Origin of the sequence: Streptomyces caniscabiei (assembly GCF_014930365.1) — a bacterium.
Lineage (GTDB): Bacteria > Actinomycetota > Actinomycetes > Streptomycetales > Streptomycetaceae > Streptomyces > Streptomyces caniscabiei.
Genome location: NZ_JABXWI010000011.1, coordinates 1 through 115,343, shown reverse-complemented (window position 1 = coordinate 115,343; position 115,343 = coordinate 1). Strand labels below are relative to the sequence as shown.

Genomic DNA, 115,343 nt, shown 5'->3' with positions numbered 1-115,343 from the left:
TGGGCGCCATGCACGAGTCGGCGGCGGGCGTCACCGTCTTCTCCGACGACGGCAAGTGCGTCGACGACGCGGTGATCATGCGCCGGGCCCTGGAGTACGTGAAGGCCTTCGGCGGGGTCGTCGCCCAGCACGCGCAGGAGCCGCGCCTCACCGAGGGCGCCCAGATGAACGAGGGCATCGTCTCCGCCGAGCTGGGCCTCGGCGGCTGGCCGGCGGTGGCCGAGGAGTCGATCATCGCCCGGGACGTCCTGCTCGCCGAGCACGTCGGCTCCCGCGTCCACATCTGCCACCTGTCGACCGCCGGGTCCGTCGAGATCGTCCGCTGGGCCAAGTCCCGCGGCATCGACGTCACCGCCGAGGTCACCCCGCACCACCTCCTGCTCACCGACGAGCTGGTGCGCTCCTACAACCCGGTCTACAAGGTCAACCCGCCGCTGCGCACCGAGCGCGACGTGCTGGCCCTGCGCGAGGCCCTCGCCGACGGCACGATCGACATCGTCGCCACCGACCACGCCCCGCACCCGCACGAGGACAAGGACTGCGAGTGGGCCGCGGCCGCCATGGGCATGGTCGGCCTGGAGACCGCGCTGTCGGTGGTCCAGGAGACGATGGTCAGCACCGGTCTGCTCGACTGGGCGGGCGTCGCGGACCGCATGTCCGTCAAGCCCGCCAAGATCGGACAGGCGTCCGGCCATGGACGTCCCGTCTCGGCAGGTGAGCCCGCCAACCTCACGCTCGTCGACACGGCATACCGTGGGTCGGTGGATCCCGCGGGCTTCGCCTCGCGCAGCCGCAACACCCCCTACGAGGGCCGCGAGCTGCCGGGCCGTGTCACGCACACGTGGCTGCGGGGCAAGGCCACGCTCGTCGACGGGAAGCTCACGTGACACCTGTAATTCTGCTGGCCGCAGAGAAGGAATCGGCCGAGGTCACCGACTGGGCCGCGCGCATCGGCTGGGTCGTCGGACTCGCCCTCTTCGTCGCGCTCGTCTACTGGCTGATGCGCGAGGGCTGGAAGTGGCGCGGCACGCTCCAGAGCGACCTCCCGGAGCTGCCCGCCCGCCCGTCGCCCACCACCACCCTCAACGGAGGCGGCAAGCCGCCGCTGCCTGGAATGCCGGACGAGCCCGGTGAAGCCAGACTGAGCATGAGCGGCCGCTACCACGGCTCCACCACCGCCGGGCAGTGGCTCGATCGCATCGTCGCGCACGGCCTGGGCACCCGCAGCCGGGTCGAGCTGACGCTGACGGACGCGGGCCTGGACGTCGTACGCCCGGGGGCGACGGACTTCTTCGTCCCGGCCGACGCCCTGCGCGAGGCCCGGCTCGACAAGGGCATCGCCGGCAAGGTCCTCACCGAGGGCGGGCTGCTGGTCGTCACCTGGGAGCACGGCGGCAAGCTGCTCGACTCCGGATTCCGCTCCGACCGCGCGGCCGAGCACAACGAGTGGGTCGAGACCCTGAACCAGATGATCAACAAGACGGAAACGGAAGGCGCACGATGACGACCTCCACCCGGGGAGCCACCAGGGTTCCCGCCGTACTCGTCCTGGAGGACGGCCGGATGTTCCGCGGCCGTGCCTACGGGGCCGTGGGGGTGACCTTCGGCGAGGCCGTGTTCTCCACCGGGATGACCGGCTACCAGGAGACCCTCACCGACCCGTCGTACCACCGCCAGGTCGTCGTCATGACCGCCCCGCACGTCGGCAACACGGGCGTCAACGACGAGGACCCCGAGTCCAAGAAGATCTGGGTCGCCGGATACGTCGTCCGCGACCCCGCGCGCGTGCCCTCCAACTGGCGCTCCCGGCGCTCCCTGGACGACGAGCTGCGCGCCCAGGGCGTCGTCGGGATCTCCGGCATCGACACCCGCGCCCTCACCCGCCACCTCCGTGAGCGCGGCGCCATGCGCGTCGGCATCTTCTCCGGCAACGCGCTGCCCGACGAGGGCGTCATGCTCACCGAGGTCCGCGAGGCGCCCGAGATGAAGGGCGCGAACCTCTCCGCCGAGGTCGCCACCAAGGAGACGTACGTCGTCCCCGCCATCGGCACCAAGAAGTTCACCGTCGCCGCCGTCGACCTCGGCATCAAGGGCATGACCCCGCACCGGATGGCCGAGCGCGGCATCGAGGTGCACGTGCTCCCGGCCACGGCCACGGCCGAGGACGTGTACGCCGTGAACCCCGACGGCGTGTTCTTCTCCAACGGCCCCGGCGACCCCGCCACCGCCGACCACCCCGTCTCCGTCATGCGGGCGGTCCTGGAGCGCGGCACCCCGCTCTTCGGCATCTGCTTCGGCAACCAGATCCTCGGCCGCGCGCTCGGCTTCGGCACCTACAAGCTGAAGTACGGCCACCGGGGCATCAACCAGCCGGTGCAGGACCGTACGACCGGCAAGGTCGAGGTCACCGCGCACAACCACGGCTTCGCCGTCGACGCCCCGCTCGACGAGGTCTCCGACACCCCCTACGGCCGCGCCGAGGTCTCCCACGTCTGCCTCAACGACAACGTGGTGGAGGGGCTCCAACTCCTCGACCGGCCGGCTTTCAGCGTCCAGTACCACCCCGAAGCGGCAGCGGGCCCGCACGACGCCGCCTACCTGTTCGACCGCTTCGTATCCCTGATGGAGGGCCAGCGTGCCTAAGCGCACCGATATCCAGTCCGTCCTGGTCATCGGCTCCGGCCCGATCGTCATCGGCCAGGCCGCCGAGTTCGACTACTCCGGCACCCAGGCGTGCCGCGTGCTCAAGGCCGAGGGCCTGCGCGTCATCCTGGTCAACTCCAACCCGGCGACGATCATGACCGACCCGGAGATCGCCGACGCCACCTACGTCGAGCCGATCACCCCGGAGTTCGTCGAGAAGATCATCGCCAAGGAGCGCCCGGACACCCTCCTGCCCACCCTCGGCGGTCAGACGGCCCTCAACACGGCCATCTCGCTGCACGAGGCCGGGACGCTGGAGAAGTACGGCGTCGAGCTGATCGGCGCCAACGTCGAGGCCATCAACAAGGGCGAGGACCGCGACCTCTTCAAGGACGTCGTCGAGGCCGTCCGCGCCAAGATCGGCCACGGCGAGTCCGCCCGGTCCGTTATCTGCCACTCCATGGAGGACGTCCTCGCCGGCGTCGAGACGCTCGGCGGCTACCCCGTCGTCGTCCGTCCCTCCTTCACCATGGGCGGCGCCGGCTCCGGCTTCGCCCACGACGAGGAGGAACTGCGCCGCATCGCCGGCCAGGGCCTGACCCTGTCTCCCACCACCGAGGTGCTCCTGGAGGAGTCCATCCTCGGCTGGAAGGAGTACGAACTGGAGCTGATGCGCGACAAGCACGACAACGTCGTGGTCGTCTGCTCCATCGAGAACTTCGACCCGATGGGCGTCCACACCGGCGACTCGATCACCGTCGCGCCCGCGATGACGCTCACCGACCGCGAGTACCAGGTGCTGCGTGACGTCGGCATCGCGATCATCCGCGAGGTCGGCGTCGACACCGGCGGCTGCAACATCCAGTTCGCGGTGAACCCCGAGGACGGCCGGGTCATCGTCATCGAGATGAACCCGCGCGTGTCACGGTCCTCGGCGCTGGCCTCCAAGGCGACCGGCTTCCCGATCGCCAAGATCGCCGCCAAGCTGGCCGTCGGCTACACGCTCGACGAGATCCCCAACGACATCACCGAGCAGACCCCGGCCTCCTTCGAGCCGACGCTCGACTACGTGGTCGTCAAGGCCCCGCGGTTCGCCTTCGAGAAGTTCCCGTCCGCCGACTCCTCCCTGACCACGACCATGAAGTCGGTCGGCGAGGCCATGGCGATCGGCCGCAACTTCACCGAGGCGCTCCAGAAGGCGCTGCGGTCGCTGGAGAAGAAGGGCAGCCAGTTCACCTTCGTCGGCGAGCCCGGCGACAAGGCCACTCTCCTCGAAGAGGCCGTCCGGCCCACCGACGGCCGCATCAACACCGTCATGCAGGCCATCCGCGCGGGTGCCACGCCGGAGGAGGTCTTCGAGTTCACCAAGATCGACCCGTGGTTCGTCGACCAGCTCTTCCTGATCAAGGAGATCGCCGACGAACTGGCCGCCGCCGAGAAGCTCGACCCCGAGCTGCTCGCCGAGGCCAAGCGGCACGGCTTCTCCGACCAGCAGATCGGCGAGATCCGGGACCTGCGCGAGGACGTGGTGCGCGAGGTCCGCCACGCGCTGGGCGTACGCCCGGTCTACAAGACGGTCGACACCTGCGCCGCCGAGTTCGCGGCGAAGACGCCGTACTTCTACTCCTCCTACGACGAGGAGTCGGAGGTCGCCCCGCGCGAGAAGCCGGCCGTGATCATCCTCGGCTCCGGCCCGAACCGCATCGGCCAGGGCATCGAGTTCGACTACTCCTGCGTCCACGCCTCCTTCGCCCTGAGCGACGCGGGCTACGAGACCGTGATGGTCAACTGCAACCCGGAGACCGTCTCCACGGACTACGACACCTCCGACCGCCTGTACTTCGAGCCGCTGACCCTCGAGGACGTGCTGGAGATCGTGCACGCCGAGTCGCTGGCCGGTCCGATCGCGGGCGTCGTCGTCCAGCTCGGCGGCCAGACCCCGCTGGGTCTGTCGCAGGCGCTCAAGGACAACGGCGTCCCGGTCGTCGGCACCCCTCCGGAGGCCATCCACGCCGCCGAGGACCGCGGCGCCTTCGGACGCGTCCTCGCCGAGGCCGGCCTCCCCGCGCCCAAGCACGGCACCGCGACCACCTTCGCCGGCGCCAAGGCCATCGCCGACGAGATCGGCTACCCGGTCCTCGTCCGCCCGTCCTACGTGCTCGGCGGACGCGGCATGGAGATCGTCTACGACGAGGCCCGCCTGGAGTCGTACATCGCCGAGTCGACCGAGATCAGCCCCTCCCGGCCGGTCCTCGTCGACCGCTTCCTCGACGACGCCATCGAGATCGACGTGGACGCCCTGTACGACGGCCACGAGCTCTACCTCGGCGGCGTGATGGAGCACATCGAGGAGGCCGGCATCCACTCCGGCGACTCGGCGTGCGCCCTGCCCCCGATCACCCTCGGCGGCTTCGACATCAAGCGCCTGCGCGCCTCCACCGAGGCCATCGCCAAGGGCGTCGGCGTGCGCGGACTGATCAACATCCAGTTCGCGATGGCCGGGGACATCCTCTACGTCCTGGAGGCCAACCCGCGTGCCTCCCGCACCGTCCCCTTCACCTCGAAGGCGACCGCGGTGCCGCTGGCGAAGGCCGCCGCCCGGATCTCGCTGGGCGCCACCATCGCCGAGCTGCGGGCGGAGGGTCTGCTTCCGGCCAACGGGGACGGCGGTGAGCTGCCGCTCGACGCGCCGATCTCCGTGAAGGAGGCGGTCATGCCGTGGTCGCGCTTCCGCGACATCCACGGCCGTGGCGTCGACACCATCCTCGGCCCGGAGATGCGCTCCACCGGCGAGGTCATGGGCATCGACTCCGTCTTCGGCACGGCGTACGCCAAGTCGCAGGCCGGCGCGTACGGGCCGCTGCCCACCAAGGGCCGCGCGTTCATCTCGGTCGCCAACCGCGACAAGCGATCGATGATCTTCCCGGCGCGCGAGCTGGTCGCGCACGGCTTCGAGCTGCTCGCCACGTCCGGCACCGCCGAGGTCCTCAAGCGCAACGGCATCAACGCCACCGTCGTGCGCAAGCAGTCCGAGGGCACCGGCCCGAACGGTGAGAAGACGATCGTCCAGCTCATCCACGACGGCGAGGTCGACCTCATCGTCAACACCCCCTACGGCACCGGCGGCCGTCTCGACGGCTACGACATCCGTACGGCCGCCGTGGCCCGCTCCGTGCCGTGCCTGACGACCGTGCAGGCCCTCGCGGCAGCCGTCCAGGGCATCGACGCGCTCAACCACGGTGACGTGGGCGTGCGCTCGCTCCAGGAACACGCCGAACACCTGACCGCGGCCCGCGACTAGCAGCCGAGAGGGGGACACCGGAAACGGTGTCCCCCTCTTCATGAGGACACCACCATGTACAAGCTCTTCTTCCGTCTGGTCTTCAAGCGGATGGACCCGGAGGAGGCCCACCACCTGGCCTTCCGCTGGATCCGCCTCGCCGTCCGCGTCCCCGTGCTGCGCACCTTCCTGGCGGCGGCCCTCGCGCCCCGCTACGAGGAACTGCGTACGGAGGCGTTCGGGCTGCGGATGCACGGCCCCTTCGGACTCGCCGCCGGCTTCGACAAGAACGCGGTCGCCGTCGACGGGATGTCGATGCTCGGCTTCGACCACGTCGAGATCGGAACGGTGACCGGCGAGGGCCAGCCCGGCAATCCCAAGCAGCGGCTGTTCCGCCTGGTCGCCGACCGCGCCCTGATCAACCGCATGGGCTTCAACAACGAGGGCTCGCTCGCCGTCGCCGCCCGCCTCGCCTCCCGCACGCCGGTCTTCAGGACGGTCGTCGGGGTCAACATCGGCAAGACCAAGGCCGTTCCCGAGGAGGAGGCCGCGGGGGACTACGTGAAGTCCACCCAGCGCCTCGCCCCGTACGCCGACTACCTCGTCGTGAACGTCTCCTCGCCCAACACGCCCGGCCTGCGCAACCTCCAGGCCACCGAGGCGCTGCGGCCCCTGCTGACCGCCGTCCGCGAGGCCGCCGACCGCACGGTCCGCACCCGTCGCGTGCCGCTGCTGGTGAAGATCGCGCCGGACCTCGCCGACGAGGACGTCGACGCCGTCGCCGACCTCGCCGTGGAGCTGGGCCTGGACGGGATCATCGCCACGAACACCACCGTCGCGCGCGAGGGCCTCGGACTGAAGTCCGAGCCCTCCCTCGTGAAGGAGACGGGCGGCCTCTCCGGAGCCCCGGTCAAGGACCGCTCCCTCGCCGTCCTGCGCCGCCTCTACGCGCGCGTGGGCGACCGGATCACCCTGGTGGGCGTCGGCGGCATCGAGAACGCCGAGGACGCCTGGCAGCGCATCCTGGCGGGCGCCACCCTGATCCAGGGCTACAGCGCCTTCGTCTACGAGGGGCCCTTCTGGTCGCGCGCCCTCCACAAGGGCCTCGCGGCCCGCCTGCGCACGAGCCCCTACGCCACCCTCGCCGACGCGGTCGGCGCCGATGTGAGGAAGACGGTATGACCGAGCCCTTCGGCGCCCGCCTGCGCCGAGCCATGGACGAACGCGGGCCGCTCTGCGTCGGCATCGACCCGCACGCCTCCCTGCTCGCCGACTGGGGCCTGAACGACGACGTCGCGGGCCTGGAGCAGTTCAGCCGCACGGTCGTCGAGGCGCTGGCCGACCGGGTGGCCGTGCTCAAGCCGCAGAGCGCGTTCTTCGAGCGCTTCGGGTCGCGCGGCATCGCCGTCCTGGAGAAGTCCGTCGCGGAGGCGCGGGCGGCCGGCGCGCTGGTCGTCATGGACGCCAAGCGCGGCGACATCGGCTCCACCATGGCCGCGTACGCCGAGACCTTCCTGCACAAGGACGCGCCCCTGTTCTCGGACGCGCTGACGGTCTCGCCCTACCTGGGCTACGGCTCGCTGAAGCCCGCCGTGGACCTGGCGCGCGAGAACGGGGCCGGACTGTTCGTGCTGGCGCTCACCTCCAACCCGGAGGGCGGCGAGGTGCAGCACGCGGTGCGCGGCGACGGGCGGAACGTCGGCGCGACCGTGCTGGCGCACCTGGCGGCCGAGAACGCCGGAGAGGAGCCCCTGGGGTCCTTCGGCGCCGTCGTCGGCGCCACGCTCGGTGACCTCTCGTCGTACGAGCTGAACATCAACGGACCTCTCCTCGCGCCGGGGATCGGTGCCCAGGGCGCCACACCGGCCGATCTTCCGGCGGTCTTCGGGAGCGCTGTGCGTCAGGTGGTCCCGAACGTCAGCCGAGGTGTCCTTCGTCACGGTCCCGACATCGTCGCGCTGCGTGACGCCTCGGTTCGTTTCGCGGACGAGATCCGCTCCGCGACCGCGACCGTCCGAGACCTCCGATGAGTGCCGGGGGGCAGTTCCCGGACGACTTGAGTCTGAATACATTCTCAAATCCGGGGCATTATGCGGCTTATGTCCGAGTCCATGGAGGCTGACCAGGACTTTTCCGCTGTTCTCGCTGACTCCGGCGGACTTGGCCGCTAGTCTCCGAGCAGGGTCAACGGGCAAGCGTGTTGCTCGTGGCACCCCAGGTGAGGGGCGACTAGGTTCCTCACCGGTCCGTATCCGACAGTTCGACATCCGAGGTGACGTAGGCGTGGCTCTTCCGCCCCTTACCCCTGAACAGCGCGCAGCCGCGCTCGAAAAGGCCGCCGCGGCTCGCCGGGAGCGGGCCGAGGTCAAGAATCGACTCAAGCACTCCGGCGCCTCCCTGCACGAGGTCATCAAGCAGGGCCAGGAGAACGACGTCATCGGCAAGATGAAGGTCTCCGCCCTGCTCGAGTCCCTGCCGGGCGTGGGCAAGGTCCGCGCCAAGCAGATCATGGAGCGTCTGGGTATCTCCGAGAGTCGTCGTGTACGCGGCCTCGGTTCCAACCAGATCGCCTCCCTGGAGCGTGAGTTCGGCAGCACCGGTTCCTGATCCCGCCTCCTGACGGGAAGGGAGTCCCGGGCACTCCGGGATTGCTGGAATAATCGCTGCATGGCTGCAACATTCCGGGGGACGACCCCCGAGCCCCCGGACGTACGTCCGCGGCTGACCGTGCTCTCCGGCCCCTCCGGGGTCGGCAAGAGCACGGTCGTCGCCCATATGCGCAAGGCGCACCCCGAGGTCTGGCTCTCGGTGTCGGCGACGACCCGTAAGCCGCGCCCCGGCGAGCAGCACGGAGTCCACTACTTCTTCGTCACCGACGACGAGATGGACAAGCTGATCGCCAACGGTGAACTGCTGGAGTGGGCCGAGTTCGCCGGCAACCGCTACGGCACCCCCCGGGCCGCCGTGCTCGAACGCCTGGAGCGGGGCGAGCCGGTCCTGCTGGAGATCGACCTCCAGGGCGCGCGGCAGGTCCGCGAGTCCATGCCGGACGCCCAGCTGGTCTTCCTGGCGCCTCCCTCCTGGGAGGAGCTGGTGCGCAGGCTCACCGGTCGGGGCACCGAGCCGCCCGACGTGATCGAACGCCGCCTGGAGGCGGCCAAGATCGAGCTGGCGGCCGAGCCGGAGTTCGACGTCACCCTGGTCAACACCTCCGTCGAGGACGTGGCCCGCGAGCTGCTAGCCTTGATGGATGTTGTGTGATCACGGGTTCTGTCCTTTTTCTGTGATCACGACCGATCTTTTCCCATCCATCGGAAGGTAGAGCGTGTCCTCTTCCATCTCCGCGCCCGAGGGCATCATCAACCCGCCGATCGACGAGCTCCTCGAGGCCACCGACTCGAAGTACAGCCTCGTGATCTACGCGGCCAAGCGTGCTCGCCAGATCAACGCGTACTACTCGCAGCTCGGCGAGGGTCTCCTCGAATACGTCGGTCCGCTCGTCGACACCCACGTGCACGAGAAGCCGCTCTCGATCGCCCTGCGCGAGATCAACGCGGGTCTGCTGACCTCCGAGGCCGTCGAAGGCCCCGCGTAAGTCATATCGGCAGATCGCAGTAGGTTTTTCCACAGGCCCGGCAGGGGGCACCTCCCAGCGTTAGCTGGGGGAGCGACTGCCGGGCCTGTGGTGTGTCATTGAGGCGTCACGCAGGGGCGTACACATCCGAGTGCGGGGAGGCACGGTGGGCAAGCCGAAGGTCGTTCTGGGGGTCAGCGGTGGGATCGCCGCCTACAAGGCGTGCGAGCTGCTGCGTCGGCTGACCGAGTCCGGTCATGACGTACGGGTCGTGCCGACCGACTCCGCGCTGCACTTCGTCGGCGCCGCCACGTGGTCCGCGCTCTCCGGCAACCCGGTCTCCACAGAGGTCTGGGAGAGCGTCCACGAGGTGCCGCACGTGCGCATCGGGCAGGAGGCCGATCTGGTCGTCGTCGCCCCGGCGACCGCCGACATGCTCGCCAAGGCCGCCCACGGACTGGCCGACGACCTCCTCACCAACACCCTGCTCACCGCTCGCTGTCCGGTCGTCTTCGCCCCCGCCATGCACACCGAGATGTGGGAACACCCGGCCACCCAGGAGAACGTGGCGACGCTGCGCCGCCGGGGCGCCCTCGTCATCGACCCCGCCGTCGGCAGGCTGACCGGCGTCGACACCGGCAAGGGCCGGCTGCCGGACCCCGCGGAGATCTTCGAGGTCTGCCGCCGCGTGCTGGCCCGGGGCGTCACCGAGCCGGACCTCGTCGGCCGGCGCGTCGTGGTGACCGCCGGCGGCACCCGGGAGCCCCTCGACCCCGTCCGCTTCCTCGGCAACCGCTCCTCCGGCAAACAGGGGTACGCCCTCGCCCGTACGGCGGCCGCGCGGGGCGCCCGGGTCACGCTGATCGAGGGCAACACCGGGCTGCCGGACCCCGCAGGGGTGGACGTCGTCCGGATCGGCACGGCGGTCCAGCTGCGCGAGGCGGTGCTCAAGGCGGCGCCGGACGCGGACGTCGTGGTGATGGCGGCCGCGGTGGCGGACTTCCGCCCGGAGACCTACGCCACCGGCAAGATCAAGAAGAAGGACGACCAGGGGCCCGAGCCCATCGTCCTGGTGCGGAATCCGGACATCCTCGCGGAGATCTCGGCGGACCGCTCGCGCCCCGGCCAGGTGATCGTCGGCTTCGCCGCCGAGACCGACGACGTCCTCGCCAACGGTCGCGTCAAGCTGGCCCGCAAGGGATGCGACCTCCTGGTGGTGAACGAGGTGGGGGAGCGCAAGACCTTCGGCGCCGAGGAGAACGAGGCCGTGGTGCTGGGAGCCGACGGCAGCGAGACGCCGGTGCCCTACGGCCCCAAGGAAGCCCTGGCCGAAACGGTGTGGGACCTGGTGGCGAGCAGACTCGTATGACAGTGGATTCGCGTCACGCCTCACTCGAACCACGCACATTCGGGCGTGGCGACCCTGGCGGACAGCGACGGCCATTGGGCAGAATGCACGTGCCGCAGGTCACAGGGCTCCCGAGAGGCGAGACAGGTGAGCCGGTGGCCGAGCCCGACCGATAAACTGTTCTCGGACGACGCCGGGCGCAGCCCCCGAGCCCGTCCGCCCATGATCAGCCAGCAGCCGCTGCAACCCCAGGGAGCGTTGTGTCCCGTCGTCTGTTCACCTCGGAGTCCGTGACCGAGGGTCACCCCGACAAGATCGCTGATCAGATCAGCGATGCCATTCTCGATGCGCTCCTGCGCGAGGACCCCACGTCCCGTGTCGCCGTGGAGACGCTCATCACGACCGGCCTGGTGCATGTGGCCGGAGAGGTCACGACCAAGGCGTACGCGCCGATCGCCCAGCTGGTGCGCGACACCATCCTGGACATCGGCTACGACTCGTCGAAGAAGGGCTTCGACGGCGCTTCCTGCGGTGTGTCGGTGTCGATCGGCGCGCAGTCGCCGGACATCGCGCAGGGTGTGGACACGGCGTACGAGAACCGGGTCGAGGGTGACGAGGACGAGCTGGACCGTCAGGGCGCCGGTGACCAGGGTCTGATGTTCGGTTACGCGTCGGACGAGACGCCGACGCTGATGCCGCTGCCGATCTTCCTGGCGCACCGCCTGTCGAAGCGCCTGTCCGAGGTCCGCAAGAACGGCACCATCCCCTACCTGCGCCCCGACGGCAAGACGCAGGTCACCATCGAGTACGACGGTGACAAGGCGGTCCGCCTGGACACGGTCGTGGTCTCCTCGCAGCACGCCAGTGACATCGACCTGGAGTCCCTCCTCGCCCCGGACATCCGCGAGTTCGTGGTGGAGCCCGAGCTGAAGGCCCTCCTGGACGACGGCATCAAGCTGGAGACCGAGGGTTACCGCCTGCTGGTCAACCCGACCGGCCGTTTCGAGATCGGCGGCCCGATGGGTGACGCCGGCCTGACCGGCCGCAAGATCATCATCGACACGTACGGCGGCATGGCCCGCCACGGCGGCGGCGCCTTCTCGGGCAAGGACCCGTCCAAGGTCGACCGCTCGGCGGCGTACGCGATGCGCTGGGTCGCCAAGAACGTCGTCGCGGCCGGCCTCGCCTCCCGCTGCGAGGTCCAGGTGGCGTACGCGATCGGCAAGGCCGAGCCCGTCGGCCTGTTCGTCGAGACCTTCGGTACCGCCAAGGTCGACACCGACCGGATCGAGAAGGCCATCGACGAGGTCTTCGACCTCCGTCCGGCCGCCATCATCCGCGACCTCGACCTGCTGCGCCCGATCTACGGCCAGACCGCCGCGTACGGCCACTTCGGCCGCGAGCTGCCCGAGTTCACCTGGGAGCGCACGGACCGCGTCGAGGAACTGCGCAAGGCCGCGGGCCTCTGAGCCCTCCGGCTCACCACCACTCCGGCTGATCGACGAGGCCCGGTGTCCCCACGGGGGCGCCGGGCCTCGTCGTGTTCCTCGACTCCCTGGCCGACGGACCGCCGGGCGGGACCCGGAGAGGCCGGCCGCCCGCGTAGGGCCTGTCGTTCGGATCACGCCTGGGCCGCGGGGCGTGGCGCGCACATCTGCCGCGTTGTCGTCGGTCCCCAACGCTCCGCGTTGACTCCCTCCTCCGCCTTGCAGCTGCACGCGCCACGCCCCGCTCACCGGCAGCCACCAGGAGCCGTCGCCCGCAATCGGCATGATCCAAACGACAGGCCCTAGCTCTCGGGCGGCGTCCGCTGTCAGTGGGGTTTGGGAGGATGAGGGTGTGAGCAGCGAGGATGGGACCAGGGGCGGAGGCGCGGCGGGAGGCGGGGAGCCGGAGCAGCTGGCGCTGGTGCGGGAGGCCGTCCGGAAGGCCAAGGTGCCGCGGGCGAAGCCGCGGACCTGGCGGGGGGCGGCGCTGGCGAAGGAGCTGCCGGTCGCCCGGGTGCTCGTCGACAAGGGCGTGCTGCATCTCGACCGGTACTTCGACTACGCGGTGCCGGAGGAGTTGGACGCGGACGCCCAGCCCGGGGTGCGGGTGCGGGTGCGGTTCGGGGCCGGCGGGCGGAACGTTCGCCAGGGGCGGCGCGAGGGCGGCTCGCTGATCGACGGGTTCCTCGTCGAGCGGGTCGCCGAGTCGGACTACTCAGGTCCGCTGGCCGCGCTCGCGCAGGTCGTCTCCCCCGAACCGGTGCTGGGGCCCGAGCTGTTGGGGCTGGCACGGGCCGTGGCGGACCGGTACGCGGGGAGCCTCGCGGATGTGCTCCAGCTGGCGGTTCCGCCTCGGCACGGCCGGGCGGAGGCCGTGGAGATGGGCGAGCCCGCGCCCCCGCCCGCCGCTCCCGAGCCCGGGTCCTGGCTGCGGTACGGGCGCGGGGAGGGGTTTCTGCGGGCGCTGGCCGGCGGGGGAGCGCCCCGGGCCGTGTGGACCGCCTTGCCGGGGCCGGAGTGGGCCGAGGAGATCGCGCGGGCCGTGCAGGCGACGCTGGCGTCGGGGCGCGGTGCGCTCGTGGTCGTACCGGCCGGGCGGCCCGCGGCTCGGGTCGACGAGGCGCTCGGCCAGTTGCTGGGGGAGGGGCGGCACGCGCTGCTGACCGCCGACGCGGGGCAGGAGAAGCGCTACCGGGAGTGGCTGGCCGTGCGGCGGGGTGCGGTCCGGGCTGTGGTGGGGACCCGGGCGGCCATGTTCGCGCCGGTGCGGGACCTCGGGCTGGTCGTCGTCTGGGACGACGGCGACGCCAGTCACAGCGACGACAACGCCCCCTTTCCCCATGTGCGCGAGGTGCTGGAGCTACGGGCGACCCGGGACAAGTGCGGCTTCCTGCTGGGGAGTTGGAGCTGCACGGTCGAGGCCGCCCAGCTCGTCGAGAGCGGCTGGGCCGCGCCGATCGTGGCCGGGCGGGAGCAGGTGCGGGCCGCCGCGCCGCTGGTGCGGACCGTGGGGGACACGGATCTCGCGCGGGACGAGGCGGCTCGGGCGGCGCGGTTGCCGAGTCTCGCCTGGCAGGTCGCGCGGGACGGGCTGCGGGACGGGCCCGTGCTGGTGCAGGTGCCCCGGCGTGGGTATGTGCCCCGGATGGCCTGCGCGCGGTGCCGGGAGCCGGCCCGGTGCCGGCACTGTGCGGGGCCGCTGGCGGCGCAGGACGGCGCCGGGGCGCTGCTGTGCGGATGGTGCGGGCGTGAGGAGGGCGGCTGGCACTGCCCCGAATGCGGGAGCAACCGGCTGCGGGCGCAGGTCGTGGGGGCCCGGCGGACAGCCGAGGAGCTGGGGCGGGCCTTTCCCGCCGTGCCCGTGCGGACCTCCGGCCGGGAGCAGGTGCTCGACACCGTGCCGGGGACGCCCGCGCTGGTCGTGAGCACGCCCGGGGCCGAACCGGTGGCCGAGGGCGGATACGCGGCAGCCCTGCTGCTCGACGGCTGGGCCATGCTCGGACGACCCGATCTGCGGGCCGGGGAGGACGCGCTGCGGCGCTGGATCGGCGCGGCCGCGCTCGTACGGAACCAGGGGGCCGGCGGCACGGTCGTGGTGGTCGCCGAGCCGACGCTGCGGCCGGTGCAGGCGCTGGTGCGGTGGGACCCGGTCGGGCACGCGGTCCGGGAACTCGCCGAGCGGGCCGAGCTGGGGTTCCCCCCGGTGTCGCGGATGGCGGCCGTCTCGGGTCCTGTCGAGGCCGTGGCCGACTTCCTGGCGGCGGTCGAACTGCCGCCGGACGCCGAGGTGTTGGGTCCGGTGCCGGTGGCCGGGCCGGCGGTCCCCGGCACCGGGGCGGGGCCTGCGACGGGTGGGGGGAGAGCACGGCGGCCCGCGGTGTCGGCGGCTGGGGCCGGCGAGCCCTGGGAGCGTGCGCTGATCCGGGTGCCGCCGGGGAGTGGGGCGGCGCTGGCCGGTGCGCTGAAGAGCGCGCAGGCGGCGCGGATGGCGCGTGGGGTGAACGAGGGGGCGCGGGTGCGGATCCGGGTGGATCCGTTGGACATCGGCTGAGTGGGCTGGGCCGAGGTGGGCTGGGCCGAGGTGGGGTGGGCCGGGCCGAGTGGATTCGGGCGGGTAGTGGGGCCCGGCTGGAGAGTGCCGCCCGGCGCAGGGTGCCCAGGCATGGGGGCGGCTTTCCGGGGTGCGTCTGCCGTCCGGCGTCCGGTGGGGAGGGCGCCTCAAGGCAGGGGCGCATGAGTCTGCCTCCCGGTCGGACACCGGGAGGCAGAGGTGCGTGTGGTCAGCCGTTGCGCGGGCCGGGGAAGGCCGTGGGTCTCACGTCGTCGCGGAGGGTGGGGCTGCCCGACGTCGGCTGGGTCGGCATGTGCGCGGGCACCGGTGCCGGGAGGGGGGCGGGCATCGAGCGGGCCGCCGGGACCGTGGGGATGCCGGAGCCGACGTTGACGGTGCGACTGCCCTGGGGATCACCCGTGCGTTCCGCTTCCGCGGCGGCCTGGGCGGCTGCGCGGCGGGCGCCGTAACGGCGGTGAACGGCCTGCTTGGTGACTCCGAGGGCCGAGCCCACCGCGTCCCATGAGAAACCGAGCGAGCGGTCGAAGTCCACGGCTGCCGTGACCAGGGTCTCGACACTGTCCCGCAGTTCCTGGGCGAGGCGGACGGTCGGGGCGGGGGCACGTCCGTAGACGACGAAGCCCGTGGAGGGGCCGGAGCGGCGCGGGCGGTAGACGTTGCCCAACTGGGCGGTGAGGGTGCGCAGTGCGTCCACCTGCCGGCGGACCCGCTCGATGTCCCGCACCAGCAAGTGCAGGCTGGCCCGAGCCTGGGCGTCGTGGGTTGCGTGGTCGGCCATGAACAAGCCTCTCGAACCGGCGTTGAAATAAGGGGAGGTGCCGCGAGTGCGGCGCGTATCGGTCAACTCTTTCTTGACCAACGCGAATTCGCTCCGCTGGTAACGGGGTGGGGGCGTGGGGGCATATGCGTGGGGCGCGTGGGCGGGGGTGCGCCCCCGCTGCGGCTGGGGTCCGGACTGGTCGGCGACCGCGGGCCGTCCGTGCGTGCCGCGGGCCGTCGGGGTGGTGAGGGTGGAACATAGACTGGGGTGTTGTCCCCGTGGTCGCGTGGGGCGTAGAACTTTCGTCCGAGAGGCCGTCAGACATTCATGAAGCTCGTCTTCGCCGGTACCCCAGAGGTCGCTGTTCCCGCGTTGGACGCGTTGATCGCGTCGGGGAGGCATGAGGTGGCCGCGGTCGTGACGCGGCCGGACGCGCCGGCGGGGCGGGGGCGTCACCTGGTCGCGAGCCCGGTGGCCCAGCGGGCGGAGGAGGCCGGCATCGAGGTGCTGAAGCCCCACCGGCCGCGGGACGAGGAGTTCCTCGCGCGGCTCCGGGAGATCGCGCCCGACTGCTGTCCGGTCGTCGCCTACGGCGCCCTGCTGCCCCGGGTGGCCCTCGACGTGCCGGTCCACGGCTGGGTCAACCTGCACTTCTCCCTGCTCCCCGCCTGGCGCGGCGCCGCCCCCGTGCAGCACTCGATCATGTCCGGGGACGAGATCACGGGAGCCTCCACCTTCCTGATCGAGGAAGGACTCGACTCCGGGCCGGTGTACGGGACGGTCACCGAGGAGATCCGGCCGACCGACACGAGCGGCGACCTGCTGACCCGGCTCGCCTTCGCCGGCTCCGGGCTGCTCGCCGCCACGATGGACGGCATCGAGGACGGCGCCCTGAAGGCCGTGCCGCAGCCCGCCGACGGGATCACCCTCGCGCCGAAGATCACCGTGGAGGACGCCCGGATCGACTGGGCCGCGCCCGCGCTGCGCGTCGACCGGGTCGTGCGCGGCTGCACGCCCGCGCCGGGCGCGTGGACGACCTTCCGCGGGGAGCGGCTGAAGCTCGTCCAGGTCGTGCCGGTGCCGGAGCGGACGGAGCTCGCCCCGGGCGCGCTCGACGTCGGCAAGAAGCACGTGCACGTCGGGACCGGGTCGTACGCCGTGGAACTGCTCTGGGTGCAGGCGCAGGGCAAGAAGCCGATGCGGGCCGCCGACTGGGCGCGCGGGGTACGGATCGAGCCCGGAGAGTCGGTCGGAGACTGACCGAGTGGCTCGATCAGAGGCGGCTTCTGTCCGGCCTCGTCGCCCCCTGCCCGTGAACCCACGCGGCCGACGTCCTGTCCTCCGCGCCCGCGGCGTACCCTGGCCGTGGTATCTCGTCCCGTATCCGGAGCACCTTTTTCGTGAGTGAGCAGTCCCGTCCGCGCAAGCCGGGCAAGCCGTACCGCCGTCCCCAGAAGGACCCCGTCCGTATGCTCGCCTTCGAGGCGCTCCGGGCCGTGGACGAACGGGACGCGTACGCGAACCTCGTTCTGCCGCCGCTGTTGCGCCGGGCGCGGGAGAAGGAGGGGCCCGACAAGTTCGACGGGCGGGACGCGGCGCTGGCGACCGAGCTGGTGTACGGGACGCTGCGCCGGCAGGGGACGTACGACGCGGTCATCTCGGCGTGCGTGGACCGGCCGTTGCGTGAGGTCGACCCGCCGGTGCTCGATGTGCTGAGCCTCGGTGTCCACCAGCTGCTGGGCACCCGGATCCCGACGCACGCCGCGGTGTCGGCCTCCGTGGAACTCGCGCGCGTCGTGCTCGGCGACGGGCGGGCCAAGTTCGTGAACGCCGTGCTGCGCAAGGTCGCGCAGCACGACCTCGACGGCTGGCTGGAGCGGGTCGCGCCGCCCTACGAGGACGACCCCGAGGACCATCTCGCGGTCGTGCACTCGCATCCCCGCTGGGTCGTCTCCGCGCTGTGGGACTCCCTCGGCGGAGGGCGCGCCGGGATCGAGGATCTGCTGGAGGCCGACAACGAGCGGCCCGAGGTCACCCTCGTCGCCCGGCCCGGACGGTCCACCGCCGAGGAACTGCTCCGGGAGGAGTCCGCGGTGGCGGGGCGCTGGTCGCCGTACGCCGTGCGGCTGGCCGAAGGCGGGGAGCCGGGTGCCGTGGACGCCGTACGGGAGGGCCGGGCCGGTGTGCAGGACGAGGGCAGCCAGCTCGTGGCGCTCGCGCTCGCCAACGCCCCGGTGGAGGGACCCGACAAGGCGTGGCTCGACGGGTGCGCCGGGCCGGGCGGCAAGGCCGCGCTGCTCGCCGCCCTCGCCGCCGAGCGCGGGGCCGTGCTGCTCGCCTCCGAGAAGCAGCCGCACCGGGCCGGGCTGGTCGCCAAGGCCCTGGACGGCAATCCGGGGCCCTACCAGGTGATCGCCGCCGACGGGACGCGCCCGCCCTGGCGGCCGGGGGCGTTCGACCGGGTGCTGATGGACGTGCCCTGTACGGGGCTCGGTGCCCTGCGGCGGCGCCCCGAGGCGCGCTGGCGGCGGCGGCCCGAGGACCTGGATGGGTTCGCCCCGCTCCAGCGGGCGCTGCTGCGGACCGCGCTGGAGTCCGTGCGCGTCGGCGGGGTCGTCGGCTACGCCACCTGCTCGCCGCATCTCGCCGAGACCCGCGCGGTCGTCGACGACGTGCTGAAGAGTTACGGCGACGCGGCCGACCTGATCGACGCGCGGCCGCTGCTGGCGGGCGTACCGGCGCTGGGAGAGGGGCCCGACGTCCAGCTGTGGCCGCATGTGCACGGGACGGACGCCATGTATCTCGCCCTCATCCGCCGGGTGGCGTAGCCGCTGGTTCCTTCGGCGGCGGGGCGGCGCCGCCGTCCTCGCGGGCCAGCCGGTGGGGCCACCACACCTTCGGGCCGACGTCCAGGAACAGGGCCGTGACCAGCACGGAGCGGACGATGAAGGTGTCCAGGAGGACGCCCAGGGCGACCGCGAAGCCGATCTCCGCGAAGGCGACCATGGGGAGCGTGCCGAGGGCGGCGAAGGTGCCGGCGAGGACCAGGCCGGCCGAGGTGATCACCGCGCCCGTCGTCGCGAGGCCCGTCACCACGGCCTTCCGGGTGCCCTGGTGGGTGGCCTCCTCGCGGATGCGGGTGGTCAGGAAGATGTTGTAGTCGATGCCCAGGGCGACCAGGAACACGAAGACGAACAGGGGGAAGTCGGTCGACTCGCCCGCGTAGTCGAAGAGGTGTCTGAACGCGAGCGCGCTGATGCCGAGCGCGGCGGCGAAGGACAGGATGACCGTCCCGATCAGCAGGAGCGGCGCGATCAGGGCGCGCAGCAGCGCACAGAGGATCAGCAGGACCACGATCAGCACCAGCGGGATGATCAGGATGTTGTCGTGGGTGGTCGCCTCGTCCATGTCCAGCAACGCCGCCGTACCGCCGCCCACCTGGGCGTCCGCGTCCGGCACCGCGTGGACGGCGTCCCGGACCCGCTCGACGGTGTCCTTCGCGGCCTCGCTGTCGGCCGGGTCGGACATGGTCGCCTCGAAGAGGACCTTGCCGTCGTTCGCGGGTTTCGTGCCGGGCGGCAGACCGAGCGAGTCCGCCACGACCCCTTCCGTGTCGGCGACGGCCCGGCCCACCTCCCGGGCCTGCGCCTGGTTGCTGATGATCACCAGGGGATCGCCGCTGCCCGCGGGGAAGTAGCGTGCCGAGACCTCCTGGCCGACGATCGAGTCCGGTTTGCCGGTGAAGGCGTCCGCGTTGCTGATGCCTTCCGCGCGCAGCTGGATCAGGCCCAGCGAGCACAGCGCGAGGGCGGCCGCGGTCGCCACCCAGACCGTGCGGGGGCGGCGGGAGAAACGCCGGCCCATCCGGGCCCACACACCCCGTTCGGTCGGGTCGGCGCTGCCGAGGTGCGGGATCACCGGCCAGAAGATCCACCGGCCGAAGATCACCAGCAGGGCGGGGAACAGCGTCATCATCGCCAGCAGCGCGATCGCGACGCCGATGGCCGCCACCGGGCCGAGACCGCTCGTGGAGTTCATCTCGGCGGCCAGCAGCACCAGCATGCTCAACACGACCGTCGCGCCGGACGCCAGCACCGCGGGGCCGGCCCGGTGCAGGGCGAGGGCCATCGCCTCATGGCGGTCCTCGTGACGGCGCAGTTCCTCGCGGTAGCGGGCCACGAGCAGCAGGGCGTAGTCGGTGCCCGCGCCGAAGACGAGGACGGTGAGGATGCCCGCGCTCTGGCCGTTCACGGTCAGGCCGGCGTGTTCCGCGAGCAGATAGATCAGGGCCTGCGCCGTGAACAGGGCCGCGATGACCGCGAGGAGCGGCACCAGGATCAGGGTCGGACTGCGGTAGGTGAGCAGGAGCATCACGATGACGACGGCCATCGCCGACATCAGCAGCGTGGAGTCGATGCCCTCGAACGCCTCGGAGAAGTCGGCGGACGTACCGCCCGGGCCCGTGATGTGCACGGAGAGCCCGTCGCCGCCCTCACCCACGTCGTCCCGGATCGAGTCCACCGCGGGCGCGATCCGCTCCCAGCCCTTCTCGTCCATCGTGATCGGCACGTAGACCTGGGCGGCCCTCGGGTCGACCGCGCGGTCGTAGACGGGACCACGGGTCTGATCGCCGATGATCTTGTGGGCGGTCAGCTGCCTGAGCTCCCGTACGTCCGCCTCGATCGTCGCCCGGTCCTCGGCGGTCAGCCCGCTCTCCCGGGCGTAGACGACCACGGCCGGGATCTGCTCGGGCCGGAACCCCTCGGAGATCTCCAGCACCTGCGTGGACTCCGCCGAACCCGGCAGCCACGAGGCGGCGTCGTTGTCCTGCGCGTCGGTGAGCTTGGTGGCGAACGGCGCCACGACGAACAGCAGCACCAGCCACAGCCCCAGCACGACCCACTTGGCGCGCCGTCCGCAGACGAGGTGCCCGATGCCCCGGTTGCCTGTCATGCCCACCTCCAGGGTCGTGCCCCGTGAGGGGCGCGGGGCAGAGACATATGCGGCTCCGCCGCGTGGGCGCGAGCAACCACGACGGGCCCGCGGCCGACGAACCACCGTCTACACCCCGGACCGATGCCCGCAACCCCCGGAGGGCATGGCAGGCTTGGCCCATGGCCGCGCAGATCAACCCCAGCATCCTGTCCGCCGACTTCGCCCGTCTCGCCGACGAGGCGAAGGCGGTCGAGGGAGCCGACTGGCTCCATGTAGACGTGATGGACAACCATTTCGTCCCGAACCTCACGCTCGGTGTGCCGGTCGTAGAGTCCCTGGCCCGTGCGACGGAGACGCCGCTGGACTGCCATCTGATGATCGAGGCCCCCGATCGGTGGGCGCCCCAGTACGTGGAAGCGGGTGCCGGTTCCGTCACCTTCCATGTCGAGGCGGCTGCCGCACCGGTGCGGCTCGCCCGCGAGATCCGTGCCAAGGGGGCCAGGGCCTCCATGGCGCTCAGGCCTGCCACGCCGATCGAGCCGTACGAGGACCTGCTGCCCGAACTCGACATGGTGCTGATCATGACCGTCGAACCGGGCTTCGGGGGCCAGGCCTTTCTCGACATCATGCTCCCCAAGATCCGCCGGACCCGCGAGTTGATCAGCAAGCACGGCCTCGACCTGTGGCTCCAGGTCGACGGCGGCGTCGCCGAGTCCACCATCGAGCGTTGCGCCGAGGCCGGCGCGGACGTCTTCGTCGCCGGTTCCGCGGTGTACGGGGCCGAGGACCCGGCCGAGGCGGTGCGGGCGCTGCGGGCGCGGGCGGACGCCGTCACGGCGACCGCCGGCTGGGCCTGCGGCCACTGAACCACCGGGGCACGGCCGTGCGAACGCCGAGGCCGGCGGGGCACGTCGTGCGTCCAGAGGGCCAAGGAAACGTGAACGGCTTTCCTTCGGGCTGATCGAAAACGCCGGATCTGCAAGGATGAACGGCGTATCCATGTGTGAAGAGCAGTGAGGAGATGACCGTGTCGGGTATGTCGGCGGGCCGGTCAGCCATGCGGATGGGACCCGCTGAGCTGGTTCAGGCGGCGGCCATGGCACGCCGTTTCTACCTCGAGGGGAAGTCCAAGATCCAGATCGCCGAGGAGTTCGGCGTGAGCCGCTTCAAGGTGGCCAGGGTCCTGGAGACCGCCCTCGAGCGGGATCTGGTGCGGATCGAGATCCGCGTCCCCGCGGAACTGGACGCCGAGCGCTCCGACGCGCTGCGCGCCCGGTACGGCCTGCGGCACGCCGTGGTCGTCGAGTCCCCGGCCGACGCCGAGGAGTCACCCGACCCGGAGAACCTCGGCGAGGTCGCCGCGGACCTGCTCGGCGAACTGGTCAACGAGGGCGATGTGCTCGGTCTCGCCTGGGGCCGCTCCACCATCCACATGGCGGCGGCGCTCGACCGGCTGCCGCCGTGCACGGTGGTGCAGCTGACCGGGGTGTACGACGCCGGGACCGCCGAGCGCGGCTCGGTCGAGGCGGTACGGCGGGCCGCGCAGGTGTCGGGCGGCGACGCCCACCCCATCTACGCGCCGATGCTGCTGCCGGACGCGGCCACCGCGGCCGCGCTGCGCCATCAGACCGGGATCGCGCGGGCGTTCGAGCACTTCGACAAGGTCACCGTCGCCTGTGTCTCCATCGGCTCCTGGGAGGCCGGTATCTCCACGGTGCACGACATGCTCAGCGACGAGGAGCGGGGGCACTACGCCTCCCTCGGTGTCGCCGCCGAGATGTCGGCGCATCTCTTCGACGCCGACGGCCGCCGGGTCGGGCGGGACCTCGGCGAGCGGTGCATCACGGTCAAGGCCGACCAGCTCCGCCGTATCCCCGAGGTCGTCGCGATCGCGGGCGGGCAGCGCAAGGCGGCCGCGATCGACGCCGTGCTGCGCTCGGGACTGGTGACCAGCCTCGTCACCGACACGTCGGCCGCGGACTATCTGCTGACGGCCGGCCAGATGCCCAGGCCTGCGCTCAACAGGGCCGACCCGGACGGCGTCTGACGATCCGTCAGGCCGGTTCGGGGGTGCGTCCGCCGGGGTCGAGGGTGCGGGCGCCGAGGCCGAGGGCAGGGCCGCCGGGTCGGGGTGGGTGGGCAGCCGCTGGTTCGTGGGGGTTGATCGCGTAGTTCCCCGCGCCCCCTCCGGGGCGCGGGCCGGTGACCGCTACGAGACGTGCAGGACGGTGTCGGGATGAGTGACGCAACCCTTGCCGAGGTGCTGAGCGCCGGAGGCTGGACGTATGTCGAGCTGGACCTGACGGGTGTCACCGACAAGCCCGCCTTCATGGAGCGCTGCGCCCGCGCCTTCGATCTGCCCGCGTACTTCGGCCGTAACTGGGACGCCCTCGCCGACTGCCTCACCGACCTGTCGTGGGCGCCGCCCGTGCGGGGGCGTCTCGTCGAGGTCACCGGCTGGCAGGGGTACGCCGGGGCCGAGCCGAACGACTGGAGCATCGCGCGGGAGGTGTTCGCCGACGCCTCCGGTCGCAGCGTGCTCACCGGCATCGAGCTGCGGATCGTGCTCGCGCTCGGAGGATCCTCCTAGGCCGCGCACCCCCCTCTGGACGATCCGTCGGGGCCGTTCACACCCGCCGACATGGGACAATGAAGTACGTGCTCTTCCCCTTGGCGGTCCTGTCAGGGGGTCACCTCTGATCGACTGGGATGTGCGGCACGTGCGTTTCCTCAATGACATCCAGCCCGCGTACGACCTGACGTACGACGACGTCTTCATGGTCCCGAGCCGTAGCGCCGTCGGATCGCGGCAGGGCGTGGACCTGGCCTCCCCGGACGGCACGGGCACCACCATCCCGCTCGTCGTCGCCAACATGACCGCCATCGCCGGCCGCCGGATGGCCGAGACGGTCGCCCGCCGCGGTGGCCTGGTGGTCGTCCCGCAGGACATCCCGATCGAGGTCGTCACCGACGTCATCTCCTGGGTGAAGAGCCGCCACCTCGTCCTCGACACCCCGATCGTGCTGAACCCCCACCAGACGGTCGCCGACGCGCTGGCGCTGCTGCCGAAGCGCGCGCACAACGCGGGCGTCGTCGTCGACGAGGCGCTCCGGCCCGTCGGAGTCGTCACCGACGCGGACCTCACCGGCGTCGACCGCTTCACCCAGCTCGAAGTCGTCATGTCCCGGGACCTGTTGCTCCTCGACGCCGACATCGACCCGCGTGAGGCCTTCAACCGGCTCGACGCGGCCAACCGCCGCTACGCTCCCGCCGTCGACCGGGACGGCCGTCTCGCCGGCATCCTGACCCGCAAGGGCGCGCTCCGCGCCACGCTGTACAGCCCCGCCGTCGACGCGAACGGCAAGCTGCGCGTGGCCGCCGCCGTCGGCATCAACGGCGACTTCGTGGACAAGGCGAAGCAGCTGCTCGCTGCGGGCGTCGACACGCTCGTCATCGACACCGCGCACGGCCACCAGGAGTCGATGATCAACGCGATCAAGCTGGTGCGCGATCTCGACCCCCGGGTGCCGATCGTGGCCGGCAACATCGTCGCCGCCGAGGGCGTGCGGGACCTGATCGAGGCCGGCGCGGACATCGTCAAGGTCGGGGTCGGACCCGGCGCGATGTGCACGACCCGCATGATGACCGGGGTCGGGCGGCCGCAGTTCTCCGCGGTTCTGGAGTGCGCGGCCGAGGCGAGGAAGTACGGGAAGCACGTGTGGGCCGACGGGGGTGTGCGCCACCCCCGGGACGTCGCCATGGCACTGGCCGCGGGCGCGTCCAACGTGATGGTCGGGTCGTGGTTCGCCGGGACGTACGAGTCGCCGGGCGATCTCCAGCAGGACGCCGGCGGGCGGCTCTACAAGGAGTCGTTCGGGATGGCGTCGGCACGGGCCGTTCGCAACCGTACGAGCGAGGAGTCGGCGTACGACCGGGCGCGCAAGGCGCTGTTCGAGGAGGGCATCTCGACGTCGCGGATGTTCCTGGATCCGGCGCGGCCGGGGGTCGAGGACCTGATCGACTCGGTCATCGCGGGGGTGCGGTCGTCGTGCACGTACGCCGGGGCCGGGTCGTTGGAGGAGTTCGCTGAGCGGGCGGTCGTGGGGATTCAGAGTGCGGCGGGGTACGCGGAGGGCAAGCCGTTGCATGCGAGTTGGAGTTAGGACGGGGCGCCTGAGAGCTCGGGGGGAGCTGTGCGTCGGCGGGTGCGGGCTCGTCGTGGCTTGTCGCGCCCACGCGGCGGAGCCGCATATCGGATGCAGGCCCGCGCCCCTGGCCATGGCTGCGGTTCGCCCCTTCCTGAACAGCGTGCGCAACAGTCTGAAACCCGTCGTGCAACGAAGCTTCGCGCACCCGTCGGTAACGCAACGATCTTGCGTCGGCGCGCAAGGTTGCCGCATTACGCTCGTGAAGCTCTGGCTCATAGGGTCATGCGCTGTACGTGGCGTGGCGGGGACCTCCTGCTCGGTGGCCCCCTGCTGTTCGGTGCTGTCGGTCCTCACCCGCCCTGACCGGCAGCGATGAAGGAGCCACGCGTGCTCGACCAAGGCGCACCCCCACAGCACGAGAACCAATCCGCCCCGCCCGCCGCGGGTTTCGGGGCGCGGCTGATGCGCCGCAAGCCCGTGGAACGCCTGGTCGCGGAGGGTGGTCAGGGTGAGGGAGGGTCGCTGCGGCGGTCCCTCGGACTGTGGCAGCTGACGATGATCAGCATCGGCGCCACGCTCGGCACCGGTATCTTCGTCGTCCTCGGCGAGGCCGTCCCCAAGGCCGGACCCGCCGTCACCCTCTCCTTCGTGATCGCCGGTCTCACCGCGCTGTTCTCCGCCCTGTCGTACGCGGAACTGGCCGGCACGATCCCCGTCTCCGGGTCCTCCTACTCGTACGCGTACGCAACGATGGGCGAGCTGGTCGCGTGGGTCTGCGGCTGGTGTCTGGTGCTGGAGTACGGGGTCTCGGTGTCGGCGGTCGCCGTCGGCTGGGGCGAGTACCTCAACGAGCTGCTGGACGGGACCCTCGGCGTGACCATCCCGGCCGCGCTGTCCGCGCCGCCCGGCGACGGGGGAATCTTCAACCTGCCCGCGCTGATCGTCGTCCTGCTCGCCATGGCGTTCCTGCTGGGCGGCGCCCGGGAGTCCGCGCGGGCCAACACGGTCATGGTCGTGGTGAAGATCGCCGCCCTGCTGCTCTTCTGCCTCATCGGCCTCCAGGGCTTCCGCTCCGGCAACTACGAGAACTTCATGCCCCTCGGCATGGCGGGCGTCAGCGCGGCCGGGGCCACGCTCTTCTTCTCGTACATCGGGTTCGACGCGGCCTCGACCGCCGGCGAGGAGGCGAAGAACGCGCAGCGCGACCTGCCGCGCGCCATCATGCTCTCGCTGGTCATCGTCACCGCGCTGTACGTGCTGGTCGCGGCCGTCGCGATCGGGGCGCGGCCCTGGGAGGGGTTCGGTGAGTCCGAGGCCGCGCTCGCCGGGATCATGAAGGACGTCACCGGGGACGCGTTCTGGGGCACGCTGCTGGCGGGCGGGGCCGTCATCGCCATCGCGAGCGTGGTGCTCACCGTGCTGTACGGGCAGACCCGCATCCTGTTCGCCATGTCCCGGGACGGGCTCGTGCCCAAGGTGTTCTCGCGGGTCCACCCGAAGACCGGTACGCCGCGCGTCAACACCGTGATCGTCTCGCTGTTCTGCGGTGTGCTCGCCGCCGCGATTCCGCTCGGGCAGCTGGCGGACGCCACGAGCATCGGTACGCTCTTCGCGTTCGCGCTGGTCAACGTGGCGGTCGTGGTGCTGCGGCGGACGCGGCCCGACATGCCGCGGACCTTCCGGGTGCCGCTGTCGCCGGTGCTGCCCGCGCTGGGATTGGCGTTCTGCGTCTGGATGATGGGCAGCCTCTCCACCGTGACGTGGGTCGTCTTCGGGGTCTGGATGGCCGCCGGGCTCGTGTTCTACTTCAGTTACGGCCACCGCCGTTCCCGTCTCGCGACTCCAGAGAAGTGATCCACCCGCAGTGCTGAACGATCTCGACGAACGCATCGTGCACGCCCTCGCCGAGGACGCCCGTCGCTCCTATTCCGACATCGGCCAACTCGTGGGGCTCTCCGCGCCCGCGGTGAAGCGGCGGGTGGACCGGCTGCGGGCGACCGGGGCGATCACCGGATTCACCGTCCGTGTGGACCCCGCCGCGCTCGGGTGGGAGACCGAGGGGTTCGTCGAGATCTACTGCCGACGGAACACGTCGCCGGAGACGATCCAGCGGGGGCTGGAGCGGTATCAGGAGGTCGTGGCCGCGTCCACGGTCACCGGGGAGGCCGATGCGGTGGTTCAGGTGTTCGCTTCTGATATGCGGCACTTCGAGCGGGTGTTGGAGCGGATCGCGGGGGAGCCGTTCGTCGAGCGGACGAAGTCCGTGCTCGTGCTGTCTCCCTTGCTGCGGCGGTTTTCTTCCGGGTCGCCCGCCTGAGAGCTCGGGGCGGCCGGTTCGTCGGCGGGTGCGGGTGCGGGTGCGGGTGCGGGTGCGTGGGGGTGGGGGTTGTTCGCGCAGTTCCCCGCGCCCCTTCAGTGCCCGGGGTTCTCCAGTTGCTCCGGGGTCTTCCTCGCCAAGGCGTTGTTGCCGATCGAGTTGTGGACGCTGAAGCTCACCGCGTCCGGGCGGTAGCGGTCGTCGGACCATTCCACCGGGCGGCCCTCGCGGGTCGTGGTGATCCGCCGGACCCGCAGGAGGGGGCTGGTGCGGCGCACGGTGAGGAGCTCGGCGTCCCTGGCGCCGGCCGCCACCGCGTCGATGACGTGCTCCCCGTAGGCGAAGACCAGACCCGTGTCGTCGAGCAGGCGCTGGGTCACGGAGGGGCAGTCCGCCTCGATGGGCTCGACGGCCGGGGAGATCCAGTCGGCGTACACCGTGCGCTCCAGCAGGACGGGCTGCCCGTCGAGCCCGCGCAGCCGCAGCACGCGCAGCACCCGGGCGCCCGGGGCGAGCTGGAGGCGTACCCGGTCCTCGGCGGTGGCCGTCCGGTACTCCTGGGCGATCACCCGGCCCGTCGCCTCGCGGCCCATCGCGCGCGCCCACTGGGCGAAGCTGCGCAGCTCCGCGAAGCTCTGACTGCGGCGGCCGGCCAGGACCACACGGCGGGCACCCTGCCGTGACCCGATGAGGCCCTCGGCGGTCAGGGTCGCCACCGCCTGGCGGACGGTGCCGCGCGAGACGCCCCAGCGGGCCGCGAGTTCGGTCTCCGGCGGCAGCAGACTGCCCACCGTGTACTCCTCACGGTCGATCGCCCGCCGCAGCGCCTCGGCGATCTCCTCGTGTCGCGCCGCCATGATCCCCCTCCGCTCGTCCGGTCGCTCGCTGTGTGCAGCGCGACCAGCCTAACCAGGAGGGGAAGAGGTCGCGGAAGCACGGCCCTCGGCCCGTGTTTGTGCGGGAAAACGTGCACGAGTATTTCGCCGCCGTTTACGTGCGTGATATGAAGCGCGGACCTAATGAGGCCAACTTGTTCAGACAAGTGCTCCACCCAGATCGTCCCTGCGCGTACCCCTGGAGAGCCCCGTGACCCTCTTTCCGCCGAGAACCGCCGTCATCGGCGGCGCCCTCGCCGCCGCAGTACTCACCCTCAGCGCCTGTGGCGCGGCACCCGAGACCACGACCACCGACGACGGCGTCAACGCGGCCACCGCGACCTCGGCGAAGGACTTCGGCGGCATGGACCAACTGGTCGCCGCCGCCAAACGGGAGGGCAAGCTCAACGCGATCGCCCTGCCCCGCGACTGGGCCAACTACGGCGCGCTGATCGACGGCTTCGAGAAGAAGTACGGGATCAAGATCGAGGTCGAGAACCCGGACGGCGCCAGCCAGGACGAGATCAACGCCGTCACCTCCCGCAAGGGACAGGACCGCGCGCCCGACGTGCTCGACCTCGGCAGCTCCTTCGCCCTCAGCGCCGCCCAGCAGGGGCTGCTCGCGCCCTACAAGGTGGCCGCCTTCGCCGACATCCCCGAGGGCCAGAAGGACCCGAAGGGCCAGTGGTACAACGACTACGGCGGCTACATATCCATCGGGTGCGACGCCAAGCGGGTCAAGGAGTGCCCGGAGACCTTCGCCGACCTGCTGCAGCCGAAGTACAAGGGGCAGGTCGCCCTCAACGGCAACCCCACCAAGTCCGGTTCGGCCTTCGGCGGTGTCTGGGCGGCGTCACTCGCGAGCGGCGGTTCGTTCGACGACATCCAGCCCGGTCTCGACTTCTTCGCCAAGCTGAAGAAGAACGGCAACTACACGCCCGTCGAGTCGACCCCGGCGACCGTCGAGAAGGGCGAGACGCCCATCAGCATCGACTGGGACTACCTGAACGCCGGGTACGCCGACGAGTTCAAGTCCAAGGGCGTCGACTGGAAGGTCGTCGTCCCGGAGGACGGCAAGTTCTCGCAGTACTACTCCCAGGCCATCAACAAGGACGCCCCGCACCCGGCCACCGCCCGGCTCTGGCAGGAGTACCTCTACAGCGCCGAGGGCCAGAACCTGTGGCTCGCCGGCTACGCCCGTCCGGCCCTGATGCCCGCCATGGAGAAGGCCGGCACGCTGGACGAGAAGGCCGCCGCCAAGCTGCCGAAGGTGTCGGGCACCCCCGAGTTCCCGACCGAGGAGCAGCAGACCAAGGCCAAGGACGCGCTCGCGCAGGGCTGGGCCAAGGCGGTCTCCGGGTGACCGCCGTCGCCACCGGGGCCGACCCGGCGCTCGGGGCCGCCGCTTCCGTGAAGCGGCGGCCCCGCCGCGGCGGATGGCTCGCCGTGCTCCCGCTGCTGGCCTTCGTCGCGATCGCCTTCGGGCTGCCCGCCGTCGCCATGCTGAACGGCGCGTTCACCGTCAAGGACCCGGCCACGGGCGCCACCGCGTACACCACGGCGAACATGACGGCCTCCGTGCGGGGGGCCTACCTCACGGCCATGCTCGGCAGCGTGAAGCTGTCCGCCGTCGCGGCCGGGCTCGCCGCCGTCCTCGGGCTGCCGCTCGCGCAGGCCGTGGTGACCTCCCGCTTCCCTGCGCTGCGTGAGGCCGTGCTCACCGCCTCCGGAGTACTCGCCAACTTCGGCGGGGTCCCGCTCGCCTTCGCGTTCGTCGCCACCCTCGGCAACTCCGGGGTGCTGACCCGGCAGTTGGGCCTCACGGACAAGGGCTGGGACCTCTACAGCTTCTGGGGCCTGGTCATCGTCTACCTGTACTTCCTGATCCCGCTGATGGTCCTCACCATCACCCCCGCCCTCGACGGACTGCGCGTCCAGTGGCGGGAGGCCGCCCAGAACAACGGTGCCACCGGCCTCCAGTACTGGCTCCACGTGGCCCTGCCCGTTCTCGCGCCCTCGCTGCTCGGCGGGCTGGTCCTGCTCTTCGGCAGCGCCTTCGCCGCGTACGCCACCGCCGCGGCCATGGTGGGCAGCTCCATCCCGCTGGTCACGCTCCAGATCGCCGACGCCATCTCCGGCAACGTCCTCGTCGGCCAGGAGAACGTGGCGCTCGCCCTCAGCCTCGACATGGTCCTGATCGCCGGGCTGGTCATGGCCGTCTACCTGCCCCTGCAACGACGGAGCGCCCGATGGCTGGCCTGAACCCGGGGCGCCCGGCCGCGCGCCGCCCCGCCCTGTGGCGCCCGCTCGTCCTCGCCTGCGCCGGGCTGTACTTCCTCGTCCCGCTCGCCGCCTCAGTGATCTTCACGGTCGACGTGCCCGGCGAGGGCCTCACCTTCGACGCGTACACGCAGATCATCGGCACCGACGGCTTCGTCTCCAGCCTGCTGCTGTCGCTGGAGCTGGCCGCCGCGACCATCGCCGTCGTGCTGCTGCTGATGGTGCCCGCCATGGTCGCGCTGCGGCTCGGCGCCCCCAGGCTGCGGCCCGTCGTGGAGGTCGTGTGCTCCCTGCCGCTGGTGGTGCCGCCCATCGCGTTCGTCGCCGGCCTCGGCACCGTCCTCAAGTGGGGGCCCGAACACCTCTCCCGCACCCCGCTGTTCCAGACCTTCGTCGCGGTCCAGAACCCCGACTTCCCCGTGGTGCTGGTCCTCGCCTACGTGGTGATGGCGCTGCCCTTCGTGTACCGGGCCCTCGACGCCGGGCTGCGCGCCATGGACGTCCGCACCCTCGTGGAGGCCGCCCGCAGCTGCGGGGCGAGCTGGCCGCAGGCACTGGTGCGGGCCGTCCTGCCCAACCTGCGCGGGGCACTGCTCAACTCCGCCTTCCTCACCCTGGCGCTCGTGCTCGGCGAGTTCACCGTCGCCCAACTGCTCGGCTTCCGGCCGTTCGCCGTGTGGATCGTCAACGTCAGCGGCTCGCAGGCCCAGCTGTCCGTGGCCGTCTCGGTGCTCAGCCTCCTCGTCACCTGGGCCATGCTCCTCGCGCTCGCCTCCTTCGGCGGACGTACCCGAACCGCTTCCGCCTCCCGGGGATGAACCATGACCGTGCTTGAGAAGACCGCCACCGAAACCGCCGCCACCGTCGAGTTCCGGGGGCTGCGCCGGGAGTTCGGCGCCACCGTCGCCCTCGACGGCCTCGACCTGACCGTGCGCCCCGGCGAACTGCTCGCCCTCCTCGGCCCCTCCGGCTGCGGCAAGACCACCGCCCTGCGGATGCTCGCCGGCTTCGAACACCCCGACGCCGGCGAGGTGCTGGTCGACGGCGAGGACGTCACCCGCGTCCCGGCCCACCGGCGCGACGCCGGGATGGTCTTCCAGTCGTACAGCCTCTTCCCGCACCTCAGCGCCCTCGACAACGTGGCCTTCGGGCTGCGCATGCGCAAGGTGCGCACCGCCGAACGCCGGTCCCGCGCGGCCGAGTTGCTCGACCTCGTGGGCCTCGCCGACAAGGGCGCCCAATACCCCCACCAGCTCTCCGGCGGCCAGCAGCAGCGCGTCGCCCTCGCCCGCGCGCTCGCCCTGCGCCCCCGCGTGCTGCTGCTCGACGAACCGCTCTCCGCCCTCGACGCCAAGGTGCGGCTCACCCTCCGCGAGGAGATCCGCCGGCTCCAGCAGGAGCTGGGCATCACCACCCTCTTCGTGACCCACGACCAGGAGGAGGCCCTGTCCATGGCCGACCGGGTCGCCGTGATGCACGCCGGACGGCTCGAACAGTGCGCCACGCCGGTCGAGTTGTACGGCCGCCCGGCCACCGCCTTCGTCGCCGAGTTCGTCGGCACCATGAGCCGGATCCCCGGACGGCTGGACGGGACGACGGTCGAAGTACTGGGCCTGCGGCTGCCCGTCGACGGGACGGCGCCCACCACCCCCGAGGTCGACGTCCTCGTCCGGCCGGAGGCGGTCGCCGTACGGCCTGACGACACCGGTGACGCCCGCGTCGTCGCCACCGCGTTCCTCGGCGCCGCCACCCGCCTCACCGTACGGCTCGCCGACGGCACCGAGGTCAAGGCCGATCTGCCCACCCACGAGGCGGCGGCCCTCGGCGCCGGAAGCACCGTCACGGTGAGCCTCCCCGAACGGCCGGTGCTCGTCGCCGCGCGCCCCACCCGCTGAAACACGCGCTCCAACCGCTGAGACACGGCCGCCCGGCCCTCCCACGGCCGGGCTCCCGCCCCGACACCCCCACGGAAAGAGAGTCCCTTGTCCCGATCCGCGCTCCAGGCCGCCCTGTTCGACATGGACGGCACGCTCGTCGACACCGAGCGGCTGTGGTGGGACGCGGTGGCGGAGGTGGCCGCCGGCCTCGGGCGCGCGCTGACCGAGGCCGACCAGCCGGACGTCCTCGGCCGCCCCGTCGAGCACACCGCCGCCTGGCTCGCCGGCCGCACCGGCGCCGACCGGGACGCACTCGCCGCCGAGCTGCACCGGGAGTTCGCCGACCGCGTCCGCACCGGGACCGTGCCCCGCCCGGGCGCGCTGGAGCTGCTGCGGGCCCTGGCCCGTGAGGGCGTCCCCACCGCCCTGGTCACCGCGTCGCCGCGGGCCGTCGCCGACACCGTCCTCGACGTCCTCGGCCGCGACCTGTTCGCCGTCTCCGTCACCGCCGACGACACCGAGCACACCAAGCCCGCCCCCGACCCCTACCTCGCCGCCTGTCGCGCCCTCGGCGTCGACCCCGCCGCCTGCGTCGCCGTCGAGGACACCCGGACCGGGGTCACCTCGGCGGAGGCGGCGGGCTGCGTGGTCCTCGCCGTCCCCTCGCTCGCCCCCATCGAGGAGGCCCCCGGGCGGACCGTACGGGAGAGCCTCGCGGGCGTGACACCGGCGAGCCTGCGTCTGCTCGTCGCGCCCGACGGTCCCGCCCTGCGGGTGATGACCTGGAACCTCTGGTACGGCGGCACCAAGGTCCGCGACCACCGCGCCAAGCAGCTCAAGGTGATCACCGAGACCGGTGTCGACGTGGTCGGCCTCCAGGAGACGTACGGCACCGCCGCCCAGGAACTCGCCGAGGCCCTCGGCTGGCACCACCACCGGGCCGGCGACAACCTCGGCATCATCAGCCGCCACCCGATCACGGCCCGCCTCGGCGACCCCGACGTCGGCTTCTACGGGGCCGCCGGCGTCCGGATCAGGACCGACTCCGGTACCGAGGTGGACATCTGGACCGTCCACCTGGACTACACGCCGTACGGACCCTACGAGGCCGCCTTCGACGGGCTGCCGACCGCCGAGCTGATCGCCCACGAGCGGGTGCGGCTCGCCCAGCTGCGGGACTGTCTGCGCCGGATCGACGACACCGCGCCCGGCGCGCCCGGTGCGACCGCCGTGCCCGTCGTGCTCGTCGGCGACTTCAACAGCCCCTCGCACCTCGACCGGCCGGACGTCGACTGGCCGGTGACCAGGGCCGCCGAGGCGATCGGCCTGCGTGACTCCTACCGCGAGGCCCACCCCGACCCCGTACGGGAGCCGGGCCACACCTGGTCGCCGATCCACGCCGAACACGAGGACGGCAGCGGCCGGCCCGAGCCGCAGGACCGGATCGACTTCGTGCTGCACCGGGGCCTCGCCGTCCTCGACTCCCGCACCCATGTCAGCGGCACCCCCCGCCCCTGGCCGGACGTCGAGGACAACGACTGGCCGTCGGACCACGCCGCGGTGATCACCACGTTCGCGCTGGAGCCGGGCGCCCGCGAGTGATCCCCGATATCCCCTGGGCCGGACGGGGGCGGCCCGGCTAGCATCGGTGCCATGACCTGGCGACATTGATCCACCCGCCGTGCCTCCCGAGGACCGCCTCGGACGCCGTACCGACGACGTCCGATCCGCTCCTTCGGGAAGGCCTCATGACTCTCTCACCCGCGCGTGCGCCCGGTGTCGCGACCCGTGATGTCCGACGGCTCACGGCCACGCTGTACGGCTACGCGTTCCTCGACGACTTCGTGCTGCTCTACCCGGTGTACGCGCTGCTGTTCAGCGACACCGGACTGTCGATCTGGCAGATCTCCTCGCTGTTCGCCCTGTGGTCCGTCACCGGGATCGTGCTGGAGGTGCCGTCCGGTGCCTGGGCCGACGCCGTCTCCCGGCGTCTGCTGCTGTGGGTGGGGCCGCTGCTCACCGCCGCCGGCTTCGCCCTGTGGGTGATCGTCCCCTCGTACGGGGCCTTCGCCCTCGGCTTCGTCCTGTGGGGCGTGCGCGGCGCGCTCGGTTCCGGAGCCCTCGAAGCGCTGGTCTACGACGAACTCGAACGGCTGGGCGCGGCCGACCGGTACGCGCGGGTCGTCGGCCGGGCCCAGGCGGTCGGGATGGTCGCCGTGATGGCCGCGATGGGACTGGCCGGTCCGGTCCTCGACCTCGGCGGATACCCGGCCGTGGGCGCGGCGAGCGTCCTGGTCTGCGTGCTGACCTCGGTGATGGCCACACGGTTCCCCGAACACCGGGAGGCGGTGCCGGGGCCGAAGCACGCCTCCACCCTCGCCACCCTGCGGGCCGGGCTCACCGAGATCCGCCGGGACCGTTCCGTGTGGGGCGCGATGCTGCTCGTGCCGGCCGTCGGGGCGGTCTGGGGCGCGCTCGACGAGTACACGCCGCTGCTGGTCCGGGACACCGGCGTGGCCGAGCAGACGGTGCCGTATCTGCTGCTGGTCATCTGGGCGGGACCGGCGATCGGCAGCCTGCTGACCGGGGCGGGGGAGCGGATGGGCTCCGCCGGGCTGGGGGTGGTGCTGGCGGGCTCGGCGGTCGCGCTGGCCGTGGGGGCGCTGATGGGGACGCCGGCCGGGATCGGGCTCGTCGCCGTCGCCTTCGGGGGGTTCCAGCTGGTCAACGTGCTCGCCGACGCGCGGTTGCAGGACCGGATCGACGGGGCTCGGCGGGCGACGTTGACGTCCGTCGCGAGCATGGGGACGGAGACGGCGACGGTCGCCGTCTTCGCCGCGTACGCGGTGATCGGGGCGTCCTTCGCCCATGGGATCGCGTTCGCCGTGTTCGCGGTGCCGTATCTCGTGACGGCGGGTGTGTTGGTGGCGCGGAGGGGCGCGTAAGGGGGTGGGGCGCGGGGTTCGTGGGCGGCCGCGGGTCCGGTGTGGCTGGTCGCGCAGTTCCCCGCGCCCCTTGAGGGGCGCCTGGGGCGCCCCTCCTCAGGTGCGCAACGAATCGTTGTCGACCCCGTCCCGCGCGCAACGAATCCCCCATCGGTGCGCAATGGCCGCCGCTTGTCCCGTTCGGCGCGGCGGCCGTACCGTCTTTCTGGCCCCCGAATCCCCCTTTGTCCCGGTGAGGAACACGCATGCGTACCGCCCTGCTCCAGAGCTCCGGCCGCCCCGGCTCGGTCGTCGGCAGCCTGAAGGTGCTCGACGAGGCCGCAGGGCGGGCCGCCGAGGCCGGGGCGGGGCTGATGGTGGCGCCGGAGATGTTCCTGACGGGGTACGCGATCGGCGACGACATCGAGCGGCTCGCCGAGGCGGCCGACGGCGACTCGGCCGACGCGGTCGCGGAGATCGCCGGGCGCCACGGGATCGCGATCGTCTACGGGTACCCGGAGCGAACCGGCGAGGCGGTCCACAACTCGGCGCAGCTCGTCTCCGCCGACGGCGTCCGGCTGGCGAACTACCGCAAGACCCACCTCTTCGGCTGCTTCGAGCGCGACCACTTCATGCCGGGCGGGCGAAGCGTCGTCCAGGCAGACCTGGGCGGCCTCCGCGTCGGGATCATGATCTGCTACGATGTGGAGTTCCCCGAGAACGTCCGCGCCCACGCCCTCGCCGGCACCGATCTGCTCGTGGTGCCCACGGCCCAGATGCATCCGTTCCAGTTCGTCGCCGAGTCGATGATCCCGGTGCGGGCCTTCGAGAACCAGATGTACGTCGCGTACGTCAACCGGGTCGGCCGCGAAGGCGAGTTCGAGTTCGTCGGGCTCTCCACGCTGGCAGGGCCCGACGGGATCGCGCGCACCCGCGCCGGACGCGAGGAGGACCTCGTCCTCGCCGACGTCGACCCCGCTGTCGTCGTGGCCTCCCGCGAGGCCAACCCGTATCTCCGGGACCGTCGCCCCGGGCTCTACGGCTCCCTCGTCTGAGCCCCGCCCCACCCGAACCCCCGTTCCACCGCAAGGAGTCCGTACCCCATGACGTCCACCGTGCCCAACGCCGTCGAGCACGCAGACGAGCAGCAGCCGCCGATCACCATGTTCGGTCCGGACTTCCCTTACGCGTACGACGACTTCCTGGCCCACCCGGCCGGTCTGGGCCAGATCCCGGCCACCGAGCACGGGGCCGAGGTCGCGGTCATCGGTGGCGGGCTCTCCGGCATCGTGGCGGCGTACGAGCTGATGAAGATGGGGCTCAAGCCGGTCGTCTACGAGGCCGACCGGATCGGCGGGCGGCTGCGGACGGTCGGCTTCGAGGGGTGCGACCCCTCGCTCACCGCCGAGATGGGGGCGATGCGCTTCCCGCCGTCCTCCACGGCACTCCAGCACTACATCGACCTGGCGGGCCTGGAGACCCGGCCGTTCCCGAACCCCCTGGCGGAGGCGACGCCTTCGACCGTCGTCGACCTCAAGGGCGAGTCCCACTACGCCGAGACCGTCGACGACCTGCCGCAGGTCTACCGGGACGTGGCCGCCGCCTGGAAGGCGTGCCTCGAAGAGGGCGCCGACTTCTCCGACATGAACCGGGCGCTGCGCGAGCGGGACGTGCCGCGCATCCGGGAGATCTGGGCGAAGCTCGTCGAGCGGCTCGACAACCAGACCTTCTACGGCTTCCTCTGCGACTCCGAGGCCTTCAGGTCCTTCCGGCACCGCGAGATCTTCGGTCAGGTCGGCTTCGGCACCGGCGGCTGGGACACCGACTTCCCCAACTCCATCCTGGAGATCCTGCGTGTCGTCTACACCGAGGCCGACGACCACCACCGCGGCATCGTCGGCGGCAGCCAGCAACTCCCGCTGCGGCTCTGGGAACGCGAACCCGAGAAGATCGTGCACTGGCCGTACGGGACGTCCCTGAGGTCCCTGCACACGGAGGGGGAGCCGCGACCCGCCGTGACCCGGCTGCAGCGGACCGCCGGCAACCGGATCACCGTGACCGACGCGAACGGCGACATCCGGACGTACCGGGCGGCGGTCTTCACGGCCCAGTCCTGGATGCTGCTGTCGAAGATCGCCTGTGACGACTCGCTCTTCCCGATCGACCACTGGACGGCCATCGAGCGGACCCACTACATGGAGTCAAGCAAGCTCTTCGTGCCCGTCGACCGGCCGTTCTGGCTGGACAAGGACGAGGTCACCGGCCGGGACGTCATGTCGATGACGCTCACCGACCGCATGACGCGCGGGACCTATCTCCTCGACGACGGCCCGGACAAGCCCGCCGTCATCTGCCTCTCCTACACCTGGTGCGACGACAGCCTGAAGTGGCTGCCGCTGTCGGCGAACGAGCGGATGGAGGTCATGCTGAAGTCGCTCGGCGAGATCTACCCGAACGTCGACATCCGCAGCCACGTCATCGGCAACCCGGTGACCGTCTCCTGGGAGAACGAGCCGTACTTCATGGGCGCCTTCAAGGCGAACCTGCCCGGCCACTACCGCTACCAGCGGCGCCTGTTCACCCACTTCATGCAGGACCGGCTGCCCGACGACAAGCGGGGCATCTTCCTCGCCGGCGACGACATCTCCTGGACGGCCGGCTGGGCGGAGGGCGCGATCCAGACCGCGCTCAACGCGGTCTGGGGCGTCATGCACCACTTCGGCGGCGCCACGGACGCGACCAATCCCGGCCCGGGAGACCTCTACGACACGATCGCTCCCGTCGAACTCCCCGAGGACTAGGGCGGTTTCGAGGGGGACCCCCGGCCGCACGAGCCGGGGGTCAGCCGCGAGGACGGCAGTCGGCCCGCTCGGGCATCGGCGTCAGCAGCATGCGGCCCGCGAGGCCCACCGCCGCGTCCAGCCGGTGGGCGAACTCCTCGGCCAGATCGGGCAGCCCACGCAGCGCCCACAGCGCGCGGGCGGCCGACCAGCTGGCCTCACGGGCGCGTTCCAGGCTCCACGCGCCGAGCAGATGGGTCAGCGGATCGGCGATCTGGAGGAGATCCGGACCCGGCATCAACTCCTCGCGGATACGTTCCTCCAGCGACACGAGGACGTCGCCCACCTGCTCGAACTCGTCCTCCAGCTCGGCCGGTTCGCAGCCGAGCGTACGACAGGTGTCCACGACGGCCAGCGCGAGGTCGTGCCCGATGTGCGCGTTGATGCCGCAGAGGGCGAACTGCAGCGGCCGTACCCCGGGATGGCGCCGGAACTGCAGCAGCGGCCGCCAGCAGGCGGGGGCGTGGCCGCCCTCGGCGACCCGCAGATACCGCTCGGCGAAGAGCACGTCCAGGGTGATCGCGGCCTTGGCGTCCGGGAAGTGACCGCTGTCCAGACGCCGTCCGACGGCCTCCGTGACGGCGAGGTACACACCGTTGAAGACGGCGATCCCGTCCCGCTCGGGAAGGACCGCGTCCAGGGCCCGCATACGGGAGACGACCGTGTCCACCGCGTCGGCCCCGGCCGCCTCGTCCGCCCGGTCCACCGCCGCCACCACGTCCACCAGGGTGTCCGCCGAGTCCACGGAATTGGTGAATTGTTCCCACTGCGCCATAGGGGGCAGCGTCGCAGGCCTACGCTGACAGCGGTGCCGCCGTGCCCGGCGCGTCCCCGGAACGGGGTAACGCGGGCGCGGCGGGAAGTACCGGGAAACCGACGGAGCGCGGTCCCGGGAGCAGGGGGGAGCACCACGTGTCAGGCTTACGAGCCCAGCGGCTGGCCGCGCGCCGGGCCGAGCGCCGGCGGGCGGCGAGGCGCGGTGCCCTCATGGCCGCGGTGTCGCTCGTGGCCGTCGTCGGGACGATCACCGGCATGGTGGCGGCGATGGGCGGTGAGAGGGGCGCCGGCGAGGCCCGGCCGTTGACGAGCCCCCCGGGGGGCCGCCAGTCCGGCCCCTCCGCCTCTTCCGGCCCATCGGGCCCGATGGGAAAGGCCGGGCCCGCCCCGGACGGCTCCTCGTCACGGCGCACCTCGCCCTCCGCGTCGCCCTCCGACGCGCCCGGCCCCTCGGTGAAGGCCGGAGTGCGGCCCTCGGCCGAGCGGACCGACCGGCGGGCGGCACCCGGCACCGGCCCCGGCGAGCTGTACCGCCACCCCGACTCCCAGGTCCTCGACTGGGTCCGTGACCACCCCGGCGACCCGCGCGGCGCCGCCATCGAGTCCGGTATCGCCGACCGCCCCGCCGCCGTCTGGTTCACCGACCCCGACCCCGCCGCCGTCACCTCGCGGGTCGCGGCCGTCGCCGCCGGGGGCGCCGCGCGGGACGAGGTGCCGGTCCTCGTGGCGTATGCGATCCCCGACCGCGACTGCGGCGGTGCCTCCCAGGGCGGGGCGCCGAACCTGGACGCGTACGACGCCTGGATCGACGCGTTCGCCGCCGGGCTCGGCTCGGACGACGTCATCGTGATCCTGGAGCCGGACGCGATCGCCCAGTCCGACTGTCTCTCCGCCGCCGGCCGCGCCGACCGCTTCGCCTCGCTCGCCCGCGCGGGCCGGGTCGTCAAGGCGGCCGACCCCGCCGCCCGCGTCTACTACGACGCCGGGCACTCGGAGTGGAACGCCCCGCACCAGCAGGCGGCGCTCCTGCGCCAGGCGGGCGCCGCCGCCCCCGCCGGCTCGGACGGCGTCTTCAGCAACGTGTCGAACTTCAACAGCACGGAGGCGGAGATCGCCTACACCCGCCGGGTCCTCGACGCCCTCGGCGCTCCCGCCGGCCTCGGCGCCGTCATCGACACCAGCCGCAACGGCAACGGCGCCCCGGCCGACGGCGAGTGGTGCGACCCCGCCGGCCGAGGCCTGGGCCGCCCGCCCACCCTCAGCACCGGCGAGCCCCGCGTCCACGCCTACCTGTGGGTGAAACTGCCGGGCGAGTCCGACGGCTGCCGGGGGAGGGCGGGGTCGTTCTCACCGGCGTACGCCTACGAGCTGGCGCGGGGCTGAGCCAGGCGTCGCGGGCGGCCGGATCAGGCCTTCGGGCCGGGCAGCGTCACCTTCGGCCGGGACACCCGGGGGCGGTCGCGGTCACTGGTGCGCAGCACGCCCGCGAAGGCGACCAGGCCGCACGCCAGCACGGTCACCAGGCCGAACGAGACGACCAGGCTGGTCAGTTGGGCCAGCCCGCCGATCGCGCTCGGCGCCACGAGCCCGGAGGTGTACGTGATGGTCGCGACCCCCGCGATGGCCAGGCTGGGGTTGGGCCCGCTGCGGCCGGCGGCGGCGAAGCAGAGCGGTACGACGACCGCGATGCCGAGGCCCATCAGGGCGAACCCGGTCATCGCGACCGCCGGCGCGTTCGCGACGACGATGAGGACGCCGCCGACCGCGGCCAGCACACCGCTGGCCCGGACGGTGCGGACCGAGCCGAAGCGGTTGACCACCGCGTCGCCCGCCAGCCGGGCCACCGCCATGGTCAGCATGAACCCGGTGGTGCACGCCGCGGCGAGCCCGGCCGAGGTCTCCAACTGGTCCCGCAGATAGACCGCCGACCAGTCCAGGGCCGCCCCCTCCGCGAACACCGCGCAGAACCCGACCGCGCCGATCAGCAGGGCCGACCTCGGCGGCAGCGCGAACCGGGGCGGCGGCTCCTCGTCCTCGGTGGGCCGCAGATCCAGCACCCACCGGCAGACGATCAGCCCGAGGGCGGTGAGCACGGCCGCCGCGAGCGCGTGGTGCAGCCGTGCGTCGGACCCGAGGTGCGCGGCGAGGGTGCCGGCGGCCGAGCCGACGAGGGCGCCCGCGCTCCACATGCCGTGCAGACCCGACATGATCGACTTGCCGAGGCGGCTCTCGACCTCGACGCCGAGCGCGTTCATGGCGACGTCCGCCATGCCCGCCGACGCGCCGTACACGAACAGCGCGAGGCAGAGCGTCCAGAGGTTCGGCGAGAGGGCGGGCAGGACCAGCGCGAGCGTCCACAGCGAGAGCAGGCCGCGCAGCGCGGTACGGGCGCCGAACCGGTGACTGATCCGGCCCGCGAGCGGCATCGCCAGCGAGGCCCCGATCGCGGGGAAGGCCAGGGCGAGTCCCAGTTGGCCCGCGCTGACCCCCGCGTGGTCCTGGATCCACGGCACGCGGGTCGCGAACGAGCCGGTGACGGCGCCGTGCACCGCGAACACGGCCGCCACGGCGTACCGCGCCCGCCTCACCTCGCGCTGCTCGTAGAACACCGCACTCATTCTCCGCCTCCCTGAATCCTCAACCGCCCCCGCTCCCGACCCTCCGGGTGGCCCCGATGCCCTCGGCCCAACCAACTCCGTAGCGCTGACGTAAACTATCAGGAACCCTGCCTGATAGATAGGGAGCGGGGTGGGGAGCAGGCGCCCCGGGGTCAACCGCCCCCCCGGCGCCGCCTATCTGGGAGGATCCCGCCATGCCCGCATCACCCAGCACCGCCCGAGCCATCAACGACCGGCTCGCCCTGCGGCTGCTGCAACAGGAAGGGCCCCTGACGGCAGGGCAGTTGAAGCAGCTCACCGGTCTGTCCCGGCCCAGCGTCGCCGACCTCGTGGAGCGCCTCACGGCCGCCGGGCTGATCGAGGTCGTGGGGGAGTCGGGGGAGCAGCGGCGCGGGCCCAACGCCCGCGTCCACGGCATCGTCGCCGACCGCGCCCACCTCGCCGCCCTCGACGTGCGCACCGAGGGGGTCTCGGTCGTGGTGGCCGACCTCATCGGTACGGAGCTGGCGCGGGCGTCCGTCCCGATCGCGGACGACGCCGGCACGGGTCCCGCGGTGGAACAGGCCGTCGCGCTGGTGGAGCGGACCGCCAAGGAGGCGGGCGCCGACCGGCTGCACACGGTGGCGATCGGCGCCCCCGGCCTGATCGACCCGGCCACCGGCGAACTCCGCGACTCCAGCGGCCTCCCCGCGTGGCATCGCCGTCTGGTCGCCGCCCTCGGCGAACGGCTCCCCGCCCGCGTCCTCGTCGAGAACGAGACCAACCTCGCCGCGCTCGCCGAACAGCGCGACGGCGCCGCCCGCGACCGCGACACCTTCGTCCTCCTCTGGCTCGGCCTCGGCACCGGCGCCGCCGTGGTCCTCGACGGCCACCTCCGGCGCGGTGCCTCCGGAGGCACCGGGGAGATCGGCTTCCTCCCCGTCCCGGGCACGGCCACGGTCCCCTCCGCCGTCGACTGCGAGGGCGGCTTCCACTCCCTCGGCGGCGCGGCGGCGGTGGTCGCCCTGGCCACCGCGCACGGCCTCACGGCCGAGGCGGCGGCGCACGAGCCGTACGCGGCGGCACTCGTGCGCGCGACGGCGACCGCCCTGGCGACGCACGGCGCGGCGGCCTCGTCGCCGCCTGCCCCCCACGCCGCCTTCCTCGACGCCCTCGCCGACCGCGTGGCCATCGGCGTGGCCTCGGTCGTCGCCGTGCTCGACCCCGGCTGTGTGGTGCTCGGCGGCGAGGTCGGCCGGGCCGGCGGTGACCAACTCGCCGGCAGGGTGGGGAGGCGGCTGGAGGCGATGTCGCCGTTGCCGACCGAGGTGCGGGCCAGTGGCCTCGGCGGGAGCGCCGTCCTGCGCGGCGCGCTGCTCATGGCCCGGGAGGCGGCCCAGGACGACCTGTTCGGCTCGCCCGCGCGGTAGCCCGGGCACCCCTCGCCCTCACCCCTTGCCCGGCGCCGCCCCGAACCGCTGCTCCAGGTACTGCGCGAACGTCACCTTGCCCACGGCGTGCGTCGGCGCGAGATGGCCGCCGGCGCGGAAGCCCCGGTAGGCCCTGCCGAACAGCGGGACGTTCACGAGCGGGCGGCGGCGGCCGGTGGCCGACAGGTAGGCGCGGGCCAGCCCGGGGAAGCCGAGGACCTCCGGGCCGCCCAGGTCGTCGACGCGGCCGGCGGGGGCGCCCGCCGCCAGCTCCGCCAGCCGGTCCGCGACCTCGGTGACGGCGACGGGCTGGTCGCTCACCCCTGCGGGGAGCATCATGACCGGCGGCTTGGAGAGACTCTGGAAGAGCAGCACGACCAGGTCGTGGAACTGGGTCGCGCGCAGGATCGTCCAGCCCAGCCTGGACCCCTCGACCAGCCGCTCGACCGCCAGCTTGGACCGGTAGTAGCCGAGCGGCACCCGGTCCACCCCGACGATCGAGATGTAGACGAGATGGCGCACCCCGGCCCGCCGCGCCGCCGAGATCAGGTGCTCCGCCGCCTTCTCGTCGCCCCCGCGCGGCGACGTCGCGCAGTGCACGATCGTGTCCACCCCCGCCACGGCCGCGTCCAGCCCGCTCCCGCCCGCGACGAGGTCGACGGCGTACGGCTGGGCGTGCCGGCTGAGGACCCGTACGTCGTGTCCGGCCGCCCGCAGCCGCTCGGTGAGGGGGCGCCCGAGGACGCCGGTGCCTCCGGTCACCAGGATCGTGGTCATGCTGTTTCCCTCGCGTCGGCGAGCGGCGCCACCCCGCGTGGCTGCCGTCCCGCGACCTCCAGCCTGCGTGTCGCGGCCCCGGTCGGCAGGGCGGGGGACCCGGCGGCGGGGCAAGGGCCGTCGTCACCGCCGCCGGGCCGTTCGAGGCGGGTACCGCGACCGCAGACTTTAAAAGGACTAGACCAAGCAGGTCAATGGGTCGCGGGGCCCACGAGTGGGGCCGTTGTGACGGAAGTTGACCCTTGGTCAGTGATAGCCGAAACCCGTCGGTGCCCGCCGGAGAAGTCCAGAGATGCCTCCTGTGAGCCACCCCACAGCCCTCACCCGCATGGGTGCCTACCCGGCGTGGCACACTGGCCATGTACCAGAAGCAGCGCACTCCGGGGTCGGTGAAAGTCCGAACCGGCGGTTACAGTCCGCGACCCGGTCGCTTCCAGCGGCCGGTTGACCAGGTGAAATTCCTGGACCGACGGTTAAAGTCCGGATGGGAGGCAGTGCGCGGCGGGCGGGCATTCGTGCGCGCCGCCGTCTGTTTTTGGCCTACCTCACCAGGGGTGGGTCTTCAACGCGGCGTCGCCCTGTGCCGCGGTCCGCTCTGTCTGTCGTCTTCGACAGCCCCGGAGTCCGTGCCCTACGAGGCAGGAGGACCCGGGAAGTGTTCACCGGAATCGTCGAAGAGCTGGGTGAGGTCACCGCCGTCGAGAATCTCGGCGACTCCTCCCGCTTCCGTCTGCGCGGCGCCGTCGTCACCGAGGGCGCGAAGCACGGCGACTCCATCGCCGTGAACGGTGTCTGTCTCACGGTCGTGGAGCACGGGGACGACTGGTTCACCGCCGACGTCATGGCGGAGACCCTCGAACGCTCCAGCCTCGGCGCCCTCGGCGTCGGCTCCCGCGTCAACCTCGAACGCCCGATGGCCGTCGGCGATCGCCTCGGCGGGCACATCGTGCAGGGCCACGTCGACGGCACGGGCCAGGTCATCGAGCGCAAGCCCTCCGAGAACTGGGAGATCGTCAAGATCTCGCTCCCGGCGGACCTCACCCGGTACGTCGTCGAGAAGGGCTCCATCACCGTCGACGGCATCAGCCTCACCGTCGTCGACGCGGGCCCCGACTACTTCACGGTGAGCCTCATCCCGACCACGCTCGACCTGACCACGCTCGGCCGCAAGCAGCCCGGCGACCCGGTCAACCTGGAGGTCGACGTCATCGCCAAGTACGTCGAGCGCCTGCTGGGCAGCCAGGGCGGCGCGAACACCCAGGGAGCGGGACGGTGAACTCCCTGAACACCGTCGCCTTCACGGCCTTCGGCCAGCAGATCCTCTGGTCGGACATGATCGGCAACGTCCTCGGGCTGATCGCCCTCGCCCTCGGCGCGATCCGCTCCCTCTGGAACTGGCCCGTGCAGTTCCTCTCCGGCCTCGTCCTCTTCGGCGCCTTCGTCGGCCACCTCACCGGCAGCGCCGGCAAGCAGGTCATCGTCATGGCCGTCGCCGCGTACGGCTGGTGGCAGTGGAACCGCACGAAGGGACGGTCCGCGGACGGCGCCATCACCCCCCGCTTCGCCACCTGGCGCGAGCGCGGCTACCTGATCGCCGGCGCCGTGCTCGGCACCCTCGCCGTCGGCGGCCTCTTCACCGCCTTCCCGACCCTGTCCTGGGACCCCTGGCCGGACGCGTACATCTTCACCGGCACCATCGTCGCCATGTACGCCCAGGCGCGCGGCATGGTCGAGTTCTGGTTCGCCTGGCTGCTCGTGGACCTCGTCGGCGTCCCCCTCAACTTCGCCAACGGTTACGCGTTCTCCGGATTCGTCTACATCATCTACGGCGCGCTCGTCCTGTGGGGCATGCGCGACTGGTGGCTGCGCTCGCGCAAGCCCGCTCTGGAAGGAGCCCCGGCATGACCACGGCGCCGATCCTCTACAGCACCGACGACATCGAGGACTTCGGGCTCGACCCGGTCGAGCAGGCCATCGCCGACATCGCGGCGGGCCGCCCCGTCGTGGTCGTCGACGACGAGAACCGCGAGAACGAGGGCGACCTCGTCATCGCCGCCGAGAAGGCCACCCCCGAGATCATCGCCTTCATGATGAGCGAGTGCCGGGGCATGATCTGCGCCCCCATGGAGGCGGACGAGCTGGACCGGCTCGAACTGCCGCAGATGGTGCAGCAGAACACCGAGTCCATGCGCACCGCCTTCACCGTCACCGTCGACGCGGGCCCCCGGCACGGCGTCACCACCGGCATCTCCGCCTCCGACCGCGCCACCACCCTCCAGCTGCTGGCGAGCGGCACCGCCGAGCCCGGCGACTTCGTCCGCCCCGGCCACATCTTCCCGCTGCGCGCCCGCTCCGGCGGGGTGCTCGTGCGCGACGGCCACACCGAGGCCGCCGTCGACCTCGCCCGCCTCGCGGGCCTGCGCCCGGCCGGCGCGATCGTCGAGATCGCCGGCGAGGACGGCCGTATGCTGCGCCTGCCCGAGCTGATCCCGTTCGCCCGCAAGCACGGCCTGACGATCATCTCCATCGAGGACCTGATCGCCTACCGCCGCAGCTCCGAGCCCACCGTCCGGCGCGAGGCGAAGACCCAACTCCCCACCGCCTTCGGTGACTTCACGGCCTACGGCTACCGCTCCACCGTCGACGGCGTCGAACACGTCGCCCTCGTCCACGGCGAGATCGGCGACGGCGAGGACGTCCTGGTCCGCGTCCACTCCGAGTGCCTCACCGGCGACATCTTCCACTCGCTGCGCTGCGACTGCGGCCCCCAGCTGGAGACCTCCCTCGAACGCATCGCCACCGAGGGCCGGGGCGTCGTCGTCTATCTGCGCGGCCACGAGGGCCGCGGCATCGGACTGCTGTCCAAGCTGCGCGCGTACGAACTCCAGGAGCTCGGCCGCGACACCCTCGACGCCAACCTGGAGCTGGGCCTGCCCGCCGACGCCCGGGACTACGGGGCCGGGGCGCAGATCCTGCGGGACCTGGGCGTGCGCAGCCTGCGCCTGATGACCAACAACCCCGAGAAGACCGACGCCCTCGTCCGGCACGGCCTCGACGTCACCGACCGCGAGCCGATGCCCGTCCGCGCGGGCGAGCACAACCTCCGCTACCTGCGCACCAAGCGGGACCGGATGGGCCACGACCTGCCCTGGCTGGACGCGACCACCACGTCCACCTGCGGTAATCAGTAACCCGGCAATCGACCGGCACGACCGCCCGTACGGCACCTCGTACGGGATCCAGAACCAAGGAGCAACGTGAGCGGCAAGGGCGCACCCGAACTGTCCGTACGCAACTGCGGCGACCTGCGCGTCGCGGTCATCGCGGCCCAGTGGCACGAGAAGGTGATGGACGGCCTCGTCGAAGGCGCCCTGCGCGCCCTGCGGGACCTGGGCATCACCGAGCCGACCCTGCTGCGGGTGCCCGGCAGCTGGGAACTCCCCGTCGTCGCCAAGGTCCTGGCCGGCCGCGGCTACGACGCGATCGTCGCCCTCGGCGTCGTCATCCGCGGCGGCACCCCCCACTTCGAGTACGTGTGCCAGGGCGTCACCCAGGGCCTGACCCAGGTCTCCGTCGACACCGGCGTCCCCGTCGGCATGGGCGTACTGACCTGCGACACCGAGGAGCAGGCCCTGGACCGCGCCGGTATCGAGGGCTCGAACGAGGACAAGGGCCACGAGGCGGTGACGGCGGCGGTGGCGACCGCGGCCACCCTCCGCTCAGTATCTGAACCCTGGCGCTGAGACACGGCCGGTTGCGCGTAGGCTGACCTCACCATGTCCAAGAAGACGTTCGAGGAGCTCTTCACCGAGCTCCAGCACAAGGCCGCCCAGGGCGACCCCGCCACTTCCCGCACCGCAGAACTGGTCGAGAAGGGCGTCCATGCCATCGGCAAGAAGGTCGTCGAAGAGGCCGCCGAGGTCTGGATGGCCGCCGAGTACGAGGGCAAGGAAGCCGCCGCCGAGGAGATCTCGCAGCTGCTGTACCACGTCCAGGTGATGATGGTCGCCCGCGGTATCTCCCTGGACGACGTGTACGCCCACCTGTAAGCCAGCCCGTCCCGCACCTCACCTCTCACGCAAAGGAAGCTCGCCTCATGCTGCGCATCGCCGTCCCCAACAAGGGTTCCCTGTCCGGCCCTGCGGGGGAGATGCTGCATGAGGCGGGCTACCAGCAGCGCCGGGAGTCCAAGGAGCTGCGGATCGTCGACCCGGTCAACGAGGTCGAGTTCTTCTACCTCCGCCCCCGCGACATCGCGATCTACGTCTCCTCCGGCCGTCTCGACATCGGCATCACCGGCCGGGACCTGCTCATCGACTCCGGCGCCAACGCCGAGGAGATCCTCCCCCTCGGCTTCGCCCGCTCCACCTTCCGCTTCGCCTCCAAGCCGGGCACGGCGAACGGCGTCGCGGACCTCAAGGGCAAGACGGTCGCCACCTCCTACGAGGGCATCGTCGCGGGCCACCTCGCGGACAACGGCATCGACGCCTCGGTGGTCCACCTCGACGGCGCCGTCGAGACCGCCATCGAACTGGGCGTCGCCGAGGTCATCGCCGACGTCGTCGAGACCGGCACCTCCCTGCGCAACGCGGGCCTGGAGGTCTTCGGCGAGCCGATCATGAAGTCCGAGGCCGTCGTCATCCGCCGCGTCGGCGCCGACACGGCATCGGATTCCTCGGAGTCCTCGGAGCACGAGGCCAAGGTGCAGCAGTTCCTGCGCCGCCTCCAGGGCGTCCTGGTCGCCCGGACCTACGTGATGATGGACTACGACTGCCGGGTCGAGCAGCTGGAGAAGGCCGTCGCGCTCACCCCCGGCCTGGAGTCCCCGACCGTCTCGCCGCTGCACAACGAGGGCTGGGTCGCCGTCCGGGCGATGGTCCCGGCCAAGGAGGCCCAGCGGATCATGGACGACCTGTACGACATCGGCGCCCGGGCCATCCTGACCACCGCCATCCACGCCTGCCGCCTCTGACGGCCGGGGAGTCGTACGCCATGCCGGACCAGCCCTCCCTCCCCGCCCTGCCCGTCACTTTTCGGCCGGGCCGCACCCGGGCCGTGCTGCTGTCGGCCGCGGGCGCGATCTTCGTGGTCATCACGGTCGTCGCGCTGCTGCTGCCCACGCTCGGCCCCGGGGAGCGCCTCAGCTTCGTCTTCACGGCGGCCATGCTCGCCGGGGTGCTGTGCCTGCTCTCCCGGCCCAAGGTGGTCGCCGACGATTCCGGTGTGACCGTGGTCAACATCACCGCGCGGCGGCAGCTGGGCTGGGCCGAGATCGTGCAGGTGAACCTGCGGGTCGGCGACCCATGGGTCTTCCTCGACCTCACCGACGGCACCAGCCTGCCCGTGCTCGGCATCCAGCCGGGCATCGCCAAGCAGCACGCCATCGAGGACGCCCGCACCCTGAGGGCGCTGGTGGAGGCCCGCTCGGTCGCCGGGCCCGAGCAGCATCAGGGCTGACCCGACCCAAGATCAGGGCCGACCCGATCGAAGATCAGGGCCGACTCGGGGCCGTCGCCCCTGCCGCACCGGCCCCTGTCTTGATTAATCTGTTGGCGGAGGCGTTTTCGTCGCGCCTCCGCCTCTGTCGTTCCACCCCGGAAGGCAGGGGCTCCCTGCTATTCGAGGAGTGACTCCTTCCAGCGATGGACGGATCGTCCTGTAGTACCTGCGCCGCCCCCTCCCGAGATACCGAGGCGGCGGCATGACCATCCCCTTGCTGCTCCTCGGAGCCGCGTTCCTGCTGATCCTCGCCAACGGCTTCTTCGTGGCCGCCGAGTTCGGCCTCGTCACGGTCGAGCGACCGGAGGCCGAGAAGGCCGCAGCCGAGGGCGACCGCCGCGCCCACAAGGTGGTGGGCGCGCTCAAGGAGCTGTCCTTCCAGCTCTCCGGCACCCAGCTCGGCATCACCATCACCTCCCTCGTCGTCGGCATGCTCGCCGAACCGGCGCTCGCGGAGATACTCCACGGCCCCTTCACCGCCATCGGCATACCCGAAGGCGCCGTGTCGGGGGTGTCCGTGGTCGTCGGCATGCTGCTGGCCTCCGCCGTGCAGATGGTGATCGGCGAGCTGGTCCCGAAGAACTGGGCGGTGTCGAAGCCCATGCAGGTAGCCCGCTTCGTCGCGGGCCCCCAGCACGTCTTCTCCCGCCTCTTCCGCCCGGTCATCGCCGCCCTCAACGCGGTCGCCAACCGCCTGGTCCGCGCCTTCGGCGTCGAGCCCACCGACGAGCTGGCCTCTGCCCGCACCCCGGGCGAACTGGTCTCCCTCGCCCGGCACTCGGCCCAGGCCGGCGCCCTGGAGCAGGACACGGCCGACCTCTTCGTCCGCACGCTCTCCCTGGGCGACCTGACCGCGGAGAACGTGATGACACCCCGCGTCAAGGTCAGCGCCCTGCAGTCCTCGGCCACCGCCGAGGACGTGGTCAACCTGACCCGCGCCACCGGCCTCTCCCGCTTTCCCGTCTACCGGGAGCGGATCGACGAGATCGTCGGCATGGTCCACCTCAAGGACGCCCTCGCGATCCCCGCCCACGACCGGCTGCACACCCCGGTCGGCCGTATCGCGAAGGCCCCGCTGCTCGTCCCGGAGTCGCTTCCGGTGCAGCCGCTCCTGGCCCGGCTGCGCAGCGAGCAGCCCATCGCCGTCGTGGTCGACGAGTACGGCGGTACGGCAGGCGTGGTGACCCTGGAGGACATCGTCGAGGAACTGGTCGGCGAGGTGCGCGACGAGCACGACAGGCACGAGCGCCCCGAACTCGCCGCCGCCCCGCCCGAGGACGGCCGCCTCGCCTGGGACGCCGACGGCAGCTGCCGGGTCGATGTGCTCCAGCGCATAGGCCTCGACGTCCCGGAGGGCCCGTACGAGACGGTCGCCGGCCTCGTCGCCGACCTGCTCGGCCGTATTCCGGCCCCCGGCGACCGCGCCGAGCTGCCCGGCTGGCGGCTGGCGGTGCGCCAGGTCGGCCACTACCGCGCCGAGCGCGTACGCCTCGTCCGCACCACTCCCGTCACGGAGACCACCCCCGTCACCCGAGCGGTCCGCGCCACGGGGCCCACCCCCGTCACGGGCCCCGCCTCGGCCGTGGAGGCAACCCGATGAGCGTGCTCCAACTCCTCTTCGCCCTGCTCCTCGTGCTCGCCAACGGCTTCTTCGTCGGCGCCGAGTTCGCGCTGGTCTCGGTCCGCCGCAGCCAGATCGAACCGCTGGGGACGACCAGGGCCCGCCAGGTCCTCTACGGCCTGGAGAACCTGCCGCAGATGATGGCGGCGGCCCAGTTCGGCATCACCGTCTGCTCGCTCACCCTGGGCGCGGTCGCCGAGCCGACCGTGGCCAAGCTGCTGGAGCCGCTCTTCGAGGCAATCCACCTGCCGCACGGCATGATCCACCCGCTGGGCTACGTCATCGCGCTCGCCGTGGTGGTCTTCCTCCACCTCGTCATCGGGGAGATGCTGCCGAAGAACCTCGCGATGGCGGCGCCGGAGAAGACGGCGCTGTGGCTGAGCCCGGCGCTGGTGGCCTTCGCGCGGCTGTGCAAGCCGGTCACGATCGGTCTCGGCGCCTGCGCCCGCGTGGTCCTGCGGCTCTTCCACGTCGAACCCAAGGACGAGGTCGAGGCCGTCTTCACCAGCGTCCAGCTGGGCCGCCTGGTCGAGGACTCCGGTCAGGCCGGGCTGCTCGACCCCGAGGAGCAGGAGCGCCTGGAGGACGCGCTGGAGCTGGGCTCCCGCCCGGTGACGGACGTCCTGCTCAAGCGCGACACCCTGGTGACGGTGGGCCCTTCGGTGACCCCCGCGCAGGTGGTGGCGCTGACGGCCCGCACGGGATACTCCCGCTTCCCGGTGGTGGCCGAGACCGGCGCCTTCATGGGCCGCTACCTCCACGTCAAGGACGTCCTCGACCTGGAGGACTCCGACCGCGCCGTCCCCCAGCAGATCTGGCGCCCCATGACCACCCTCCGCGCGGAGCTGCCGCTGGACGACGCGCTGACCGTCATGCGGCGGGCCGCCACCCATCTGGCCCAGGTCGCGGACGCCTCCGGCAAGGTGCTGGGCCTCGCGGCCCTGGAGGACGTCCTGGAACTCCTGGTGGGCGAGGTCCGAGACCCGGCCCACCGCGAGCCCCGGCCGGTCCGGCTGACGGAACCGAGGGGCGCCGAATCCCCGAAGGAGGCCCTGGCAAGCTGAAGGGGCCGCGCGCCGCCTTCGACCCTTGGCCAAAAACTCGGGGCTCCGCCCCGGACCCCGTTCCCGCAGTTCTCCGCGCCCCCGAAAGGGGCGCGGGGAACTGCGCGAGAAGCCCCACCGGACCCGCGGCTGGGGGTCGAAGGGGCGCAGCCCCTTCAGGATGGGACGGGTAGGGGCGGCGGGGGCGAGAAAACCTCACATGGCCGAAGGCTCCCCCGGCCCCCGCCCCGACAAGACCTCCCCGTACGCCTGCATCAAATCCGGCAACCGAAGCGTCGACAGATCGTCCCGCGTCGGAATCGACGGATACCCCGACAACCGCAGATCCCGATACGCACAGCTCTTCTCGTACAACGTCCGCAGGAACCGCCCGTTCCCGAGCTCGTCGATCCACCCCTGGTCCACCACATGCCCGGAGACGGACCGCAACTCGTCCAGCGCCTCCTCGTCCCACACGTCCCCGTTCTCCGCCGCGAGCACCTCCCCGATGGAGGTCAGCTCCAGCGGCCGGTACGAGGGAAAGTCCACCCGCGTCGTGAACCGGGACGACAGCCCGGGGTTCGCGGCCAGCAGCCGGTCCATCCCCTCCGGATAGCCGGCCAGGATCACGACCAGATGATCCCGGTTGTCCTCGGCCCGCTTCAGCAGCACCTGAAGCGCCTCGTCCCCGTACGCGTCCCCCTTGCCGTACCCGGAGTTCGACAGGGAGTACGCCTCGTCCACGAACAGCACACCGCCGATCGCGGAGTCGATCAGCTCGTTGGCCTTCACGGCGGTCTGCCCGAGGTACTCGCCCACGAGATCCGCGCGCTGCGCCTCGACGAGGTGATCGCCGCCCAGCAGCCCGAGCGCGTAGAAGACACGGCCCAGTATTCGCGCCACGGTCGTCTTCCCGGTCCCCGACGGCCCGGAGAAGACGAAGTGCCGCTTGGGCGGCTGCACGGGCAGCCCCTGCCCGGCCCGCAACCGTGCCATGTTCAGCTGCGCGGACAACGCCTTGACCTGCCGCTTCACCGGTTCGAGCCCGACCATCCGCTCCAGCTCCGCCAGCGCCTCCTCCAGCAGCTCCGGATCCGTCGGCCCCGCCGGCAGGGACAGCGGCTCCACCGGCACCACGGACTTCTCCCGGACGAAGACGTCGCCGGCCTCGGGAGGCAGCCCGCCCGACGGCGGCCCGGGATCGGAGACCTTGAGGTCCCGGCCGTCGGCGTCGAAGAACGGCTCCAGGCCGTCGCCGTCGAGCACGTCCTGCCCGATCCCGGCGAGCGCGATCGCGGCGAAGTCGCTCGCGTCGTCGTCGTACCCGTCCCCCTCGGCGATCGCGGCCAGCCGCGCGGAGGTGTCCATGAAGGCGGGGTCGACCCGGTGCACGGCCCGGTACAGCGGCAGCGCGGCCGCGCTGCGCCCCGTGCCCTCGTGGGCGCGGGCCAGCCAGTACCGCAGCTCCTTGCGCTGCGGCTGCTCGCTGCGGCAGCGCATCAGCGCGGCGGACAGCAGCGGCTCGGCCTGCCCGTACGTCTCCAGCCGGACCCGGGCCATCCCGCCGAACAGGCCGGCCTCGATCCCGAGCAGGGGATCGTCGAGCAGCGGATCGGTGTGCCGGACCAGCTGCTCCCAGTCCTTGACCAGATAGGCGCGGCAGGCGTGCAGGAACCGCACCTGGTGGTCGGCGTCGACCGGCGGCAGCCCCGCGAGCGCCCGGTCCAGCTCGGGCACATGGCGCCCGTCCAGCCAGTGCGAGGCGTGCGCGAGGAGCAGATCACGCGGGCTCTCCAGCACCGGCTGCACCCACCAGCCCAGCCAGTACCAGGAGTTGAGCGTCCGGCGGTGCCGGGAGCGCTGCTCCCCGAAGCGCTCCCTGTGCCGGAACATCCTCAGCAGCGCGGTCGTCGTGTCCACCCGCAGCGCGTGCAGCCCGAGCCAGCCGTCGGCCATCCCCGGATCCATCCGCACCGCGGCGCGGAACTCCTCCTCCGCCTGCGGATAGGCGCCCATCGTGTAGGCGTCCACGCCTCGCAGCCAGGCGAGGTCGGCCGGGGCCTCGGGGCCCCGCGAGCCGAAGTCCATCACGTCCCCCACAAACCGTGCCCCCGCTGGAAACCGAACGGGCCGGTGCCCGTCGGCAGCCTTCGTCGAACCGCTGTGCCGCGGACGGGAGTTGTGCCGGTGTGCTGCTGCAGCCGTCCGAAGGTCGCACCCTGGGCATCGTACCTGCGGGTCCCTCGCCCTTCGAAGGGTGCCGCAGCCCTCGTCCCACGAGGTGGGAGCAGACGGGGCGCATTGCGGACGGTGACCGAGCGTGAAGGAATGGTGTCCCAGGAGTTCCGGAAAGCCGCGAAAAAGGCAGAACGAAGCCCCCGATCACGGGGGAACAATCGGGGGCTTCGCGTATTCGGGCGGTATCGAATGACCGCACATTCAGAACGTAAGACCTGTACGGCCCCCCGGTCAAGCCGAGTTGGAGCACTCGGGCAACTTCTCGGACGGGCGTCTTCACAAGTTCAGCACATTGCGGATGGGTCGTCACCCTGAGTGAGGTGAGGTGCCGATCCGGGAGTCGTCGCAGGTCCCGCCAGCACCTCGTACCCCCTGTTTCCCGGCCGAATCAGCAGATCGGCGAACGGCCGAGATGGATCCTCGGCGAAATGCCGACGCTCCGCCCTGACCCACCCGCCCCAGAACGCGCTCTGCTCCGCCCCGTCCCGCGCCTGCCCCCGCGCCCAGGCATCCTCCCGCGCCATGTCCATCCACACCAGCAGCGCCAGATGCGGCCGCAACGCACGCCGGCCCGCGCCCACCCCCTCGACGACGACCACGGGCGCGCTCGGCAGCCCCCGCGCGGGACCGAAGCGGCGCTCGCGCCAGTCGTACGGGGCATAGCGCGCGCTCCGCCCGTCGCGCAGCGGTTCGATCACCTGCTCCAGCAGGCGGTCCGTCCACGCGAACAGCTCCTCGTGCGTGGCGATGTCGTCCAGGTGCAGGACGGGGGCACCGCCGAGCGCGTCGGCCAGCCGCCCGGCGAAGGTGCTCTTCCCGGAACCGGCGTGCCCGTCGACCCCCACCAGCCGGACCGGCCCGCAGGAGGGCGGCAGCCGCCGCAGCCGGGCGACGAGCTGGTCGAGGGCGGGGTCCTCGGGAGCGGGGGAGAGGTGCATACGGGGATTGAACACCGTGCGCGCGGCCTCGGGATACGCCACTGGTGTCGACCAATATTGGCGGGCGTGGCGCGGTGCGAGGTGCTGGCAGAAGTCGTTCCCCGGCGTCCATAGTGGGCGAACAGCCGTGCGTCTGAACCGTTTCTTCCGGACCACTGGGGGTCACCCGCAGATGACGAGCCTCTCCGAGCCGTCCCGCAGGACCGTCCTGACCGCAGCCGTCGCCACCGCCGCCGCGGCGGCCGCAGGAGCGACGAGCCAGGCGGTCGCGGACACCAAGAGCGGCCGGGGCGCAGCCCCCGCCCGCCCCGCACGAGCACCGGAACGCTCCACCGACCACCGCGCCTGGACCTCGTACACCGACTGGTGCTCGGGCAGTGCCCGGGGCACCGTGGCGAAGGCGGGGACGCGGCCGGGGCTGGTGATCGGCGCCCCGCTCGGTACCGCCGACTACACCGACCCGCACACCGGGCGCACGGCCGCCTGGGAGTACGCGACCTGGACCTCCCCGGTCCACCCGCTCACGGTGCCCGCCACCGAGGCCGTCGCCTCCTGGAACGCGCACACCCCCGACGGCACCTGGATCGGGATCGAGCTCCAGGGCACGTACTCCGACGGCACCGACACGCCCTGGTACGTGCTCGGCCGGTGGGCGGCCGGTGACCGGGACATCAGACGCACCTCCGTCGACGGACAGAAGGACGGCAGGAGCAGCGTCTGGACGGACACCTTCGCGATCGACGACCCGGCGACCGGCCTGCGCCTGGCCTCGTACCGGCTGCGCCTGACCCTGTACCGCACGCCCGGCACCCGGCTCACCCCCACGGTCTGGCGGCTCGGCGCCATGGGCTCCGACGTCCCCGACCGCTTCACCGTCCCCGCCTCGACCCCGGGGATCGCGCGGGAGCTGAACGTCCCGCGCTACTCGCAGGAGACGCACAAGGGCCAGTACCCCGAGTACGACAACGGCGGCGAGGCCTGGTGCAGCCCCACCTCCTCGCAGATGGTCATAGAGTTCTGGGGCCGGAAGCCCACCGCCGCCGACCTGGCCTGGGTCGACCCGGCGTTCGCGGACCCGCAGGTGTGCCACGCGGCGCGGTTCACCTTCGACTACCAGTACGAGGGCTGCGGCAACTGGCCCTTCAACGCCGCGTACGCCGCCACCTACCAGGACATGCAGGGCGTGGTGACCCGGCTGGGCTCGCTCACCGACCTGGAGACGCTGATCGCGGCGGGCATCCCGGTGATCACCTCCCAGTCGTTCCTCGCGGAGGAGCTGACGGGCGCGGGGTACGGCACCTCCGGGCACCTGATGACGGTGATCGGCTTCACCGCCGACGGCGACGTCATCGCCAACGACCCGAACTCCCCGACCAACGAGGCGGTGCGCCGGGTCTACCGCCGGCGCGAGTGGGAGAACATCTGGTTGCGCACCAAGCGGTACAACGCCTCCGGCAAGGTCGTCTCCGGCACCGGCGGCGTCTGCTACCTGTACTTCCCGGCGCGGCCCACGGCCCGCCAGCGCGCGGCGCTCGCTGCGGTGGGCATCCGCTGACACGGCCGACCGTGCGGTGCGGCCCCCGGGCGACCGGGGGCCGCACCGACGTGTGACCAAGGTCTCGGCCGCGAACCGCCCAAGCGGTGGCAAGGTGGACGCGGCGGTGGGGGGAGCCCACCGCTTACCGATCACACCAGCGAGCTGCCATGACCGCGACCTCCGCCACCGCCACCCGCGTCCGGACCCGCACGGGCGGGCCCGAGGACGACGGCCCGAAGATCGTCGAGCACGTGATGGGCTGGACCCTGGTCGTGGTCGTCGCGATGCTGGTGGCCCAGCTGGGTCTGCTGTGACCTGAGCCGCCGGTCGATTCTGTCGATCAGAGTCGAACAAGCTGGTGGTGAGCGTCTGCGATACTGCGGTTGTCCCGCTGGCAGTTGGAGACCAGGACCGAAATTGAATAGCAGTCAACAGCGTGGAGTCGAGCCGCCGCGGGCTCGTGGCACCGACCGTTCGCTGGCGCGCCGCGCCGAACTCATCTCCATCGGGCGCAAGTTGTTCGCCGACACCTCGTACGACACGTTGTCGATGGACGACATCGCGCGACAGGCGCACGTGGCCAAGGGACTGATCTACTACTACTTCAAGTCCAAGCGCGGCTACTACCTCGCGATCGTCGAGGACTCGGTGGCCGACCTGATCACCTTCGCGGCGAGCGGACTCCAACTGCCGCCCGTGGAGCGGGTCCACCGGACCATAGACTGCTATCTGCGGTACGCGGAGGACAACCAGGCCGCCTACCGCACGATCGTCAGCGGCGGGGTCGGATTCGACACCCAGGTGCACGCCATCCGGGACGGCGTCCGCGAGGCGATCGTCGCCACCATCGCCGAGGGCGCCTACGGCAGGACCGACATCGAACCGGTCGCCCGCATGGGCCTGTTCGGCTGGGTGTGCGCGGTCGAGGGCGCCACCCTCGACTGGATCGACCGCCCGGAACTGCCCCGCGAAACCATGCGCGACCTGCTCGTCAAGATGCTGGGCGGCTCGCTGCGCGCCATCGAGGAACTCGCCCCGGCGTATCTCGCGCCGGAGCCCGCCCGCCGGGACATCTGAGCGCCCGCACGGCCCGTGCCACCCGGGAACGCGCCCGGGGTGGGGGTCCGCCGACCGACCCCCACCCCGAGTCCCCCGTCGCGGCGGTTACTTGATCGCCTTGATCAGCTCACCGTCGGCCGTGTCGCCGCTCAGCTCCCAGAAGAAGGTGCCGCCGAGGCCCTGGGCGTGCTGGTACGCCATCTTCCCCCTGATGGTGCGCGGGGTGTCGTAACTCCACCAGTCGTCACCGCACTTGGCGTACGCGGTGCCACCGACGATCCCGTTCGCCGGGCACTTCTCCTTGAGCACCTTGTAGTCCTCGTAGCCCGCCTCGTACGTACCCGCCGCCGGGCCGGTCGCCGTGCCGCCGGGCGCCGACTGCGTGACGCCGGTCCAGCCGCGGCCGTAGAAGCCGATGCCGAGCAGCAGCTTGGAGGACGGGATGCCGAGGCTCTTCAGCTTCTGGATGGTGGCGGCGGTGTTGAAGTGCGGGTCGGCGATGCCCGGGTACGGGTACAGCGGCGAGTGCGGGGCGGTGGTCGCGTCCCAGGAGCCGAAGTAGTCGTAGGTCATCGGGTTGTACCAGTCGACGTACTTGGCCGCGCCCGCGTAGTCCGCCGCGTCGATCTTGCCGCCGGGCTTGGCGTCGGCCGTGATGGCCGCGGTGACCAGCTCCTTCTTGCCGAATCGTTTGCGCAGTGCGGCCATCAGGTCCTCGAAGGCCTCGCCGCCACTGGTGTCGCAGGTCAGGCCGCAGGCGTTGGGGTACTCCCAGTCGATGTCGATGCCGTCGAAGACCTCCTTCCACCGGGAGTTCTCCACGAGGTCGTAGCAGGAGTTCGCGAAGGCCTCAGGATCCTTCGCTGCCTCGCCGAAGCCGCCGGACCAGGTCCAGCCGCCGAACGACCAGACGATCTTGAGCTTCGGGTGCAGCTTCTTCAGCTTGAGCAGCTGGTTGAAGTTTCCGCTCAGCGGCTGGTCCGCGGTGTCCGCGACGCCGTCCACGGACTCCTCGGCGGTGAAGGGCTTGTCGGTGTCCGCCCAGGAGTCGCCGAGGGCGCACTTGCCGTCGACGACGTTCCCGAAGGCGTAGTTGATGTGCGTGAGCTTCTTCGCCGAGCCGGACGTCTCGATGTTCTTGACGTAGTACTTGCGGTCGTAGATGCCCCAGTCGATGAAGTAGCCGACGACCTTGGACGGTGCCGCGCCGGGAGCGCGCTGCGGGGAGCCGGGCTGTGCGGAGGCGGGCTGCGCGGAGGTGGCGGTCGCGGTGCCCGCTCCGGCGAGGAGCCCGCCGCCGAGGGCGGCGCAACACGTGGCGGCGACAAGCGTCCTGACGGGGACGCGGGGGCTGTGCGGTCTGAGCATCGTGACTCCGGGGGAGGGGAGCTGGGCGACGGATGGTGCTGCCTGGACCTGCTGTGCCGGGGGGTGTGGACGCGGTGTCGCGTCGATGGGGGAGAACGTAGAGGACTAGACCATTGTGGTCAATGGTTCGGACCAATTCCGGCTAGAGCGCGGCGGTCTTCGAATGTGTCCTAATGAACGGTCGTTAACTGGTGACTCGCTGCTCCGGATCGGGCATACTCCAAGCGCCACCGCCGCTGATCAGCGGCTTCCGTGATCCGGAGGAGGACCATCGGCCGTGGCACGTGAGACCCGGCGGCACCACCTCATCCCCGGTGCGTGTCCGCCGCAGTGCCCGACAGGGAGGAGAGCGTCGCCATGCCCGACCGCGCCGCGCAGCCGGTGGACCGTCAACTGCCCACGGAAGAGGCCCGGGATCTGATCTCGCTCGTCCGTGAGATCGCACAGCGGGAGATCGCCCCGCACGCGGCCGAGGAGGAGGACGCCGGCCGCTTCCCCCGCGAACTCTTCGGCCTGCTCTCCGGGTCGGGACTGCTCGGCCTGCCGTACGACGCGGAACACGGCGGCGGCGACCAGCCCTACGAGGTCTATCTCCAGGCGCTGGAAGAGCTGGCCATGGCCCGGCTCACCGTCGGCCTCGGGGTCAGTGTCCATACCCTCGCCTGCCACGCCCTCGCCAACTACGGCACCAAGGAGCAGCAGGTCGAGCACCTGCCGGCGATGCTCGGCGGCCGTCTGCTCGGCGCGTACTGCCTCTCCGAGCCCTCCTCCGGCTCGGACGCCGCGTCCCTGCGGACCAAGGCCGTGCGCGACGGTGACGACTGGGTCCTCACCGGCACCAAGGCCTGGATCACCCACGGCGGCATCGCGGACTTCTACACGGTCATGGCCCGCACGGGCGGCGAGGGCTCCGGCTCCCGGGGCATCACGGCCTTCCTGGTGCCGGGCGACGCCGAGGGGCTCAGCGCCGCGGCGCCCGAGAAGAAGATGGGCATGAAGGGCTCACCCACCGCGCAGCTCCACTTCGACGGGGTGCGCGTCGCCGACAGCCGGCGGATCGGCGAGGAAGGCCAGGGTTTCGCCATCGCCCTGTCCGCGCTCGACTCCGGGCGGCTCGGCATCGCGGCCTGCGCGATCGGCGTGGCCCAGGCGGCACTGGACGAAGCGGTCGCCTACGCCACCGGGCGGCAGCAGTTCGGTCGGCCGATCTCCGACTTCCAGGGACTGCGCTTCATGCTCGCGGACATGGCGACGCAGGTGGAGGCGGGCCGCGCGCTCTACCTCTCCGCCGCCCGGCTGCGGGACGCGGGCAGGCCGTTCTCCAAGCAGGCGGCCATGGCGAAGCTGCTGTGCACCGACGCCGCGATGAAGGTCACCACGGACGCCGTCCAGATCCTCGGCGGGTACGGCTACACCGCGGACTTCCCCGCCGAGCGATACATGCGCGAGGCCAAGGTGCTCCAGATCGTCGAGGGCACCAATCAGATCCAGCGGATGGTCATCGCCCGCCACCTCGCGGGGCCCGAGTCACGCTGAACGAACCACGGAAGAAGTCGGGCGCCGCGAAGGGTCCGCGGGGGTGCCGAACTGGTCGAGGCCGCTCGGCGGCGTCGCCAGTCGCACCCACTCCGGATCGTGACGCCCCGGCAGAGTGCGGCCCCGGTCGGCCCATGTACGCATCAACGCCCGGTAGATGGGCGGGTCCTGCTGCTGGGCCGACCCTTGCGGAAGCGATTCTGCCGAAGCCGGCACGTAGATGTGACGCCGACTCCCGGTCACCGAAAAAGTAGGGGTCATACCGGGCCAACGCGCACGAGGGCGAGCCGGTCACCGTTCTCGGGAATCGTGTCTGAGTTCGCGCCCGAACCGAACGGGGCAGGACGGACCTGCCCGCCGGGGCACGGACGTGGTGGGCCCGACCGGGCCCGGAATCAGGCGGCCTGGCGCTGATCGGCCTGGCGCGGCTCGGGCTGCTGACGCCGCATCACCGGCACGCGCATCGGGCGCGAGCCCGGGCCGCCGACGTGCGAGAAGGGCTGGGTCCGCCAGTCGAGGCCCTGAGGGAGCGTCAGCAGAAGCGCGGTCTCCTGCTCCTGCGGCTCCACGGACTCGTCCGCCGAGCGGGCCTCGCTAGCCGAACGGCCGGTGCCGGCGCAGGCCGTGAGCCCGAACGGGTTCCACGGCGACAGGACGCGCGCGTGCTCGGGCAGGCTGTCCTCCTCGGACAGCAGCGCGATGGGCTGAGCGCAGTCCGGGCAGATCACCCGGTACATCTCGAAGGTGTCGTACGCGTCGAACTCGTCGTCCGGTTCGACGCCCTCCGGCTCGGGCTCGACGACCGCCTGGAGCCGCTTGGGTGCGGTACGACCAGGGCGCTTAAGACTCTGCATGGGATTCTCCCCCTCGGGCTGGGCCGTGACGGCACTGCGGCCTCGACCACAGCAAGCACTTCCCGTCCCGTCTCGGAGGTAATCACGAGATCATCACGAAGCCTGTTCGGGTGCTGTGGTCTTCGTCACATGCCGCTCGCAGGTGCCCCACATGGTCCGGCTGTCACCCGTATGGCTCACAGTCGGCTCTCAGGCACATCACGAACCGGGCATGACCTGCGCCGCTCAGGTACCGGAGGAGATCAACCGCCCTGTAGGTTCTTGCGCCATGGAGGAGCTGGACCGACAGATCGTGCAGCTGCTCGTCGCGGACGGGCGGATGAGCTACACCGACCTGGGCAAGGCCACGGGCCTGTCCACGTCGGCGGTGCATCAGCGTGTGCGCCGACTCGAGCAGCGTGGCGTCATCCGGGGCTACGCCGCGGTCGTCGACCCGGAGGCCGTCGGGCTGCCGATGACCGCGTTCATCTCGGTCAAACCGTTCGACCCCAGCGCCCCCGACGACATCGCCGAACGCCTCGCGGGCGTACCGGAGATCGAGGCCTGCCACAGCGTCGCCGGCGACGAGAACTACATCCTCAAGGTCCGTGTGGCGACCCCGCACGAACTGGAGGAACTGCTGGCGAGGCTCCGGTCCCTGGCCGGCGTCTCGACGCGGACGACGGTCGTCCTGTCCACGCCGTACGAGGCGAGGCCCCCGAGGATCTGAGCGGCGCGGTGCGGGCGGCGGAAGGCCGTCGGCCGTTCACCACTGTGGGCAATCGTTCCGCAGGGCGATGGGGGCACCTCCCGCTCGAGCGAAGCCGAGAGCGGGGGAGGGTGGGCACAGCCGACAGCGCCGGGTACCCGGAAACCGCGGCCCACGTGCATCGCGGCACCTCGCACACGCGAGACTGTCCCCATGAGTGATCGCGCCGCCCCGTCGAAGACCGTCCTGCTCCGCGGTGGAGAAGTCCACAGCCCCGCCGACCCGTTCGCCACCGCGATGGTCGTGGAGCACGGCCAGGTCGCCTGGGTCGGCTCCGAGGGTGCCGCCGACGCCTTCGCGGCCGGCGTCGACGAGGTGGTCGACCTCGAAGGTGCCCTGGTCACCCCGGCCTTCACCGACGCCCATGTGCACACCACCGCCACCGGCCTCGCGCTCACCGGGCTCGACCTCTCCGCCGCCCCCTCCCTGGAGGCCGCGCTCGTTCTCGTACGGGAATTCGCTGCCGCCCGCCCCTCCGACCGCGTCCTCCTCGGCCACGGCTGGGACGCCGCCCGCTGGCCCGGGGGCCGCCCCCCGACCCGCGCCGAACTCGACGAGGCCACCGGCGGCCGCCCGCTCTACCTGAGCCGGATCGACGTCCACTCCGCGGTCGTCACCACCGCCCTGCTGGACCTGGTCCCGGGCGTCGGTGCCGTCGAGGACGGCCCGCTCACCCGCGACGCCCACCACGCCGTACGCGCCACCGCCCTCGGCGCCATCACCCCCGCCCAGCGCACCGAGGCCCAGCGCGCCGCCCTCGCCCACGCCGCCTCGCTCGGCATCGGCTCGGTCCACGAGTGCGCGGGCCCCGAGATCTCCTCCGAGGCCGACTTCACCGATCTGCTGCGGCTCTCCGCCGAGGAGCCCGGCCCGCGCGTGGTCGGCTACTGGGCGGAGCGCGACGTCGAGAAGGCGCGCGCCCTCGGCGCGGTCGGTGCCGCCGGGGACCTCTTCGTCGACGGCGCCCTCGGCTCGCACACCGCGTGCCTGCACGAGCCGTACGCCGACGCCGCCCACACCGGCACGACCTACCTGGACGCCGACGCCGTCGCCGCCCATGTGGTCGCCTGTACCGAGGCGGGTCTCCAGGCGGGCTTCCACGCCATCGGGGACGCCGCGGTGGCCTCCGTGGTGGAAGGCGTGCGCGCGGCGGCCGAGAAGGTCGGCCCGGCCCGGGTGAAGGCGGCCCGGCATCGCGTCGAGCACGCCGAGATGCTCACCCCGGACACCGTCGCCGCCTTCGCCGAACTCGGTCTCACCGCCTCCGTCCAGCCCGCGTTCGACGCGCTGTGGGGCGGGGAGGAGGGCATGTACGCCCAGCGGCTGGGCGTCGACCGTGCCCGCACCCTGAACCCGTTCGCGGCCCTGCTGCGCGCCGGTGTGCCCCTGGCTTTCGGTTCCGACAGCCCGGTCACGGCCCTCGACCCCTGGGGCACCGTCCGCGCGGCCGCGTTCCACCGCACGCCGGAGCACCGGATCTCCGTGCGCGCCGCGTTCACGGCGCACACACGGGGCGGCTGGCGGGCGATCGGACGCGACGACGCGGGCGTCCTCGTCCCGGGCGCCCCCGCGGACTACGCGGTGTGGCGCACCGGCGAACTCGTCGTCCAGGCCCCCGACGACCGCGTCGCCCGCTGGTCCACCGACCCCCGTTCCGGCACCCCCGGCCTGCCCGACCTGAGCCCCGGCTCCGACCTGCCCGTCTGTCTGCGGACCGTGGTGGCCGGGCGCACGGTCTTCGTACGGCCGGGCGAGTGATCTCCCGGGACGGCAGGAAGCCGATCATGGCCCGCCGGCGCGCCGCGCGACCTGCGGATCCTCCCCGCCGACCAGGTATTTGAGGATATCGCCGCAGGTCAGGCGGCGGTTGACAGTTGACGGCAGGGGGCGGGTAGGTTCTGCCGGGTCCACCACCGGACGTCCGACCGGGGAACTTCCGCGCGGTCGTCGAAGCGCCGCTGGGTCAGGGGCGGTGTGCCGCACCGGCGCACCACCGCTGGGAGCCAGGCCCAGGGTTCGCGCTCCGGCGAGGGAACGTTCCGGCCCGGTCGGGTAGGTGCGACCCGGGTGGGGCCCGGACGCTCAGTAGACAACGGCTTTCGGTCGACCCGCAGCCAGCGGGCCCCAGGTCGGCCCGAAGGGCGTCGGGCCCCCATCCGCAGTGGTCTCCCCGCTCCGCTGCCCGGTGCCGGGGCGGGCGAGATCTTCCAAGGCCGCGCACAGGCTACGCAGAGCGCGCTCCCGCACACCCCCTGTTGAATCGGCACCCCTCTGGACACCGGTCGACACTCCATCGCAGGCCGTGGCCACTATGGTGGTCCCCTGCGTACGGAGGACTTGAAGGGGCAGCAGTGAACGACGGCGACGGGACCCTCGCGGCTCAAGGCCAGGAGAGGCGGTTCGGCCCGCTCGGCACTGCCTTGGTGATCATCCCGACCTACAACGAGGCGGAGAACATCAAGGCGATCGTGGGCCGGGTGCGCAAGGCCGTTCCCGACGCGCACGTCCTGGTGGCCGACGACAACAGCCCCGACGGCACCGGCAAGCTCGCCGACGAGCTGGCCGTCGAGGACGAACAGGTCCAGGTGCTGCACCGCAAGGGCAAGGAAGGACTCGGCGCGGCCTATCTCGCGGGTTTCCGCTGGGGCATGGAGAACGGCTACGGCGTCCTCATCGAGATGGACGCCGACGGCTCCCACCAGCCCGAGGAACTGCCCCGGCTGCTCACCGCGCTCAAGGGCGCCGACCTCGTCCTCGGCTCCCGCTGGGTGCCGGGCGGGCGCGTGGTGAACTGGCCCAAGTCCCGCGAGTTCATCTCCCGCGGCGGCAGCCTCTACTCCCGAGTGCTGCTCGACGTCCCCGTCCGTGACGTCACCGGCGGCTACCGGGCGTTCCGCCGCGAGACCCTCGAAGGGCTGGGCCTCGACGAGGTCGCCTCCCAGGGGTACTGCTTCCAGGTCGACCTCGCCCGCCGCGCGATCAAGGCGGGCTACCACGTCGTCGAGGTGCCCATCACCTTCGTGGAGCGCGAGCTGGGCGACTCCAAGATGAGCCGGGACATCCTCGTCGAGGCGCTGTGGCGGGTCACGGCGTGGGGTGTGGGGGAGCGGGTCGGCAAGGTCCTGGGGCGGGACGACAAGCTGGGACGGAACGACGGGGCGCCGGGACCGGACGACAAGAAGGTCTGATCATCCCCTTATCCCGTGCTGAGCCCGGGCCAGGCACACTGGGAGCATGACGACTGGCGTTCCGTCCTCGACCCACCCTGCCCGGCCCCGGCGTTCCCGGCTGCGCACGTTTCTGCCGCTGGGTGTCGCCGCGTGGCTGGTGCTGGAGATCTGGCTGCTCACGGTGGTCGCGGGCGCGGCCGGCGGGTTCGCGGTCTTCCTGCTGCTCGTCGCCGGGTTCGTCGGCGGCTCGGCGGTGGTCAAGCGAGCCGGGCGGCGGGCGTTCCGGGCACTGTCCGAGACGCTGCAACAGCAGCAGGGCGGGGCGTTCGAGGCCGAGGCCGGGTCCGGATCCGGGTCGGGCTCCGGGAAGAGCGAGGGCAACGGCTTCCTGATGCTGGGGGGTCTGCTGCTGATGCTGCCGGGGCTGGTCTCGGACGTGGTGGGGCTGGTGCTGCTGATTCCGCCGGTGCAGAAGGCGTTGGGGCGGTATACGGAGCGGACCTTCGAGCGGAAGATCCGTGAGGCCGGGGCGGGGAGTTTCGGGGACGCGTTTCAGCAGGCGCGTATGCATCGGCCCGACGGGAAGGTCGTGCAGGGTGAGGTGATCAGGGACGACGCGCCGTCGGCCGGGCCCTATCCGCCGCTGGACCGCTGACGGGTTTTCTCGCCCCCGCCGCCCCTACCCGTCCCTTCCTCCAGGGGCTGCGCCCCTTCGACCCCCAGGCGTCCGTTCGGTGGGGGCTGGTCGCGCAGTTCCCCGCGCCCCTGAAAAAGCAGGGGCTGCGCCCCGTGCTTTTTCGGCCCGAAAGGCCGTAGGCCTTCAGGGGCGCGGGGAACTGCGCGACCAGCCCTCACTCACCCGCACCCGACCACGCATGACAAAGACCGCGGGCGCCGTACATGTTCGTACGGCGCCCGCGGTCATCGGTTGCGCTGTGTTGTCCGCCCGGCCCCCGGAGGGGCTACGCGGACTTGCGGCTGTCTCGCGGATGTACCGCGATGTTCATCGCGCCGGAGCGGAGAACCGCCAGGCGCTCTTCGAGGACCTCTTCGAGTTCCTCACGGGTGCGCCGCTCCATCAGCATGTCCCAATGCGTACGCGCGGGCTTGGCCTTCTTTTCCTCAGGGCCGTCGCCGTCCACGAGGAGTGCCTGGGCCCCGCAGACCTTGCACTCCCACTCCGGCGGAATCTCCGCCTCGACCGAGAAGGGCATCTCGAAGCGGTGCCCCTTCTCGCATGCGTACTCCACGGCCTGGCGCGGAGCCAAGTCGATGCCGCGGTCCGTCTCGTAGCTGGTCACCACGAGGCGCGTGCCGCGAAGAGCTCGCTCACTCATGAATCGTGCCTCCCGGGCTTGTCGCCCACAGGACAGGTGTCGCTGTCGTCGTCATCCGGTCAACGTCCGGTCGGCGGTAAAGATTCCCGTTCCGTGTCCCGTTCCGGGTCATGCGTCGCCAGTCGTAGCCGCCCTTGTTGTACCCACCCGCGCCCGGTTTGTCACATCTGACAGCAGATGTCACCCAGCGTTTCGGCATCTTTGACGCGCAGTAACGGTACGCCTGGCAGGCCAAACGCGTACACTACAGCCCTTTCGCTTCCGGCGCTAAATCCTGTCCGGCACCGGGTTGCCCGCGTCGCCGATCGCCCGGCGCACCGGAACCCTCGCGAGCAGGGCGAATCCCAGGACGAAGAAGGCCACCAGCGAGATGATCGCGTCCCGATAACTTCCGGTCAGCTGGTAGGTCACGCCGAACAGCAGCGGGCCCAGCCAGCTCATGCCGCGGTCGCTCATCTCGTACGCGGCGAAGTACTCCGCCTCCTTTCCGGGCGGGACGAGGTGGGAGAAGAGGGAGCGGGACAGGGCCTGGCTGCCGCCGAGGACCAGGCCGATGCCCGAGGCGAGGACGAAGAACCACAGCGGGGCGCTCGCCGGGAGGAAGTAGCCGGCGGTGAGGATCAGTGTCCAGGCGACCAGGGAGCCGAGGATCGTGCGCTTGGCGCCGTAGCGGCGGGAGAGACGGCCCATGCCGAGGGCGCCGCCCACCGCCAGGACCTGCACCAGCAGAACCGCCACGATGAGCGTGGACTGCTCCAGGTCGAGTTCCTCGGAGCCGTACACCGAGGCCTGGGAGATCACCGTCTGGATGCCGTCGTTGTAGACGAGGTAGGCGAGGAGGAAGCTCAGGGTCAGCGGGTGGCGCCGCATGTCACGGACGGTGGCGGCGAGTTGACGCAGCCCCGGGGACGTCGCCCCCTCCGCGCCCGCGGACTCGCCGGCCGGGCGGCGCCGGTCGCGCAGGCGCTTGAGTGGGATCAGGGTGAAGGCGCCCCACCACAGGCCCGCCGAGGCCAGACAGATGCGGACGGCCATGCCCTCGGAGATGCCGAAGGAGTCGTGGGCGGTGAAGAGGATCAGGTTCGCGACCAGGACCAGGGAGCCGGCCGCGTAGCCGAAGGCCCAGCCGCGGGAGGAGACGGCGTCGCGTTCCTCGGGCGGGGCGATCTGGGGCAGGTAGGAGTTGTAGAGCATCATCGCGACGGACTGCGCCGCGTTCGCGACGACCAGCAGGACGCCGCCGAGCAGATAGCGGTCGCCGTCCAGGAAGAACATGCCCGCGGTCGCGGTGGCGCCGACGTAGGCGGTCGCGGCCAGCAGGGGCTTCTTGCGGCCCGTGCGGTCGGCGGCCGCGCCCACCAGCGGCATGATCACCACGGCGACGATCACCGACAGGGACACCGAGTACGCGAAGAAGGAACCGGCGCGGACCGGTATGCCCAGCGGATGGACGTAGCCGTCCGGGTCGGCGGCGGACTTGGCGACCTCGGTCAGATAGGGACCGAGGAACACGGTCAGGACGCTGGTCGAGTAGACGGAGCAGGCCCAGTCGTAGAAGTACCAGCCGCGCTGTTCGCGCCGTCTGCCCGCGGCGTCGTCGGCCGCGTCCGTCCGCACGGTGTCGGTGCCCACCCGTGCCCCTCGCTTCCCCGTGAACGGGCCGCGCGAGGAGGTCAGACCCAGGTACCCCGGTCCTCCAGCACCTCGCGCAGCGTGTCGATGTGATCGGTCATGATGCCATCGACGCCCAGGTCCAGGAGGCGGTGCATGCGTTGCGGTTCGTTCACGGTCCAGACGTGCACCTGGAGCCCGCGCGCGTGGGCCGCGCGCACGAACCGGTGGTCGACCACGGGCACCCCGGCGTGCGACTCGGGCACCTGTGCGGCGACCGCCGAGCGGCGGACCGTGGCGGGGGCGCCCCACGACCGCAGCCGCAGCCCCAGCACACCGCTCGTGCCGTACGAGGTGGCCAGGCGCGGACCGGCGAGCCGCCGTGCGCGGGCCACCCGGGACTCGGAGAAGGAACCGACGCAGACCCGGTCCCAGGACTCGGTCCGGGCGATCAGATTGAGCAGCGGGTGCAGCGCGGGCTCCGCCTTGACGTCGATGTTCCAGCGGACGTCGGGGAACTCTTCGAGCAGCTCCTCGAAGAGGGGGACGGGCTCGACGCCCGCCACGCGCGCGTGGCTGATCTCCTTCCACATCAGGTCGGCTATCCGGCCCGCGCCGTCGGTCATCCGGTCCAGGGTCGCGTCGTGGAAGGCGACGAGCCTGCCGTCGCGCGAGGCGTGGACGTCGGTCTCGATGTAGCGGTAGCCCGACTCCACCGCCCGCCGGAACTGGGCCATGGTGTTCTCCAGGCCGTCGGCAGCCCCGCCCCGGTGGGCGAAGGCGATCGGGCCCGGATGGTCGAGGTAGGGGTGGCGTACGAGGGCGGTCACCCGGGCAGTATGGCTCGCTTCGATGGACCGGTGGTGGCAACGACCGTGCTGCCGGATGCCGAGGGCACGGCGAACACCCGCAGGAAGAACTGGGCGAGCGGGCCGATGCAGAGGGCGTAGAGCAGGGTGCCCGGCCCGACCGTGCCGCCGAGGGCGAAGCCGGTCGCCAGCACCGCCACCTCCACGGCCGTCCGCATCAGCCTCAGTGAGCGGCCGGTACGCCGGTGCAGCCCCGTCATCAGGCCGTCGCGCGGGCCCGGGCCGAAGCGGGCCGCGATGTAGAGGCCGGTCGCCGCGCCGTTCAGCACGATCCCGGCGGCCAGCAGGGGGATCCGTACGGCCATGGTGTGCGCCTCCGGCACCAGGGCCAGAGTGGCGTCCATCGCGATGCCCACCACGAAGACGTTGGAGACCGTGCCGAGGCCCGGTCGCTGGCGGAGCGGGATCCACAGGAGCAGCACCACCGCGCCCACGACGATCGACACCACCCCGATGGTCAGCCCGGTCAGCTCGGCCAGGCCCTGGTGCAGCACGTTCCACGGCTCCAGGCCGAGGCCCGAGCGTACGAGGAGCGCGGAGCTGGCGCCGTACAGCGCGAGCCCGGTGTAGAGCTGGACCAGTCGGCGGCCCGTGTGCGTCTGTGGCTCGTGCTGCGGCTCGTGCTGTGCGGGCAAGATGTCCCCCTGGTGGTGCCGGTGGCCTGACGCATGACACTCTGTGGCTTGGAGAGAGATGGCATCCATGGCCAATTCGCGGAAGGTGGACTGGAATCATGGCGCAGTGGACTTCGGCGGTCGGCGCGGCGCAGCTCGCGCGGCTGCTCACCTCGCAGCAGGAGCGTCCCGCCGGCCCCGGCACCCGCCGCCCGCCCGCCTACCGCGCGCTCGCCGACGGGATCCGTCTGCTGGTGCTGGAGGGCCGCGTGCCCGTCGCCGCCCGGCTGCCCGCCGAGCGGGAGCTGGCGCTCTCCCTCTCCGTGAGCCGTACGACCGTCGCGGCGGCCTACGAGGCGCTGCGCACCGAGGGGTTCCTGGAGTCCCGGCGGGGAGCGGGCAGTTGGACGGCCGTCCCGGCGGGGAAGCCGTTGCCCGCGCGTGGTCTGGAGCCGCTGCCGCCCGAGGCGCTCGGTTCGATGATCGACCTGGGCTGCGCCGCCCTGCCCGCGCCCGAGCCGTGGCTCACCCGGGCCGTGCGGGGCGCGTTGGAGGAACTGCCGCCCTACGCCCACACGCACGGCGACTACCCGGCCGGACTGCCCGCCCTGCGCTCCATGCTCGCCGACCGGTACACGGCGCGCGGCATCCCGACGATGCCCGAGCAGATCATGGTGACCACCGGCGCGATGGGCGCCATGGACGCCATCTGCCATCTCTTCGCGGGGCGCGGTGAGCGGATCGCGGTGGAGTCGCCGTCGTACGCCAACATCCTCCAGCTGATGCGGGAGGCGGGGGCGCGGCTGGTGCCGGTCGCCATGGCGGACGGGCTCGCCGGGTGGGACATGGACCGGTGGCGGCAGGTGCTGCGGGACGCGGCGCCCCGACTGGCGTATGTCGTCGCCGACTTCCACAACCCGACCGGGGCGCTCGCGGACGAGGACCGGCGGCGCGGGCTCGTCGACGCGGCCCGGGGCGCCGGGACGGTGCTCGTCGCCGACGAGACGATGAGCGAGCTGTGGCTCGACGACGACGTGGAGATGCCGCGGCCCGTCTGCGCGTTCGATCCGGCGGGGTCGACGGTGATCACGGTCGGGTCGGCCAGCAAGGCGTTCTGGGCGGGGATGCGGATCGGGTGGGTGCGGGCGGCGCCGGATGTGATCCGGAGTCTGGTCGCGGCCCGGGCGTACGCGGACCTGGGGACGCCGGTGTTGGAGCAGCTCGCCGTGAACTGGCTGATGAGCACGGGGGGTTGGGCGCAGGCCGTGGGGGTGCGGCGGGAGCAGGCCCGGGAGAACCGGGACGCCCTGGTGGCCGCGGTGCGGCGGGAGTTGCCGGACTGGGAGTTCTCGGAGCCCCGGGGCGGGCTGACGCTGTGGGTGCGCACCGGGGGGCTGTCGGGGTCGCGGCTCGCCGAGGTGGGTGAGCGGGTGGGGGTCCGGGTGCCGTCCGGGCCCCGGTTCGGGGTGGACGGGGCCTTCGAGGGGTATGTGCGGCTGCCGTTCACGGTGGGCGGAGCGGTGGCCGAGGAGGCGGCGGCGCGGTTGGCGGCGGCGGCCCGGTTGGTGCGGGACGGGGCGCCCGGCGGGGGCGAGGGGCCGCGGACGTTCGTGGCGTGAGGGCGGGTGAGTGGTGTGCGGCGGCGGTCGCCGGGCCCCGGCGCTCGCCGGGTGCCGCCGCGCGCCCACCCGTGCCGCCCGCACGACTGACCGCGGGGGGTCTCACGTCTCCGCCGGGGCCGCTTTCGTGAACGTGTCCGGTGAGGGTGTGTGGGGCGGGAGCAGGTCGAGCACCGCCTGGCGGTGGGGCTCCGGGGTGGTGTCGTCGTAGGGGTCCGGGGTGGTGGGGACCTGGAGGCGAAGCGCGGGGGCCGGGCCCAGGCGGGCGTAGCCGCGGCCCGGGGGCATGTCCGGGGTCGGCGTGGTGGGGGGCGCGGCGCCGAGCACCGTCTCCACCTGCTCGGGGGAGGCGGGGCCGAGGACGACACGCGCGCGCGTGTGCTGACGTACGGCGTCCGTGAGGGAGTCCAGGTGGTCGAACTGTTCGGTGATCACGACGGCGACGTCGACCGCGCGGCCGTGTCTGAGGGGGATCTGGAGGAGGGACTGCGGGTCGGGCCGGCCCTCCGCCGCGGCGAGGTGGGAGAGCACGCTCGGGCGGTCGAGGAGGAGCCAGAGGGGCCGGCGGATGTCGTCCGGCGGTGGCTGGCCCGCCTGGCGGGCGCGGTTCTGCGCGATCAGCCGGCGCTCCGTCTCCTGGGACGCCCATTCCAGGCTCGCCAGGGCGCCGGAGAGCCCGCTCTCCACCGCGAGCACCCCGTCGCGGCCGGTCAGGCACGCGTACTCGCCGCTGCCGCCGCCCTCGACGATGACGACGTCACCGTGCTGGAGCGCCTGGAGGGCGATCGAGCGGAGCAGGGTCGTGGTGCCGCTGCCGGGCTCGCCGACGGCCAGCAGATGCGGTTCGGTGGACCGGACGCCGGTGCGCCAGACGACCGGCGGCACATCCCGCTGCTCCTCCCCGGAGGAGAGGGGGAGGGTGCGCTGGACCTGGGTCTCGTCGGTGAAGCCGAGGACCGTCTCGCCCGGTGCCGTCACGAAGCGCTGGGCGGTGATGTCGGTGGCGAGCGGGGGGAGGACGGCGACGGTGAGCTCGTTGCCCTCCTCGTCCCAGCTGAAGCGGTACTCGCGGCCGCGGCCCGCCTTGGTGTGCAGCAGCTGCTCGACGCGCCCGCGGGACTCCGCCTCGCCGTCCGTGAAGTACGCCGGGTAGCGGATCAGCAGATGGCAGACGCGGCCGGTGCCGTCGAACGCGTAGGTGGGGAAGGCCTTGTCCCAGGCGCCGCCGTGCGCGTAGAGCGGCTCGGGGTCCTCGGCGGCCGAGAAGTAGGGGACCAGGGCCTCGTAGAGGGACCGCAGGCGCTGGGTCTGCGATTCGTCGGGGCCGGCCGGCTCGGCGACGGCGCCCTCGCGGCCCGCCCAGGCTGCCGCCGCCATCAGGGCGATGACGGCGAGCAGCGGGCCGTACGGCACCAGGGTCACGACCAGGACGATCGAGGCCGCCAGGAAGAGCAGCGACCCGCGACGGTCCTTCGGGGTCTCTGCCCATCTGCGGCGCCCGGCGGCGACCAGCCGGCGCAGTCCACGCGTGATCGTGATCAGTGGGTGGAGGACGTCGGTGGCGCCGTCGGCCGCGGTCCGGGCCAGCTCCCGGCTCCTGGCGAGGTGCGCGCCACCGGTGCTCAGAATGCGGGGGAGGGGGACCCGGGCCACGGCTGTCTCCTGAGGGTGCGTGCGGATGGGGGCGGGGTCAGAACTTGATCCCGCCGAGGAGGCTCGCGAGGCTCTCGCCGCCCGCTGTGATGCTCGGGGCGATGCCCGTGCTGGCGAGGTAGAAGCCGAAGAGCGTCACGACGATGCAGTGCGACGCCTTCAGGCCGTCCTTGCGGAAGAACAGGAAGACGATGACGCCGAGCAGGACGACGCCTGAGATGTTCAGGATCATTTGGGCTCTCCTGGTTGATGGGGACAGTCACCATGAGTTCTTCCAGGGTCACAGGATGTATCCATACGATAAAAGGTGCATACGGGTGAAATTCCGAAGATTTCGCCCCGATGGTCGAATCAAGGCTCGGCCGTCCGAGCTGGGCTGTTGCGCGCGACGGGACTCGGTGTGATCTTTGCCTCGGCTCCGTCCACTGATGTGCGCGTCGAGCCAGTACCCTGACGATTCACCCGTTCGGCTCGAAGTGTGTAAGTGAGAGGTGGTCCCGGCGATGAGCGAAGCCCCCGACCCCGAGGTCGTGGAGCTGGCGACCAGGATCTTCGATCTGGCCCGGAGGGGCGAGACCGAGGCGCTCGTGGCGTACGTCGACGCGGGTGTGCCGGCCGACCTCACCAACGACCGCGGCGACTCGCTCGTGATGCTCGCCGCGTACCACGGCCACGCCGACGCCGTACGGGCCCTGCTGGCCCGTGGCGGGGAGGCCGACCGGGTCAACGACCGCGGTCAGACTCCCCTCGCCGGGGCGGTCTTCAAGGGGGAGGAGAGCGTCATCCGGGTCCTCCTGGAGGCCGGGGCCGACCCGGCCTCGGGTACGCCGAACGCGGTCGACACCGCACGCATGTTCGGAAAGATGGAACTGCTCGAACTGTTCGCAGCACACTGATCAACATGTTCTGACCAGGCGCAACACGAAAGACGGGGGAGGCGGTACGGGGCCGCCGGATATTTCGGTCGCGGCAGCGAGAACCGCCGGGTCATCATGACGTCGTGATTCACGGACATGATGGCTGGGCAGGTGTTGCCGCACCGCGTGGGCCGTGACGCGGTCCGCATGGGCCACCGACGAGAGGCAGAGGAAGATGGTCTTCAGCAAGCAAGAGACGGCGGGCGCTCCGACGTGTTGTCACGCGGCCAGGTAATGCAGGATCCCCGGTTGCGTCGACGCTTGATGTGAGGCTGTTTCCCATGTTCGAACCGGTCATAGCGCCCAGCGGTACGCTGCTCGGCCTGCTCCAGCGGGGCCGCGGCGACGGCACGCTGCACGCGCTCACCGCCCCGCGGGCCGAGGCGCTCGCGGCACTGAACCACTGTGTACTGAGCGACCCCCGCCACGACTGGCAGGTGGAGAACCGCTCCCTGTACTACGCCCGTCTCTACCTCGACCTGAGCGGTGACCTCGACGAGATCGAGCGGCACCTCTTCGACGCCGAGGACATCCTCGACACCGACGAGTCGCGCACCGGGCTGGCCCTCGCGGTCCTCGGGCACCTCGCCTCGTACGGCAGGCGGGACGCACTCGACCTGCTGCGCAGGTACGCCGCCGTGGGCACCAGCTGGGCCTGGGCCCTGGACGAGCTGGCCCTCAGGGACGACGACGAGGGGCTGCGCTCCCTCGCCGAACCCGTTCTCGCGCGGTTCACCACCGATCCGGAGGGCGAGGCCGAGCTGGCCGCCGCCGTCCGTGACGCCTTCGAACCCCGGCCCTGGCGGCTGTGGGCCGACGATCCCCGCGAGGCGATCGCCACCCGCGTGCGGACCGCCCACGAGACCGGTTGTTTCGACCGCTGGCAGCGGCAGATGCGACCGAGCGGGCCCCGGCCCGGTTGGAGCGTCAGGGCCGTGTTCGAGTGGGCCCAGCAGGGCATCGAACGCGGCGCGGTCCTCCATGTGCCCGCCGCCCGGTGTCTGACCGCCGTCGCCGGCCCCGAGGACCGGCCCGAGATCCTCGTCGCCGCCCGCTCGGGCGACGACGGCGCCCGCTGCACCGCCTTGCGCTACCTCGCCGACGGCAACGATCCCGACGCCCTCGACCTGATCGAGGGCGCCGTGGCCGACGGCACGACGATGGTCGTGGAGGCCGCCGTCGATGCCTTCGAACGGATGCGCAGCATGGCCGCCGTCGACCGGGCCCGCGGCTGGGTGCACCGGCCGGACGCCCTGGGCGCCGCCGCCGGACGCATGCTCGCCTGCCTCGGCGGGGTCAAGGACAGCGACCTGGTGCTCGGCGCGCTGCGCGAGGCCGTGCGCGGCGAAGGACCGGACGCGCCGACCCTGTGGACCCTCGTCGACGGTGCCGGACGCCTCGGCATCGTCTGCGCCGCGCCCGTCCTGCGCCATATCTACCGGGAGACCGCCTCCTCCCATCTCCGCGGCCGCGCCGCCCGCGCGCTCGCCGCCACCGACCCCTCCTTCGCGGCCGGCTTCGCCGTCGAATGCCTCTGGGACTGCGAGGAGACCACCCGCGAGATCGCCGCCCGGCACGCCGAGACGGGAGACGCGCGCGTCGTCGACCAGCTCCGCAGGCTCGCCGCCGACCCGGCCGAGGAGGCCGAGGTCCAGACAGCCGTACGCAGCCGAATCGGTCCTGACATGCCCGCAATGTGAACACCCCGTGACCCGGAGGTCAGGAGGGCATGGACACGGTCTGACCTGGACATGTGTGCAGCGCAACGCTCATGGGACGTTCCTCGTCCGGAAAGATCCACGTTGACGCGGCCACGTCCGGCACGACGACAACACCGGTATGCGTGTCGTCATAGTGACCGAGTCCTTTCCCCCCGATGTGAACGGCGTGGCCCACTGCGCCCTGCAGACCGCGCGGCACCTCGTCGCGCGGGGGTACGCCCCGCTCGTCGTGGCCCCGGCCACCGCCCAGGGAACCGGAACCGGAGCCGGAGCCGACCTCCAGGCACCGTGCCCCGTCGTCCGCGTCCCCTCCCTCCCGCTCCCGGGCTACCCCCAGGTCCGTGTCGCCCTGCCCAGCCGCCGGGTCGCCGCGGCGATCGTCGAGCACCGGGCCGACATCGTCCACCTGGCCAGCCCCTTCGTCCTCGGGGTGCGCGGCATGGCGGCCGCCGCCCGCCTCGGCGTCCCCGCCGTCGCCATCTACCAGACCGACCTCGCGGGATACGCCCGCACCTACGTCCACGCCGGTGAGGCGGCGGCCTGGCGGCGCATCCGCTCCGTGCACGCCGCCGCCGACCGCACCCTCGCCCCGTCCGGCGCGGCCCTGCGCGACCTGGAGGCACACGGCGTGCCCCGGGTCAGGCTGTGGCCGCGCGGCGTCGACACCGTCCGGTTCCGCCCCGACCTGCGCGACGAGTCGCTGCGCCGCGCACTGGCGCCGAACGGTGAGCTGATCGTCGGCTACGTCGGCCGTCTCGCCCCCGAGAAGCAGATCGAACTGCTCGCGGGCGTGTGCGCCCTGGAGGGCGTGCGCGTCGTGGTCGTGGGTGACGGACCGAGCGAACCGGGGCTGCGCGAAACTCTGCCGGGCGCCGTCTTCCTGGGCCGCCGTACCGGCGACGAACTCGCGCGGATCTTCGCCTCGCTCGACGTCTTCGCCCACACCGGCCCCTACGAGACCTTCTGCCAGACCGTGCAGGAGGCCATGGCCAGCGGGGTGCCCGTGGTGGCTCCCGCCGCCGGGGGCCCGCTGGACCTCGTCGCCCACGGGCGCACGGGGCTCCTGGTCCCGCCGCGCGACGCGGCCGCCGTACGCGACGCCGTGTGGTCGCTCGCCGCCGACCCGGCGCTGCGGGCCGCCTACGGGGCCGCCGGACGGGCCATGGTGGAGGGGCGCACCTGGGCGGCCGTCGGCGACCAGCTCATCGGGCACTACGCGGACGTGCTGACGGCACGGACGGCGGTGGCGGCGTGACCGGGGCCACCGCGGGGGCACGGCGGGACGGTGCCCGGACCGGGCTGCGGATCGTACGGCTCGCCAACTTCGTCGCGCCCTCCTCCGGGGGCCTGCGGACCGCGCTGCGTGAGCTGGGCCGCGGGTACGAGGCGGCCGGGCACGAGGCGGTCCTGGTCGTGCCAGGGGAGCGGTACACCGACCGCGCGACCGAACAGGGCCGGGTGATCACCCTGCCCGGACCGCTGCTGCCGGGCACCGGCGGCTACCGGGTCCTCATGGACAGGCGCCGGGTGGCAAGCCTCCTGGAGTCGCTGGAGCCCGACCGGCTGGAGGTCTCCGACCGGACCACGCTGCGCTGGACGGGGAAGTGGGCGCGGCGGGCCAGGGTGCCCGCGGTGATGGTCTCGCACGAGACCGCCGACGGGGTGCTGCGGACCTGGGGGCTCTCCGAGGGCATGGTCCGACGGGCCTCGGACGCCCTCAACGTCCGTACCGCCCACACCTACGCGCGGGTGGTGTGCACCACCGAGTTCGCCGAACGGGAGTTCGTGCGGATCGGTGCGCGCAACGTCGTCCGGGCACCCCTGGGCGTCGACCTCGTGGGACGCCGCCCCGGCCTGCGCGACCGGGGGCTGCGGGAGCGGCACGCGCGCGGGGACGAGGTCCTGCTGGTGATGTGCTCCCGGCTGTCCGTGGAGAAGCGGCCCGGCACGGCCGTCGACGCCCTGGAGGCGCTGCTGCGGCGCGGGCGGCGGGCCGTGCTCGTCGTCGCCGGGGACGGCCCGCTGCGCGGCAGGCTCGAACAGCGGGCCGAGGGGCTGCCGGTGACCTTCCTGGGCCACGTGGGCGACCGCGAGACGCTGGGCGCGCTCCAGGCCTCCGCCGACGTGGCCCTGGCCCCCGGGCCCGCCGAGACGTTCGGGCTGGCCGCTCTGGAGGCCATGGCCTGCGGTACGCCCGTGGTGGCCAGCTCCTCCTCCGCGCTGCCGGAGGTCATCGGCTCGGCCGGCGCCACGGCGGCCGACCACGGGGCGTCCTTCGCCGACGCCGTCGAACTGCTGCTGGACCGGTCCGAGGGCGAGCGCAGGGAGGCGGCACGCGCGCGTGCCGAGTGCTTCGGCTGGCAGAGCGCGGTGGACGCCTTCCTCTCCGCGCACGACGCGACCGCCGGGAGCCCGGTCCGGGAGGGCGTGGGATGAGAGCCCGGCGATTCGTGGCCCTCGGTGACTCCCTCACCGAGGGCGTGGGCGACCGGGTCGAAGGCGGCTGGCGGGGCTGGGCCGCGCTGCTCGCCGAAGGGCTCGGCGCGGACGGCGTGCCGGGCGCCGGGCCGGACGCGGAGTTCGTCAACCTGGCGGTCAGCGGCTCCCAGACGCGCGACGTCCTGGAGCGGCAGCTGCCCGCCGCGCTCGACCTCAGCCCGGACCTCGCCTCCGTCGTCGTCGGCGTCAACGACACCCTCCGCCGCACCTTCGACATCCACGCCGTCGCCGCCCGCCTCGACACGGTCTACGGGGCGCTCCGGGAGCGCGGGGCGGTGCTGCTCACCGCCTGTCTGCCCGACCCCGGGACGATGCTCGGGCTGCCCGGGGTGCTCGCCCGGCCCCTCGCCCGGCGGCAGAGGGCCGTCAACACCGTCGTGCACCACCTGTCCGAGCGCCATGGAGCCGTCCATCTGCACGCCTCGGAGGGCGCCTGGCTGACGGACCGCGCGATGTGGAGCGCGGACCGGCTGCACCCCGGCGAGCGGGGGCACCGGCAGTTCGCCCTCCGCTTCCACGCCCTGCTCACCGAGGCGGGACTCGCCACCGGCCCCACGCCCTCCGCCGAGCCCGAGTCGCCGGCGCCCGGCCGTGGCGCCGCCGTCCGGTGGCTGGCCACCGCGGGCACGGGCTGGGTCGCCCGGCGCTGCACCGATCTGCTCCCGCAGCTCCTCGCCCTCGCCGTCGCCGAGGTGCGCCACGAGGCGCGCGGCACCAGCGCCCGGCTCGACCTGTCCGCCTCCCACGCGGTGGCGTCGGCCCTGGCCGCACTGTCCGTCGCCGAGCAGCGGCCGGAGGTGGCGTGAGGCTCCTCCGGGCGACCGGCCCGACGCCTGGGGCCACCCCCGGTCAGCGGCGGTGCCGCACGACGACGAAGCGCACCGGCGTCCCCGGCGTGGCCTGGGCCGCGCCGGGCAGGTCCGCCGGGTCGACGACCGCGATCACCGGATAGCCCCCGGTGGTCGGGTGGTCGGCGAGGAAGACCACCGGACGGCCGTCCGGCGGCACCTGGACGGCACCCAGCACCATTCCCTCGCTGGGAAGTTCACCCGGCCGGGAGCGCTCCAGGGCGGGCCCCTCCGTGCGCAGCCCGATGCGGTTGCTCGCGGACGACACGGCGTAGGGACGCCCGGTGAGGGTGCGCAGCGCCGTGTCCGTGAACCAGTCGTCGCGCGGGCCCGGCGTGACACGCAGCACCAGCTCCGAGGGCGGCGCCGGGTGCGGGACGACGTCCACGCGCGCGTGCGGGCGGGCCGGGCGGCCGAGGGGGAGCACGGTGCCGTCCGTCAGCGGGGGCGGACCCAGGCCCGACAGCAGGTCCGTGGAGCGGCTGCCGAGCACCGGCTCGACGGCCACACCGCCGGAGACGGCGAGATAGGCGCGTACGCCGGAGCGAGCGGGGCCGATGTCGAGGAGGGCCCCGCCGGGGACGCGTACCGGTGCGCCCCAGGGGGCTGGACGTCCGTCCACGGTGACCGGGCCGGGGGCGCCGCCGACGGCGACGGTGACCGACGAGCGCGGACGCACGGAGCAGCCGGTGAGGGTGGTCTCCAGCACGGCCGCGTCCGGGGAGTTGCCCACCAGACGGTTGACCAGGGCGGCCGCCGGCGCGTCCAGGGCACCCGAGCGCGGCACGCCGAGATGGGCGTGACCGGGGCGGCCCCGGTCCTGGACGGTGGTCAGGGCGCCCGCGCGGACCACCACGAGGGCATCGTCCGTCACGGCGCCTCCAAGGGGGTGAAGCGGACCCGGGTGCCCGGGGCCAGCAGCGCCGCCGGTACGCGCGTGTGGTCCCACAGCACGACGTCCGTCGTACCGATCAGCTGCCAGCCGCCCGGGGACGCGCGCGGGTACACGCCGGTGTACGGGCCGGCCAGGGCGACCGACCCCGCGGGGACCGACGTGCGCGGGGTCGCCCGGCGCGGGACCTCGCGGGGCAGTCCCGTGAGATAGCCGAAGCCGGGCGCGAAGCCGCAGAACGCGACGCGGTACTCGGCCCCGGCGTGGACACGGGCCACCTCGGCCTCGTCGACACCCCAGTGGGCGGCGACGTCCGGCAGGTCGGGGCCGTCGTACCGTACCGGGATCTCGACGACGTCCTCGGTGCGTGGCGGGACGGGCGGGATGTCCCACGAGGCGAGGCGTTCGGCGAGGCGGGACGGGGCGTCGAGGCCGTCCAGGAGGACCGTGCGGGCCGCCGGGACGATCTCGGTCGCCGACAGGTCGCCCGTCGCGCGGCGGCGGAGCAGCTCGGCGTGCAGGGCCGCGGCCTCCTCGCCCGTCCCCACCTCGATCAGCAGGGCGCGGTCGCCGACCGGCAGGGCTCTCATGAGAACGCCTCCACGCGCACGCCGGAGGCCGCCAGAGCGGCCCGCACCCGCCGGGCCAGCTCCACCGCGCCCGGTGTGTCGCCGTGCAGGCACAGGGAGCGGGCCCGGACGGGGACGCGTGCGCCGGAGTGGGACACGACCGTGCCGTCCGTGGCGAGGCCCACCGACCGTGCCACCACCGCGTCGCCGTCCGTGATCACGGCGCCGTCCTGGCCGCGCGGCACCAGCGTGCCCCGGTCGGTGTACGCGCGGTCCGCGAACGCCTCGGTGACGGCGGGCAGCCCCGCCCCTTCGGCCAGCGCGAGGAGACGCGAGCCGGGGAGGCCGAGGACGGGCAGCGTGACGTCGGCGAGGAGCACCCCGTCGACGACCGCCGCCGCCTGTTCCTCGTCGTGCACGACGCGGTTGTAGAGCGCGCCGTGCGGCTTCACGTACGACACGCGCGTGCCCGCCGCGCGTGCGAAGACCTCCAGGGCACCGATCTGGTAGGCCACCTCGGCCGCCAGTTCGGCGGGCGGCACGTCCATCGCGCGCCGCCCGAAGCCCGCCAGGTCGCGGTACGAGACCTGGGCGCCGATCCGGACACCGCGCTCGGCCGCCAGCTCGCAGACCCGCCGCATGGTGACCGGGTCCCCCGCGTGGAAGCCGCAGGCCACGTTGGCGCTGGTGACGACGGACAGCAGCCGCTCGTCGTCGGTCAGCGTCCAGCGGCCGAAGCCCTCGCCGAGGTCGGCGTTGAGATCGATGGAGCTCATGAATCCCATTCTCCTGCTGGTGTGTCAGAGCACGCGGTACTGCTCGTCGCGGGCGTCGGTCAGGAACATCTGGCCCGGGGCGTGCGTGAGGGCGAACGGCGGGCGTGAGGCCATCACGGCGGCCTGGGGCGTCACCCCGCAGGCCCAGAACACCGGGATGTCGTCCGGTGCGGCGTCGACCGGGTCGCCGAAGTCCGGACGGGACAGGTCCGCGATGCCGAGGCCCGCCGGCTCGCCGCAGTGCACCGGGCCACCGTGCACGGCCGGCAGCAGACTGCTCTCCCGGATCGCCGCCGCCAGATGCTCGGGCGGCACCGGACGCATCGACACCACCAGCGGGCCGCGCACCCGCCCGGCGGGCCGGCACTGGCGCGCGGTGACGTACATGGAGACGTTGCGGCCCTGGTCGATGTGGCGCATCGGGACGCCCGCACCCGTCAGCGCCGACTCGAAGGTGAAACTGCATCCGATCAGGAACGACACCAGGTCCTCGCGCCAGACGTCGACCACGTCCGTCGGCTCGGCCACCAGCTCGCCGTGCTCCCAGACCCGGTAGCGCGGCAGGTCGGTGCGCAGGTCAGCGCCCCGGGCCAGCGGGGTCGTCCACGCGCCGGCGTCCGTGACGTCGAGCACGGGACACGGCTTGGGGTTGCGCTGGCAGAACAGCAGCATGTCGTACGCCCAGTCGGCGGGCACCGAGATCAGGTTGGCCTGGGTGTGCCCGGCGGCCACGCCCGCGGTGGGGCCCGCGGCGCCCGACCGGAACCGGGCGCGCGCCTCTTCGGGTGTCCACGCGTGCGCGCGGGGATCGAGGGAGGTGAAGGGACGGTCGTGCGGGGTGGTGGCCGGGCCCGCGTCCCGCGCGGTCAGGTGGTTCACAGGAGTTCCCTTCCGCGCGTCTCCGGCAGACCGAGCAGGGCGACGGCCGCCAGGCCGTAGCCGATAGCGCCGAAGACCAGCGCGCCGCCCACGCCCCAGCTGTCCGCCAGGAACCCGACCGTCGTCGGGAAGACGGCGCCCACCGCGCGCCCGGTGTTGTACGTGAAGCCCTGCCCGGTGCCGCGGACGGCCACCGGGTACAGCTCGCTGAGGTACGAACCGAAGCCGCTGAAGATCGCCGACATGCAGAACCCGAGCGGGAAACCGAGCACCAGCAGCAGGGTGTCCGCGCCGCTCGGGATGTTCGCGTACGCCAGGATGCACAGCGCCGAGAGCACGGCGAAGAGCCATATGTTCCGGCGGCGGCCCAGCAGGTCGGTGAGATAGCCGCCGGTGAGGTAGCCGATGAAGGCGCCCGAGATCAGGAACGTGAGGTAGCCGCCGGTGCCGACGACCGACAGACCGCGTTCCGTCTTCAGATAGGTGGGCACCCAGGTCGCCAGCGTGTAGTAGCCGCCCTGGACCCCGGTCGAGAGCAGCACCGCGAACAGCGTGGTGCGCAGCAGTCCCGGCGCGGCGGCCGTGCCCGGCCGGAAGATCACGGCGAACGAGCCCTTCTCGGCGCTCCGCTCGCGCGCGGCCGCGGCCTGCGGGGCGTCCTCGACCGAGCGGCGCACCCAGATCACGAGCAGGGCGGGCAGCGCGCCGGTCCAGAACATCACGCGCCAGGCCAGGTCGTCGCCGAAGACGGAGAAGACGATCGTGTAGACGATCACGGCCAGACCCCAGCCGACCGCCCAGGAGCTCTGGATCGCGCCCAGCGTGCGCCCCCGGTGCTTGGCGCTCGCGTACTCCGCGACGAGGATCGCGCCGACCGCCCACTCGCCGCCGAAGCCCAGCCCCTGGAGGGCGCGGAAGACCAGCAGCGTCTCGTAGTTGGGCGCGAAGCCGCAGGCCACGGTGAACACGGCGTACGTGATCACGGTGATCATCAGCGCCTTGACCCGGCCGATCCGGTCCGCGAGCACGCCCGCGGCGGCTCCGCCGATCGCCGAGACGACCAGGGTGACCGTGGTGAACAGCCCGGTCTGACCGTTGTCCAGGCCGAAGTAGGCCGTGAGCGCGACCATGCTCAGCGGCAGCGTGAAGTAGTCGTAGGAGTCGAGGGCGTAGCCGCCGAACGCGCCGCCGAAGGCGCGGCGGCCGCGCGGGCCGAGGGCCCGCAGCCAGCCGAGGGGACCGTCGTCGTCGGGACGGCCGTCCGGGGCGGGTTCGCTCGTGGAGGTCGGGGCCGGGGAGGGACGATTCGTGCTCATGGGCACCTCGCGGTGAGGGGGAGGGTGCGTGAGGACCGAGCCGTGGTGAGGGGGCTTGGGGAAGGGCGCCTGTCCAGCAAGGTAGAGGATCGTTGAACGATCCTTCAATACCCCTGTTGTTTCGTTCTCCTCTCTGCGATTGAATTCCGTGCATGGCCGCCGAACTGACGGGACTTGCCGACGACCGCGCCCTCCTGGGGCGCACCAGCACCGCCGAGCGGGTCTCGGACATCCTCCGCAGCCGCATCGCCGACGGCTTCTTCCCACCCGGGACCCGGTTGTCCGAGGACAGCATCGGCGGCGCCCTCGGCGTCTCCCGCAACACCCTCCGCGAGGCGTTCCGCCTGCTCACGCATGAACGACTCCTCGTCCACGAGCTCAACCGGGGCGTCTTCGTACGGGTGTTGACCGTCGAGGACGTGGCGGACATCTACCGCACCCGCCGCCTCGTCGAGTGCGCCGTCGTGCGCGGGCTCGGGGAGCCGCCGTACGCCGTGGAACGGCTCGCCGAAGCCGTCGCCGAGGGGCAACGGTCCGCCCGCGCGGGCGACTGGAAGGGGGTGTCCACCGCCAACATCCACTTCCACCGCGAACTCGTCGCCCTCGCCGGCAGCGCCCGCACCGACGAGCTGATGCGCAGCGTCTTCGCCGAACTCCGGCTCGCCTTCCACGTGGTGGACAATCCCCGTGAGCTGTACGAGCCGTACCTCGCGCGCAACCTGCTCATCCTGCGCACGCTGCGACGGGGGGAGCGGGACGAGGCCGAGCGGATGTTGGCCGAGTATCTCGACGACTCGCTCCGGCGACTGGTCGAGGTCTACGGGCGAAGGGTGCGGGACGGCGCCCCGTGAGCGGCGCCACGGCCCGTCCGGCGGCTCGGGGGCTCGTCCGGCGGCGCGTTTGGGTCGATGTCAGCCCCAGGACCTAGTCTGTGCACCGTGACTTCACCCGCATCGACGGACAGTGTTCCGCCCCAGCTCAGCGCGGGGCCGCGCCCCGCGCAGGGGCCGGCCGCCGACGAGGGCCTGGCGCGCCGGCTGCGCGCGCTCGCCTGCACCGCGCCGCTGCACGACCTGGACGCGCGCAAGGCGAACCTCGCCGGTGAGTACACGGTGTACGGCATGGCCGAGGTCGCCCTCGCCGCCATCGACCTGGTCACCCTGAACATGGACTTCGACACGGGCGCGGACCACGACCAGATCGTCGCCCGCCTCATCCCGCGCATCGCCGCCCAGGCGCCCGGCCGGCCCGTCGAGGAGCACGAGCGGGTGGCCCGCTGGGTCCTGGAGAACCTGATCAACGTCGGCAGCGTCGACCGCGGCTTCCGGGCCGTCTACGGAACCTTCGCGCCCGACGGCACCTATGTCCGACGCGACTACGACTTCAAGCTGATCGAGGAGGTCCCGGGCTACGGAGGCGGTGTCTACCTCCGGACGACCGACGAGGCCGTCAACGTGCTCGTGGGCGCCCTCGACACCGATGTCACCAGCGCGCAGATCGCCGCCGAGGTCAAGCTGGAGGTCCTGATCAGCCGGGGCCGCCTCGCCGACGCCCAGCTCGCCGCCGAGCAGGCCCGCTACCGGACCGTGCAGTACTCGGAGACCCTGCGCAGGGCCCTCGACGCCACCCGGCGCAACGTCCGCGCGGTCGACTGGCTCCAGACCGTGCCCGACATGATCGCCGAGGCCCTCGACCACGTCGCCGACCGCTACCGCCACGAGAACGCGATCCTCACCAACATCCGCAAGGCCCGCGACGAGTCCGAGGACCCTGAGCAGAAGCGGCGCGCCGCCGAGCTGGTCGACATCGTCAAGGACTGCATCCGGCGGCACACCCAGTTGCAGTCCCGCCTCCTGGAGGCCGGGCCGCTGTTCCGTGCCGAGCAGGACCGGCAGGCCTTCGCCACGCCGATGACGACCTCCGGGACAGACCTGTACGGGCATCTCGTCGCACCACTGCTGCCGCTGCCCGTGGAGCGGGCCCGACGGGTGACCGACGCCTTCTTCGCCCACGGCACCGGCCTGCGCACACCCGGGTCCGTCCGGGTGGGGGACCTCGTGGAGCTGCTGTTCACCCCGCCGGTCGAACGGGAGCACCTCGGGGCGGAGATGCCGGAGCCCGACCTGATCGCCACGCCCGACGACAGCCGGTTCAGCGAGGAGCAGCTGGCGGCGGCGAAGGAGCTGCTGGACCTCCCGGCGGACGCGCCCCGGCGGCTGTCCGGGCTGCTGGCGGAGGCACGGCTGCAGGATGCCGAACTGCCCTATCTGGTCGCCCTGTTGGCCGTCCACGCGGCGAGCCCCCCGGTCGGTACGGCCTATCGGCAGGGGGAGGAGAAGCTGCTGTTCGCCGTGGACGACGGGACGGAGCTGGACGATCCCGAGTTCGGCGGGGCGGACCTGATCGTGGGGATGGCCCTGCTGGACTCCGCGGGGATGGCAGCGGACAGGGAGGCGGCGTGAGGACGCCGTGTCATGAGATCGAGGAGTTCTTGTCGTGAGTGAGCATGTCGAGTGGAGTGAGCCGGAGACGGCAGCGGCTCCGGTGGCGGCCGCCCTCACTCCCGCCGACGCCGCCGACGCCGCTCGGCTCGTCTCCTTCGGGCTCCAGCCGAAGCTGCAGCCGGCCCGTGACCAGGAGTACGGCGAACTGCTGCGCCGGTACCGCGAGGATCCGGCGTTCGCCCGGCTCGCCGACGCCGTCGCCACCGGGCTCGGGCTGGTCGTGCTGGAGGTGTCGCCGCGGGCGGGGATGGCCGTCACGGCGGCCGAGGACTCGGTGTTCGCGGTGCGCATGGGCGACTACGCCCGGCGGACGTCGGCGGACTCGGTGGATCGCTTCCTGCACGGACTGGCGCATCTCGCCGTGGCCGCGATGGCCTTCCCCCGTCCCGAGGACCTCGCGGACGACGGATACATCGGCCGGGTCTCGGTCCACGGCGTCGACGCCTTCGTACGGCAGGCCTGCCGGCGCCTGGAGGAGCGCGCCGAGGAGCAGGGCGAGAACACCGACCCGGCGACCGACGCGCCGGGCCTGGAATCGGCCTGGCGGATCTGGGCGAGACGCAGCTCCACCGGCGCCACCAAGGACGCCCGCCGGCTCGCCGGGTCCACCACCGGCATCATCGGCAAGGCGGTCGGCTTCCTGACCGACTCGGGCTTCCTGCAGCGCACGGGCGACGAGAACGGCGGTACGTATCGCACGACCGCGCGTTATCAACTCCAGGTGCGGGACATGGCGGGCAGTGCCGCGATGGCCGAGCTGCTGGAGCTGGGCGTGGTCCCGGTCACCGACGGATCGGCCACACTGCTGCCCCCCGAGGACTCCGACGACCTGGAGCTGGTGGCCGACGCCGGACTGCCGTTCCACTCACCGTCCTGACCCCGCGACCGCCCTGATCTCACAACTGCCCTGATCCCCCCGCACGATCCACCGTCACCACCGCGAAAGTCCGCCGCCATGTACGAGCTGTCCCGGGTCCGCCTCTACTCCATCGGGCCGGCCGGTGCGCGCTACGCCGACACCGTGCTGGACCTGAGAGGTGTGGGCGACTACGTGCCCGATCCCGCGCCGCGGCAGGCGGAGTTCTTCCAGGACGAGCCGACCGAGCCGCCGCGCCGGCCCGCGCCGGCCGGGGTGCTCTTCCTGGAGAACGGCGGCGGCAAGTCCGTATTGCTCAAGCTGATCTTCTCGGTGATGCTGCCGGGCCACCGCAACACCCTGGGCGGCGCCAGCTCCGGAGTGCTTCGGAAGTTCCTGCTGGCCGACGACTGCGGGCACGTCGCCCTGGAGTGGCAGCACACCCTGACCGGCGAGTGCGTGGTCGTGGGCAAGGCGAGCGAGTGGCGGGGGCGGCAGGTCTCCAACGACCCGCGGAAGTTCGCCGAGGCCTGGTATTCCTTCCGGCCCGGACCGGGGCTGAGCCTCGACAATCTGCCCGTCGCCGAGTCCACCGCCGTACGGCCGCCCGTCGAGGGCGCGTCCGGCGCGCAGGGGCGGCGGCGGACCATGAAGGGGTTCCGGGACGCCCTCACCGAGGCGGGCAAGGCGTATCCGCACCTCGAAGTGCACTGGGAGGAGATCCACGACCGCTGGAACGAGCATCTGACGGACCTCGGCCTCGACCCCGAACTCTTCCGCTACCAGCGCGAGATGAACGCCGACGAGGGCGAGGCCGCCGGCCTCTTCGCGGTGAAGAAGGACTCCGACTTCACCGACCTGCTGCTGCGGGCCGTGACCGACACCCGGGACACGGACGGACTGGCCGACCTCGTCTCCGGGTTCGGCAACAAGCTCGGACGGCGGGCGGAGCTGATCGCCGAACGGGACTTCACGGCCGGGTCCGTCGATCTGCTGAACCGCATCGTGGAGGCGGCCGAGGGGCGCTCCCGGGCCCGGGACGTCCACACGGCCGCCGAGCGGCGCACCCGCACCCTGGCCCGGCGGCTCTCGGCACGCGCGACCCGGGAGCGACTGCGGGGCACCGACCTCGCCCAGCGGGTCACGGCCGCCGCGTACGCGGTCACCCACTCCGAGGCCGCCCGTGACCGCAGCGCCCTCATCGCCGCCGAACTGGCCTACCGGCACGCCTCGTTGGCGCTCGCCGCCGCCGAGAAGTCGGCCGCCGCGCAGAAGCGCGAGCTGGCCGACGCGCGCACACTGCACTCCGCCTGGCAGGCCGCCGAGGCCGTGCTCAGGCACCGGGCCGCCGCCGACCGCGCTGCCAGGGTGGCCGCCGCCATCCAGGAGGCCGAACGGGACGCCGCCCCCGCGCTCGCCGCCCGCGCCAAGGCCGCCGTCGACCTCGTACGCGCCCTGCACGCCGCCGCCGAGAGCGCCGAGAACCTCGCCAACGAGGGCGAGGAGAAGTCGTCCGCCCTTCAGGAGGTCGGCGAGGCCGCCCACCGGGACTCGACCGTCGCCGCCACCGAGGCACAGCGCGCCCGCAGCGAGATCGGACACCTCAAGCAGCGGCTCGGCGAGGTCGAGCAGGAGACCGCCGAGGCGGTCCGCGCGGGCTGGCTGGACGACAGCGCGCCCGACGCCGACCCGGCCCGGGCCGCCCTCGCCGCCAGCGACGCCGAGAAGACGGCCGTCGCCGCCTGGGACACCGCGCGCGAGGCCGCGCGCCGTGCCTCCGAGCACGCCCGGGAGGCGGCCTCGGCCGAGTCCCGCGCGGAGCTCACGGCCGCCCGCGCGGCCGACGCGGCTGTCGCCGCCGAGCGCGCCTACGACGGGGAGCGACGCACCGCGGAGGTCCTCGCGGGGGAGGAGCGGCTGGCGGAGCTGCTGAGCCTGCCGGGTGCCGTGGGCAGGGCCTCGGGAGGGGTGCCGGGGCCTCGCCGGGGCGGGTCCGAGGCCGGCGCCGACGGCGCGACCGGTGTCGGCGCCACCGCACGGGCGGCCGGCGCGGACGCCGTCGGTGGTTCGGGCGGGGTGAGGGGCTCGGGCGGCCAGGCCGCGTCGAGCGGCGTGGGGGGCGCGGGCGGTCCGGGTGAACGCGATCTCGCCGAGGGCCCCCTCACCCCCGAGGAGCTGGACCGCTTCGCCGACGAACTGCGCGAACTGCTCGACGAGAACGTGTCGTCCGCCGAGCGGCACCTCTTCGAGCTGCGCACCGCCGCGGCCGACGACTCCCGCATCCTCGGCGCCCTCGGCGACGGCGGACTGCTGCCGCCGGGCCCCGACGTCCTGGCGACCGTCGAGTTCCTCGGTGAGCACGGCATCCCCGCCCTCCCCGGCTGGCGCTACCTCGCCCAGGCCGTCGACCCCACCGACCACGCGCGCGTGCTCGCCGCCCGCCCCGAGCTGGTCGACGGTGTGATCATCACCGACCCCGACTCGCACGCCCGGGCCCGCGAGGCGCTGAGCGAAGCCGCCCTGCTCCCCAGGTCGGCCGTGGCCGTCGGCACGGCCGCCGCCCTGCTGGCGCCGACGCCGCCCATGGACGCGGGCGACGGCGCCTCCTCCGACGTCTTCCTCGTCCCGCCGAACCCGGCCATGCACGACGAGCACGCCGCCGACGAGGAGCGTCAGGCGCTGCGCGCGCGGGCCACCGCACGCGACGAGGAGATCCGCGAACTGGCGGCCCGGCTCGGCAAGGACCGGGAGCTGGCGGCCCGGCTCTCCTCCTGGCGCACGGGCTGCCCGGCGGGACGGCTCACCGAACTGGCCGACGCCGCGCGGGACACGCGCGCGTTCGCCGAGGAGGCCGAGGCGGAGCTCGCGGAGGCGCGGACGGTGCGGGCCGAGGCCGACGAGGCGGCCGCCGAGGCCGCCCAGGTCCGGGACGAACGGCAGGAGGCCGCACAGAAGTCCCGCCGTGCCGCCGACGCGCTCGCCGGACTCGCCTTCCGGCTGCGCGAACGGGCCGGCTGGCAGGCGAAGCTCCGTGAACTCGCCGACGACGCCGCCGAGTCCGAGGCCCGCGCCCAGTCCTGCCTGGAGCGGGCCCGCGCCGCCGACGAGGACCGCCGTGCCACCCAGCGCGGCGCGGACGACGCCCGCCGCACGGCGCGAGCGCTGCGCGCCGAGCGCGCCGAGATCGCGGGCGCCCCCGACGACGTACCGCAGACGGACTCCGACGCCCCCAGACAGCCCCTCGCGGCTCTCCGCGAGGCCTACCGCGCCGCGTCCCAGGTGTACGAGAAGGTCGGCGTCGATGCCGATCTGCGGGCCGAGCAGGCGCGGGCCGAGAGCGACGAGAGCGCCGCGATCGCCGACCTGGACCGGCTGACCAACAAGGTCCGCAACCGCGCCGAACAACTGCTCCAGTCGCCCGACGGCTCCGACGGGCCCTCACGGCAGGCGGCGGCGGCACGCGCCGAGGAGCTCGTCCAGTTGCTGGAGACGCGGATGTCCACCGCGAGCGAGCAGCTCGGCCGGTTGCGCGGCGAGGCCGAGCGGCACGCCCCGGAGGACGGCGAGACGCACACCGAGCTGCCCGAGGAACTGCTCCCGCGCGACGCCGACCACGCCCAGGCCCTGCTGCGCACGGCCACCGCCGAACTGGCCTCGCGCGCCGAGGCGTTGACCCAGGCCCGCGAGGCCCACGCCGAGCTGCTGGAGTCCCATCGCGCCTCCGAGGACGCGGCCGGCGGCTTCGACGAGACCGCCGCGCTCCTGCGGGACCTCCTGCGCGACCACTCCACGGACGACGAGCAGGACGAGCCCGAGGCCTACCCCGGAGGGCTCGAGGAGGCCCGCAGGGCCGCCGCGGAGGCCCGCCGCTCGCTGCGCGGCTGCGCCGCCGACCTCTCCGCCGCCGAGGGCTCCGTGCGGGAGGCGAGCGACGTCCTCGTACGCCACGCCAACTCCACACGCTACGAACAGGTCCGTACCCCGGCCCGCCAGCAGATCCGGGAGCTGCCGGCCTCCTCGCTCCCGGAGCACGCCCAGAAGTGGGCCGACGCGTTCGCGCCCCGACTCCGGGTCCTCACGGACGAGTTGGCCCAGCTGGAGCGCAACCGGGACTCGATCGTCGACCGGCTGCGGGGCCTCGTGGAGTCGGCCCTCGCGACGCTCCGCTCCGCCCAGCGGCTCTCCCGGCTGCCCGAGGGCCTGGGGGAGTGGTCCGGCCAGGAGTTCCTCCGGATCCGCTTCGAGGAGCCCGACCAGGCGACCCTCACCGAACGTCTGGGCGAGGTCGTCGACGAGGCGACCCGCGCCGCGGTGAAGAAGAACTCCGACATGCGCCGCGACGGTATGTCGCTGCTGCTGAGGGGCGTCAGCGCCGCGTTGCAGCCCAAGGGCGTCGCCGTGGAGATCCTCAAGCCGGACGCGGTGCTGCGGGCCGAGCGCGTCCCCGTCGGTCAGATGGGCGACGTCTTCTCCGGCGGTCAGCTGCTCACCGCCGCCATCGCGCTGTACTGCACGATGGCCGCGCTGCGCAGCAACGACCGGGGACGGGACAAGCACCGCCACGCCGGCACCCTGTTCCTGGACAACCCCATCGGCCGCGCCAACGCGACGTACCTGCTGGAGCTCCAGCGCGCGGTCTCGGACGCCCTCGGCGTCCAGCTCCTCTACACCACCGGCCTGTTCGACACGACGGCTCTGGCGGAGTTCCCGCTGGTCATCCGCCTTCGCAACGACGCCGACCTACGAGCGGGCCTCAAGTACATCAGCGTGGAGGAACACCTCCGCCCGGGACTGCCGCAGCAGCCCCGGGCGGGAGAGACGGTGCACACGGAGATCACGGCCACGAGGATGTACAAGAGGCCGACGCCCACCAGAGCCTCGTAGAAGGGGCTCTGCCCCCGAAAGGGGCGCGGGGAACCGCGCGACCAGCCACGACGGACCCGCAGTCACCCCACGCCCCCAGGCGCCCCACCCCTCAGACGTCGGCCTTCAACAGATCCGCGCACTTCTCGCCGATCATCATCGTCGTGATGCACGGATTCACGGTCACCAGATCCGGCATCACCGACCCGTCCGCCACCCGCAGCCCCTCGATGCCCTTGACCCGCAGTCGCGCGTCGAGCGGAGCCGAGGCGTCGTCGTCCGCGCCCATCTTCACCGTGCAGGCCGGGTGGTAGACGGTGTTGTGGGTCTTGCGGATGTAGTCGAACAGTTCCTCGTCGGTCCGTACGTCGGGCCCGGGCGCCAGCTCGGCACCGGCCCACCCGCTCAGCGCGGGCTGCGCCGCGATCTGCCGGGCGAGCCGCAGCCCGTACGTCATCACGCGCACATCGTGCTCGTGCGTGAAGTAGCGCGGGTCGACCTTCGGCTTGTCCCGGTAGTCGCGGGTGCGCAGCCGCACGGTGCCCCGGGACTTCGCCCGTGTCACGTTCGGCGTCAGACAGAACGCGTTCTCGGACGTGGGGTAGCCGTGCCGAGCCGTGTTCATGTCGAACGGCACGGACCCGTAGTGGAACATCAGGTCGGGCCGGTCCAGGCCCGGTTCGGTGTCGTAGAAGATGCCGGCCTCCCACCACTGGTTGGACGTGGTGGGCATCGGCTGCGCGGCCTCCCACATGATGACGCCCTCGGGGTGGTCCTGGAGGTTCTCGCCGACGCCCGCGGAGTGCACGACCACGTCGACGCCGACCTCGCGCAGCTGTTCGGCGGGGCCGATGCCGGAGAGCATCAGGAGCTTCGGGGTGTCGATGGCGCCGCAGGAGACGACGACCTCCCGCCGCGCGCGCACCGTCCGGGTGTGGATCAGGTCCGGGTCCAGATACTCGGCGCCGACGCAGCGCCGCCCGTCGAGCACCAGCTTCTTGGCGCGGACCCCGGTGCGCACCTCCAGATTGGGACGCCGGCCCATGATCGGGTGCAGATACGCCACCGACGAGGACTGGCGGATGTTGTTCTCGTCGGAGTTGATCTGGAACCAGTTGGCGCCCCGGACCACCGTCGTGCCCGTGTTGAACGGCGTCGTCGGGATACCCGCCTGGGCGCATGCCTCCAGCAGGGCGTTGCCGCAGGGGTCCTCGCTCTTGATGGTGCGGAGCTTCACCGGACCGCTGCGGCCGTGGTGGTCGCCGGGCGCGTCGTTGGTCTCCAGCCGCTGGTAGAGCGGGAAGAGGTCGGCCGCCGACCAGCCCGTACAGCCCGCGGCCGCCCAGTCGTCCAGGTCCTCCGCCGGTGCCCAGAAGGCGATGCAGGAGTTGTGGGACGAACAGCCGCCGAGGACCTTGGCCCTCGCGTGGCGCATGAAGCTGTTGCCGCTGGTCTGCGGTTCCACCGGGTAGTCCCAGTCGTAGCCGGACTCCAGCAGGCCCATCCAGCGTTCCAGCTTCAGGACGTCGTCGTCGCCGACGTCACTGGGGCCCGCCTCCAGGACGCACACCGTGACCGACGGGTCCTCGGAAAGTCTGGCCGCCACCACGTTGCCCGCGGTTCCGCCGCCGACCACGACATAGTCGAACTCGTCTTCGATCATGGTGAGTTGACCTCCTGGGTGCTGTGCTGTCGAGCTGCTGTGCTGTGCTGGATGATGGGCTGCCGTGCCGCGCTGCCGTGAGCCGCCCGGGATGGCTCTCAGTCCGCTGCGGGGCCGACGAGCGGGGCGGCGGGCGGTGCGGCCGGCGTGGTCCCCGCCTCGGCGGCCACGCGGTGTTCGGCGAGCACGCCCGTCCGGTGCCGCTGGACGAACCAGTAGTAGGCGAAGCCGCCGCCGGCGATGATCCCGACGAAGAGGACGGCGCCCCACTGCAGGTACCAGTGGAAGGGGGCGGCCGCGTTGTAGACCGCGGCGCGCGGCCAGATCAGGTTGAGGGTCATGCCCGCGCCCCACAGCACGGCGAGGATGTTCACCGGCAGGCCCCAGCGGCCGAGCGAGAACCGGCCGTCCCCGGCGGGCTGCCACCTGCCGCGCAGCCGCGCCACCAGCATCGGCACGGTGACGCCCAGATAGGCCAGGTAGATCATGATGATGCCGATGCTGGTCACCACGGTGAAGATCTGCGGCTGACGGATGTTGACCACCAGGATCGCCAGCGCCAGCACCCCGATGATCACGGTCGGCAGCACCGGCGTCTGGAAACGCGGGTGGATCTTGGCGAGCTTCGAGGAGGCGGGCAGGTTGTTGTCCCGGGCCATGGCGAAGGTCAGCCGGACGGCGGCGGTGTGCACGGCCAGGGCGCACACGGTGACCGCGATCAGGACGCACCACAGCATCGCCTTGCCGGCCGTCGGGCCGAGCACGTTGAGCACGACGTACTGCAGGCCGTCCGTCGACAGCTGCTCGCCCTTCAGGCTGGAGACGCTCATCAGCGCCAGCAGCAGGATCAGACCGCCGAGGACGAACGAGGCGACGATCGCCCGGATGATCGCACGCGGGGCGTTCCGGGTCGGGTCCAGGGACTCCTCACCGAGCGAGGCGGCCGTGTCGAAGCCGTACATGACGTACGCCGACGCCAGCGACGCCACGAGGAACGCGCCCAGATAGCCGTTGCCGTAACTCGCGCCGGTGCCGTTGGTCTCCAGGACCACCTGCGGGCCGCGGGTGATGTGGACGGCGAACAGCACGATCAGCACGACGGTGGCGATCAGCTCGATGAACACGCCCGCCGTGTTGATCCGCGCCATCAGCTTGACGCCGAAGGCGTTCACCAGGGTGGTGAACAGGATCAGCACCGCGGCCAGGATGACCGCGTTGGTCGCCACGTCGTACGTGCCGGTGCCGTCCCCGACGATCTGGAACACGTCGGAGATCTGCGGCAGCGTCAGCTGGTAGGCCAGCGCGACCGCCGCGATCGACACGATGGAGGCGGTCAGCATCATCCAGCCGGCGAGCCAGCCCAGGTGCGGGTTGCCTATCTTCTTCGACCAGTTGTAGACCGAACCCGCGACCGGATAGCGGGCCGCCAGCTCGGCGAAGCAGAGCGCCACCATGAACTGGCCGACGAACACCATCGGCCACGACCACCAGTAGGCCGGGCCGCCGCTGGCGAAGCCGAAGTAGAACAACTGGAAGGTACCGGTCAGGATCGAGATGTAGCTGATCCCGGCGGCGAAGGTGTGGAAGTTGCCCAGGGTGCGCTTGAGTTCGGGCTTGTAGCCGAACTCGGTGAGTTCGGTGTCGTCGGACGTGTTCTTCGGTCCGGTGGGTTGCTCAAGGGTCGTCATGAGCGGACTCCTGAAGGGCCGTGGGGAGGGGAGGGGGAGTGGCTCTGCGGGTGCCGGGAACGACGGACTAGGCGAACCAACCCTGCGGTGCCGGGGCGGTGTTGCGCCAGATGTGCTTCGCCTCGCGGTACTCGGCGAGCCCCGCGGGCCCCAGCTCACGGCCGAAGCCGGACTGCTTGTAGCCGCCCCACTCGGCCTGCGGCACATACGGGTGGTAGTCGTTGATCCACACCGTGCCCATGCGCAGCCGGGCCGCCATCCGCTGGGCCTTGGCCTCGTCGGTCGTCCACACGGCACCGGCCAGACCGTAGATGGTGTCGTTGGCCAGCCGGACGGCCTCGCCCTCGGTGCTGAACCGTTCCACCGTCAGCACGGGCCCGAACGACTCGTCCTGGACCACGGACATCGTGCCCGTGCACTCGTCCAGCACGGTCGGCAGGTAGTAGAACCCCTTGTCGTACGCCTCGCCGCTCGGCCGCTCGCCACCGCAGCGCAGCACCGCGCCCTCGGCGAGGCCCCGGGCGACGTACTCCTCGACCTTCGCGCGGTGGGCGGCGGAGATGAGCGGGCCGGTCTGCGCCCGCTCGTCGAAGGGACCGCCCAGCCGGATCTCCCGCGCCCGGCGGACGACCTCGTCGACGAACCGGTCGTGCAGCGAGTCCTCCACCAGCAGCCGGGCGCCCGCCGAGCAGACCTGCCCCGAGTGCAGGAAGACGGCCGTCAGCGCCATGTCGACGGCCGTGTCGAAGTCGGCGTCGGCGAAGACGATGTTCGGGTTCTTGCCGCCGAGCTCCAGGGCGACCTTCTTCACGCTCGCGGCGGCGTTGGCCATCAGCCGGCGGCCGGTCTGCAGGCCACCGGTGAAGGAGACCAGGTCCACGTCCGGGTGGTCGGAGAGCGGTGCGCCCGCCTCGGGCCCGGCGCCCAGGACGAGGTTGGCCACGCCCGCGGGCACCCCGGCCTCCGCCAGCAGCCGCATCAGATGGATGGCGGTGTGCGGGGTCAGCTCGCTCGGCTTCAGCACGAAGGTGTTGCCGGCCGCGAGCGCCGGGGCCACCTTCCAGGCCGTCTGCAGGAGGGGGTAGTTCCAGGGGGTGATCAGCGCGCAGACCCCGACCGGCTCGTACACGACCCGGCTGTCCACGCCCGGCTGACCGGTGTCGACGACGCGGCCCGTCTCGGCGGTCGCCGCGCGCCCGAAGTAGCGGAAGCAGTTCGCGATGTCGTCGATGTCGTACTCGCTCTCCACCAGTCGCTTGCCGGTGTCGAGGGACTCGGCGCGCGCGAGCGCGTCCTTGTCGCGTACGAGGAGGTCCGCCACGCGCAGCAGCAGGTCACCGCGGTCGGCGGGCGAGGTGGTGGGCCAGGGGCCCTCGTCGAAGGCGCGCCGCGCGGCGGCGATGGCCTCCACGGTGTCCTTGGCGCCGGCCTCGTCGACGACCGCGACCAGGCTGCCGTCGGCGGGGCAGCGGATCTCACGGGTTCGGCCGTCGAGCGCGGACCGCCATGCGCCACCGATGAAAAGTTCGGGCATGTCTCTCGTTCCTCCTGGTCAGCGCCGTGCGACAGGCGCCCTCGCGGCTGAGCGCCTAACCGGAAGACCGTGTTCTATGCCCAAGAGGGGGTCAAATGTGACAGCCGACACGCCTGGTCGGAGCACCGCCCCTGGTGAGAGAGGCCAGGAGGAGGCGGTGAGAGGCGTCAGGAGGGGGCGGTGCGAGCCCGCCGGGGGAGGGCGGCCGTCATCGCCGCCCGGAGGGGCGGGCCCTTCTCGGAAGGGCCCGCCCCCGGCCGTCCTACGGGTGCGACAGCTGCCCGGCGCCACCCCGACGGCGTATTCGCTCTTGCGTACGCTCCGCCGCCCGCGCCTCGCGGCGGGCCCGCCGCCGCTCCCGGCGCAGGGAACGCGCGGTGCTGCTGGGGGCGGAGACCACCCCGTTGCGCTGCTTCCACACCTGGCGGGTCACCCAGACGTCCAGGACGCCCCAGGTCGCCGCGATGGTGCTCGCCACGCTGCTCAGCACCATGGGGAACGCCAGCCAGGAACCCGCGAGGGTGCACAGGAACGCCACCATCGCCTGAAGCAGTGTCACCGCGATGATGATGACCGCACGCACCGCCGCCGTCCGCACCGGATCGGGCAGCCGCGGCCTGCGCGCCGGCTCCTCGATCCACAACGGCCGGTAATACACCCGCTCTTCGTCGCGACGCGCGGAGAGCCCCCGTTCTTCCACCGCGACGCCGCCCCCTGTCAGGAGGCCGCGATCCGGTGCCTGAGCGCTTCGCGCCGCCACCTCGGGCGCCGCCGCTCCGTCCCCGGACGCCGCGCGCCGCTCCGCCGTGCCCATCAACTCGTCACTCCCCACCGCCGGTGGAACCAACAGATCCGGATCCGTGGACCCGGCCCCCCACTGGTGCCCGACTTCCTCTGGTTTACGCCGCCTGGGAGCGGCCTGCGGGACCTGTGGCCCATTCCGCCCTCAATTCCCGTACAGAAAGACGATCGACGTGCACCGAAGATTCCCGCGGAACGAAAAAATCCGGCCAACCGGCAGACTTCCCCGACGGGATGTCATTGGTTCAAGTGCCGGACAGGGGGCGGCAATCTCCCCCAATGAACGGACAACTCCCCCTGTCCGGTTCGCTGCTGGTACCACGGGTGCCCGGACCGCTCTTCGAGATACGTGCGAGTCGGTAGTAGGCTCACGCCGTTTGTTGACGCACATGTGTGCCCCCGGGCCTGGCGGGGGTCGAGCTGGGGGAGGCCATGCGCTTTCGCGGGAAATCGATCCGCCGGAAGATCGTGGCGCTGTTGCTCGTGCCCTTGGTGGCCCTGACGGGTGTCTGGACGTTCGCCACGGTGCTGACGGGCCGCGAGGCGAGCGATCTCTTCAGAGTGGCGGACATCGTCGAGGAGGTCGGCTTCCCCACCGAGGACACCGTCCGTGTGCTCCAGCAGGAACGCCGCCAGACCCTCATCTACCTGGCCGACCCCGATTCCTCCGACGCGGTCACGGCACTCGACCGCAGCCGCACCGCCACGGACAAGGCCGTCAAGGAGTTCCGCAGGCACGCCGGTGACAGCGACCTGCGGGACGAGATGGGCGAGGCCACCTCGCTGCGGCTGACGACGATCCTGGACGCCCTCGACACCCTGCCCTCCCTGCGGACGACCGTCGAGAGCGGCACCGTCACCGTCGCCCAGGCCCTCGGCCACTACAACGAACTCGTCGACCCCTGCTTCACCCTGCTGTCCAACCTGCCCGCGCTCGACAGCGTGGAGATGGACAAGCAGGGCCGCGCCCTCGTCAACGTCGGCCGCGCCCGCGAACTGCTCTCCCGCGAGGACGCCCTGCTCAGCTCGGTGCTCGTCGCGAACCGCATCACCCAGGACGAGATCCGCGACTTCTCCGACCTCGTCGCCCAGCGCACCCTGATGTACGACATCAGCCTGCCGCAGCTGCCCACCGCCGACCGCGACCGCTTCGCCGACTACTGGAAGGGCGCCAGCACCGCGCCCCTGCGGTCGGTCGAACAGGCCGTCATCGCCTCCGACCCCGGCCGGCCCACCAAGTTCACCGCGAAGAGCTGGGACACCGCGGTCGAGCCCGTGCTCGCCGACCTCCGCGACCTCAGCATCGAGTCGGGCGACCACTACCAGGACCGGGTGCGCCCGCTGGTCACCAGCGTCATCCTGAAGGCCGCCGTCGCCGGTGTCCTCGGCCTCTTCGCCCTGCTCGTCTCGCTCTTCATGTCCGTCCGCATCGGCCGCGTCCTCATCCGCGACCTGCGCCGGCTCCGCCAGGAGGCCCACGAGACCGCCGGGGTGCGGCTGCCCAGCGTGATGCGCCGGCTCGCCGCGGGCGAACAGGTCGACGTGGAGACCGAGGTGCCGCACCTGGAGTACGACAAGAACGAGATCGGCGAGGTCAGCCAGGCCCTCAACACCCTCCAGCGGGCGGCCGTCGAGGCGGCCGTCAAGCAGTCCGAACTCCGCAGCGGCATCTCCGAGGTCTTCGTCAACCTCGCCCGCCGCAGCCAGGTCCTGCTGCACAAGCAGCTCACCCTCCTCGACACCATGGAACGCCGGACCGAGGACACCGACGAACTCGCCGACCTGTTCCGTCTGGACCACCTGACGACCCGTATGCGCCGCCACGCGGAGGGCCTGGTCATCCTCTCGGGCGCCGCCCCCTCCCGGCAGTGGCGCAAGCCCATCCAGCTCATGGACGTCGTCCGCGCGGCCGTCGCCGAGGTCGAGGACTACGAGCGCATCGAGGTCCGCAGGCTGCCCCGGGTCGCCGTGACCGGCCCCGCGGTCGCCGACCTCACCCACCTGGCGGCCGAACTCCTGGAGAACGCCACGGTGTTCTCGCCCCCGCACACCGCGGTCCAGGTGCACGGGGAGCGGGTCGCCAACGGCTTCACCCTGGAGATCCACGACCGGGGCCTCGGCATGTCGGCCGAGGCGCTCCTGGACGCCAACCTCAAGCTCGCCGAGACCCCCGACTTCGAACTCTCCGACACCGACCGGCTCGGTCTCTTCGTCGTCAGCCGGCTCGCCCAGCGGCAGAAGGTCCGGGTCTCCCTCCAGCCCTCGCCGTACGGCGGCACCACGGCCGTGGTGTTCATCCCCGACGCCCTGCTCACCGACGACGTCCCCGACACCAACGGCATCGGCTTCCGACTCGACCGCGCCCACCCCACCCGCGAGGCCGAGCTGGAGGAGGAGCGCAACGCGGCGCTCTCCCAGGTGCCGGTCCGCCTGCCCGGGCTCACCGCGGGCATCCTGGACGGGCCGGTCGAACTGGAGGCACCGGTCGACCTGGAGCCCCTGGGCGGCTTCCCGGGCGCCCTCGGCGACGAGGAGGCCGAACAGGGCGGGCTGTTCCGGCCCCGCCGCTCCCTCTCCGGCGTCACCGACGAACAGCGGCAGCCGGTGCGTGACGGCGAGGGACGGCAGGCACCGCTCACCGACCCCGACCCGACGCTCGGCCCCGTGCCGCTGCCGCAGCGCCGGACCCCGCATCTCGTCAGCTCACACGGCCGTTCGGTGACCGGCGGCAGGGCCAGGCACCCGGAGGACGAGCCCGGCCAGGACGGTACGGCGGGCCCCGAGGGCTTCGCCGACCCCCGGCCGCTCACCGCCCTGCCCCCCGGTGGGTTCGACGGCCCCGCGCTGCCCCAGCGCCGCCGTACGACCCCGCCGGGCGGCCCGGCCCCGACGACCTCGCCGTACGGCGCGGGTGAGCCCACCCCGCGCGCGGACATGACGACCGACCAGGCAGAATCAGCTGCGAGCCCGCTGCCCCGTCGCGTCCGACAGGCCAGTCTGGCACCGCAGTTGAAGGACGGCCCCGACCGGCGTACCGAACGTGAGAGGTCCCGCCCCGACCGGCACCAGGACCCGACCGAACGCGACGCCGACGAGGTACGCAGCCGTATGGCCTCGCTCCAACGGGGTTGGCAGCGTGGCCGCGAGGAGAACGACGAGGGCGACGGCGCCCAGGGCGTCTCAGCACCACGAGGAACGACTAAGGGGGACGGTCGATGACCGCACCGAAGGCCGAGAGGACCGCGACGGGCACGTCCGGGGAGCTGAACTGGCTCCTGGACGACCTGGTGGAGCGTGTCGCCAGCATCCGCAAAGCGCTCGTGCTCTCCAGCGACGGACTGCCCACGGGCGTCTCCAAGGACCTCACCAGAGAGGACAGCGAGCACCTGGCCGCCGTCTCCTCCGGATTCCACAGCCTCGCCAAGGGCGTCGGCCGCCACTTCGAGGCGGGCAGCGTCCGGCAGACCGTCGTCGAGCTCGACGAGGCCTTCCTCTTCGTCACGGCCGCCGGCGACGGCAGCTGCCTCGCCGTCCTCGCCGACTCCGACGCGGACATCGGCCAGGTGGCCTACGAGATGACCCTCCTGGTCAAGCGGGTCGGCGTGCACCTGGGATCGGCCCCGCGCACCGATCTGTCCCAGGGCGGGTAGTGGGATGGCATGAGCGGAGACGGTCAGGGAAGAAGCCACTGGTTCGACGACGAGGCCGGACCGGTGGTGCGTCCGTACGCGATGACACGCGGCCGGACCAATCACGCGATCCAGCACCGCCTCGACCTGATCGCCGTGGTCGTCACGGAACCGCACGTCGACGACCCGGAGGAGGACCACTCCCTCTCCCCTGAGCACGTCCGTATCGTCGAGCTCTGCCGCGACAACCCGCAGTCGGTGGCCGAACTGGCCGCCGACCTGGACCTCCCCGTCGGAGTGGTCCGCGTCCTCGTCGGAGACCTCGTGGACGAGGAACTCGTCCACGTGACCCGCCCCGTACCGCCTGCCGAGCTGGTGGACGAGAGCATCCTGCGCGACGTCATCAACGGCCTCCGGGCGCTCTGAGCGCCACGGAGGCGGAGCGAACACGTGACAGACAACCCATCCAGCAGGAGAAAGACCGATGATCCTCGGGCGCTCTGAGCGCGGCACACCCCCGGTAGAGCCCGTCACGCTCAAGATCCTCGTGGCCGGTGGCTTCGGTGTGGGCAAGACGACCTGCGTCGGCGCGGTCAGCGAGATCAAGCCGCTGCGCACCGAGGAGGTGCTCACCGAGGCCGGCCGCCCGGTCGACGACACCAGCGGTGTGGAGCACAAGACGACCACCACCGTCGCCATGGACTTCGGCCGCATCACCCTGCGCGAAGACCTCGTCCTGTACCTGTTCGGCACCCCCGGCCAGGACCGCTTCTGGTTCCTCTGGGACGAACTCGCCTCCGGCGCCCTCGGGGCCGTCGTCCTCGTCGACACCCGCCGCCTGGAGGACTGCTTCGCCGCCGTCGACTACTTCGAGCGGCGTTCCATCCCGTTCGTGATCGGCGTCAACTGCTTCGACGAGGCCGCGCGTTACCCCGCGGAGACGGTCCGTCAGGCCCTCGACCTCGACCCCGACATGCCGGTCGTCCTGTGCGACGCCCGGCAGCGGGACTCCGTCAAGGACGTCCTCGTCGCCGTCGTCCGGCACGCGATGGCCCACGCGTCGGGGCACCGCCAGGCCGTCACCACGTGAGGCACGGCCCGTACCCCCGCCGACAGGGGTACGGGCCGTGGCTTCATGGGCACGCGCGCGTGGTGCCCCGTCCGACGCCGTACGCGCGCGTGGGTCCCGCCGCCTGCTCGCGCAGTCGGCTCGCGTCCTCAGCTCGCGTCGTCCTCGTGCCAGCCGAGGCTCTTCTCCACCGCCTTGCGCCAGTTGTGGTACTCGCGGTCCCGCACGGAGGCCTCCATGGTGGGCGTCCACTCGACGTCCCGCTGCCAGTGCGACTTCAGCTCGTCCAGGTCGTTCCACACCCCGGTCGCGAGACCGGCGGCGTACGCGGCCCCCAGGCACGTCGTCTCCGAGACGCGCGGCCGGATCACCGGCACGCCCAGGACGTCCGCCTGGTGCTGCATCAGCAGGTTGTTCTTGGTCATGCCGCCGTCGACCTTGAGCGTCGTGATGGTCACGCCCGAGTCCTGGAACATGGCGTCCACCACCTCCCGCGTCTGCCAGCTCGTCGCCTCCAGCACCGCGCGCGCGAGGTGCGCCTTGGTGACGTACCTCGTCAGCCCCGTCACGACACCGCGGGCGTCCGAGCGCCAGTAGGGGGCGAACAGGCCCGAGAACGCGGGCACGATGTACGCCCCGCCGTTGTCGTCGACGCTCGCCGCCAGCGGCTCGATCTCGTCGGCGTCGCGAATGATGCCGAGCTGGTCGCGGAACCACTGCACCAGGGCGCCCGTGATCGCGATCGACCCCTCCAGGCAGTACACCGGCGCCTCGTCGCCGATCTTGTAGCCCATGGTGGTGAGCAGCCCGTTCTTCGACGGCACGGGCCGGTTCCCGGTGTTGAGCAGCAGGAAGCTCCCGGTGCCGTAGGTGTTCTTCGCGGTGCCCACGTCGTAGCAGGCCTGCCCGAACACCGCCGCCTGCTGGTCGCCGAGCGCCGAGGCGACGGGAACACCGGCGAGGGGGCCCACGGCGGTGCCGTACACCTCGGCGGAGGACCGGATCTCCGGCAGGACCGCCTCCGGCACGTTCATCGCCGAGAGGATCGAGGCGTCCCACTGGAGGGTCTCCAGGTTCATCAGCATGGTGCGCCCGGCGTTGGTGACGTCGGTGACGTGCCGGCCGCCGTCCGTGCCGCCGGTCAGGTTCCAGATCAGCCAGGAGTCGATCGTGCCGAACGCGATCTCGCCGCGCTCGGCGCGCGCTCGCAGCCCCGGCACGTTGTCGAGCAGCCAGGCGGCCTTCGGCCCGGAGAAGTAGCTGGCCAGGGGCAGACCGGTCTGCTCACGGAACCGGTCCTGCCCGTCCGTGCCGCCGAGTTCGTTGCACAGCGCCGAGGTACGGGTGTCCTGCCAGACGATCGCGTTGTGCACGGGTTTGCCCGTGGCCCTGTCCCACAGGACCGTCGTCTCCCGCTGGTTGGTGATGCCGAGCGCGCTGATCTGCTCCGCCCGCAGGCCCGCCTTCGCGATGGCCCCGGCGACGACCGCCTGCACCTTCGACCAGATCTCCGTGGCGTCGTGCTCCACCCATCCCGGCTTGGGGAAGATCTGACGGTGCTCCCGCTGGTCGACGGCGACGATGGCGCCGCCCTGGTCGAAGATGATGCAACGGCTCGAAGTGGTGCCCTGATCGATGGCGGCGACGTACTTCTGGGCGTTGTCCGGCATGACATCCCCTCACGTCTTGCGTCGATTCGCGTCTTACGGCGGTTCACGTCCTACGGCGGTGGGTCAGAAGGCTGCGTTGTAGACGAGGCCGGCGAGGACCCCGCCGACCAGGGGGCCGACGACCGGGATCCAGGCGTAACCCCAGTCCGAGGTGCCCTTGTTGGGGATCGGCAGGAAGGTGTGCACGATGCGCGGGCCGAGGTCGCGGGCCGGGTTGATGGCGTACCCGGTGGGCCCGCCCAGGGAGAGGCCGATACCGACGACCAGGAACGACACCAGCAGCACCGAGATGCCGGAGCCGTAGATCCCGGCCTCCTCGCCGGGGATCTGGCCGATGCCGATGCCCGTGTTCCGGCCGAAGGCGAGGATCGGCAGGACCAGGGCCACGGTCGCGATGATCTCCGTGATCAGGTTGGCGACCGGGTTCCGGACCTCCGGGATGGTGGAGAAGATCCCGAGGGTCGGTGTCGGTTCGTCCGCCGTGCCCTCCGTGGTGCCCTCCTTGCGGACGTTCGCCTGGAACTGCGCGAGATAGACGAGATAGGCGAGAACGGCGCCGAGCATCGCCCCGACCAGCTGGCCGAGCAGATACACCCAGACCTTGTCCCAGACCCCCGTGTCGACCGCGATCCCGAGGGTCACCGCCGGGTTGAGGTGCCCACCCGACAGGGGAGCGGCGGTGTAGGCGCCCGCCAGTACGGCGAAGCCCCAGCCGAACGCGATGACGATCCAGCCCGAGGCCCTCGCCTTCGAGAACCTGAGAGTGACGGCGGCGCACACGCCGGCGCCGAAGAGAATCAGGATCGCCGTACCGATGACCTCACCGACGAATATGTCTCCGTTGCTCATGGCGGCTCCTTGGCCCCGGCCCGGAGCGATCGGCCCCGGACCTCCGTGACGAGCGTGCCGTCGCGGCCGCATCGCCCGTGGGGGATGGCCCGTTGCAGGCGGGGAGCCCGAGCGGCGCGGTGCACAAAGACGCCCGAATCCGGCGATGCCGACCGACACCGGAAGTGTTCACCGGCACCAAGGGGGCGTCAAGAATCCGCACAACAACGGTTGAAGGCGCCTACCGGGCGCACACGTCGGCGCGAACGGCCCGGCCGGCCCGGCGAGCGCCGACCGGGCGCTTCCCGGAGCCGCCCGCCCGACGCATCCCGAGCCGATGCGGATCAGGCAAGCCCGGCCACCGCAGCACGGTCTCCGCACCCGCGGTACCACCCCTCGGTCACCGCACCGCGATCACCGCGGACCCGTGCCCGAACAGCCCCTGATTCGCGCTGACCCCCACCCGCGCCCCCTCGACCTGGCGGTCCGTCGCCTCACCCCGCAACTGCCGGACCAGCTCGCACACCTGGGCGATCGCCTGCGCCGGAACCGCCTCCCCGAAGGAGGCCAGCCCTCCGCTGGAGTTCACCGGTGTCCGGCCTCCAGGCGCCGTCACGCCGTCCCGCAGCAGCTTCGCGGCCTCGCCCGCACCGCACAGCCCCAGATCCTCGTACCACTGCAATTCCAGCGCCGTGGACAGGTCGTAGACTTCGGCGAACGAGAGGTCCTCCGGCCCGACCCCCGCCTCCTCGTACGCCGCCCGCGCGATCGACGCCCGGAACGTCTCGTCCGGCGGCGCCACCGCGACAGCCGAGTCCGTCGCGATGTCCGGCAGGTCCAGCACCGTGTTGGGATAGCGGGGCGTCACCGTGGACACCGCCCGTATCCGCACCGGCTCGGCCACCCCGTGCCGCCGCGCGAACTCCATGCTGGACAGCACGAGCGCCGCACCCCCGTCCGAGGTCGCGCAGATGTCCAGCAGCCGCAGCGGATCGGCGACGACGGCCGAGGCCGCGACCTCCTCGGCGGTGACCCGCTTGCGATAGCGCGCGTACGGATTGAGCGCCCCCATCGCGGAGTTCTTCACCTTGACCCGCGCGAAGTCCTCCGGGGTGTCCCCGTGCACGGCCATCCGCCGTCGCGCGTACAGCCCGAAGTACGTCGGATTGGTGGCCCCGAGGATCCGGAACCGGAGCCAGTCCGGATCGTCCGCCCGCTCCCCGCCCGCCGGGCGGAAGAACCCCTTCGGAGCCGAGTCCGCACCCACCACCAGCACCACGTCCGCCAGACCGGCGAGGATCTGGGCCCGGGCGGTGCCGACCGCCTGCGCCCCGGACGCGCAGGCCGCGTACACGCTCGTGACCCGGGCGCCCTGCCAGCCCAGCGCCTTCGCGAAGGTCGCCCCCGCCACATAGCCCGGATAACCGCCTCGGACGGTGTCCGCTCCGACGATCGAGCCGACTTCCCGCCAGTCGAGCCCCGCGTCGGCCAGTGCCGCCCGCGCGGCCACCGTGCCGTACTCGACGAAACTCCTGCCCCACTTGCCCCACGGGTGCATGCCCGCGCCCAGCACCGCCACCTCGCCCGTCATGCCCTCACCCCCGTCGGCCGCCACTGCCAGGTCGTCCAGACCGTCTCCGCGTCCTCGTTCAGAACGCCGGGGACGACCTCCACCTCCATGCCCACCGCCATATCGGCGACGGTGACGCCGGGAACCGCCTGTCCCAGCACCACGAGGCGCTCTTCGGCCAGTTCCACAGCGATCAACGCGTACGGCTCCCACGGAAGTTCCGGATCGGACACGTAGGGTGACGGAGGCCGGTACCGGCCGTCCGTGTACGACCACACCCGGCCCCGGCGCGACAGCGGGACCTCGCGCAGCTCACCGCCCGGACAGCCCGGATTGCGGCAGAAGACGTCCGCCCGCGGGAAGAACACCGAGGCGCACGCCGAACAGCGCGTGCCGAGCAGCCGAAAATCCTCGCCCTCCCCGGTGAACCAGCCCGCGACCACAGGTGTGCGACTCCGTGCCAAGACCCCTCCCCGAGTACAGATCTGATGAACCGTCAGGAGTCTGGCACGGGCCTCCCGAATTGGGCAGGCCCCGGGAGAACCAACGAGCCCCGCCCGGCGTCGGAGTATCCGGGAGGGCCGGCCGGGGCCCACGGGGGTGGTTCCGGCCGGCCCTCACCCGTACCGGCGCACCCGTGGCATGGCGCATCGAGCCGCCCCGACGAGACGACCAGCAGATGATCGGATACAGTCCGCCGCGTGTCCGCGAATCAACACCCACCCGCCAACTCCGCACCGGACTCGCATTGTTCGAGCTGCGGAGCGCCCTACGGAGAGGGCGTTTCCGGCTGGCCTCGCACCTGCGAGACCTGCCGGACAGTGGCCTACCGCAATCCGCTCCCCGTCGCGGTGGCCCTCCAGCCCGTGTACGACACCCAGGGCACCGCCCTCGTGGTGATCACACGGACCATCGCCCCCGCGCGCGGGGGCACCGCCCTGCCCGGCGGCTTCATCGACCACCGGGAGGACTGGCGGCACGCCGTCGTCCGTGAACTCAAGGAGGAGACGGGCATCTGCGTGGCCGACCGCGACGTACGCCTCGCCGACGCCATGAGCTCGCCCGCCGGTCATCTGCTGCTCTTCGGGCTCCTCCCGGAGCGCCCGGCCGCCGGACTCCCGGCGCCCGTCCCCACCGACGAGACGGAGGGCTGGCACCTGCTGCGCAGACCCACCGAACTCGCCTTCCCGCTGCACACCCTGGCCGTCCAGGCGTTCTTCGACGGCCGCTACATCTGAGTCACATCCGAGCCGTATCCGGGCTCACTCCCGGTCGAGCCCGCGTACCCGCACGGGACGCGCGGGCTCGACCGGACCCTCGTCCCCCTCCCGCTCCACGACCAGCCGCGGCCCCTCCCAGCGCGCCGTGTACTGCTCGACCTCCGGCTCGTCCCAGCCGTCGCCCGCGTCCGGCACCACGAGCCCGCCCCCCGTCCACCCGCGCGCGGGTGCCCACACCTCCAGCTCCAGGCCGCCGTCGGCCCCCAGGACCGGCAGCACGGCACCCGCGCGCGCGAGTACCGGGACACGCGAGAGCGGCGCCTCCACCACGACCTGCCCCGGCCCCTCGTACGCCCGCCCGGTCGCCGTGTCGTACCAGCGCCCCCGCGGCAACTGCACCGCACGCCGTTCCACGCCCGCCTCCAGCACCGGCGCCACGAGCAGACAGTCACCCAGGAGGAACGCGTCCTCGCAGTCGCGCAACGCCCGGTCCTCGGGCACGCCCCACCACAACGGGCGCACATAGGGCGCCCCCGTACGACGCGCCAGATGAGCCAGCGTCATGAAATAGGGCGACAACCGCCGCCGCTCCAGCAGCGCCACGCGCGCGTGCCCGACGATCTCGTCCCCGAACTCCCACGGCTCCCGCCGCCCCGCCCGCAGACTCGCGTGGGTCCGGAACAGCGGCAGATACGCGCCGAGCTGGAACCACCGCAGATACAGCTCCGGCGACGGACTCCCGTCGAACCCGCCCACGTCCGGCCCCGAGTACGGCACCCCGCACAGCCCAAGCCCGATCACCAGCGAGAGCGACGCCCGCAGCCCCGGCCAGCCCGTCGCCACGTCCCCGGACCACGTCCCGCCATAACGCTGCACACCGGCCCACCCCGACCGCGAGAAGACGAACGGCCGCTCCTCGGGCACCAGCTCACGCAGCCCCTCGTACCCTGCGCGGGCCATGCAGAGCGCGTACACGTTGTGCGCCTCGCGATGATCACCGCCCCGGCCGTCCAGATCGTGCCGGGCCGACCGGGGCAGGGTGTTCTCCCCGAACGCCGTGAACGACGTCGGCTCGTTCATGTCGTGCCAGAACCCGGCGAAGCCCTGCGCCAGCCGCTCCTCGTACAGACCACCCCACCACGCGCGCGTACGCGAACGGGTGAAGTCCGGGAAGACCGACGCCCCGGGCCACACGAGTCCCTCCACGACCTTCCCGCCGGCGTCCCGCACGAACGCGTCCTCGGCCGTCCCGCTGTCGTACACCGCGTCGCCCGGCCGCGCGCCGACCGCCGCGTCGACGATCGACACCAGCCGGATCCCCTCCCGCCGCAACTCCTCGGCGAGCACCGGCAGCTTCGGGAAGTTCTCCGTGTCGACCGTGAAGACCTGATGGGCGTCGTAGTGGTCGATGTCCAGATGGATCGCGTCGAGCGGCAGACCGTGCTCCCGGTAGCCGGCGACGATCCGCCGCACCTCCCGCTCGCTCCCGAAGCCCCACCGCGCGTGATGATGGCCGAGCGCCCACGCCGGCGGCAGCGCCGGAGCCCCCGTCAGCGCGGCCCAGGCATGCAGCACGCGCGCGGGGGTGCCCACTATCACCCAGCAGCGCAGCGGCCCGCCGTCCATCCGCAGCTCGGACGTGCCGGCCCGGTCGTGCCCCGACCCGGCGCCCTCCTCGCCCTCGCGCAGCGTCACCGTGCCGTCCCACGTGGTGTCGTGGAACACCAGATGCGTCGCCGCGTCGGCCACCACCATCTGCACCGGCATCGTGATGTACAGCGGATCGTCACCCGGTGCGAATGTATGACCGGGGTCCGTGTTCCACAGCCGGTACGTCCCGTCCCGCAGCCGGGGCCCCGACGCCCGACCGCCCAGACCGAAGAACCGCGCGTCCGCCGTCACCTCCGAGCGCTGCGTCCACCGCGCCTCGCCGCCACCGACCGGCTCCCACCAGCGGGGCGGCAGATCACGCCGCAGGACCACCCCACCGGGCGTACGCACCTCCACGGCACCGAGCCGCGACACGACGACCGTCACACGCTCGGCCACGACCCGCCAGGCGCCGTCCTTGTCCGGCTCCAGCACGGCCCGCGGATCCGGCTCGGGAGACCGGCCCGCCAGCGCGTACGACGGCTCCGGCCCGGCCCCGTCCCAGCCCCAGAAGACCGCGCCGTGCACATCGACGGTCACCCGCAGCTCGGATCTGCCGAACCGCACGATCCCACCACCGGGCCCCGGCTCCACCCCCACCACCGGCCCCGGCACCCGGGCCCGCTCGGCACCCCGCGCCGGCAGCGCGGCGGCGTCGGCACGCCTCCTGCGCCACGCGGCCCGCACGGTGCGCAGCCCCTGAGCCACCCCCGCCGAACCGATCGCTTTCACCGAACGCACCAGGTCACGACCGTCCATGTGGCTCACCATGCCATTGACCGGCCGATTCGTGTGAACCGTTCAACTTCCGTTCACCCATGGTGCCGCCACCTGTTCATGTCGCCGTCCGACAGCGGCTCACCCTGGTGCGGAAGTCGATCACATGGCATCGTCCGTGTCAGCCGCGTCACGCGCACACCCCCGCCCGTGCGCGCCCGACGCCCACCACGCGCACAGTCCCGGGAGCCGCCCCATGACCTCAGCGAACCCCTCGCCGCTCTGGCAACCCGACGCGGAACGCATCGCCCGCGCCCAGATCACCGCGTTCCAGTCCTGGGCGGCCGAACACCACGGAGCCCCCGCCGAGGGCGGATACCCGGCCCTGCACCGCTGGTCCGTCGACGAACTCGAGACGTTCTGGAAGGCCGTCACCGAGTGGTTCGACGTACGGTTCTCCACCCCCTACGCGCGCGTGCTGGGCGATCGCACCATGCCCGGTGCCGAATGGTTCCCCGGAGCGACCCTCAACTACGCCGAACACGCCCTCCGCGCGGCCGACACCCGCGCCGACGAACCGGCCCTGCTCCACGTCGACGAGACCCACGAACCGCGCCCGGTGACCTGGTCCGAGCTGCGCCGCCAGGTCGGCTCCCTCGCCGCCGAACTGCGCGCCCTCGGCGTACGCCACGGCGACCGCGTCAGCGGCTACCTCCCGAACATCCCGCAGGCCGTCGTCGCCCTCCTCGCCACGGCCGCCGTCGGCGGCGTCTGGACCTCCTGCGCCCCCGACTTCGGCGCCCGCAGCGTCCTCGACCGCTTCCAGCAGGTCGAACCCGTCGTCCTGTTCACCGTCGACGGCTACCGCTACGGCGGCAAGGAACACGACCGCCGCGACACCGTCGCCGAACTCCGCCGCGAACTGCCCACCCTGCGCGCCGTGGTCCACATCCCCGTCCTCGGCACCGAAACCCCCGAGGGCGCCCTGGAATGGTCCGCCCTGACCTCGGCGGACGTGACGCCGACCTTCGAACAGGTCCCGTTCGACCACCCCCTGTGGGTGCTCTACTCCTCCGGCACCACCGGCCTCCCCAAGGCCCTCGTCCAGTCCCAGGGCGGCATCCTCGTCGAACACCTCAAACAGCTCGGCCTGCACTGCGACCTCGGCCCCGAGGACCGCTTCTTCTGGTACACCTCCACCGGCTGGATGATGTGGAACTTCCTCGTCTCCGGCCTCCTCACCGGCACCACCGTCGTCCTGTACGACGGCAGCCCCGGACACCCGGACACCGGCGCCCAGTGGCGCGTGGCCGAACGCACCGGCGCCACCCTCTTCGGCACCTCCGCCGCCTACGTCATGGCCTGCCGCAAGGCCGGCGTCCACCCCGGCCGCGACCATGACCTCTCCCGCGTCCGGTGCGTCGGCACCACGGGCTCCCCGCTCCCGCCGGACGGCTTCCGCTGGCTCCACGACGAGGTCCGCGAGGACCTCTGGATCGCCTCCGTCAGCGGCGGCACCGACGTGTGCTCCTGCTTCGCGGGAGCCGTCCCCACCCTCCCGGTCCACATCGGCGAACTCCAGGCTCCCGGCCTCGGCACCGACCTCCAGTCCTGGGACCCCAGCGGCAAACCCCTCACCGACGAGGTCGGCGAACTGGTCGTCACCAACCCCATGCCGTCCATGCCGATCCACTTCTGGAACGACCCCGACGGCACCCGCTACCACGACAGCTACTTCGACACCTACCCCGGCGTCTGGCGCCACGGCGACTGGATCACCCTCACCTCCCGAGGCTCCGTCGTGATCCACGGCCGCTCCGACTCCACGCTCAACCGCCAAGGCGTGCGCATGGGTTCGGCCGACATCTACGAAGCGGTCGAACGCCTCCCCGAGATCAAGGAATCCCTCGTCATCGGCGTCGAACAGCCCGACGGCGGCTACTGGATGCCCCTCTTCGTCCAACTCGCCCCAGGAGCAACCCTCGACGAGGCACTCCTCGCCCGCATCAAGCGCACCATCCGCGAGCAGCTCTCACCCCGGCATGTCCCCGACGAGGTCATCGAGGTCCCCGGCGTCCCGCACACCCTCACCGGCAAACGCATCGAGGTCCCCGTCAAACGCCTGCTCCAGGGCACCCCGCTGGAGAAGGCGGTCAACCCCGGCTCCATCGACAACCTCGACCTCCTGCGCTTCTACGAGGACCTCGCCCGCAGACGGGCCTGACCCCTTCCCCCGACCCGTTGTCAGTGCCCTCGATTACTGTGAGTGAGCATTGATCGACCGTTCGCACAGGGGGAGACCATGGCACGCACCGACCACCAGAGCATGCGACGCGTCCTGCGCCGCGAGATCGCGGGAACCATCGGCCTGCTGGCCGACGAACACGACTTCACCGCCATGCGGCGCTACCGCAGCTTCGCCTTCGACGACCACCCCACCTACCTCCGCCAAGTGGAAGCCCTGCTCAGGACACTCGCCGCGCAGGGCAACCACACCACGGTCGCCCTCTTCGACCCCGAGGAGTACGCCGCGTTCTGCGCCGACACCGGCCTCGAACCCGACACCCCCTCCAGCCGCACCCGCTTCACCGCCGAACTGGCCGCGACCGGCGCCGCCCTCCCGTACGAGGGACAGCCCCTCACCGAACTCGTCCCCGACCTGATCGACGAAGCCGTCCGCCTCGCCACCTGGGAGTACGCCACCACACGCCTCGCCCAGATCGGCGACTGCGCCTCCTGCGGCGAGGACATCGGACGCGCGGCCTTCTCCCGCGCCATGGACCTGCTCAAGCGCATCCTCGACACCGCAGCCCCCGGCGAACGCCACCTCGTCTGCAGCGTCTCGGCCGAACCCCAGCCCCTGGCCGCCGTCCTGCACGCCGACCGGACCACCGAAGGAGCCACCCGGCTCGACGAGTCCGAAGCCCTGGAGTTCGCCACCGTCCTGGCCCTCGGCATCGCCACCCGCTGCCCGGGCGGACTCGTCATGCGCACCACCGGCCCCGACCGGACCGACCGCGTCTACGGCTGGCGCCTGCGCGGCGACAACCTCGCACCTCTCACCGCCGGTGAGGTCTTCGACGCCTACTGCACCGACAGGGAATCCGGAGACCTCGTCTCCCCGGAGTCCGGCGTCGACTACTGCACCCCGCCCGATCTGGGGGACGACCTCGCCGAGGGAGGCCGGGACACGCACGGCCACACCCACTGAACGGGCGAGGGGCGCCCCACCCGAAGGTGGAGCGCCCCTCGACACCCGCCGATCGCCGCGCGACTACTCGCCCGACAGCACCGCCTGCGCCGCGCCACGCGCCTCCTCGGCCGTGTCCGCAGCCCGTGCGGCAGCCGCCGCCCGCTCGCACTGCGCCAGCGTGTACTTCGCCAGGTTCGCCCGCACGTACGGGATCGACGCCGCACCCATGGACAGGGAGGTGACACCCAGACCGGTCAGCACACACGCGAGCAGCGGATCCGACGCCGCCTCACCGCAGACACCGCAGCTCTTGCCCTCGGCCTTCGCCGCCTCGGCGGACAGCGCGACGAGGTCGAGCAGCGCGGGCTGCCACGGGTCCTGCAGCCGCGAGACCGCACCCACCTGCCGGTCGGCCGCGAACGTGTACTGCGCGAGGTCGTTCGTCCCCAGCGAGAGGAACTCGACCTCCTGAAGGATCGACCGCGCCCGCAGCGCCGCCGACGGGATCTCCACCATCGCCCCGAACTTCGCCCGCAGCCCCGCCTCACGGCACGCGTCGGCGAACGCCTTCGCGTCCGTGCGGTCCGCCACCATCGGCGCCATGACCTCGAGGTGGACCGGCAGACCCTCGGCGGCCTTCGCGAGCGCCGTCAGCTGTGTCCGCAGCACCTCGGGGTGGTCGAGCAGCGTCCGCAGGCCACGCACACCGAGGGCCGGGTTCGGCTCGTCGGCCGGCGTGAGGAACTCCAGAGGCTTGTCGGCACCCGCGTCGAGCACCCGTACGACCACACGCCCCTCGGGGAAGGCCTCCAGCACCTGGCGGTACGCCTCGACCTGCTTCTCCTCGGACGGCGCCTGCTTGCTGTCGTCCAGGAAGAGGAACTCGGTCCGGAACAGCCCGACACCCTCGGCCCCGGCCTCCACGGCCGCCGGCACATCAGCGGGACCGCCCACATTGGCCAGCAGCGGAACCCGGTGCCCGTCGGAGGTCGCGCCGGGCCCGCTCGACGCGGCCAGCGCGGCCTTCCGCGCCGCCGCGGCGGCCTCCAGCTCGGCCTTCTTCTCCGCACTCGGGTTCACGAAGATCTCACCGGTGCTGCCGTCCACGGCGATCAACGTGCCCTCGGCGAGCTCCCCGGCCCCGGGCAGCGCGACCACGGCCGGCACCCCGAGCGCCCGCGCCAGGATCGCGCTGTGACTGGTCGGCCCGCCCTCCTCGGTCACGAAGCCGAGGACGAGCGTCGGGTCGAGCAGCGCCGTGTCCGCCGGCGCGAGGTCACGAGCGATGAGGACGTACGGCTCGTCGCTGTCCGGCACCCCAGGCATCGGAACCCCGAGCAGCCGGGCGACGATACGATTCCGCACGTCATCGAGGTCGGCCACACGGCCCGCGAGGTACTCACCCGCTCCGGCCAGCAGGGCCCGATAAGCGGCGAAAGCGTCGTAGACACCACGCTCCGCCGTGCTCCCCACGGCGATACGTCGCTCCACATCCGCCATCAGCTCGGGGTCCTGGGCCATCAGCGCCTGGGCCTCCAGCACGGCCTGGGCCTCACCACCGGCCAGATTGCCGCGCGCCATCAGATCGGCGGCCACCGCGTCCACGGCCTTGCGGGCACGTCCCTGCTCGCGCTCCGCGTCCTCCGCCGGAATCTGCTTGGCGGGCGGCTCCAGCACCGCCGTTCCCATGTGCCGAACCTCGCCGATCGCCACACCGTGGCTCACACCGACGCCTCGCAGCGTTGTCTCCATCTCACCTGTCTCCGTTAGTGCGGCGGGTCCCGCCGCCGCGGTGGTTGTGGAACTAGCGATCCGATACGGCCGCGAGGTCACCGCCAGCCGAAGAGCGTGTCGCCCCCCTTGACCTCACCGTCCTCGCGGAGCTCGGTGAGGGAGTCGGCCGTGGCCTCCAGCGCCACCACGGGGCAGATCGGCGACTTGCCCGTGGCCTCCACGGCGGCGGGGTTCCAGCGCACCACGGCCTGACCGCGTCGCACGGTGTCGCCCTTGTTCACGAGCAGCTCGAAGCCCTCACCGTTCAGCTGCACGGTGTCGATACCGAGGTGCGTCAGCACACCGTGCCCCTCGCCGTCCACCACGACGAAGGCGTGCGGGTGCAGGGAGACGACGACCCCGTCGACGGGAGCGACGGCGTCCCCCGCCTCACGCACGGGGTCGATCGCCATGCCGGGGCCGACCATCGCCCCCGAGAAGACGGGGTCCGGTACCGCGGCCAGTCCGATGGCGCGTCCTGCGAGCGGGGACGTCACGGTGGTCATGGGAAGCCTCCCAGGTGGGGATCTATGAGGACACCGTCCCGCTTGTCCCGGGACGGCGCGCTGAGCAGCAGGGTAGGTCGGTTGAGGTACCCATTCCGCACCATAGCTCCGCATGAGAGGTCTAGACCACCCCTGCAAGCGATTTGCACGGGCTCCGCGGCCCGATGTAGAGTCTTAGACCTGCCTCGGGGCGAGCGGCACTTTGTGTCCGACCCCGGCAGCACCGAACTCGTTCAGATCGTTGAGATCCTATCCCGGGATCATCTTCTGCATGCCTGCAGGATGGTGGTCAGGGGGCCGGAAAAACACTGATAGAGTTTGGAACACCGAAGGGAAGCGCCCGGAGGAAAGCCCGAGAGTAGCTCGGGTGAGTACAAAGGAAGCGTCCGTTCCTTGAGAACTCAACAGCGTGCCAAAAATCAACGCCAGATATGTTG

97 protein-coding genes and 1 riboswitch (1 of these 98 running past the window's edge) are annotated in these 115,343 nt (G+C 72.2%); of the genes, 64 read left to right on the top strand and 33 right to left on the bottom strand.

Annotation, left to right across the window (positions count from 1 at the left end; translation table 11 throughout):
* From HW837_RS28910 to HW837_RS28855, 12 genes are all read left to right on the top strand, one after another.
* A protein-coding gene (locus HW837_RS28910; protein WP_193380488.1) for a dihydroorotase crosses the window boundary here: on the top strand, positions 1-887 show its 3' portion. 400 nt of this gene lie to the left of the window's left edge; only the last 887 of its 1,287 coding nucleotides appear in the window; the start codon falls outside the window, past its left edge; its stop codon occupies positions 885-887.
* Complete coding sequence (locus tag HW837_RS28905) at positions 884-1,504, top strand: PH-like domain-containing protein (RefSeq protein ID WP_045557251.1); 621 nt, start codon at positions 884-886, stop codon at positions 1,502-1,504. Before HW837_RS28910 ends, HW837_RS28905 begins: the two co-directional genes overlap by 4 nt.
* The gene (carA, locus tag HW837_RS28900; protein WP_045557252.1) at positions 1,501-2,643 is read left to right on the top strand and encodes a glutamine-hydrolyzing carbamoyl-phosphate synthase small subunit; all 1,143 of its coding nucleotides are present in this window, start codon (positions 1,501-1,503) and stop codon (positions 2,641-2,643) included. Before HW837_RS28905 ends, carA begins: the two co-directional genes overlap by 4 nt.
* Positions 2,636-5,944 (top strand): carbamoyl-phosphate synthase large subunit, encoded by a 3,309-nt coding sequence (gene carB / locus HW837_RS28895; protein ID WP_093789354.1) that lies wholly within the window; start codon positions 2,636-2,638, stop codon positions 5,942-5,944. Before carA ends, carB begins: the two co-directional genes overlap by 8 nt.
* 54 nt (positions 5,945-5,998) lie before the next feature.
* The gene (locus tag HW837_RS28890) at positions 5,999-7,105 is read left to right on the top strand and encodes a quinone-dependent dihydroorotate dehydrogenase (RefSeq protein ID WP_193380489.1); all 1,107 of its coding nucleotides are present in this window, start codon (positions 5,999-6,001) and stop codon (positions 7,103-7,105) included.
* Positions 7,102-7,953, top strand: coding sequence for an orotidine-5'-phosphate decarboxylase (gene pyrF / locus HW837_RS28885; protein ID WP_093789353.1), 852 nt, complete (start codon positions 7,102-7,104; stop codon positions 7,951-7,953). Before HW837_RS28890 ends, pyrF begins: the two co-directional genes overlap by 4 nt.
* A 253-nt stretch (positions 7,954-8,206) precedes the next feature.
* The gene (locus HW837_RS28880; RefSeq protein WP_003977346.1) at positions 8,207-8,530 is read left to right on the top strand and encodes an integration host factor; all 324 of its coding nucleotides are present in this window, start codon (positions 8,207-8,209) and stop codon (positions 8,528-8,530) included.
* A 60-nt stretch (positions 8,531-8,590) separates the two neighbouring features.
* The gene (gene gmk, locus HW837_RS28875; protein WP_028796686.1) at positions 8,591-9,184 is read left to right on the top strand and encodes a guanylate kinase; all 594 of its coding nucleotides are present in this window, start codon (positions 8,591-8,593) and stop codon (positions 9,182-9,184) included.
* A 64-nt stretch (positions 9,185-9,248) separates the two neighbouring features.
* Complete coding sequence (gene rpoZ, locus HW837_RS28870) at positions 9,249-9,518, top strand: DNA-directed RNA polymerase subunit omega (protein ID WP_005485492.1); 270 nt, start codon at positions 9,249-9,251, stop codon at positions 9,516-9,518.
* 145 nt (positions 9,519-9,663) lie between these two features.
* Positions 9,664-10,866 (top strand): bifunctional phosphopantothenoylcysteine decarboxylase/phosphopantothenate--cysteine ligase CoaBC, encoded by a 1,203-nt coding sequence (coaBC, locus tag HW837_RS28865; protein WP_045557256.1) that lies wholly within the window; start codon positions 9,664-9,666, stop codon positions 10,864-10,866.
* A 239-nt stretch (positions 10,867-11,105) separates the two neighbouring features.
* Positions 11,106-12,314 carry a methionine adenosyltransferase gene (metK, locus tag HW837_RS28860; RefSeq protein WP_045557257.1) on the top strand — a complete coding sequence of 403 codons (1,209 nt, stop codon included), beginning with the start codon at positions 11,106-11,108 and terminating at the stop codon, positions 12,312-12,314.
* A 370-nt stretch (positions 12,315-12,684) separates the two neighbouring features.
* Positions 12,685-14,883 carry a primosomal protein N' gene (locus HW837_RS28855; protein ID WP_193380490.1) on the top strand — a complete coding sequence of 733 codons (2,199 nt, stop codon included), beginning with the start codon at positions 12,685-12,687 and terminating at the stop codon, positions 14,881-14,883.
* 229 nt (positions 14,884-15,112) lie between these two features.
* Here the strand turns inward: HW837_RS28855 and HW837_RS28850 are convergent, their stop codons facing one another.
* Positions 15,113-15,682, bottom strand: coding sequence for a hypothetical protein (locus tag HW837_RS28850; protein WP_045557259.1), 570 nt, complete (start codon positions 15,680-15,682; stop codon positions 15,113-15,115).
* A 309-nt stretch (positions 15,683-15,991) separates the two neighbouring features.
* Between HW837_RS28850 and fmt the strand changes: the two genes are divergently transcribed.
* Positions 15,992-16,924: a methionyl-tRNA formyltransferase gene (gene fmt / locus HW837_RS28845; RefSeq protein WP_045557260.1), complete on the top strand. Its 933-nt coding sequence runs from the start codon at positions 15,992-15,994 to the stop codon at positions 16,922-16,924.
* Positions 16,925-17,064: 140 nt separating this feature from the next.
* Positions 17,065-18,492 (top strand): RsmB/NOP family class I SAM-dependent RNA methyltransferase, encoded by a 1,428-nt coding sequence (locus HW837_RS28840; RefSeq protein WP_064744198.1) that lies wholly within the window; start codon positions 17,065-17,067, stop codon positions 18,490-18,492.
* Here HW837_RS28840 and HW837_RS28835 read toward each other — a convergent pair.
* The gene (locus HW837_RS28835) at positions 18,473-20,617 is read right to left on the bottom strand and encodes an MMPL family transporter (RefSeq protein ID WP_045557262.1); all 2,145 of its coding nucleotides are present in this window, start codon (positions 20,615-20,617) and stop codon (positions 18,473-18,475) included. The genes HW837_RS28840 and HW837_RS28835 overlap by 20 nt on opposite strands.
* 161 nt (positions 20,618-20,778) lie before the next feature.
* On the opposite strand from HW837_RS28835, the gene rpe reads away from it, so the two are divergent.
* The 6 genes from rpe (at position 20,779) to HW837_RS28805 (ending at position 27,064) form a co-directional block, all read left to right on the top strand.
* Positions 20,779-21,465 carry a ribulose-phosphate 3-epimerase gene (rpe, locus tag HW837_RS28830; protein WP_045557263.1) on the top strand — a complete coding sequence of 229 codons (687 nt, stop codon included), beginning with the start codon at positions 20,779-20,781 and terminating at the stop codon, positions 21,463-21,465.
* 137 nt (positions 21,466-21,602) lie between these two features.
* Positions 21,603-22,646 (top strand): sugar-binding transcriptional regulator, encoded by a 1,044-nt coding sequence (locus HW837_RS28825; protein ID WP_045557264.1) that lies wholly within the window; start codon positions 21,603-21,605, stop codon positions 22,644-22,646.
* A gap of 189 nt (positions 22,647-22,835) precedes the next feature.
* Positions 22,836-23,189, top strand: a complete 354-nt coding sequence (locus HW837_RS28820; protein WP_045557265.1) for a barstar family protein — start codon at positions 22,836-22,838, stop codon at positions 23,187-23,189.
* A 130-nt stretch (positions 23,190-23,319) separates the two neighbouring features.
* On the top strand, positions 23,320-24,762 hold the full coding sequence (locus HW837_RS28815; RefSeq protein ID WP_045557370.1) for a GuaB1 family IMP dehydrogenase-related protein: 1,443 nt from the start codon (positions 23,320-23,322) through the stop codon (positions 24,760-24,762).
* Positions 24,763-25,134: 372 nt separating this feature from the next.
* Positions 25,135-26,601 (top strand): amino acid permease, encoded by a 1,467-nt coding sequence (locus tag HW837_RS28810; RefSeq protein ID WP_045557266.1) that lies wholly within the window; start codon positions 25,135-25,137, stop codon positions 26,599-26,601.
* Between the two features lie 10 nt (positions 26,602-26,611).
* Positions 26,612-27,064 carry an Lrp/AsnC family transcriptional regulator gene (locus tag HW837_RS28805; protein ID WP_045557267.1) on the top strand — a complete coding sequence of 151 codons (453 nt, stop codon included), beginning with the start codon at positions 26,612-26,614 and terminating at the stop codon, positions 27,062-27,064.
* A 95-nt stretch (positions 27,065-27,159) separates the two neighbouring features.
* Here HW837_RS28805 and HW837_RS28800 read toward each other — a convergent pair whose 3' ends face one another.
* Complete coding sequence (locus HW837_RS28800) at positions 27,160-27,921, bottom strand: GntR family transcriptional regulator (protein ID WP_045557268.1); 762 nt, start codon at positions 27,919-27,921, stop codon at positions 27,160-27,162.
* 229 nt (positions 27,922-28,150) lie between these two features.
* Between HW837_RS28800 and HW837_RS28795 the strand changes: the two genes are divergently transcribed.
* The 8 genes from HW837_RS28795 (at position 28,151) to HW837_RS28760 (ending at position 37,821) form a co-directional block, all read left to right on the top strand.
* Positions 28,151-29,302, top strand: coding sequence for an ABC transporter substrate-binding protein (locus HW837_RS28795; protein WP_045557269.1), 1,152 nt, complete (start codon positions 28,151-28,153; stop codon positions 29,300-29,302).
* Positions 29,299-30,201: an ABC transporter permease gene (locus HW837_RS28790; protein WP_045557270.1), complete on the top strand. Its 903-nt coding sequence runs from the start codon at positions 29,299-29,301 to the stop codon at positions 30,199-30,201. The genes HW837_RS28795 and HW837_RS28790 overlap by 4 nt, the downstream gene beginning before the upstream one ends.
* Positions 30,189-31,037: an ABC transporter permease gene (locus HW837_RS28785; protein ID WP_093789347.1), complete on the top strand. Its 849-nt coding sequence runs from the start codon at positions 30,189-30,191 to the stop codon at positions 31,035-31,037. The genes HW837_RS28790 and HW837_RS28785 overlap by 13 nt, the downstream gene beginning before the upstream one ends.
* A 3-nt stretch (positions 31,038-31,040) precedes the next feature.
* A complete protein-coding gene (locus HW837_RS28780) occupies positions 31,041-32,114 on the top strand; it encodes an ABC transporter ATP-binding protein (protein ID WP_045557272.1) in 1,074 nt (357 codons plus the stop codon).
* 87 nt (positions 32,115-32,201) lie between these two features.
* Positions 32,202-33,698 (top strand): HAD-IA family hydrolase, encoded by a 1,497-nt coding sequence (locus HW837_RS28775; protein WP_193380491.1) that lies wholly within the window; start codon positions 32,202-32,204, stop codon positions 33,696-33,698.
* Positions 33,699-33,844: 146 nt separating this feature from the next.
* The gene (locus tag HW837_RS28770; protein WP_093789345.1) at positions 33,845-35,041 is read left to right on the top strand and encodes an MFS transporter; all 1,197 of its coding nucleotides are present in this window, start codon (positions 33,845-33,847) and stop codon (positions 35,039-35,041) included.
* 245 nt (positions 35,042-35,286) lie between these two features.
* Positions 35,287-36,075 (top strand): carbon-nitrogen hydrolase family protein, encoded by a 789-nt coding sequence (locus HW837_RS28765; RefSeq protein WP_193380492.1) that lies wholly within the window; start codon positions 35,287-35,289, stop codon positions 36,073-36,075.
* A gap of 48 nt (positions 36,076-36,123) precedes the next feature.
* Entirely contained in the window at positions 36,124-37,821 is a 1,698-nt protein-coding gene (locus tag HW837_RS28760) for a flavin monoamine oxidase family protein (protein ID WP_045557276.1), read from the top strand.
* 40 nt (positions 37,822-37,861) lie between these two features.
* Here the strand turns inward: HW837_RS28760 and HW837_RS28755 are convergent, their stop codons facing one another.
* Positions 37,862-38,635, bottom strand: a complete 774-nt coding sequence (locus HW837_RS28755) for a DUF5995 family protein (protein ID WP_093789344.1) — start codon at positions 38,633-38,635, stop codon at positions 37,862-37,864.
* A 137-nt stretch (positions 38,636-38,772) separates the two neighbouring features.
* On the opposite strand from HW837_RS28755, the gene HW837_RS28750 reads away from it, so the two are divergent.
* Positions 38,773-40,020: a glycoside hydrolase family 6 protein gene (locus tag HW837_RS28750; protein WP_371271411.1), complete on the top strand. Its 1,248-nt coding sequence runs from the start codon at positions 38,773-38,775 to the stop codon at positions 40,018-40,020.
* 23 nt (positions 40,021-40,043) lie between these two features.
* Here the strand turns inward: HW837_RS28750 and HW837_RS28745 are convergent, their stop codons facing one another.
* A complete protein-coding gene (locus HW837_RS28745; RefSeq protein ID WP_045557278.1) occupies positions 40,044-41,255 on the bottom strand; it encodes an MFS transporter in 1,212 nt (403 codons plus the stop codon).
* A gap of 194 nt (positions 41,256-41,449) precedes the next feature.
* Between HW837_RS28745 and HW837_RS28740 the strand changes: the two genes are divergently transcribed.
* The gene (locus HW837_RS28740) at positions 41,450-42,664 is read left to right on the top strand and encodes an ROK family transcriptional regulator (RefSeq protein ID WP_193380493.1); all 1,215 of its coding nucleotides are present in this window, start codon (positions 41,450-41,452) and stop codon (positions 42,662-42,664) included.
* Positions 42,665-42,682: 18 nt separating this feature from the next.
* Here HW837_RS28740 and HW837_RS28735 read toward each other — a convergent pair whose 3' ends face one another.
* Entirely contained in the window at positions 42,683-43,441 is a 759-nt protein-coding gene (locus HW837_RS28735) for an SDR family oxidoreductase (protein ID WP_045557280.1), read from the bottom strand.
* A 371-nt stretch (positions 43,442-43,812) separates the two neighbouring features.
* Positions 43,813-43,943: riboswitch (FMN riboswitch) on the top strand.
* Positions 43,944-44,096: 153 nt separating this feature from the next.
* Here HW837_RS28735 and HW837_RS28730 point away from each other — a divergent pair.
* The 9 genes from HW837_RS28730 (at position 44,097) to HW837_RS28690 (ending at position 51,625) form a co-directional block, all read left to right on the top strand.
* Complete coding sequence (locus HW837_RS28730; RefSeq protein ID WP_045557281.1) at positions 44,097-44,717, top strand: riboflavin synthase; 621 nt, start codon at positions 44,097-44,099, stop codon at positions 44,715-44,717.
* A complete protein-coding gene (locus HW837_RS28725) occupies positions 44,714-45,346 on the top strand; it encodes a nicotinamide mononucleotide transporter family protein (protein WP_193380494.1) in 633 nt (210 codons plus the stop codon). The genes HW837_RS28730 and HW837_RS28725 overlap by 4 nt, the downstream gene beginning before the upstream one ends.
* Positions 45,343-46,632, top strand: a complete 1,290-nt coding sequence (locus tag HW837_RS28720; RefSeq protein ID WP_045557283.1) for a bifunctional 3,4-dihydroxy-2-butanone-4-phosphate synthase/GTP cyclohydrolase II — start codon at positions 45,343-45,345, stop codon at positions 46,630-46,632. The genes HW837_RS28725 and HW837_RS28720 overlap by 4 nt, the downstream gene beginning before the upstream one ends.
* 66 nt (positions 46,633-46,698) lie before the next feature.
* A complete protein-coding gene (gene ribH, locus HW837_RS28715; RefSeq protein ID WP_045557284.1) occupies positions 46,699-47,184 on the top strand; it encodes a 6,7-dimethyl-8-ribityllumazine synthase in 486 nt (161 codons plus the stop codon).
* A gap of 33 nt (positions 47,185-47,217) precedes the next feature.
* Positions 47,218-47,490: a phosphoribosyl-ATP diphosphatase gene (locus HW837_RS28710; RefSeq protein WP_003988914.1), complete on the top strand. Its 273-nt coding sequence runs from the start codon at positions 47,218-47,220 to the stop codon at positions 47,488-47,490.
* 47 nt (positions 47,491-47,537) lie between these two features.
* On the top strand, positions 47,538-48,413 hold the full coding sequence (hisG, locus tag HW837_RS28705; protein WP_193380495.1) for an ATP phosphoribosyltransferase: 876 nt from the start codon (positions 47,538-47,540) through the stop codon (positions 48,411-48,413).
* Positions 48,414-48,433: 20 nt separating this feature from the next.
* The gene (locus HW837_RS28700; RefSeq protein WP_045557286.1) at positions 48,434-48,898 is read left to right on the top strand and encodes a PH domain-containing protein; all 465 of its coding nucleotides are present in this window, start codon (positions 48,434-48,436) and stop codon (positions 48,896-48,898) included.
* Positions 48,899-49,142: 244 nt separating this feature from the next.
* Complete coding sequence (locus HW837_RS28695; RefSeq protein WP_045557287.1) at positions 49,143-50,540, top strand: hemolysin family protein; 1,398 nt, start codon at positions 49,143-49,145, stop codon at positions 50,538-50,540.
* A complete protein-coding gene (locus HW837_RS28690) occupies positions 50,537-51,625 on the top strand; it encodes a hemolysin family protein (RefSeq protein WP_045557288.1) in 1,089 nt (362 codons plus the stop codon). Before HW837_RS28695 ends, HW837_RS28690 begins: the two co-directional genes overlap by 4 nt.
* Positions 51,626-51,820: 195 nt before the next feature.
* Here HW837_RS28690 and HW837_RS28685 read toward each other — a convergent pair whose 3' ends face one another.
* Both HW837_RS28685 and HW837_RS28680 read right to left on the bottom strand, forming a co-directional pair.
* On the bottom strand, positions 51,821-53,692 hold the full coding sequence (locus tag HW837_RS28685) for an AAA family ATPase (protein WP_045557289.1): 1,872 nt from the start codon (positions 53,690-53,692) through the stop codon (positions 51,821-51,823).
* Positions 53,693-54,126: 434 nt separating this feature from the next.
* A complete protein-coding gene (locus HW837_RS28680) occupies positions 54,127-54,780 on the bottom strand; it encodes a uridine kinase family protein (protein ID WP_193380496.1) in 654 nt (217 codons plus the stop codon).
* A 172-nt stretch (positions 54,781-54,952) separates the two neighbouring features.
* Between HW837_RS28680 and HW837_RS28675 the strand changes: the two genes are divergently transcribed.
* The 3 genes from HW837_RS28675 to HW837_RS28665 all read left to right on the top strand — a co-directional run bounded on the left by HW837_RS28675 (position 54,953) and on the right by HW837_RS28665 (position 57,394).
* Positions 54,953-56,335, top strand: a complete 1,383-nt coding sequence (locus tag HW837_RS28675) for a peptidase C39 family protein (RefSeq protein WP_193380497.1) — start codon at positions 54,953-54,955, stop codon at positions 56,333-56,335.
* Positions 56,336-56,484: 149 nt separating this feature from the next.
* Positions 56,485-56,631, top strand: coding sequence for an SCO1431 family membrane protein (locus HW837_RS28670; protein ID WP_107073705.1), 147 nt, complete (start codon positions 56,485-56,487; stop codon positions 56,629-56,631).
* A 103-nt stretch (positions 56,632-56,734) separates the two neighbouring features.
* The gene (locus tag HW837_RS28665; RefSeq protein ID WP_177261789.1) at positions 56,735-57,394 is read left to right on the top strand and encodes a TetR/AcrR family transcriptional regulator; all 660 of its coding nucleotides are present in this window, start codon (positions 56,735-56,737) and stop codon (positions 57,392-57,394) included.
* Positions 57,395-57,481: 87 nt separating this feature from the next.
* Here HW837_RS28665 and HW837_RS28660 read toward each other — a convergent pair whose 3' ends face one another.
* Positions 57,482-58,744 carry a glycoside hydrolase family 18 protein gene (locus tag HW837_RS28660; RefSeq protein WP_045557292.1) on the bottom strand — a complete coding sequence of 421 codons (1,263 nt, stop codon included), beginning with the start codon at positions 58,742-58,744 and terminating at the stop codon, positions 57,482-57,484.
* Between the two features lie 357 nt (positions 58,745-59,101).
* Between HW837_RS28660 and HW837_RS28655 the strand changes: the two genes are divergently transcribed.
* Entirely contained in the window at positions 59,102-60,280 is a 1,179-nt protein-coding gene (locus HW837_RS28655; protein ID WP_086785468.1) for an acyl-CoA dehydrogenase family protein, read from the top strand.
* Positions 60,281-60,675: 395 nt separating this feature from the next.
* On the opposite strand, the gene HW837_RS28650 is transcribed toward HW837_RS28655, so the two are convergent.
* Entirely contained in the window at positions 60,676-61,134 is a 459-nt protein-coding gene (locus HW837_RS28650; RefSeq protein ID WP_045557294.1) for a hypothetical protein, read from the bottom strand.
* A 268-nt stretch (positions 61,135-61,402) separates the two neighbouring features.
* Between HW837_RS28650 and HW837_RS28645 the strand changes: the two genes are divergently transcribed.
* From HW837_RS28645 to fxsA, 4 genes are all read left to right on the top strand, one after another.
* The gene (locus HW837_RS28645) at positions 61,403-61,843 is read left to right on the top strand and encodes an Lrp/AsnC family transcriptional regulator (protein ID WP_033532524.1); all 441 of its coding nucleotides are present in this window, start codon (positions 61,403-61,405) and stop codon (positions 61,841-61,843) included.
* Between the two features lie 192 nt (positions 61,844-62,035).
* A complete protein-coding gene (locus HW837_RS28640; RefSeq protein ID WP_045557295.1) occupies positions 62,036-63,640 on the top strand; it encodes an amidohydrolase in 1,605 nt (534 codons plus the stop codon).
* Between the two features lie 593 nt (positions 63,641-64,233).
* Positions 64,234-65,070, top strand: coding sequence for a polyprenol monophosphomannose synthase (locus HW837_RS28635; protein ID WP_045557296.1), 837 nt, complete (start codon positions 64,234-64,236; stop codon positions 65,068-65,070).
* Positions 65,071-65,116: 46 nt separating this feature from the next.
* On the top strand, positions 65,117-65,707 hold the full coding sequence (fxsA, locus tag HW837_RS28630; protein WP_045557297.1) for an FxsA family membrane protein: 591 nt from the start codon (positions 65,117-65,119) through the stop codon (positions 65,705-65,707).
* A 307-nt stretch (positions 65,708-66,014) separates the two neighbouring features.
* Here the strand turns inward: fxsA and HW837_RS28625 are convergent, their stop codons facing one another.
* The 4 genes from HW837_RS28625 to yczE form a co-directional block, all read right to left on the bottom strand.
* Complete coding sequence (locus HW837_RS28625) at positions 66,015-66,389, bottom strand: RNA polymerase-binding protein RbpA (protein WP_003977404.1); 375 nt, start codon at positions 66,387-66,389, stop codon at positions 66,015-66,017.
* 267 nt (positions 66,390-66,656) lie between these two features.
* Positions 66,657-68,021, bottom strand: a complete 1,365-nt coding sequence (locus tag HW837_RS28620) for an MFS transporter (protein WP_045557298.1) — start codon at positions 68,019-68,021, stop codon at positions 66,657-66,659.
* Positions 68,022-68,062: 41 nt separating this feature from the next.
* Complete coding sequence (locus HW837_RS28615; RefSeq protein ID WP_193380498.1) at positions 68,063-68,830, bottom strand: glycerophosphodiester phosphodiesterase family protein; 768 nt, start codon at positions 68,828-68,830, stop codon at positions 68,063-68,065.
* Complete coding sequence (gene yczE / locus HW837_RS28610; RefSeq protein ID WP_237270427.1) at positions 68,827-69,504, bottom strand: membrane protein YczE; 678 nt, start codon at positions 69,502-69,504, stop codon at positions 68,827-68,829. The genes HW837_RS28615 and yczE overlap by 4 nt, the downstream gene beginning before the upstream one ends.
* 98 nt (positions 69,505-69,602) lie before the next feature.
* Here yczE and HW837_RS28605 point away from each other — a divergent pair, with 98 nt between their 5' ends.
* Complete coding sequence (locus HW837_RS28605; protein WP_093789338.1) at positions 69,603-71,102, top strand: SCO1417 family PLP biosynthesis transcription factor; 1,500 nt, start codon at positions 69,603-69,605, stop codon at positions 71,100-71,102.
* Positions 71,103-71,204: 102 nt separating this feature from the next.
* Here the strand turns inward: HW837_RS28605 and HW837_RS28600 are convergent, their stop codons facing one another.
* Positions 71,205-72,755: a hypothetical protein gene (locus tag HW837_RS28600; protein ID WP_093789337.1), complete on the bottom strand. Its 1,551-nt coding sequence runs from the start codon at positions 72,753-72,755 to the stop codon at positions 71,205-71,207.
* 37 nt (positions 72,756-72,792) lie between these two features.
* On the bottom strand, positions 72,793-72,987 hold the full coding sequence (locus HW837_RS28595) for a hypothetical protein (RefSeq protein ID WP_005485586.1): 195 nt from the start codon (positions 72,985-72,987) through the stop codon (positions 72,793-72,795).
* A 271-nt stretch (positions 72,988-73,258) separates the two neighbouring features.
* Here HW837_RS28595 and HW837_RS28590 point away from each other — a divergent pair, with 271 nt between their 5' ends.
* The 5 genes from HW837_RS28590 (at position 73,259) to HW837_RS28570 (ending at position 78,698) form a co-directional block, all read left to right on the top strand.
* Entirely contained in the window at positions 73,259-73,651 is a 393-nt protein-coding gene (locus HW837_RS28590) for an ankyrin repeat domain-containing protein (protein WP_045557303.1), read from the top strand.
* 302 nt (positions 73,652-73,953) lie between these two features.
* Complete coding sequence (locus HW837_RS28585) at positions 73,954-75,372, top strand: HEAT repeat domain-containing protein (protein WP_045557304.1); 1,419 nt, start codon at positions 73,954-73,956, stop codon at positions 75,370-75,372.
* 139 nt (positions 75,373-75,511) lie between these two features.
* Positions 75,512-76,648: a glycosyltransferase family 4 protein gene (locus HW837_RS28580; protein WP_093789336.1), complete on the top strand. Its 1,137-nt coding sequence runs from the start codon at positions 75,512-75,514 to the stop codon at positions 76,646-76,648.
* Positions 76,645-77,829, top strand: coding sequence for a glycosyltransferase (locus HW837_RS28575; RefSeq protein WP_193380499.1), 1,185 nt, complete (start codon positions 76,645-76,647; stop codon positions 77,827-77,829). The genes HW837_RS28580 and HW837_RS28575 overlap by 4 nt, the downstream gene beginning before the upstream one ends.
* Positions 77,826-78,698: an SGNH/GDSL hydrolase family protein gene (locus HW837_RS28570; protein ID WP_045557306.1), complete on the top strand. Its 873-nt coding sequence runs from the start codon at positions 77,826-77,828 to the stop codon at positions 78,696-78,698. Before HW837_RS28575 ends, HW837_RS28570 begins: the two co-directional genes overlap by 4 nt.
* Before the next feature lie 43 nt (positions 78,699-78,741).
* Here HW837_RS28570 and HW837_RS28565 read toward each other — a convergent pair whose 3' ends face one another.
* The 5 genes from HW837_RS28565 to HW837_RS28545 are packed head-to-tail and all read right to left on the bottom strand — an operon-like array spanning position 78,742 to position 83,172.
* A complete protein-coding gene (locus HW837_RS28565; RefSeq protein ID WP_045557307.1) occupies positions 78,742-79,614 on the bottom strand; it encodes a 5-oxoprolinase subunit C family protein in 873 nt (290 codons plus the stop codon).
* Positions 79,611-80,222 carry a 5-oxoprolinase subunit B family protein gene (locus HW837_RS28560; protein ID WP_093789335.1) on the bottom strand — a complete coding sequence of 204 codons (612 nt, stop codon included), beginning with the start codon at positions 80,220-80,222 and terminating at the stop codon, positions 79,611-79,613. Before HW837_RS28560 ends, HW837_RS28565 begins: the two co-directional genes overlap by 4 nt.
* Positions 80,219-80,977, bottom strand: a complete 759-nt coding sequence (locus HW837_RS28555; protein ID WP_193380500.1) for a LamB/YcsF family protein — start codon at positions 80,975-80,977, stop codon at positions 80,219-80,221. Before HW837_RS28555 ends, HW837_RS28560 begins: the two co-directional genes overlap by 4 nt.
* 24 nt (positions 80,978-81,001) lie before the next feature.
* Positions 81,002-81,847: a putative hydro-lyase gene (locus HW837_RS28550; protein WP_177261795.1), complete on the bottom strand. Its 846-nt coding sequence runs from the start codon at positions 81,845-81,847 to the stop codon at positions 81,002-81,004.
* Between the two features lie 5 nt (positions 81,848-81,852).
* Positions 81,853-83,172: an MFS transporter gene (locus tag HW837_RS28545; protein WP_045557311.1), complete on the bottom strand. Its 1,320-nt coding sequence runs from the start codon at positions 83,170-83,172 to the stop codon at positions 81,853-81,855.
* A 152-nt stretch (positions 83,173-83,324) separates the two neighbouring features.
* Between HW837_RS28545 and HW837_RS28540 the strand changes: the two genes are divergently transcribed.
* The 4 genes from HW837_RS28540 (at position 83,325) to HW837_RS28525 (ending at position 91,416) form a co-directional block, all read left to right on the top strand.
* Positions 83,325-84,023 carry a GntR family transcriptional regulator gene (locus HW837_RS28540; protein WP_045557312.1) on the top strand — a complete coding sequence of 233 codons (699 nt, stop codon included), beginning with the start codon at positions 83,325-83,327 and terminating at the stop codon, positions 84,021-84,023.
* Between the two features lie 87 nt (positions 84,024-84,110).
* Positions 84,111-85,634, top strand: coding sequence for a hypothetical protein (locus tag HW837_RS28535; protein WP_045557313.1), 1,524 nt, complete (start codon positions 84,111-84,113; stop codon positions 85,632-85,634).
* A gap of 34 nt (positions 85,635-85,668) precedes the next feature.
* Positions 85,669-86,553, top strand: coding sequence for a hypothetical protein (locus HW837_RS28530; RefSeq protein ID WP_045557314.1), 885 nt, complete (start codon positions 85,669-85,671; stop codon positions 86,551-86,553).
* Between the two features lie 78 nt (positions 86,554-86,631).
* Positions 86,632-91,416 (top strand): hypothetical protein, encoded by a 4,785-nt coding sequence (locus HW837_RS28525; RefSeq protein WP_193380501.1) that lies wholly within the window; start codon positions 86,632-86,634, stop codon positions 91,414-91,416.
* Positions 91,417-91,507: 91 nt separating this feature from the next.
* Here the strand turns inward: HW837_RS28525 and HW837_RS28520 are convergent, their stop codons facing one another.
* The 4 genes from HW837_RS28520 to HW837_RS28505 all read right to left on the bottom strand — a co-directional run bounded on the left by HW837_RS28520 (position 91,508) and on the right by HW837_RS28505 (position 97,094).
* Positions 91,508-93,058: a GMC family oxidoreductase gene (locus HW837_RS28520; RefSeq protein ID WP_045557316.1), complete on the bottom strand. Its 1,551-nt coding sequence runs from the start codon at positions 93,056-93,058 to the stop codon at positions 91,508-91,510.
* Positions 93,059-93,156: 98 nt separating this feature from the next.
* A complete protein-coding gene (locus HW837_RS28515) occupies positions 93,157-94,746 on the bottom strand; it encodes an APC family permease (protein ID WP_045557317.1) in 1,590 nt (529 codons plus the stop codon).
* A gap of 67 nt (positions 94,747-94,813) precedes the next feature.
* Positions 94,814-96,280 carry an aldehyde dehydrogenase family protein gene (locus HW837_RS28510; protein WP_093789332.1) on the bottom strand — a complete coding sequence of 489 codons (1,467 nt, stop codon included), beginning with the start codon at positions 96,278-96,280 and terminating at the stop codon, positions 94,814-94,816.
* A 262-nt stretch (positions 96,281-96,542) separates the two neighbouring features.
* Positions 96,543-97,094 (bottom strand): hypothetical protein, encoded by a 552-nt coding sequence (locus HW837_RS28505; RefSeq protein ID WP_045557374.1) that lies wholly within the window; start codon positions 97,092-97,094, stop codon positions 96,543-96,545.
* A 419-nt stretch (positions 97,095-97,513) separates the two neighbouring features.
* On the opposite strand from HW837_RS28505, the gene HW837_RS28500 reads away from it, so the two are divergent.
* The 4 genes from HW837_RS28500 to HW837_RS28485 are packed head-to-tail and all read left to right on the top strand — an operon-like array spanning position 97,514 to position 101,800.
* Positions 97,514-100,300, top strand: coding sequence for a nitrate- and nitrite sensing domain-containing protein (locus HW837_RS28500; RefSeq protein ID WP_193380502.1), 2,787 nt, complete (start codon positions 97,514-97,516; stop codon positions 100,298-100,300).
* Positions 100,297-100,731: a roadblock/LC7 domain-containing protein gene (locus HW837_RS28495; RefSeq protein ID WP_045557319.1), complete on the top strand. Its 435-nt coding sequence runs from the start codon at positions 100,297-100,299 to the stop codon at positions 100,729-100,731. Before HW837_RS28500 ends, HW837_RS28495 begins: the two co-directional genes overlap by 4 nt.
* A gap of 9 nt (positions 100,732-100,740) precedes the next feature.
* Positions 100,741-101,136, top strand: coding sequence for a DUF742 domain-containing protein (locus HW837_RS28490; RefSeq protein ID WP_045557320.1), 396 nt, complete (start codon positions 100,741-100,743; stop codon positions 101,134-101,136).
* A gap of 58 nt (positions 101,137-101,194) precedes the next feature.
* The gene (locus HW837_RS28485; RefSeq protein WP_193380503.1) at positions 101,195-101,800 is read left to right on the top strand and encodes a GTP-binding protein; all 606 of its coding nucleotides are present in this window, start codon (positions 101,195-101,197) and stop codon (positions 101,798-101,800) included.
* Positions 101,801-101,928: 128 nt separating this feature from the next.
* Here the strand turns inward: HW837_RS28485 and glpK are convergent, their stop codons facing one another.
* The 4 genes from glpK to HW837_RS28465 all read right to left on the bottom strand — a co-directional run bounded on the left by glpK (position 101,929) and on the right by HW837_RS28465 (position 106,290).
* Positions 101,929-103,449, bottom strand: coding sequence for a glycerol kinase GlpK (gene glpK / locus HW837_RS28480; RefSeq protein WP_193380504.1), 1,521 nt, complete (start codon positions 103,447-103,449; stop codon positions 101,929-101,931).
* A 63-nt stretch (positions 103,450-103,512) separates the two neighbouring features.
* A complete protein-coding gene (locus HW837_RS28475) occupies positions 103,513-104,298 on the bottom strand; it encodes an MIP/aquaporin family protein (protein ID WP_193380505.1) in 786 nt (261 codons plus the stop codon).
* 379 nt (positions 104,299-104,677) lie between these two features.
* Positions 104,678-105,868 (bottom strand): lipid-transfer protein, encoded by a 1,191-nt coding sequence (locus tag HW837_RS28470; protein ID WP_093789431.1) that lies wholly within the window; start codon positions 105,866-105,868, stop codon positions 104,678-104,680.
* Entirely contained in the window at positions 105,865-106,290 is a 426-nt protein-coding gene (locus tag HW837_RS28465; RefSeq protein ID WP_093789331.1) for a Zn-ribbon domain-containing OB-fold protein, read from the bottom strand. The genes HW837_RS28470 and HW837_RS28465 overlap by 4 nt, the downstream gene beginning before the upstream one ends.
* 258 nt (positions 106,291-106,548) lie before the next feature.
* Between HW837_RS28465 and HW837_RS28460 the strand changes: the two genes are divergently transcribed.
* Positions 106,549-107,085 (top strand): NUDIX domain-containing protein, encoded by a 537-nt coding sequence (locus HW837_RS28460; RefSeq protein WP_045557325.1) that lies wholly within the window; start codon positions 106,549-106,551, stop codon positions 107,083-107,085.
* A gap of 24 nt (positions 107,086-107,109) precedes the next feature.
* Here the strand turns inward: HW837_RS28460 and HW837_RS28455 are convergent, their stop codons facing one another.
* Entirely contained in the window at positions 107,110-109,476 is a 2,367-nt protein-coding gene (locus HW837_RS28455) for a glycoside hydrolase family 31 protein (protein WP_093789430.1), read from the bottom strand.
* 214 nt (positions 109,477-109,690) lie between these two features.
* Here HW837_RS28455 and HW837_RS28450 point away from each other — a divergent pair, with 214 nt between their 5' ends.
* Together HW837_RS28450 and HW837_RS28445 are read left to right on the top strand one after the other, a co-directional pair.
* A complete protein-coding gene (locus tag HW837_RS28450; RefSeq protein WP_193382475.1) occupies positions 109,691-111,658 on the top strand; it encodes an acetoacetate--CoA ligase in 1,968 nt (655 codons plus the stop codon).
* 78 nt (positions 111,659-111,736) lie between these two features.
* Positions 111,737-112,645, top strand: a complete 909-nt coding sequence (locus tag HW837_RS28445; RefSeq protein WP_193380507.1) for a hypothetical protein — start codon at positions 111,737-111,739, stop codon at positions 112,643-112,645.
* A 63-nt stretch (positions 112,646-112,708) separates the two neighbouring features.
* Here the strand turns inward: HW837_RS28445 and ptsP are convergent, their stop codons facing one another.
* From ptsP to HW837_RS48270, 3 genes are all read right to left on the bottom strand, one after another.
* Entirely contained in the window at positions 112,709-114,379 is a 1,671-nt protein-coding gene (ptsP, locus tag HW837_RS28440) for a phosphoenolpyruvate--protein phosphotransferase (protein ID WP_193380508.1), read from the bottom strand.
* Positions 114,380-114,456: 77 nt separating this feature from the next.
* The gene (locus HW837_RS28435) at positions 114,457-114,906 is read right to left on the bottom strand and encodes a PTS sugar transporter subunit IIA (RefSeq protein WP_045557329.1); all 450 of its coding nucleotides are present in this window, start codon (positions 114,904-114,906) and stop codon (positions 114,457-114,459) included.
* Between the two features lie 249 nt (positions 114,907-115,155).
* Positions 115,156-115,343: hypothetical protein (locus tag HW837_RS48270; protein ID WP_206705205.1), on the bottom strand; the 188-nt coding region annotated here is incomplete at its 5' end.

What these genes read in the sequence shown, in the direction of transcription:
- carA (WP_045557252.1), top strand. Translation starts at nt 1,501, where the DNA reads ATGACGACCTCCACCCGGGGAGCCACCAGGGTTCCCGCCGTACTCGTC.
- HW837_RS28890 (WP_193380489.1), top strand. Translation starts at nt 5,999, where the DNA reads ATGTACAAGCTCTTCTTCCGTCTGGTCTTCAAGCGGATGGACCCGGAG.
- pyrF (WP_093789353.1), top strand. Translation starts at nt 7,102, where the DNA reads ATGACCGAGCCCTTCGGCGCCCGCCTGCGCCGAGCCATGGACGAACGC.
- gmk (WP_028796686.1), top strand. Translation starts at nt 8,591, where the DNA reads ATGGCTGCAACATTCCGGGGGACGACCCCCGAGCCCCCGGACGTACGT.
- HW837_RS28850 (WP_045557259.1), bottom strand. Translation starts at nt 15,682, where the DNA reads ATGGCCGACCACGCAACCCACGACGCCCAGGCTCGGGCCAGCCTGCAC.
- fmt (WP_045557260.1), top strand. Translation starts at nt 15,992, where the DNA reads ATGAAGCTCGTCTTCGCCGGTACCCCAGAGGTCGCTGTTCCCGCGTTG.
- HW837_RS28835 (WP_045557262.1), bottom strand. Translation starts at nt 20,617, where the DNA reads ATGACAGGCAACCGGGGCATCGGGCACCTCGTCTGCGGACGGCGCGCC.
- rpe (WP_045557263.1), top strand. Translation starts at nt 20,779, where the DNA reads ATGGCCGCGCAGATCAACCCCAGCATCCTGTCCGCCGACTTCGCCCGT.
- HW837_RS28820 (WP_045557265.1), top strand. Translation starts at nt 22,836, where the DNA reads ATGAGTGACGCAACCCTTGCCGAGGTGCTGAGCGCCGGAGGCTGGACG.
- HW837_RS28800 (WP_045557268.1), bottom strand. Translation starts at nt 27,921, where the DNA reads ATGGCGGCGCGACACGAGGAGATCGCCGAGGCGCTGCGGCGGGCGATC.
- HW837_RS28785 (WP_093789347.1), top strand. Translation starts at nt 30,189, where the DNA reads ATGGCTGGCCTGAACCCGGGGCGCCCGGCCGCGCGCCGCCCCGCCCTG.
- HW837_RS28780 (WP_045557272.1), top strand. Translation starts at nt 31,041, where the DNA reads ATGACCGTGCTTGAGAAGACCGCCACCGAAACCGCCGCCACCGTCGAG.
- HW837_RS28770 (WP_093789345.1), top strand. Translation starts at nt 33,845, where the DNA reads ATGACTCTCTCACCCGCGCGTGCGCCCGGTGTCGCGACCCGTGATGTC.
- HW837_RS28765 (WP_193380492.1), top strand. Translation starts at nt 35,287, where the DNA reads ATGCGTACCGCCCTGCTCCAGAGCTCCGGCCGCCCCGGCTCGGTCGTC.
- HW837_RS28760 (WP_045557276.1), top strand. Translation starts at nt 36,124, where the DNA reads ATGACGTCCACCGTGCCCAACGCCGTCGAGCACGCAGACGAGCAGCAG.
- HW837_RS28755 (WP_093789344.1), bottom strand. Translation starts at nt 38,635, where the DNA reads ATGGCGCAGTGGGAACAATTCACCAATTCCGTGGACTCGGCGGACACC.
- HW837_RS28745 (WP_045557278.1), bottom strand. Translation starts at nt 41,255, where the DNA reads ATGAGTGCGGTGTTCTACGAGCAGCGCGAGGTGAGGCGGGCGCGGTAC.
- HW837_RS28740 (WP_193380493.1), top strand. Translation starts at nt 41,450, where the DNA reads ATGCCCGCATCACCCAGCACCGCCCGAGCCATCAACGACCGGCTCGCC.
- HW837_RS28735 (WP_045557280.1), bottom strand. Translation starts at nt 43,441, where the DNA reads ATGACCACGATCCTGGTGACCGGAGGCACCGGCGTCCTCGGGCGCCCC.
- HW837_RS28720 (WP_045557283.1), top strand. Translation starts at nt 45,343, where the DNA reads ATGACCACGGCGCCGATCCTCTACAGCACCGACGACATCGAGGACTTC.
- HW837_RS28710 (WP_003988914.1), top strand. Translation starts at nt 47,218, where the DNA reads ATGTCCAAGAAGACGTTCGAGGAGCTCTTCACCGAGCTCCAGCACAAG.
- hisG (WP_193380495.1), top strand. Translation starts at nt 47,538, where the DNA reads ATGCTGCGCATCGCCGTCCCCAACAAGGGTTCCCTGTCCGGCCCTGCG.
- HW837_RS28700 (WP_045557286.1), top strand. Translation starts at nt 48,434, where the DNA reads ATGCCGGACCAGCCCTCCCTCCCCGCCCTGCCCGTCACTTTTCGGCCG.
- HW837_RS28695 (WP_045557287.1), top strand. Translation starts at nt 49,143, where the DNA reads ATGACCATCCCCTTGCTGCTCCTCGGAGCCGCGTTCCTGCTGATCCTC.
- HW837_RS28690 (WP_045557288.1), top strand. Translation starts at nt 50,537, where the DNA reads ATGAGCGTGCTCCAACTCCTCTTCGCCCTGCTCCTCGTGCTCGCCAAC.
- HW837_RS28685 (WP_045557289.1), bottom strand. Translation starts at nt 53,692, where the DNA reads ATGGACTTCGGCTCGCGGGGCCCCGAGGCCCCGGCCGACCTCGCCTGG.
- HW837_RS28680 (WP_193380496.1), bottom strand. Translation starts at nt 54,780, where the DNA reads ATGCACCTCTCCCCCGCTCCCGAGGACCCCGCCCTCGACCAGCTCGTC.
- HW837_RS28675 (WP_193380497.1), top strand. Translation starts at nt 54,953, where the DNA reads ATGACGAGCCTCTCCGAGCCGTCCCGCAGGACCGTCCTGACCGCAGCC.
- HW837_RS28670 (WP_107073705.1), top strand. Translation starts at nt 56,485, where the DNA reads ATGACCGCGACCTCCGCCACCGCCACCCGCGTCCGGACCCGCACGGGC.
- HW837_RS28660 (WP_045557292.1), bottom strand. Translation starts at nt 58,744, where the DNA reads ATGCTCAGACCGCACAGCCCCCGCGTCCCCGTCAGGACGCTTGTCGCC.
- HW837_RS28655 (WP_086785468.1), top strand. Translation starts at nt 59,102, where the DNA reads ATGCCCGACCGCGCCGCGCAGCCGGTGGACCGTCAACTGCCCACGGAA.
- HW837_RS28650 (WP_045557294.1), bottom strand. Translation starts at nt 61,134, where the DNA reads ATGCAGAGTCTTAAGCGCCCTGGTCGTACCGCACCCAAGCGGCTCCAG.
- HW837_RS28645 (WP_033532524.1), top strand. Translation starts at nt 61,403, where the DNA reads ATGGAGGAGCTGGACCGACAGATCGTGCAGCTGCTCGTCGCGGACGGG.
- HW837_RS28640 (WP_045557295.1), top strand. Translation starts at nt 62,036, where the DNA reads ATGAGTGATCGCGCCGCCCCGTCGAAGACCGTCCTGCTCCGCGGTGGA.
- fxsA (WP_045557297.1), top strand. Translation starts at nt 65,117, where the DNA reads ATGACGACTGGCGTTCCGTCCTCGACCCACCCTGCCCGGCCCCGGCGT.
- HW837_RS28625 (WP_003977404.1), bottom strand. Translation starts at nt 66,389, where the DNA reads ATGAGTGAGCGAGCTCTTCGCGGCACGCGCCTCGTGGTGACCAGCTAC.
- HW837_RS28605 (WP_093789338.1), top strand. Translation starts at nt 69,603, where the DNA reads ATGGCGCAGTGGACTTCGGCGGTCGGCGCGGCGCAGCTCGCGCGGCTG.
- HW837_RS28595 (WP_005485586.1), bottom strand. Translation starts at nt 72,987, where the DNA reads ATGATCCTGAACATCTCAGGCGTCGTCCTGCTCGGCGTCATCGTCTTC.
- HW837_RS28590 (WP_045557303.1), top strand. Translation starts at nt 73,259, where the DNA reads ATGAGCGAAGCCCCCGACCCCGAGGTCGTGGAGCTGGCGACCAGGATC.
- HW837_RS28585 (WP_045557304.1), top strand. Translation starts at nt 73,954, where the DNA reads ATGTTCGAACCGGTCATAGCGCCCAGCGGTACGCTGCTCGGCCTGCTC.
- HW837_RS28580 (WP_093789336.1), top strand. Translation starts at nt 75,512, where the DNA reads ATGCGTGTCGTCATAGTGACCGAGTCCTTTCCCCCCGATGTGAACGGC.
- HW837_RS28570 (WP_045557306.1), top strand. Translation starts at nt 77,826, where the DNA reads ATGAGAGCCCGGCGATTCGTGGCCCTCGGTGACTCCCTCACCGAGGGC.
- HW837_RS28560 (WP_093789335.1), bottom strand. Translation starts at nt 80,222, where the DNA reads ATGAGAGCCCTGCCGGTCGGCGACCGCGCCCTGCTGATCGAGGTGGGG.
- HW837_RS28555 (WP_193380500.1), bottom strand. Translation starts at nt 80,977, where the DNA reads ATGAGCTCCATCGATCTCAACGCCGACCTCGGCGAGGGCTTCGGCCGC.
- HW837_RS28545 (WP_045557311.1), bottom strand. Translation starts at nt 83,172, where the DNA reads ATGAGCACGAATCGTCCCTCCCCGGCCCCGACCTCCACGAGCGAACCC.
- HW837_RS28540 (WP_045557312.1), top strand. Translation starts at nt 83,325, where the DNA reads ATGGCCGCCGAACTGACGGGACTTGCCGACGACCGCGCCCTCCTGGGG.
- HW837_RS28525 (WP_193380501.1), top strand. Translation starts at nt 86,632, where the DNA reads ATGTACGAGCTGTCCCGGGTCCGCCTCTACTCCATCGGGCCGGCCGGT.
- HW837_RS28520 (WP_045557316.1), bottom strand. Translation starts at nt 93,058, where the DNA reads ATGATCGAAGACGAGTTCGACTATGTCGTGGTCGGCGGCGGAACCGCG.
- HW837_RS28515 (WP_045557317.1), bottom strand. Translation starts at nt 94,746, where the DNA reads ATGACGACCCTTGAGCAACCCACCGGACCGAAGAACACGTCCGACGAC.
- HW837_RS28510 (WP_093789332.1), bottom strand. Translation starts at nt 96,280, where the DNA reads ATGCCCGAACTTTTCATCGGTGGCGCATGGCGGTCCGCGCTCGACGGC.
- HW837_RS28505 (WP_045557374.1), bottom strand. Translation starts at nt 97,094, where the DNA reads ATGGGCACGGCGGAGCGGCGCGCGGCGTCCGGGGACGGAGCGGCGGCG.
- HW837_RS28500 (WP_193380502.1), top strand. Translation starts at nt 97,514, where the DNA reads ATGCGCTTTCGCGGGAAATCGATCCGCCGGAAGATCGTGGCGCTGTTG.
- HW837_RS28495 (WP_045557319.1), top strand. Translation starts at nt 100,297, where the DNA reads ATGACCGCACCGAAGGCCGAGAGGACCGCGACGGGCACGTCCGGGGAG.
- HW837_RS28490 (WP_045557320.1), top strand. Translation starts at nt 100,741, where the DNA reads ATGAGCGGAGACGGTCAGGGAAGAAGCCACTGGTTCGACGACGAGGCC.
- HW837_RS28485 (WP_193380503.1), top strand. Translation starts at nt 101,195, where the DNA reads ATGATCCTCGGGCGCTCTGAGCGCGGCACACCCCCGGTAGAGCCCGTC.
- glpK (WP_193380504.1), bottom strand. Translation starts at nt 103,449, where the DNA reads ATGCCGGACAACGCCCAGAAGTACGTCGCCGCCATCGATCAGGGCACC.
- HW837_RS28475 (WP_193380505.1), bottom strand. Translation starts at nt 104,298, where the DNA reads ATGAGCAACGGAGACATATTCGTCGGTGAGGTCATCGGTACGGCGATC.
- HW837_RS28470 (WP_093789431.1), bottom strand. Translation starts at nt 105,868, where the DNA reads ATGACGGGCGAGGTGGCGGTGCTGGGCGCGGGCATGCACCCGTGGGGC.
- HW837_RS28455 (WP_093789430.1), bottom strand. Translation starts at nt 109,476, where the DNA reads ATGGACGGTCGTGACCTGGTGCGTTCGGTGAAAGCGATCGGTTCGGCG.
- HW837_RS28450 (WP_193382475.1), top strand. Translation starts at nt 109,691, where the DNA reads ATGACCTCAGCGAACCCCTCGCCGCTCTGGCAACCCGACGCGGAACGC.
- HW837_RS28445 (WP_193380507.1), top strand. Translation starts at nt 111,737, where the DNA reads ATGGCACGCACCGACCACCAGAGCATGCGACGCGTCCTGCGCCGCGAG.
- ptsP (WP_193380508.1), bottom strand. Translation starts at nt 114,379, where the DNA reads ATGGAGACAACGCTGCGAGGCGTCGGTGTGAGCCACGGTGTGGCGATC.
- HW837_RS28435 (WP_045557329.1), bottom strand. Translation starts at nt 114,906, where the DNA reads ATGACCACCGTGACGTCCCCGCTCGCAGGACGCGCCATCGGACTGGCC.